Raw genomic sequence first — 94,453 nt, 5'->3', positions numbered from 1 at the left:
GAAGTGCTCGTAGGTGCACGCGACACGCCGTGTCGCGGTGCAACAACGAGCACTTCGGGGCAGGGGCCGAGCACCGCCCGCGGGAGGGGGCCGAGCACCGCGGGACGGGACGTCAGCGGTCGGCGAAGACGAGCGGGTCCCAGTCGAGGATGCGCGAGCGGTACACGAGGCCTTCCGTCATGAACGGGTCGCCCTCGCGGAACCGCTCGGCGGCCTCGCGGGAACGGAAGATCGCCATGGAGCCCTGCGTGGCCGGGTCGCCGAACGTGCCGATCATGAGCACCTCCCCACCCTTCGCGAACTCGTCCAGGTAGGCGCGATGACGTGGATAGGTCTCCACCAGTCGCTGGAAGTGCTCCGGGCCCGCGTCCGGGTCGGCGTCGTAGAACGAGACGGCGTACATGCCGTCAGCTTAGGTCCGGGATGCGCTCAGCGCCCGGCCTCGTCCTCGGCCTCGGCCTCGTCCTCCTCGTCCTCGTCGTCCTCGTCGGTCCGCGGCTTGACGTAGGGGTCCTCGTCGCCGGCGTAGCTCGCGCCCGCCGCAAGCCCAGCCACCTCGGTGTCGCGCTCGCGCGCCTCCCGAAGCAGGTCCTCGATGTGGGCGGCGTTCTCCGGGATGGCGTCGAGCTGGAACTCCAGGGTGGGCGTCAGCCGGGCGGTGATGTTCTTGCCCACCTCGCTGCGCAGCATCCCGGTCGCCGCCTTCAATGCCGCGGCGCTGTCCTCGCGCTCCTGCTCGCTGCCGTACACCGTGTAGAACACGGTCGCGTGCTGCAGGTCGCCGGTTACCTGGACGTCCGTGATGGTCACGAAGCCGAGTCGTGGGTCGCGCAGGCCGCGGTCGAGGCGCTTGGCGACGATCTCCTTGATTCTGTCCGCGAGTTTCCTCGCGCGAGCCGGATCAGCCATGTGTGTTTCTCCTTACGGGCAAGATGGCCGGTGGCAGAGCCACCGGCCATCTCGTGAACCTAGACGCGCGGCTTCTCGCGAAGCTCGGTCGTCTCGATCTCGTCGCCGATCTGGATGTCGTTGTACTTCCCGAGACCGATACCGGCCTCGAAGTCGGTACGGACCTCGGTGACGTCGTCCTTGAACCGGCGCAGCGACTCGATGGCGAGGTTGTCCCCCACCACCACGCCGTCGCGGATGACGCGCGCCTTGGCGTTGCGCGTGATCGTGCCGGACCGGACGATGACACCGGCGATGTTGCCGAACTTGGAGGAACGGAACACCTCGCGGATCTCGGCGACACCCGACTGGACCTCTTCGAACTCGGGCTTGAGCATGCCCTTGAGCGAGTTCTCGATGTCCTCGATCGCGTTGTAGATGACCGAGTAGAACCGGACATCCACACCCTCTCGGGCTGCACGCTCGCGGGCCTTCACGTCCGGGCGGACGTTGAAGCCGATGACGATCGCGTTGTCGATCGTCGCCAGGTCGATGTCCGACTCGGTGATCGCGCCGACGCCGCGGTGCAGGATGCGCAGGCTGACCGAGTCGTCGACCTCGATCTTCATGAGCGACTCCTCCAGCGCCTCCACGGCACCGGACACGTCGCCCTTGATGATGAGGTTGAGCGCCTCGACCTTACCCTCTTCCAGAGCACGGGTGAAGTCCTCGAGCGAGATGCGCTTGCGGGCCTTCGCCAGCTGCGCGTTGCGCTCTGCGGCCTCGCGCTTCTCGGCGATCTGACGGGCGGTGCGGTCCTCCTCGGTGACGAGGAAGACGTCGCCGGCACGCGGGACGCTGGAGAGACCCTGCACCTGGACCGGACGCGACGGTGCCGCCTCGAAGACCGGGTCGCCGTTCTCGTCCGCCATCGCACGGACGCGCCCGTACGCCGTTCCCGCGACGATCGCGTCGCCGACGCGCAGCGTTCCCGACTGGATGAGCACGGTCGCGACCGCGCCGCGTCCCTTGTCGAGCTTGGCCTCGATGGCGACACCGCGTGCGTCCTTGTTCGGGTTCGCACGCAGGTCGAGACCGGCGTCAGCGGTGAGCAGCACAGCGTCCAGGAGGTCCTGGATGCCGATGTCGTTGCGCGCGGAGACGTCGACGAACATGACGTCGCCGCCGTACTCCTCGGCCACCAGCCCGAACTCGGTGAGCTGCTGGCGCACCTTCGCCGGGTTGGCGTCCGGCTTGTCGATCTTGTTGACCGCCACCACGATCGGCACGTTGGCCGCCTGGGCGTGGTTCAGCGCCTCGATGGTCTGCGGCATGATGCCGTCGTCCGCCGCGACCACGAGGATCGCGATGTCGGTGACCTGCGCACCACGGGCACGCATGGCGGTGAACGCCTCGTGGCCCGGGGTGTCGATGAAGGTGATGGCCCGCTCGAAGCCGTCGTGCTCGGTCCACACCTGGTATGCACCGATGTGCTGGGTGATGCCGCCGGCCTCGCCCGCGACGACGTTGGCGTTGCGGATCGCGTCGAGCAGCCGGGTCTTACCGTGATCGACGTGGCCCATGACCGTGACGACCGGGGGCCGGATCTCGAGGTCCTCGTCGGACTCGCCTTCCAGCTCGGCGTCGAGGTCGATGTCGAAGCCCTCCAGGAGCTCCTTGTCCTCGTCCTCCGGGGAGACGACCTGGATGCGGTAGCCCAGCTCCTCGCCGAGCACCTCGAAGGTGGCCTCGTCGAGGGACTCCGTCGCCGTCGCCATCTCTCCCAGGTGGAAGAGGACGGTGACCAGCGACGCGGGGTTCGCGTCGATCTTGTCGGCGAAGTCCGAGATGGATGCGCCACGGCGCAGACGGACGACGGTGCTGCCGTCGCCGCGGGGTACGGTCACGCCGCCCAGCGACGGGGCCTCCCGCATCTCGAATTCCTGGCGCTTCGCGCGCTTCGACTTGCGGGCCTTGCTCTTGCCGCCACCGCGGCCGAACGCGCCGGCCGTGCCGCCGCCCGGTCCGCGACCGCGACCGCCGCCACCACCGGGACGCGGGCCGCCGAAGCCGCCGCCGGGACGCTGGAAGCCGCCGGCTGCACCGGCACCGGCCCCTGCGCCACCGGTTCCGGGGCGCTGCTGGAAGCCGGGACGGCCTCCGCCGCCACCACCGGGGCGCGCGCCGCCCGGGCGGTTTCCGCCGCCCTGGCCGGGAGCGCCGATGCGCGGAGCGCCGGGGCGCGGCGGGGTGGGACGAGGGATGTTGCCGGGCGACGGGCGCTGGCCCATGCCCTGCGACGACGCGAACGGGTTGTTGCCCGGACGCGGAGTGCGCTGGCCCATCCCCTGATTGCTGGAGAACGGGTTGTTGCCCGGGCGCGGGGCGCCGGGACGCGGGATGCTGCTCGCGCCGCCGGGGCGTGAAGCGCTGGACGGCTTCACGGCGTCCGGGGTGGCCGGGGTGCCCGGCTCAACCGTCGCGGCGGCGGCCTTGGCGGCCTCCGCCTTCTCGGCGGCCTTCTCGGCAGCCTTCTCGGCGGCGGCCCTCTCGGCCGCGGCCTGACGCTCGGCCACCGACAGCGGCGCCTGCGGCTTGGGGCCGGCCTCCGCGTCGACCTCTGCTGCGGCGGGCGCCGCGGGAGCCGCCTGCGGGCGCGGCGCACCGGGGCGCGGAGCCTGCGACGGTGCCTTCGGACCGGCGGCGGTCGCTGTCTCGGGGGCCTTCGCCGAGCCGGAGTGCCCCTCGGCCTCGAGGGCCGCACGCAGCTTGCGTGCTACCGGAGGCTCGATGCTGGAGGACGGTCCCTTGACGAACTCGCCCATTTCCTTGAGTTTCGCGAGCGCGACTTTACTGTCGACACCGAGTTCGCTCGCGACCTCGTGTACGCGTGGTTTTGCAGCCACAATTCTCCTGTCTGGGGGCCCACCCCAGGACAGGGGCAGGCGTTAGTTGTGGACGGATCTCATTTCGAGCCGCTCATCGGTTGTCACTCATGTGAAGTCAACTTCTTCAGCCTGTTCTCATAATTTGCGACCGGATGGCCGCGGTGCCGAGCGTCCCTTCCACCCGCAGCGCCCGCCCGAAGGCTCGGCGCTTGAGCGCGAGGTCGAGACACTCGTCGACCGGATGCAGCCACGCACCTCGCCCTGGACAGGTGGCGGACGGGTCCACCACGAGTTCTGAATTCTGGGCGACGATCCTCAGAAGAGAGGACCGGGGAGCGCGAGAACGGCATCCGATGCACGTTCTGACGGATTCCATCTTACTCCTCCCGGCGGCGCGCGCCGAACGGTCGGACGACGGCCTCTCCAGGCTAGTGCCACCGGCCGGTCCGCCAGATGGAGGACTGGTCACCGTGCCGCGATCGGCGGACACTTCCCGTGGGGAGGCACCATGAAGAGACTGGACCGCGAGGCGCGGCCCGCCGGAAGGCGCACGCTCCGGCTCGTCGTCGCCTGCGGGCTCGGCGTCGCGGCCCTCACTGCCGCGCAGGCCGCCCAGCCCGTCGTCGCGCCGGCCTCCGTCGTCGCGCCGGCCTCCGCCGCCGCGCCGGCCTCCGCCGCCTCGGCGGCCTGGAGCCAGTTCGGAAACGGCCCATCGCACTCCGGAGTGAACGCAGCGGAGACGCAGATCACTCCGTCGACGGTGGCGTCCCTGACTCCGCTGTTCACCGCGACGCTGCCGGGCGTCTCCGACGGCCCGCCTGTCGAGCAGCCCGCAGTGGCGACCGCCGGCGGCACGCGGGACCTCCTCTTCACGACGACCAAGGACGGCTGGATCACGGCCACCGACGCCACGACCGGGGCCGAAGTGTGGAAGCACCAGAACGGCCCGGGCTCGTGCACGATCAACAACGGCGGCACGCCCTGCTTCACCACGTCGTCGCCGGCGATCGACCCGGGCGGAGCCTACGTCTACAGCTACGGACTCGACGGGAAGGTGCACAAGTACGCCATCGGCACGGGCACTGAGGTCACCGGCGGAGGCTGGCCGGAGATCGCGACCCTCAAGCCCTACGACGAGAAGAGCTCTCCTGCGCTCACGACCCTCGGATTCGGTGGGCACACCTACCTGTACGTCTCGAACGGCGGGTACCCCGGCGACCGGGGCGACTACCAGGGCCACGTCACGACGATCGACCTCGGAACGGGGTCGCAGCGCGTGTTCAACACGCTGTGCAGCGATCAGACCGGCCACATCGCAGCCAATGGATGCCCGGCCAGCCAGTCGGCGGTCTGGGCCCGGCCGAGCGTCGTCTACGACCCGGGCACCCAGCGCATCCTGTTCTCCACCGGCAACGGCGCCTTCGACGGCAGCCACGACTGGGGCGACTCGGTGCTCGCCATCAACCCCGACGGAACCGGCGCCGGAACGGGACCGGTCGACAGCTACACGCCGACGAACTACGCCAGCCTCGACCAGGCGGACCTCGACCTCGGCAGCACAGCGCCCCAGGTGGTGACGGCTCCGGCCGGTTCGTCGGTCCCCCATCTGGCGGTGCAGGGCGGCAAGGATGCGCGCCTCCGCCTCCTGAACACGGCGAACCTCGGCGGGAGGGGTCAGCCCGGCACCACGGGCGGCGAACTGAACTCGATCGCCGTCCCCCAGGGAGGCCAGGTGCTCACCCAGCCTGCGAACTGGGTGGACGGCGCCGGCACGTCATGGGTCTTCGTCGCGAACAACAGCGGGATCTCCGGCCTCAAGCTGCAGGCGACCGGCGGGACGCCCTCCCTCGTCCCGGTCTGGAACCAGGCCGCCGCGGGCACCACGCCCATCGTGGCCGGCGGTGTGCTGTTCTACCTCTCGAAGAACGGGGTCCGGGCACTGGACCCCGCGACCGGGACGCAGCTGTGGACGGACGCGGCCGGAGGCAGCGGGCTCCACTGGCAGAGTCCGATCGTGACGAATGGGCGGCTGTACTTCACGGACGGCGGTGGCAAGCTCCGCGCCTACGCCCTCCCCGCCGGGGCGCAGAAGGTCGGCCGCCTGGCCGGCGCGGACCGCTACGGGACGAGCGCGGCCGTCTCCGCCGCGAGCTATCCGGCGAACGCGCCGGTCGCCTACATCGCCTCCGGCGCACAGTTCCCGGATGCGCTGTCCGGCTCCCCCGCGGCCGCGCGCGCCGGTGGTCCGATGCTGCTCGTGCAGCCGGGAGCGGTGCCGCCCGCCGTGCAGACCGAGCTCCAGCGCCTCCATCCCGGGAAGATCGTGGTGCTCGGGGGTGCGGACAGCATCGCGGACTCCGTCCTCACCCAGCTGCAGACCTTCACGACCGGGACCGTGTCACGCCTGAACGGTGGCGACCGGTACGAGACGAGCGCTGCGATTTCACGTGCCACCGCCGCGACAGGACCGGCGGTGGCGTACGTCGTCTCGGGTGTGTCCTTCCCGGATGCGCTCTCGGCCGGCGCCCTGGCCGCCCGCACCGCCGGTGCTCCTCTGCTGCTCACCGCGCCGTCATGGATCCCGTCGCCGATCGCGACGGAGCTGGCGCGCCTCGCTCCCCACTCCATCGTCGTGGTCGGCGGGCCGGATGCCGTTTCCGACGCCGTGCTCACGGCGCTGAAGAGCTACACGACCGGGTCCGTCACGCGCGTGAGCGGATCGGACCGGTTCGAGACCAGCGCCGCAGCGGCGGCGGCGTTCCCGGCCGGGACGGCGTCCGCCTTCGTCGCCTCCGGCGTCGACTTCCCCGACGCGCTGTCGGCCTCCGCCGCGGCGGGCACGAGCGGCGCCCCGCTCCTGCTCACGCTTTCCGGGGCCGTGCCGACCGCCGTCGGTCAGCAGCTCACCCGCATCGGTCCGTCGCACATCTCGCTCGTCGGCGGAAGCGATGTGGTGGGCGACGACGTGCAGGCTTCCCTCGCCGCCTACGTGAAGTAGCCCGCTCAGTCCCGATCGAGGATCGAGTCCGGCTGGATGTCGATCTTCGCGCCGGTCAGCTTCGCAGCGAGGCGAGCGTTCTGGCCCTCTTTGCCGATCGCGAGCGACAGCTGGTAATCGGGGACGAGCGCCCGGACGGCCTTCAGTGACTCGTCGATGACGAACGCGCTGGTCACTTTGGCGGGAGAGAGCGCGCTCGCGACGAACGTCGCGAGGTCCGGCGAGTAGTCGACGATGTCGATCTTCTCGTTGTTGAGCTCGGCCGTGACCGCGCGGACCCTCTGTCCGAGCTCGCCGATGCAGGCGCCCTTGGCGTTCACCCCGGGCTCCGTCGCGCGCACGGCGATCTTCGTCCGGTGACCGGCCTCGCGGGCGAGCGAGACGATCTCCACGACACCGCTGGCGATCTCCGGCACCTCGAGCGCGAACAGCTTGCGGACGAGCGCGGGATGCGTGCGCGACACCGTGATCGACGGACCCTTCGCACCCTTCGACACGCTCGTGACATACACCCGGATGCGCGACCCGTGCGTGTACTCCTCGCCCGGCACCTGCTCCTCGGGCGGGAGGATGGCCTCGACCGTCCCCAGGTCGATGTGCACCATCCGCGGGTTGGGACCCTGCTGGATGACACCGGCGACGATGTCGCCCTCGCGTCCGCGGAACTCGCCCAGCACCGCGTCGTCCGCGATGTCGCGCAGCCGCTGGTTGATCACCTGCTTGGCGGCGAAGGCCGCGATCCGGCCGAAGTCGCTGGGGCTGTCCTCGGCCTCGCCGATGACATTGCCCTCTTCGTCGTGCTCGGGCACGTAGACCGTGACGTGCCCGGTCTTGCGGTCCAGGTGCACGCGGGCCGCGGGCGGCTGGTCGCTGTGACCGTGACGGTGATCGGCCTGGTTCGTGTGCTTCAGATACGCGGTCAGGATCGCCTGCTCGATGATCTGCACCAGCTCGTCGAACGGAATCTCTTTCTCGCGCTCCATGAGACGCAAGACGCTGAGGTCGATGTCCATGCCGGCCTCCTCTATTCAGATCTCGCCGCCGCGTGACAGCGCGGCGGACTCAGTCCTCTACGCTACCCGAGATTCCCCACGGCGTGTACGCCGGGTACCGTGCAGGCCATGGTGTCCCCCAGCCGACTCGCCTCCCGCGTCGAACGCGAACCCGCCGTGCGCGCGCTCGCCCGCGTCGGGATCGCCGCCATCGGCCTGCTGCACATCCTCATCGGCGCGATCGCGCTGGCCGTGGCCTTCGGCGCGGGCGGGAACGCCGACCAGTCGGGCGCGCTCCAGGCCATCGTGGCCGTTCCGGGCGGCCTGTTCGCTCTGGGAGCGGTGATCGTCGGGCTGATCTTCCTCTCGGTGTGGCAGCTCCTCCAATCCATCACCGCCCATCGACGCAGCGAGAAGCTGGTCGAGGTGGCGAAGTTCGTGGTCTACGCGATCCTGGCGGGCGCCGCGATCTCGATCGCCGCCGGCGCGCGGAAGAACTCCTCCGCATCGGAGCAGTCGGCGAGCGGCAAGCTGCTCGGGACGCCCGGCGGCGCCTTCCTCCTCGCCGCCGTCGGCCTCGTGGTGGTGGCCGTCGGGATCGACTTCCTGGTCAACGGCGTGACCCGCCGCTTCGAACGGGACCTGCGGCTCCCGCCCGACCGCTGGGCGACGATCACGGCGATCCTCGGCCGGGTGGGCTACATCGCGAAAGGCATCGCGCTGGTCATCGTCGGCGGGCTGGTCACGTATGGGGCGATCACCTCCGACCCCAAGCAGGCGGGAGGGCTGGACGGCAGCCTGAAGGAGCTGACGAAGGTGCCGTTCGGCGTCGTCCTCCTGGTGCTCATCGCGATCGGGCTGATCGCCTACGGCGCCTTCTGGTGCGTGCGCGCCTTCGCCTCCCGTTTGAAGGAGCAGTAGGGCACTCGCCCTCCTGCTCCTCACCCCGCTATTCGGTCGCAGCCCCGGCGAACTGCGCGTTGTAGAGGGAGTAGTACGCGCCTCCCTGGGCCAGCAGCTCCGCATGGGTGCCCTGCTCGACGATCCGCCCCGCCTCCATCACCAGGATGAGGTCCGCGTCGCGGATCGTGGACAGCCGGTGCGCGATCACGAACGAGGTGCGATCCGCGCGGAGCGCGCTCATCGCCTTCTGCACCAGGAGCTCCGTCCGGGTGTCCACCGAGGACGTCGCCTCGTCCAGGATGAGCACGCTCGGCCGTGCGAGGAACGCCCGCGCGATCGTCAGCAGCTGCTTCTCCCCCGCCGACAGGTTCGAGCCCTCGTCGTCGAGCACCGTCTCATACCCGTCGGGCAGCGAGTGCACGAACCGGTCCACGTAGGTGGCGCGCGCAGCATCCAGAACTTCGTCCTCGGTCGCATCCGGACGGCCGTAGAGGATGTTGTCGCGGATGGTCCCCTTGAACAGCCAGGTGTCCTGCAGCACCATCCCCATCCGGCTGCGCAGGTCGTGCCTGCTCATCGTGGCGATGTCGACGCCGTCGAGGGTGATGCGTCCGGCGTCCAGGTCGTAGAAGCGCATCATCAGGTTGACCAGGGTCGTCTTGCCTGCGCCGGTCGGGCCGACGATCGCGACGGTCTGGCCCGGCTGGGCGACCAGCGACAGGTCCTCGATGAGCGGGGTCTCCTCGGCATAGCGGAACGACACATCCTCGAACGCCAGCAGCCCCTTCGTGCCCTCGGGGCTCTCCGGCTCCCCGGGATCGGCCGACTGCTCGTCGGCATCCAGCAGCTCGAAGACGCGCTCGGCGCTCGCCACTCCGGACTGCAGCAGGTTCGCCATCGAGCCGAGCTGGGTGAGCGGCTGGGTGAACTGTCGGGAGTACTGGATGAACGCGGTGACGTCTCCCAGCTGCATCGCACCGCTGGCCACCTGCAGACCGCCGACCACCGCGATCGCGACATACATCAGGTTCCCGACGAACATCATCGCGGGCATGATCATGCCGGAGATGAACTGGGCGCCGAAACTCGCCCGGTACATCTCCTGGTTCTTCTCGCGGAAGCGCGCCTCCACCTCGCGGTGCCGCCCGAACACCTTGACCAGCGAGTGGCCGGTGAAGGCCTCCTCGATCTGTCCGTTCAGCTCGCCGGTGTGCTTCCACTGAGCGACGAAGAGCTTCTGCGAGCGTTTCGCGATCACCGTGGTGATGACGAGGGTCAGCGGGATGGTGATCAACGCGATGACGGCGAGCAGCGGCGAGATCACGAACATCAGGACGACCACGCCGACCACCGTCAGCAGCGAGGTGAGCAGCTGGCTCATCGTCTGCTGGAGCGACTGCGAGATGTTGTCGATGTCGTTGGTCACCCGGCTGAGGAGCTCGCCGCGCTGCATGGTGTCGAAGTACCTCAGCGGCAGGCGGTGGAGCTTGTCCTCGACGTCGGCACGCAGCCGGTAGACGGTGCGCTGCGTGACGCCGTTGAGGACGTATGCCTGCAGGTAGCTGAACACCGACGAGGCGACGTACAGCGCGAGCACCCAGAGCAGGGTGTGGCCGACCGCGGTGAAATCGATGCCGGCTCCGGGAGTGAACGTGGTTCCCGAGAGGAGGTCCGCGAACTGCGTCTGCCCGTTCGCGCGCACGGCCGCGATGGCCTGCGCCTGCGTCATCCCCTTCGGGAAGGCGAGGGACAGCGCCCCCGCGAACACGAGGTTGACCGCGTTGCCCAGCAGCTTCGGGCCGAGCACGGCGAAGGCGACCGACACGACGGCGAGCGCGGTCACAGCGGAGAGGGCGGCCCATTCCGGGCGCAGCCGGCCGAGCAGCCGCTTGGCGCTGGGACCGAAGTTCATGGACTTCTCCACGGGCATCGCCATCCCGCCGAACGGGCCGCCGCCGCCGGGGCCCCGCCGCATCGGCGGGCCTGCGGGCCGGACCGGCGCTGTCGTCTTCTCACTCATCCCGTGCCTCCCTACACCGCATCCTGGGCGGCGAGCTGCGACGAGACGATCTCGGCGTAGGTCTCGCTGCTCTGCACGAGCTCGTCGTGGGTCCCCCGGCCGACGACACGGCCGTCCTCGAGGACGATGATCTGGTCGGCGTCCACGATGGTGGACACCCGCTGCGCGACGACGATCATGGTCGCGTCCGCCACATCCCGGGCCAGCGCCGCCCGCAAACGTGCGTCCGTGGCGGTGTCGAGCGCCGAGAACGAGTCGTCGAACACGTAGATCTCCGGCTTGCGCACGAGGGCCCGCGCGATCGCGAGCCGCTGCCGCTGACCGCCGGAGACGTTCGTTCCGCCCTGCGCGATCGGCGCCTCCAGCTTCTCGGGCATCGCCTCGACGAAGTCTCGTGCCTGGGCCACCTCTAGGGCGTGCCACAGCTCCTCGTCGGTCGCCTGCGGGTTGCCGTAGCGGAGGTTGGAGGCGACCGTGCCCGAGAAGAGGTAGGGCTTCTGCGGGACGATGCCGATGCGCGACCAGAGCAGCTCCGGGTCGAGATCGGCCACATCCACTCCGTCGACCAGGACGATGCCGCTCGTGGCGTCGAACAGGCGCGGGATGAGGTTCACCAGGGTCGTCTTGCCGGCGCCGGTGCTGCCGATGATCGCCGTCGTGCGGCCGGCCTCGGCGAGGAACGTGACATCCGTGAGCACGGGATGCTCGGCGCCGGGATACGAGAAGCCGACATCAACGAACTCCACCGTTCCGTGGGACGTCACCTCGGTCACCGGTGCATCCGAGATGCGTACCGTCGTCTCGGTGCCGAGGACTTCGCCGATGCGGTCGGCGCAGACCGAGGCGCGCGGCACCAGCACGGCCATCATCGTCGACATCATCACGCCCATCAGGATCTGCATGAGGTACTGAAGGAAGGCCGTCAGCGTCCCGATCTGCAGCGAGCCGTCCTGGACGCGGAACGAACCGAACCAGATCACGGCGACGCTCGAGACGTTGAGCACCAGCATCACGATCGGGAACATCAGCGCGAACAGGCGCCCCGCCTTCAGCGCCGTCTCGGTCACCTCGTCGTTGGCGGTCCGGAAGCGGCGGATCTCCACCTCCTCCCGGACGAAGGCGCGCACCACCCGGATGCCGCTCAGCTGCTCGCGCATGACCCGGTTCACGCGGTCGATGCGCTCCTGCATGCGGCGGAACTGCGGGATCATGCGGGAGATGATGATGCTGACGGCGATGAGCAGAGCCGGCACGCTCACCGCGATCAGCCAGGAGAGGGCGATGTCCTGCCGCATCGCCAGCACGATCCCGCCGACGGCGAGGATCGGGGCGGAGACGAGCAGCGTGCAGGTCATCATCACCAGCATCTGCACCTGCTGCACATCGTTCGTGTTCCGCGTGATCAGGGACGGCGCCCCGAACGACGACACTTCGCGCTCCGAGAACTCGCCGACATGGTGGAAAATCGCCTCGCGCAGGTCGCGGCCGACCCGCATCGCGACCTTCGCACCGAAGTACACGGCCGTGATGGAGCACGCGATCTGCAGGAGCGTGACGCCGAGCATCTCTCCACCGACCGAGAGGATGTAGCCGGTGTCGCCCTTGGCGATGCCGTTGTCCGTGATGTCCGCGTTGAGTGTCGGCAGCCAGAGGGAGAGCAGCGACTGGGCCAGCTGGAAGACGATCACCGCGAGCAGCAGCGGCCAGTGCGGCCGGAGGAACCGGCCCAGGAGTCTCAGGAGCATGATGCCTCCGTCGGAATGGATGGGGTGGAGGTGCGGGTGCGCGGATCCGGGCTGAACGGGGAGCCGACGTGCGGGGAGGAGCCGGCGATGCCGACCAAGGTCATCGTGGCGAGGTCGTCGATGCTGAACTCGATGCCCTCGTTGAGCGCCGGGAAGGCCGACGAGAAGCTCAGCAGCCGCAGCAGGTGCGCCACGCGCTCCGGCGGCCAATTGAGCTCCTCCGCCTCCGGTTCGAGGACGCGGGCGATGATCGCCGCGAACTCGCCGCGCGCCTGCGGGATGGGCGGGCGCTGCGGCCCGACGACCGGCATGATCCGCATGACGCTGTTGAAACGCTCGCGGAGCAGGTACAGGATGGCGCGGACCTTGTGCTCCAGCGCAAGCGCCGGGTCGATGCTGCGGAGCGCCTCGCGCAGCGGCTCGGGATCGAGATACTTCTCGATCGCCGCCTGCACCAGCGTCTCCTTGTCGCCGAAGGCGCGGAAGATGGTCCCCTCGGCGATCCCGGCGGCCTCCGCGATCTGGCGGGAGGTGACGCTGCGGCCGTGCTGGAGCAGGAGCGGGATGACCGCATCCACGATCATCGCCTTGCGGTCCTCCGCCTGCATCGGCTGCGCGCGCGTGCGCGGTTCGGCGGTCACGGCATCCTCGGTCACCCGAACACTATAAGCGGAGTGAGTGCTCACTCACAAGCGGTTTTCTCGCGCTTCTTCCGCCGAAGTGCTCGTTGTTGCATGCCCTCCCGGCGTGTCGCGTGCAACTACGAGCACCTCGGCGTCAGGTGAGGGCGGGGACGGAGCGGGACGGGACGGAACGGGACGGGACGGGACGGAGGGAGGTGGGGGTCAGGACGGGGAGGGGAAGATGGCGGCGATCTCCGCGAGGTCGCCGGCGGTGGGGGTCCAGGCGGAGGCGGCCTCGGCGTTCGCGACGATCTGCTCGGGCTTGGTGGCGCCGGCGATCACGCTGGTGAGGCCGGGCTGGGCGAGCAGCCAGGCGAACGTCGCGGCCAGCATGCTGACGCCGCGCTCGTCGCAGAACGCCTGGTAGCGCTCGATCCGATCCCAGGGGGCGCTGTCGAGCAGGTATCGACGCGCGCTCATGATCCGGCTGTCGGCGGGACCGCCCTCGCGGCTGAACTTGCCGGTGAACAGTCCGTTGTAGAGCGGGAAGTACGGCAGGAATCCGAGGCCGTACCGGTTCACGGCCGGGAGCACCTCGCGGTCGGCGTCCCGCGCCAGCAGGCTGTACTCGTTCTGCGCGGAGATGAACTTCGGATGCCCGTGCAGCTGCGCCGTGAACTCCGCCTCGGCGATCTGCCAGCCCGAGAGGTTGGAGTGGCCGATGTAGCGGATCTTGCCCTCGGCGATGAGGTCGTCGAGGGTCTCGAGCGTCTCCTCGATCGGCGTCACGGGATCGGGCTGGTGCAGCTGGTAGAGGTCGATCCAGTCGGTGCGCAGCCGACGCAGGGAGCCCTCGACGGCGAGGCGGATGTAGCGGCGCGACCCGCGGACGCCCCAGTCCGGACCGTTCACGCCGGCCATGTCCATCCCGAATTTGGTCGCCAGGACGATCGTGTCGCGCTTGCCTTCGAGGGCCTTGCCCATCAGCGTCTCGGAGAGTCCGCGCTCCTTGCCGTAGATGTCGGCGGTGTCGAACAGCGTGACGCCGGCGTCGATCGCAGCGCCGATGACCGCGTCGGTTCCCTCCTGCGTCTCGGTCGCGGTGCCCGCGCGGCCGAAGTTGTTGCAGCCGAGGCCGACGGTGGAGACGACGAGGCCGGAGGGTCCGAGGGTGCGGTAGTCGATGTTCACCATGCCGTCGAGTCTAGGCACGCCGACCGGCGGTCACCGGGTTGGGATTCCGTCCACAGGCGGGCGCACTGCCGAGTTGTCCCCAATGTCCGATTCCCGCGAGTGGGCGTCGGCGGTCCGCCCTAGAGTCGACCCATGAGCAGTTCCTTCGCCTATCTCCTCCGCACCTCGAGCCCCATCGGACGGCTCGAGCTGACCAGCGACGGCACGGCCGTCACGTCCCTCTCCATCGAGCGCGAGGGTCACCTGCCGCTCGAGGACCATCCCGAACGGACCACCGCCGTGCTCGATGATGCCGACGCACAGCTCGGCGAGTACTTCGCCGGTACCCGCCGCGCCTTCGACGTCCCGATCCGCCTGCAGGGCACCCCCTTCCGCCAGGCCGTCTGGGAACGGCTGGCCGGACTCGAGTTCGGCACGTTCGTCTCCTACGGCGAGCTCGGCGCCTCCCTCGGCCACACCGGCTACGGCCGCGCCATCGGCGGGGCCGTCGGCGCGAACCCGATCCCGATCATCGTCGGCTGCCATCGCGTCCTGTCGTCGAACGGGCGGGTCACCGGCTACAGCGGAGGCGATGGCATCCCGACGAAGCTGTGGCTCCTCGAGCACGAAGGGATCCTGCTGGCCGCATGAGCGAGACGACGACACCGGTGCGCGCGGCGCTCGTCGTGGGCGAGGACGGCCTCGCCCGCTGCTCCTGGTCGGCGGCCGACCCCGAGTACCGCCGCTACCACGACGAGGAATGGGGCCGGCCGCAGCACGATCCGCGGGCGCTCTACGAGAAGCTGTGCCTGGAGGGCTTCCAGGCCGGTCTGTCCTGGATCACGATCCTGCGACGGCGGCCGGCGTTCCGGGAGGCGTTCCTCGGCTTCGAGCCGGAGCGGGTCGCTGCGATGACAGAAGCGGATGTGCAGCGCCTGCTGCAGGACGAACGCATCATCCGCCATCGCGGGAAGATCGAGGCGACGATCTCCAACGCCCGGGCCGTGCTGGCGCTCGAGGTACCGCTCGAGGAGCTGATGTGGAGCTTCGCGCCGAAGCCGCTGGATCGCCGGCCCCGGGGATGGGACGATGTTCCTGCGGTCACCCCGGAATCGACGGCGCTGAGCAAGGAATTGCGCCGGCGAGGCTTCCGCTTCGTCGGGCCGACCACGATGTACGCGCTCATGCAGGCGACCGGCATGGTCGACGACCACCTGGAGGGCTGCTTCCGGGCGTGAGGTTCCACGGCCGCGTACGGGACCGAGAGAGTCGGGCCGACGGCGGGATCTGGCTCCATCACCGGATTCTCGCTGGTGACGCGCTACCGCTCGTGCCCGACCGCAGGCGGGATTGATGCGCTTCACGCTCCGGTAAGGAAACGACGCATTGGGGATGAACGCGCCGGCCACCACACCATCGGCCCGACTTGTTGAGGTCGTACGGTCGCAGCGAATGCGTGCCCGACAGCCTCGGATCAGGGATCCTCTCTCTTGGTCGTGAGTTTATCTCACTTTTACTCCCGGCACCACCGCGAGTTCGCGGCGCGCCCACCCAATAGGGGGGCTAGACGCGGAGTACCGCCATCAGGCTTCCCGGCGCACCGCGCACCTCGGGAACGACGAGGTTCAGGTCGCGAGTCCCGTTCCCGGCGGGACGCAGCTCGTAGCCCTCCGAGTCGGCCCAGCGAAGCAGCTCCTCCGTCGTCGCGAAGGCCGCACCCGCCTCCAGAAGGGCGCGCGCGAGAAGCCCTTTCGCCTGCTTGTTGAAGTGGTTCAGCGCACGGACGTGGCCGTTCTCGTCCCGGGCGAGCACCCGGATGTAGTGAGCGCCTTCCCGGTCCGGGAGCGGGGCCAGCGCGGCATACCCCTCGGACCGCAGATCGAGCACGAGATCGCCCCGCTCGGCCAGGGCCATGCTTCCGGCAGCGGCCCAGCGCTTCTTCAGCGATGCCGAGCCGCGCTGCAGCGACAGCCGCGAGTCGAAGGACAGCCGATAAGCCGGAACGAGGTCGGCGGCGCCGACGAGTCCGAGCATCGCCGACTGCACCACCACGGAACCGCCGGCGACCGCCCAGTCCGCTGCGCTCAGCGATGACGCACCGAGCGCGTCGTACAGGATGCCCGTGTACCGCTCCAGCGCCCGCATCGTCGGCGCCAGCGGGATCGCCCGGTTGCGATCGACCTCGTCGGCCTGCTTCGGCCCCAGCTTGAGCGCCCGCATCGCGGCGTCGCGGTCGGCAGCCAGCGCGACCACCGCATCCACGACCTCCCGGCGGACGGGGTTCAGCGAAGGGAAGCTCAGCCGGTCGAGGTGGAGCGGCGACCCCGCTCCCCCGTCCCTCTTGGTCTCGGAGGGCGGGAGCAGGATGAGCACGCCTAACCCTCCACGAAGCTCACGGCGATGGTGACGTTCTCGCCCAGCGGCGCAGACGTGTCGAGGGTGACACGCGGGAGGGTGCCGCAAGCGCCCCTCCACTCGTCGTACTCGTCGGTGTTCTGCTCCACGGCGTACGCCGCGACCAGCCCCGTCCGCTTCGCGAGGCGCTCTTCGTGCAGCTCAGTGTCGGAGCACACCGTCTCGACGACACGGAGCTTCACGCCGCACCGCTCCGCCAGGTCGCGCCACTGCAGCCGCGCGGGCTCCACGGCGTTCACCGCGTCCACGACGACGGAATGGCCCGACTGGAGCACCTGCTCCGCCATCGTCTCGGCCACGAGGTAGGCCGCGAGCCCGGTCGGCTGGTCGGAGTCGATGCCCGCTCGCAGGATCGACGCCTCGATCGGATCCACCGAGATCATCGTCGCGCCGAGCCGGCCGGCGAGGATCTCCGCGATGGTGGACTTCCCGGAACCGGGAAGCCCCGCCATCGCGACCAGCATCGGGACGCGGACGTCTCCGAACTGGCGCTCCAGCGGGGCTCCCTGCTGCTCCGGCATGTCAGACCAGCTCGGCCTGACGGGCCACCACGGTGACCGTGTTGTTCTCGACGGAGAGGAAGCCGCCGTCGGCGCTGGCGGTGATCGACTCGCCCCCGTTGAGGATCACGCGCACTTCGCCCTCGGCGAGGATGGCGAGCAGCGGCTCATGTCCGGGCAGGATACCGATCTGCCCCTCGACGGTCCGCGCGACGACCATGCTCGCCTCGCCCGACCACACTTCGTGGTCGGCCGCGACGACGCTGACAGTGAGAACAGCCATGACTAGCCGTTCTCCTTCTGGATCTGCGCCCACTTCTCCTCGACGTCGGAGATCGGTCCGACGTTGAAGAAGGCCTGCTCGGCCACGTGGTCGAACTCGCCCTTGGCGATCGCGTCGAACGACTCGATGGTGTCCTTCAGCGGCACGGTCGAGCCCTCGACACCGGTGAACTTCTTCGCCATGTAGGTGTTCTGCGAGAGGAACTGCTGGATGCGGCGCGCACGCGACACCGTGATCTTGTCCTCCTCCGACAGCTCGTCGACACCGAGGATCGCGATGATCTCCTGCAGCTCCTTGTTCTTCTGCAGGATCTGCTTGACCGTCGTGGCCACGCGGTAGTGGTCCTCACCCAGGTAACGGGGGTCGAGGATGCGCGAGGTCGAGGTCAGCGGGTCGACGGCCGGGTACAGGCCCTTCGACGCGATCTCACGCGAGAGCTCGGTCGTCGCGTCCAGGTGCGCGAAGGTGGTCGCGGGCGCGGGGTCGGTGTAGTCGTCGGCCGGCACGTAGATCGCCTGCAGCGAGGTGATCGAGTGACCGCGGGTCGAGGTGATGCGCTCCTGGAGCACACCCATCTCGTCGGCGAGGTTCGGCTGGTAGCCCACCGCGGACGGCATGCGGCCGAGCAGCGTCGAGACCTCGGAGCCGGCCTGCGTGAAGCGGAAGATGTTGTCGATGAAGAGCAGCACATCCTGCTTCTGCACGTCGCGGAAGTACTCCGCCATCGTCAGAGCGGACAAGGCGACGCGCAGACGCGTTCCCGGCGGCTCGTCCATCTGGCCGAAGACGAGCGCGGTCTTGTCGAAGACGCCCGCCTCCTCCATCTCGTGGATGAGGTCGTTGCCCTCACGGGTGCGCTCGCCGACACCGGCGAACACCGACACACCGCCGTGGTCCTGCGCGACGCGCTGGATCATCTCCTGGATGAGGACGGTCTTGCCGACGCCCGCACCGCCGAACAGGCCGATCTTGCCGCCCTGGACGTACGGGGTGAGGAGGTCGATGACCTTGATGCCGGTCTCGAAGAGCTGGGTCTTGGACTCGAGCTGGTCGAACGACGGCGGCTGACGGTGGATCGGCCAGCGCTCGGTGATCTCGATCTTCTCGCCCGGTTCGCCGTTGAGCACGTCACCGGTGACGTTGAAGACCTTGCCCTTGGTGACATCCCCCACGGGGACGCTGATCGGGGCGCCGGTGTTGCGCACCTCGCCGCCGCGGACCAGGCCGTCGGTCGGCTTCAGGGCGATCGCGCGCACCAGGTCGTCGCCCAGGTGCTGGGCCACCTCGAGGGTGATCTCGGTCGACCGGTCGCCGATCGTGATCGTGGTCTTCAGGGCGTTGTAGATGCCCGGGATCGCGTCGTGCGGGAACTCGATGTCGACGACCGGACCGGTGACACGGGCAATGCGTCCCACACCGGCCGGCTGCGCGGTCGAAGCCTGGGCTTCGGCGGTAGCGGTAGTCATGATTCTTATCTCTCTCGTTGGACGATCATTTGGCCGAGCTGAGCGCGTCAGCGCCGCCGACGATCTCGGAGATCTGCTGAGTGATCTCCGCCTGCCGGGCGTTGTTGGCGAGTCGCGTGTAGTCGGTGATGAGCTTGTCGGCGTTGTCGCTGGCGGCCTTCATGGCCTTCTGCGTCGCCGCGTGCTTGGAGGCGGCGGATTGGAGCATCGCGTTGAAGATGCGGCTCTCGATGTAGACCGGGAGCAGCGAGTCGAGGACGGTGGCCACATCGGGCTCGAACTCGTAGAGCGGCAGGACCTGCGTGCGGTCCGGCTCCTCCAGGCCCTCCACGACCTCCAGCGGGAGGAGGCGGACGACCTGCGGCTCCTGCGTCAGCATGCTGATGAAGCGGTTGTAGATGACGTGGATCTCGTCCACACCGCCGTCGGACGCATCGCGCAGGAAGGACTCCAGGATCGCGTCGGCGACCTCCTTCGCCTGCTCGAACTCCGGGCTGTCCGTGTTGCCCGTCCAGACCCGCTCGAACGCCCGCCGCCGGAAGCTGAAGTAGCCCTGCGCCTTGCGGCCGACGAGGAAGTACACGACCTCCTTGCCCTGGCTGCGCAGCAGCTCGGCGAGCTTCTCGGACTCCTTGAGCACGTTCGAGTTGAACGCCCCGGCCAGACCCCGGTCCGACGAGAAGATGACGATCGCTGCGCGCTCGATCTTCTCCGGTTCCGTGGTCAGGACGTGGTCGACGTTCGAGTACGTCGCCACCGCCGACACCGCGCGCGTGATGGCGCGGGCGTACGGCGAGCTGGCGGCGACCCGCGCCTGCGCCTTCTGGATGCGGGAGGCGGAGATCAGCTCCATCGCACGGGTGATCTTCTTGGTCGTCTGGGCAGACCTGATCTTCTGCCGGTAGACCCGAAGCTGTGCTCCCATGTCTCTCCTCTTACCTGATTCTTTCTGGGCCTGAGTCGCTCGTCGGGACGGCGCTCAGCGCCGGGCCTTGACGATGCGCTCCTGGTCGACGTCCTTCTCGTCGATGGCCTCGAACTCTTCGCGTCCGACCGAGGCGAGCGGCTTGCCCTCGCCGGTCTGGAACTCGAGCTTGAACGCATCCACCGCCGCGTCGAGCTGCGCCACCGTGTCGTCGCTCAGGACGTTGGTCTCGCGCAGCGTGTCCAGGATGTCGGTGTTGCGCCGCAAGTGATCCAGCAGCTCCGCCTCGAAGCGCAGGACGTCCTCGACGGCGACCTCGTCCAGCTTTCCGTTGGTGCCGGCCCAGATCGAGACGACCTGCTCCTCCACCGGGAACGGCGAGTACTGCGGTTGTTTGAGCAGCTCGGTGAGGCGGGCGCCGCGCGCCAGCTGACGACGGCTGGCCGCGTCGAGGTCGGATGCGAACATCGCGAACGCTTCGAGCGAGCGGTACTGGGCGAGCTCGAGCTTGAGCGTGCCGGAGACCTTCTTGATGGACTTCACCTGGGCGTCGCCGCCGACGCGGGAGACCGAGATGCCCACGTCGACCGCGGGACGCTGGTTGGCGTTGAACAGGTCAGACTGCAGGAAGATCTGGCCGTCGGTGATCGAGATCACGTTGGTCGGGATGTACGCCGAGACGTCGTTCGCCTTGGTCTCGATGATCGGCAGGCCGGTCATCGAGCCCGCGCCGAGCTCGTCGGAGAGCTTCGCGCAACGCTCCAGCAGGCGGGAGTGCAGGTAGAAGACGTCGCCCGGGTAGGCCTCGCGTCCCGGCGGACGGCGCAGGAGGAGGGAGACGGCGCGGTAGGCCTCGGCCTGCTTGGACAGGTCGTCGAAGACGATGAGGACGTGCTTGCCGCCGTACATCCAGTGCTGGCCGATCGCGGAACCCGTGTACGGCGCGAGGTACTTGAAGCCGGCGGGGTCGGAGGCGGGAGCCGCGACGATCGTCGTGTACTCCATCGCGCCCGCATCCTCGAGCGCGCCCTTCACCGAGGCGATGGTCGAGCCCTTCTGGCCGATCGCGACGTAGATGCAGCGGACCTGCTTGTTCTCGTCGCCCGACTCCCAGTTGGCCTTCTGGTTGATGATCGTGTCGATCGCGATGGCCGTCTTGCCGGTCTGGCGGTCGCCGATGATCAGCTGGCGCTGACCGCGGCCGACCGGGATCATCGCGTCGATCGCCTTGATTCCGGTCTGCAGCGGCTCGTGCACGGACTTGCGCTGCATGACGCCGGGCGCCTGCAGTTCGAGCTCGCGGCGGCCCTCGCTGGCGATCTCACCGAGACCGTCGATCGGGTTGCCGAGCGGGTCGACCACGCGACCGAGGTAGCCGTCGCCGACGGGGACGGAGAGGACCTCGCCGGTGCGGGTCACCTCCATACCCTCCACGACCTGGTCGAACTCGCCGAGCACGACGACGCCGACCTCGTTCTCGTCGAGGTTCTGGGCGAGGCCCAGCGTGCCGTCGGAGAAGCGGATGAGCTCGTTGGCCATCACGCTGGGGAGGCCCTCGACGTGCGCGATGCCGTCGGAGGCGTCCAGCACGTGGCCGATCTCCGTCGCCTCGGCCGAGGCGGGCTCGTAGGTGGTGACGAAGTCCTTGAGGGCGTCGCGGATGTCGTCAGCGCTGATGGAGGATGTCGGGCTGCTCTTGGTGTCTGCCATGGTGATTCCTATCTTGAGGCGGTCAGCCCGCCAGCTGAAGCCGGAGTTCGGCGAGACGCGACGCGACGCTTCCATCGATGACGTCGTCACCGATCTGTACGCGCAATCCGCCGATGATCGAGGGGTCGACGACCTGATTGACCTTGAGGTCGCCATAAGTGGCGCTGAGCACCGAGCGCAGACGCTCGGACTGCGCCTGAGGAAGCGGCGCCGCCGCGTAGACGGTCGCGATGGTCTGGCCGTCCTGGGCTGCGACGGTGCGGGCGGCAGCGCGGAGCGACTCGCGGATGCTGCGCCCGCGGGGCTGCTCGACGAGCTGGCGCACGATCGCGACCGTCTGCTTCGAGGCCCGCGACCCGAGCAGGCGCTCGACGAGGGCCACCTTGGATGAGATCGGAGCCAGTTTGCTGCGCAGGGCGAGCTCGAGGCCCGCGTCGGAGGTCACGGCGCCTCCGAAGGCGAACAGCTCGGCCACGATGTCGACGTCGCCCGGGGCGGAGGAGGCGATCGCACGGATCCCGAGCTCCTCGATCCCGGCGAGCAGGTCGTCGTGGGTCGACCAGCGCTGAGCGGTGACCACGGTGAGCAGCTCGACGGCCGGCGCGGACAGCGGGGCGAAGACCCGCTTCACGAGCACCGCCTTGCCCTCCGCCGAGACCGTCGGGTCGCCGAGGACCGCACGGAGCTGGGCCGAGTCGGCGACGACCCGGCCTGCAGCGAACAGGTCTTCAGCCGTCGCCAGATCGGCCGTGGACCCGAGGCCGGCGAGGGCCGAGACGGATCGGGCCAGTGCTTCTCTGGTGGCGCTTCCCATCAGTTGCCCGACCCGGCCTTCTGGGCCGTCTCGTCGGCTTCGAGGTCCGCCAGGAAGCGGTCCACGATGGCCTGCGCGCGCTTGTCCTCGTCGAGGGCCTCGCGCACGACGGTCGACGCGAGGTCGATCGCCAGCGAGCCGACCTCGCCACGGAGCTGGACGAGCGCCGTCTGGCGCTCGGCCTCGAGCTGGGCCTGAGCCTGAGCCGTCACGCGTGCCGCCTCGGCCACGGCGGTGTCGCGGGCTTCCGCGACGATCTTCTGACCGTCGGTCCGGGCGTTCTCGCGGATCTTCGCAGCCTCGGCACGTGCCTCGGCGAGCTGCGCGGTGTACTGCTCCAGGAGCGCCTCCGCCTTGTGCTGCGCCTCGTCGGCCTTCGCGATGTTGCCTTCGATCGCCTCGGCGCGCTCATCCAGCAGCTTCCTCATTCGCGGAAGCGCGAGCTTCCAGAAGAAGAACAGGATGATGAAGAAGCAGATCAGAGAGCCGACGATGTCGTACCACTCGGGGAAAAGCGGATTCGGAGCGGCCGCGGCTGCGGCGGTCACCACACCGTTGAGCATCGTTCCTCCTTATTGAAGAGAGATAAAGAGGGACTACTGGCCGGCGGTGAAGATGAAGTACGTTGCGATACCGATCAGCGCGAGCGCCTCGGTGAACGCGATACCGATGTACATCAGCACCTGAAGACGACCGGCGAGCTCAGGCTGACGCGCGACACCCTCGATGGTCTTGCCGACCACGATGCCGACGCCGATGGCGGGGCCGATGGCCGCGAGGCCGTATCCGACGGTGGCGATGTTGCCGGAGATAGCAGCGATGTCCACTTATGTGTTTCCTTCCGTGATGTCAGCCGCGCGGATGCGCGACCCGATTAGTGTTCCTCGGCGACTGCGAGCTGGATGTAGACAGCCGCGAGCAGTGCGAAGACGTAAGCCTGGAGAACCGCGACCAGGATCTCGAACAAGGTGAAGGCGAAGCCGAAGGCCATGGTGCCGAAGCCGAGCAGGCCCCAGCCGCTGCCGACGGTGAAGACGAAGAACGCGGTGCCGCTGAAGAACAGGACGAGGAGCAGGTGCCCGACGATCATGTTCATGAGCAGTCGCAGCGTGAGCGTGATCGGACGCAGGATGAACGTCGAGAAGAACTCGATCGGGGTAACGATGATGTAGAACGGCCACGGCACGCCGGGCGGGAAGAGGGCGTTCCTGAAGAACGACTTCGGGTTCTTCTTCACACCGGCATAGATGAAGGCGATGTAGGACACGGCGGCGAGCACGAGCGGGACGCCGATGACCGAGGTGCCCGCGATGTTCAGGAACGGGATGACACCCGTCAGGTTCATGAACAGGACCATGAAGAAGATGGTCGTGAGCAGCGGCAGGAAGCGCCGGCCGTCCTTCTTGCCGAGGAGGTCCTCCGCGATGTTGACGCGGACGAGGTCGAGGCCCATCTCGACCAGCGACTGGAAGCGGCCGGGGACCAGCTTCATGTTGCGGGTGCCGAGCCAGAAGATCAGGACGAGGGCCGCCACCGCGATGAACCGGATGATCATGATCCGGTTGACCTCGAAGGCCCCGATGGAGAAGAGGGTGGGCGGGAAGAACTCATCGATCGAGGGCCCGTGGAAGCTTCCTCCATCGGAGCTTGCGGCCTGGACCAGCAGGTTCACAGCGTTAGCTAACAGCGCTATCTCCTGTTTCGGGGCGTCGAGCCTTGGGCTCTCGCGACGACGAACGGTGGACGCCCAGTGGTGACGCGCCGGTGATGTTCATGGCGCAATTGGGCGGGGGATCACCAGTAACTCTACAAGAGTTTTCAGTGGGTAACGAATCGGATACGGCTCAGCGCTTCTGCCCGGGCAAGCGGGCGTCGCTCACGTACGGGACCCGTGAGCGGAAGGCCACGATCATGTCCACGACGAGGGATCCGATCACCCCGGCGATGAGGCTCAGGAACAGCACGACCGGGCTGATCCAGGGCTGATCGCGCAAGAGGATGGCGAGCACCAGGAAGAGCACGAACTTCACGATCCAGCTGCCCAGCACGATGCCGAAGAAGAGACCGACGAAGAGGTCGGAACCGATGAAGCGGTTGGCGATCAGGATGCTCAGCGCCGTGATCGAGAGGAACACGGCGGCCATCGCCGTGCCGATCAGGGCGCTGCTCACGCCGATCCAGCCGGCGAAGATCCCGCCGAGCAGCATCCCGGCGATGGCGATGATGCCGGCGAGGATGAGGCCGTACTTGAGGACGTCCCGCAGGACCGGGGTGGAGCTCGGCTGAGCCGGCGGCTGGGCGGGGCTTGCGCCGTCTGGGTGCTCGGTCATCGGGGCTCCTCGGTCAGGGCGGGGTGGTCGGTCGGCGCGGTTCGCCGCGGGACGTGCTCGCTGGCCTGGTCGAGCTGGTCGAAGCGTGCCGTCTCGGCTGCCTCGCGGCTGCCGGCCGGGGTCAGCTCGGCGACGGCCTCGTTCGCCTTGCGGCGGCTGAGCGGTGCGAGTGTGAAGGCGGTGCAGACGACCAGGCCGATGGCGACGAACACGATCGCCATCCAGTACGGGTCGAAGAAGAACAGCAGGCAGCCGATCGAGAGCACCGCTGTCCACGCGTAGAAGATCAGCACCGCGTGCAGGTGGCTGTGCCCCATGTCGAGCAGCCGGTGGTGCAAGTGCTTGCGGTCCGCGCTGAACGGCGACTTCCCGGCGCGCAGGCGCCGGATGACGGCCAGCCCGAAGTCGAGCAGCGGGATGATCAGCACCGCGAACGGCAGGATGATCGGGATGAAGGCGGGGACCAGCGACGACTTGCCGAGGGTCTGCAGCGCTTCGGGATTGATCGTCCCGGTGACCGAGATGGCGGACGTCGCCATGAGCAGGCCGATGAGGAGAGCGCCCGCATCCCCCATGAACATCCTCGCCGGGTGCCAGTTCAGCGGCAGGAAGCCGGCGCAGGCGCCCACCAGGATCGCGGCGATCACACCCGCGAGACTGAAGTAGTTCTGCGGGCTGATCTCGCGCTGCAGGAGGTAGGTGTAGACGAGGAACGTGCCGTTGGCGATGAGAGCGACGCCGGCGACCAGCCCGTCCAGGCCGTCGATGAAGTTGATCGCGTTCATCACCAGGACGATCGCGAACAGGGTGATGACGATCGACATCACGGGAGAGCCGACCGTCAGCCCGCCGATCGGCAGGGAGTAGATCTGCACCCCCAACCAGGCGACGAGGCCGGCCGCCACGAACTGGCCGGCGAGTTTCGTCATCCAGTCCAGGTCCCAGATGTCGTCGGCCACGCCGATGACGACGATGAGGAGGGCGGCCCCGAGGATGGCGAGGATGGGTCCCTGATCGGAGAAGATCAGCGACAGGACGCCGAACTGACTGGAGAGCAGCCAGGACACCCCGAACGCGACCAGGATTCCCAAGAACATGGCCACGCCGCCGAGACGCGGTGTCGGGCGGGTGTGCACATCCCGGGCGCGGATCTTCGGGTACAGCCGGTAGCGCATGGCCAGCTTGTAGACGACGAACGACATCCCGAAGGTGATCACCGCCGAGATCAGGGCGAGGGCGAGGAGAAGGGTCACGGCTGGGCGTCCGCGGCGGCGGCCGGCTCCTCGAGCGCGGCGCCGACGACCTCGCGGAGCTGCTCGATCGATACGACGCCGTGGCGGAGGATCCGCAGCCCCCCGGCGCCGGATGCCAGCGCGGTCGCATCCACGATGGTCGACGAGGAGTCCTTGCCCTCGACGCGCTCGTACGCCGAACCGGCCTCTCCGCCGTCGAGGTAGACCGCGACGGAGTCGCCGAGCATCGCCTCCGCCTCCGCGGCGGTGCGTGCGGCCGGGCGACCCGTGAGATTGGCGGAGGACACGGCGAGGGGGCCGGTCTCCGACAGCAGCTCCAGCGCGATGGTGTCCTTGGGCATGCGCAGGGCGACGGTGCCCCGGGTCTCCCCCAGGTCCCAGACCAGCGACGGGGAGGCCGGGAGCACGATGGTCAGCCCGCCCGGCCAGAAGGCCCGGACCAGCGCATCCACTTCGTCCGGCACCCGCTCGGCGAGGGCTGCGAGCGTCGGGATGCCGGGCACGAGCACGGGAGGCGGCGACTGGCGGCCGCGCCCCTTCGCATCGAGGAGGCGCTGCACGGCGGCGGGGCTGAACGCGTCGGCCGCGACCCCGTACACCGTGTCGGTGGGGATGACGACGAGTTCGCCGCGTCCGATCGCTGCACGGGCGAGACGCATGCCGGAGAGCAGCTCGGAGTCGACCGAGCAGTCGTAGATGGGAGCCATGACGGCTCCCATGATAGCCGGGGCGCCGACGCCCCGACTGGGAGGACGATACTTGAAGGCGATGGATGTCTACTTCTTCGACTGCGATAAGACCCTCTACGACTACGACTTCCACAAGCGGCTTCCCAAGCTCGCGGAGCTCGGGGGTGTCAGCCAATACCGGCTCGCGTCGGCCTGGTGGGCGGGCGGCCACGAGCGCGCGGCGGAGATCGGCGAGTACGCCACCAGCGAGGAGTACCTGGACGCGTTCGCCGAGGTCACCGGCGCGCGGCTGTCGCTCGCCCAGTGGCAGGAGGCGCGGAAGGCCGCGATGACGCCCATTCCCGGCGCCATCGCCGCGCTCCACGAGGCAGCAGGGCTCGGTACGGTGTCGCTGCTGTCGAACAACCCCATCCCGTTCAAGGACTCGCTCCCCGTGCTGACGCCGGAGATCGTCGACGTGCTGCGCGACAACGACCTCGTGTCGGCCGTGCTCGGCGCGCGGAAGCCGGAGCGCCGCATCTACACGCGGGCGCTCGGGCTGTTCGGCGTGGATGCGGCGGACGCCATCTTGTTCGACGACTCGCTCGCCAATGTCGAGGGCGCCCGCGCCGCCGGGATGCAGGCCCACCACTTCGTCAAGCGCCCCGACGGCAGCTTCGACACCGACGGCATGCTCGACGCCCTCCACGCCTTCGCCGCCCGCTGACCCCTCTCCCCGCGCCTCACCCCCCACCGTCGAGTCCGCAGAGACTGCACGCGAAACGCCGTTGAAGCGTGCAGTCTCTGCGGACTCGACGGTGGGGGGTGAGGCGGGAGCGGGGGGAGTCAGATGTAGATGGCGGGGTCGAGCCAGTCGTCGCCGGGGATCTGCTCGTGGCCGGAGCGCGGGCGAGGATGCGCGGGGACGCCGACGAGGAGCGAGTCGGGAGGCGCATCCCGCGTCACGACCGCGTTCGCGCCGATGACGGAGTGCGCGCCGATCCTGATGGCTCCGAGGACTTTTGCGCCGGCGCCGACGACGACGCCGTCCTCGACGGTGGGATGCCGCTTGCCGTGCCCCTTCCCCCGGCCGCCCAGCGTCACGCCGTGATAGAGCATCACGTCGTCGCCGATCCACGTCGTCTCGCCGATCACCACGCCCATCCCGTGGTCGATGAAGAAGCGCCGGCCGATGCGGGCCCCGGGATGGATCTCGATCCCGGTCAGGAACCGGGTGAACTGGGACAGGAACCGGGCAGGCGTCCGGAATCCGGACAGCCACAGGCGGTGTGCGATGCGGTAGGACCACACCGCGTGCAGTCCGCTGTAGACGAGCGCCACCTCCACAGTTCCGCGCGCTGCCGGGTCGTGCTTGCGCGCGTTGCGGAGGTCCTCACGCAGCCGGAAGATCGACACCTCGCTCAGTCCTGAAGGTCGGCCCACAGGGGCGTGGAGATGTACCGTTCGCCGGTGTCCGGCACGATGGCGACGATGGTCCTGCCGGCGTTCTCGGGACGCCTCCCCACCTGAAGAGCCGCCCAGACGATCGCGCCGGAGGAGATGCCGGCGAGGATGCCCTCCTCCGAAGCCAGCCGCTTGGCCACCTCTAGCGCGTCCTCGAACGACACGTCGACGACCTCGTCGTAGACGGTCGTGTCGAGGACCTCGGGCACGAAGTTCGCGCCGAGACCCTGGATCTTGTGCGGACCGGGCTCGCCGCCGTTCAGGATGGGCGAGTCCAGCGGTTCCACCGCGACCACCTGCACTCCGGGCTTGCGCTCTTTGAGCAACCGGCCGACGCCGGTGATCGTGCCGCCTGTCCCGATGCCGGAAACGAAGATGTCGACGCCGCCGTCCGTGTCCGCCCAGATCTCCTCGGCGGTCGTGGCGCGGTGGATCGCCGGGTTCGCCTCGTTGGCGAACTGCCGCGCCAGGATCGCGTTGTCGGTCGAGGCGACGATCTCCCGCGCCTTCTCGACCGCTCCGCTCATCCCCCCGGAGCCCGGCGTGAGGACGATCTCGGCGCCGAACGCGCGCACGAGGACGCGTCGCTCCGTGCTCATGGTCTCCGGCATCGCCAGGATCACCCGGTACCCGCGTGCCGCGCCCACCATGGCCAGGGCGATGCCGGTGTTGCCGCTGGTCGCCTCGACGATGGTCCCTCCCGGGCGGAGCGCACCGGCCTTCTCGGCCGCATCCACGATGGCGACGCCGATGCGGTCCTTCACGCTTCCCGCCGGGTTGGAGGATTCGAGCTTGGCCAGGACCGTCGCATCCACACCCTCGGTCAGGCGATTGAGCCGCACGAGCGGGGTGCGCCCGACGGCCTCGGTGACGCTGGCATAGATCTGTCCGGACATGGGCCTCTTCCTTGCGAGATGGTCGTGCGCGGATCCTGTCGCGGGATCGTGTTGCCGGGGATCGTCGCGGAGGGGATCGCCTGACCACTCTAGACGCCGCGACGCCGTGAAGAACGAGTGTGACCGAGGGTAGGCTCGACGGGCGATGACCCCCGACTCTCCCCCCGCTCCCGTCTCGGCCCGAACGCTCCGCGATGACGCCGTCGCCGTGCTGGCGCGAGCCGGCGTACCCGACCCCGAGGTGGATGCCGAGCTGCTGCTCGGCCATGTCCTGGGTGTGAGCCGGGGACGCGTCCAGGCCCTGGTCGTGCTGGAGGAGACGATCGCCGCCGCGGAGGTCGCACGATTCCGCGAGGTCGTCGAGCGCCGCGCGGCCCGCGAGCCGCTGCAGCACATCACGGGGCGGGCGCCCTTCCGGTCGCTCGAGCTGAACGTCGGGCCCGGCGTCTTCGTCCCGCGGCCGGAGACCGAGCAGGTCGCCCAGTTCGCGATCGACGCGCTGCGCGCCATCCCCTCTCCCTCGCCTGTCGCGGTGGACCTGGGAACCGGCAGCGGTGCGATCGCGCTCGCCCTGGCGACGGAGGTTCCGCACGCCCGCGTCTATGCGGTCGAGAACTCCCCCGAGGCGTTCATCTGGATGCGGCGCAACGCCGACGAGATCGGCGCCGCCAATCTGACGCCGGTGTTCGTCGACCTGGGCGATGCCCTCCCCGAGCTCGACGGCACAGTGGACGTCGTGATCTCGAACCCGCCGTACGTGCCCGACGACGCCATCCCGCGCGATCCCGAGGTGCGGCTGCACGACCCGCACGCCGCCCTGTACGGCGGCCCCGACGGCCTGGATGTGGTGCGCACGATCTCGCGCGTCGCCCGCCGGCTGCTCCATCCCGGGGGCACGCTGGTGCTCGAGCACGGCGAGCTGCAGGGCGCGGCGATCCGGGAGCTCCTCACGGCCGGCGGCTGGCGCGCCGCTGCCACCCACCGCGACCTCACCACACGCGACCGCACCACCACCGCTCTCCGCTGAGCGCGCGCGCTAGCCGAGAGTCGGGGCGGGTCACTCGGCGAGAGCGGCCAGGCGGGACTCCTCGTCGGCGAGGATGTTCGACTCGATGACGGGCTCGAGGGCGCCATTCATGACGGCGTCCAGGTTGTAGGCCTTGTAGCCGGTGCGGTGGTCGGCGATCCGGTTCTCGGGGAAGTTGTAGGTGCGGATGCGCTCCGAGCGGTCCATGGTCCGGATCTGACCCTTGCGGAACTCCGCCGCCTCCGCGTCCGCCTCCTCCTGCTGCCGCGCGAGCAGGCGCGCCCGCAGCACGCGCATGGCCGCCTCGCGGTTCTGCAACTGGCTCTTCTCGTTCTGCATCGACACGACGATCCCGGTGGGGACGTGCGTGATGCGGACGGCCGAGTCGGTCGTGTTGACGGACTGACCGCCCGGGCCCGAGGACCGGAAGACGTCGATCTTGAGATCGTTCGGGTTGATCTCGACCTCCTCGGGCTCGTCCACCTCCGGGAACACGAGCACCCCGGCAGCGGAGGTGTGGATGCGGCCCTGCGACTCGGTCGCGGGAACGCGCTGCACGCGGTGCACGCCGCCCTCGTACTTGAGGTGCGCCCACACCCCCTCCGCGGGGTCGCTGGAACTGCCCTTGAACGCGACCTGCACATCCTTGATGCCGCCGAGGTCGCTGGAGGTCTGCTCGATGATCTCCGCCTTCCACCGCTTCGCGTCGGCGTAATGCAGATACATGCGCAGGAGGTCGCCGGCGAAGAGCGCGGACTCGGCCCCGCCCTCCCCCATCTTGATCTCCATGATCACGTCACGGGAGTCGTTGGGGTCGCGCGGGATGAGGAGACGGCGCAGCTTCTCCCCCGACTCCTCGACGCTCTTCTCGAGCCCCGGGATCTCTTCGGCGAACGCCGCGTCCTCGGCGCCCAGCTCGCGTGCAGCCTCCAGATCGTCCGAGAGCTGCTTCCACTCGTGGTAGCTGGCGACGATGCGCGAGAGCTCGGCATAGCGGCGGTTCACCCGCTTCGAGCGTACGGGATCGCTGTGCAGCTCGGGGTCGGAGAGCTGGCGCTGCAGGTCGTCGTGCTCGGCGATGAGGGTGTTCACCGATTCGAACATGGGGTCTTCTTTCTTCGTGAGGCGGGGCCGGGAACGACGAAGCGCCCGCCCGCCATGCTTCAGGCATGGGCGGACGGGCGCTGAACGTCGCTAGCGGTGGTCGTTCTCGTGTCCGTGCGAGTGCGCGGTGCCGTGGCCGTTGGCCGGCGCCGGCATCGACTTCTGCACCTGCATCAGGAACTCGACGTTGCTCGAGGTCTCCTTGAGGCGGCCGAGGACGATCTCGAGCGCCTGCTGCTGGTCGACCCCGGCGAGGGCGCGGCGCAGCTTCCAGGTGATCTTGACCTCGTCCTGGCCCATCAGCATCTCCTCGCGGCGCGTGCCGGAGGCGTTGACGTCGACGGCCGGGAAGATGCGCTTGTCCGCCAGCTGGCGGGACAGGCGCAGCTCCATGTTGCCGGTGCCCTTGAACTCCTCGAAGATGACCTCGTCCATCTTGGAGCCGGTCTCCACCAGCGCCGAGGCGAGGATGGTGAGCGAGCCGCCGTGCTCGATGTTGCGGGCGGCGCCGAAGAAGCGCTTGGGCGGGTACAGCGCGGAGGCGTCGACTCCACCGGAGAGGATGCGGCCCGACGCCGGAGCGGTCAGGTTGTAGGCGCGACCCAGGCGGGTAATCGAGTCGAGCAGCACGACGACGTCGTGGCCCAGCTCCACCAGGCGCTTCGCGCGCTCGATGGCGAGCTCGGCGACGGTGGTGTGGTCCTCGGCGGGGCGGTCGAAGGTGGAGGCGATGACCTCGCCCTTCACCGTGCGCTGCATGTCCGTGACCTCTTCGGGCCGCTCGTCCACCAGCACCACCATGAGGTGAACCTCGGGGTTGTTGGCGGTGATCGCGTTGGCGATCTGCTGCATCACGATGGTCTTGCCGGCCTTGGGCGGCGCGACGATGAGGCCGCGCTGGCCCTTGCCGATCGGAGCGACCAGGTCGATGATCCGCTGGGTCACCTTGCTCGGCTCGGTCTCGAGCCGCAGGCGCTCCTGCGGGTACAGCGGGGTCAGCTTGCCGAACTCGACGCGCGCAGCGGCCTCCTCCGGGGTCTGCCCGTTGATGGAGTCGACCTTGACCAGCGCGTTGTACTTCTGGCGGCTGTTGTTCTCGTTGTCGCGCGGCTGGCGGATCGCTCCGACGACGGCGTCGCCCTTGCGCAGGCTGTACTTCTTGACCTGGCCGAGGGAGACGTAGACATCGCTCGCGCCCGGCAGGTAGCCGGTCGTGCGCACGAAGGCGTAGTTGTCCAGCACGTCGAGGATGCCGGCGACGGGGATGAGGACGTCGTCGTCGGCCAGCTCGGGCTCGTACTCGTCGCCCACGGGGCCGCCGCGGCGCTTGCGGTTGCGGTCGCGGTAGCGGCCGGCGCGGTCGCCCTCCGCCTGCTGCTGCGCGTTCTGCCCGCGGTTCTGCTGGCCGTCGCCCTGCTGGCCGCCCTGCTGCAGGTCCCGCGGCTGGTTCTGCTGGCCCTGGTTCTGCTGGCCCTGGCCCTGGGCCTGCTGGCCCTGGGCCTGCGTCTGCTCGTTCTGCTGGCCGGAGTTCTTGTTCCGGTTGCGGTTGCGGCGGTTGCGGCCCTGGCCCTGCTGCTCGGCGGAGGGGTCGCCCTGCTCGCCCTGCGCATTCTCGGCCGGAAGACCGGCTTCGGCCTGCTCGGGCTGCGAGAACGTCTGCTCGGTCTGGCCGAACTGAGGCTGCTCGCCGTTCTGGCCCTGGTCGCCGTTCTGGGCGCCCTGGCCGCGACCGCGGCGGCGACGGCCGTTGCCCTGGCCCTGCTCGCCGTTCTGGTTGTTCTGCTGGCCGCCGCCCTGCTGGACGGCGTTCTGCTGGCCGCCGTTCTGCTGGCCGCGGGCCTGCTCGCGGGAGGCGAGCGCGGAATCGAGCAGCGCATCCACATCGGGGATGAGCGACTCGACGCCGGTGGCGCCGGAGTTGACGTGCGTGCCGGCGGCGACGCCGGAACCGGACACGGCGGTGCCGTCCGGGCTGCTGGCGCGGCGCGAGCCACGGCGACGCGGCTGCTCGGCAGTGCTGGGCGCCTCGGCGGCGGGCGCAGCGGCGGCGGGCGCCTCGGCGGCGGGCGCGTCGGCAGCCGGCGCAGCGAACGCATCCGCCTGCGGCAGCACCGGGTCGCCAACGGTCGGCTCGACACGCTCGGCGCCGATCGGCTCGGCGATGAGCGGTTCGGTCAGCACCTGCGAAGCGGCGACGGCCGGCTCGACGGTCTCGGCGGCCCCGCCGGCGTCGGCCGGAGCGGACGCCGCGCGTGCGGCGGCGATCGCCTCGACCAGCTCGCCCTTGCGGAGCCGGGTCGCGCCCTGGAGCCCGAGCCCGGCGGCGAGAGCCTGGAGCTCTGGCACCTTGAGCGCGGTCAGGTCGCTGGTGTCCACGCCCCCGGCGTGGAGTTCGACATCAGTCACGGAAGAGGATCCTTTCCCCCGGCGCGTCTACGCGCGCCGTCTGTGAAGCTTCGTCACATGAACTGCCGGTTACGCGCTGCGTTCTGATCCGCGCTACGTCGCCGCCCGGACATCCGGGACGGCAGGCAGGAGTGACGGCATGATTGCTAGGAGATCACCCGGAAGCTGGATTCGCTCGTGACGCGGGTTCTTCGCGGGTGCGTCTGCAGTTTACCACCTCGGCACCGACGCTCCCGACCCTAGGCCGCCGGTGTGTCCGAGACGGTCGCCTCCTGGCGCGTCACGGTGGCGCCCTTGAAGTCGACGGCCAGCATCAGCGGCTGCCAGCGCGTCTGCGCCGACTGCTCGACGAGCTTCGCCGCGGCCAGCCGCTGACCCGGGTCGCTGCCGAGGACCAGGATCGACGGACCCGCCCCGGAGACCACAGCCGCGAAGCCGTTCTCCCGGAGCAGCGTGATCAGCCTGTCGGTCTCCGGCATGGCCGACGCCCGGTAGCTCTGGTGGAGCTTGTCCTCGGTGGCGGCGAGCAGCAGCTCGGGGCTCTGGATGAGAGCGGCGACGAGCAGTGCGGAGCGGGAGACGTTGAAGACGGCGTCCTCGTGGGGCACCGACTCCGGCTGGAGGCTGCGGGCGAGCGCCGTCGACATGACGTGCTCGGGGACCAGCACGAGCGGCGAGACGCCGCGGTGCACGATGAGCTTCTTGAAACGCGGGCCGTCCGGAGTCACCCAGGCGATGGTGAGACCGCCGAACAGGGCGGGCGCGACGTTGTCGGGGTGGCCCTCCATGTCGTTCGCGAGCGCCAGCAGCTGCTGCGCGTCGAGGTCGACCACGCCCTCCAGGAGGCCCGTGGCTGCCATGATGCCGGAGACGATGGCGGCGCCGGAGGAGCCCATCCCCCGGCCGTGCGGGATGCTGTTGCGCGCACGCAGGCGGAGGCCGGGCACCGGGATGCCGACGGCGTCGAAGGTGTGCGCGATCGCCCGGACGACGAGGTTGCTCTCGTCGGTCGGCACCTCGCCTTCGCCCACGCCGATGACCTCGACGGTGGCGCCGGGCTCGTCGCGGACCGCGACCTCGAGCTCGTCGTAGAGCGCGAGCGCGAGCCCGAGCGTGTCGAAGCCCGGCCCGAGGTTCGCGCTGGTCGCGGGAACCTTGACCGTGACCGCGCGGCCCCGGAGGTCGGGCGAGGTCACGCGGTCGCCTCCGACGTCGCTTCGGCGTTCGCCGACAGCCCGAGCACGTCGGCGATCGCGGTCGTGTCGACCGGGACGACGGTCGGCTGGACGTCGGAGCCGTCGGCCGTGCGGAGGGCCCACTGCGGGTCCTTGAGGCCGTGGCCGGTGACGGTCAGGACGACGGTGGATCCCGCCGGGATGATGCCCGCGTCCGACCGCTCGAGGAGACCGGCGACGCTGATCGCGGACGCGGGCTCGACGAAGATCCCGACCTCGGCGGAGAGGATGCGGTGCGCCTCCAGGATCTTGGCGTCGTCGATCGCGCCGAAGTACCCGTCGGAGTCGTCGCGCGCGTTGAGCGCGAGCTCCCACGACGCGGGGTTGCCGATCCGGATGGCGGTCGCGATCGTGTCCGGCTCCTTGACGGCGTGGCCGAGGACGATCGGCGCGCTGCCGGCGGCCTGGAAGCCGAACATGCGCGGCAGCTTCGTCGACTCGCCGCGCTGCAGCTCCTCGGTGTAGCCACGGTGGTAGGCCGTGTAGTTGCCGGCGTTGCCGACCGGGACGATGTGGAAGTCGGGCGCGTCGCCCAGAGCCTCCACGACCTCGAAGGCCGCCGTCTTCTGTCCCTCGATGCGGTCGGGGTTGACCGAGTTCACCAGGTGCACCGGGTAGTTGGTGGCGAGCTCCCGGGCGATGTCGAGACAGTCGTCGAAGTTGCCCTGCACCTGCAGCAGCTGGGCGTTGTGCGCGATCGCCTGGCTGAGCTTGCCCATGGCGATCTTGCCCTCGGGGACCAGCACGACGGCCTGGATGCCCGCGTGCGTCGCGTAGGCGGCGGCGGACGCCGAGGTGTTGCCGGTGGAGGCGCAGATGACGGCCTTCGCGCCGTGCTCGACGGCCTTGGAGATGGCCATGGTCATGCCGCGGTCCTTGAACGACCCCGTGGGGTTCATCCCCTCGAACTTCACCCAGACGTCGGCGCCCGTCCGCGCGGAGAGCGCCGGGGCCGGGATGAGCGGCGTGCCGCCCTCGCCCAGCGTGACGATCGGAGTGGCGTCGGAGATGTTCAGGCGGTCCGCGTACTCACGCAGGACGCCACGCCACTGACGACTGTAGGCCTTGGGCTGGGGCATTACGATCCTTCGACTCGGAGAACGGAAGAGATGGCGATCACGACGTCGCTCGCGGCGAGAGCCTCCACGGTGGCCGCCAGCGCGGCCTCCTCGGCTTCGTGGGTACCGATGACAAGGGTAGCGGTGGCCCTGCCACCGCCGTGAATCGGGCTCCCGGCGGCTGCACCGGAGGCGGCCGCGGAGGCACCTCCCGCGAGAGCCGGACCGGGGATGATCACCGGGCCCGTCTGATTCGGCACGGACTGCTGGACGGTCTCGACGCTGACGCCGCCGTCGCTGAGGATGCGCGCGACGGCCGCGAGCACGCCGGGCTGGTCCTTCACCTCCAGAGTGATCTGGTAGCGCGTGACGACCCGGCCGATGTCGAGAACCGGCAGGTCGGCGTGCGTGGACTCGGCAACGCCCGGTCCGCCGACGACGTGCCGCCGGGCGGCGGAGACCACGTCGCCGAGGACGGCGGAGGCCGTCTCGACGCCGCCGGCGCCGGCGCCGTAGAACATCAGGTCGCCGGCGGAAGCCGCCTGGACGAAGACGGCGTTGTGCGCGCCGTGCACGGCCGCCAGCGGGTGGTCCCGGCTGATCAGGGCGGGGTACACGCGGGCGGAGACGCCCTCTTCGCCCGTCTCGGGGTCGGTCAGCCGCTCGCAGATCGCCAGGAGCTTGATGACCGCTCCGGCCTCGCGCGCCGCATCCACCTGGGCCTTCGTCACGCTGGTGATGCCCTCGCGGTAGACGCGCTCCAGCGGAACGACGGTGTGGAAGGCGAGGCTGGCGAGGATGGCCGCCTTCTGGGCCGCGTCGTACCCGCCGATGTCCGCGGTCGGATCCGCCTCGGCGTAGCCGCGGTCGGTGGCGGTGGCCAGGGCGTCCTGCAAGGTCTCGCCGTGCACATCCATCCGGTCCAGCACGAAGTTCGTGGTGCCGTTGACGATGCCGAGGATGCGGTTGACCCGGTCGCCGGCGAGGCTGTCGCGCAGCGGGCGGATGATCGGGATGGCACCGGCGACCGCGGCCTCGTAGTAGAGCTGCGCGCCGACCTGCTCGGCGGCGTCGAAGAGCTCGGGACCGTGCGTCGCCAGCAGGGCCTTGTTCGCGGTGATGACATCCGCTCCGGAGTTCAAGGCCTCCAGCACGAAGCCGCGGGCGGGCTCGACGCCGCCCATCAGCTCCACGACGATGTCGGCCCCGAGGATGAGGGAGCTCGCATCGGTCGTGAACAGTTCGCGCGGCAGGTCGGCGTCGCGCGGCGCATCCACGTCGCGGACGGCGATGCCGACGAGCTCCAGCCGGGCGCCGATGCGGGAGGCGAACTCGTCCCCCTGCTCGAGGAGGAGACGGGCGACCTGGGAGCCGACGGAGCCGGCCCCGAGCAGGGCGACGCGGAGATTGCGGTACTCGATCATGCGTTGCTGCGCTCCTTCGGCACGGATCCGGCGGTGGTCGCGGGTGCGGCGGGTGCGTACCCGGCGTCACGGGCGAGGAGGTCTTCGATGGTCTCACCGCGGACGATGACCCGCGCCTCCCCGTCGCGCACGGCGATCACCGGCGGCCGGCCCACGTGGTTGTAGTTGCTGGACAGGGACCAGCAGTAGGCGCCGGTCGCGGGCACCGCCAGCAGGTCGCCGGGAACGATGTCGCCGGGCAGGTACTCGGCGTCCACGACGATGTCGCCGCTCTCGCAGTGCTTCCCGGCGACGCGCACGAGCTCCGGGGCCGCTGCCGACACCCGGTTCGCGATCCGGGCCGAGTAGTCGGCCTCGTACAGCGCGCGGCGGGCGTTGTCGCTCATCCCGCCGTCCACGCTCACGTAACGGCGGACCGCCGTCTCGCCGTCGTCCTGGACGATGACGGGGACGTCCTTGATCGTGCCGACCGTGTACAGGGTCAAGCCTGCCGTCCCGATGATGGAGCGTCCGGGCTCGAAGGCGACGACCGGCGTCGGGATCTCGAGCGCCTCGCACCCTGTCTGGACGGTCACGGCGATACGGCGCGCCAACTCGTCGATCGACGCAGGGTCGTCTGCCGCGGTGTAGGCGATGCCGAATCCGCCGCCGAGGTTCAGCTCGGGCACGTCTCCCCCGGACAGCAGCTCCTTGTGCACCGACAGGAGACGCGCCGCGGACTCGACGAAGCCGTCCGCGCCGAAGATCTGCGAGCCGATGTGGCAGTGCAGTCCGCGGAACTCCAGCGACCCGTGCGACCGGATCAGAGCGACCGCTTCGGCCGCCCGGTCGAGGGCGATGCCGAACTTCTGGTCCTCGTGCGCGGTCGCGAGGAAGGCGTGGGTATGCGCGTGCACGCCGCTGTTCACCCGCAGGCGGACGCTCTGCCGGACGCCGTGGCGCTCGGCCGCCTCGGCGACGCGGCCGATCTCCTGGAGGCTGTCGATGACGATCGCGCCGACGCGCGCGCCGACCGCCTGGTCGATCTCGGCGAGCGACTTGTTGTTGCCGTGGAAGCCCAGCCGCTCGGGGTCGACGCCCGCGGCGAGTGCGACAGCCAGCTCGCCCCCGGTGCAGACGTCGATGTTCAGGCCGGCCTCATCCATCCACCGCGCGATCTCGATGCTGAGGAACGCCTTGCCTGCGTAGTAGACCTTCGCGGCGGACCCCACCTCGGCGAAGGCCCGGTCGAACGCCCGGCGCACCTCAGCGGCACGGGCGCGGGCGTCGGCCTCGTCCACCACGTACAGCGGTGTCCCGAAACGCCCGGCCAACTCACCGACGGCTACACCGCCGACGACGAGCTCACCGTCGACGCGGTCGGTCGTGCGGGACCAGAGCCCGGGGACGAGCGCGTTGGCGTCCGCCGGGACATGCAGCCACGGCGGGGCGAGCGGGTTGGGTGCGGCATCGGAACGGGCCATAGGGAACCTCACGGGTGGTGACGAGTGGGGGTCTCACAGGCGAGCGGACCCGGATTGGTCCCTGAAGCCGGATGGAGATGACACGAGAAGTCTATCGGGGCCTCGTGCGGGCCCCCTGCGTGTTACGAACAGCTCCCCTTGCTGGTGAGGAAGCGCTGGTCGAGGACGAAGCCGCTCGCGGTGAGCTGGACGGTCGCCTCGGTCGGCGTCACGGCGATGTTCGCGACCTGGACGCCGTCCGGGAGGTATTGGGCGGCACAGACCGGGAAGGGGCCGCGCGCGGTGAGCGCCTCCAGCAGCCGGCCGAGGTTCACGCTGCCCGCGCCGGTCTTCAGCGATGCCTTGTCCGGCTGCAGCAGCACCTGCTTGCCGTCCGCCTTCGGCGTCGCCGTGACCGTGTACCCGACCGGGAGGCCGAGCAGATCGATCCTGCCGTCGTAGCCGATGGTGCCCGGCCCGAGGGTGATGTCCCCGGTCGCGCCGGGGATCTTCACGAGCGTGTTGAGGGCGGCCGGGCCGATGGACAGCGTCCCTGTCGCGTCCGCGATGGGCTTGGAGAAATCCGTCGGGACGCCGGTGGCGACGATGGTCGCGTTCAGGGGCGCGCCCTGCACGATCAGGTGCGGCGCATCCAGCTCGACGCGCTCGAAGCTCCCGGAGAGGTACTGCTGCAGCACCGAGAACCCGCCGATGTGGGTGGAGACCTGGCCGCTCACCCCCGCAGGCAGGTTCTTCTCGATCTCGGCCGAGACGCGCTGCTCCGCATACGCGCGGGCGACGCTGTCGGCCACGACCAGCAGGACGACGACCGCGACCACCGGGATGCCCACGGTGAGCAGCAGCCGCTGCCAGCGAGGACGGCGGCTCCCGCTGGGGGCGGGCGTCTCCGGTTCCGTCGACAGCTCCGTGGTGTCGTCGCTCATCCGGTCGTCCCTCCGTTCGGTCGTGGTGCGGTCGGGCGGTCACATGCGGTCCGGCGCGGACACCCCCACGAGGCCGAGACCGTTGCGGATGACCTGGCCGGTCGCGTCGTTCAGCCAGAGGCGCGTGCGGTGCAGATCGGTCACGGGCTCCTCGCCGTGCGGGAGCACGCGCGTCGAACCGTCCCTCACTGCGTACCACGCGTGGTACAGGCCCGCCAGCTCTTCGATGTAGCGCGCGACGCGATGCGGTTCCCGGAGTTCGGCCGCGAGGGCCACCACCCGCGGGAACTCCTGCAGACCGCCGAGCAGCGCCGACTCGGTCTCGTGCGTGAGCAGTTCCGGCGCGAACACGCTGCGGTCGACCCCGGACTTCTCGGCGTTCGCCGCGACCGACCGGGTCCGCGCGTGAGCGTACTGGACGTAGTACACGGGGTTGTCGTTGCTGCGCTTGGTCAGCAGGTCGAGGTCGATGTCGAGCTGCGAGTCGGTCGAGGAGCGCACCAGCGCATAGCGCGCGGCGTCGACGCCCACCGCATCCACCAGGTCGTCGAGCGTCACGATCGTTCCGGCACGCTTGGACATGCGGACGGGCTCGCCGTCCTTCAGCAGGTTGACCATCTGGCCGATGAGGATCTGGAGGTTGACGTTCGGCACATCCCCGAACGCCTCGACCATCGCCATCATGCGGCCGATGTAGCCGTGGTGGTCGGCGCCGAGCATGATGATGTTCTGCTCGAAGCCCCGCTCGCGCTTGTCCAGGTAGTAGCCCAGGTCGCCGGAGATGTACGCGGGCTCGCCGTTCGACCGGATCACGACGCGGTCGCGGTCGTCGCCGAATGCCGTGGTGCGCAGCCAGATGGCGCCGTCGGCCTCGAAGATGTGCCCCTGCTCCCGGAGGCGCGCGATGGCGCGCTCCACCGCTCCCGACTCGTGCAGCGAATCCTCGTGGAAGTAGACGTCGAAGTCGACGCCGAAGGCGTGGAGGCGCGCCTTGATCTCCGCGAACATCAGCTGGGTGCCGATCGAGCGGAACACCTCCTGCTGCTGCTCGCGCGGGAGGCCCGCGAGGTCGCCGCCGGTCTCGTCGGCCGCGTAGGCGGCTGCGACGCGCTCGGCGATCTCGCCGATGTACGCGCCGCCGTAGCCGTCCTCCGGTGTCGGCTCGCCGAGGTAGGCGGCCAGCAGGCTGCGGGCGAACCGATCGATCTGCGAGCCGTGGTCGTTGAAGTAGTACTCGCGCGTGACGTCCGCGCCTTCGGCCTGGAGGATGCGCGCCAGGCTGTCGCCGACGGCCGCCCACCGGGCTCCGCCGATGTGCACAGGGCCGGTGGGGTTGGCGGACACGAACTCCAGATTCACCCGGAGGCCGTCGTAGGTGTGACCGCGTCCGTAGGCGTCGCCCGCGTCGACGATCGTCTTGGCCAGGAGGCCGGCGGCGGCCGCATCCAGCCGGAAGTTGATGAAGCCGGGGCCGGCCACTTCGGCGGAGGCGACGCCGTCGATGCCGACTGCAGCGGTGGCGATCTCACCCGCGAGTTCGCGAGGGTTCGCTCCGACCCTCTTGGCCAGTCGCATGGCGACGTTGGACGCCCAGTCGCCGTGGTCGCGGTTCTTGGGCCGCTCCAGCGGCACGTCGTCCGCGGTCAGGGACAGCTCGGGGACGTCGGCGCCGGCCTCGCGTCGACGCTCGACCACCGTCGTCACGATGTCGAGGAGAGCGGCGGAGAGGTCAGCGGGAGTCATGAGGAACGATTCTACCGGGATGCCCGGGGCCGCTCCCGCGGTCCCCACCGGCCGAATTGATAGGGTCAACCCGACGCGCTCCCGGACGCCGCGCGCCGAGCAGAAAGACGAGACGAATGCCCTCCACTTCCCGCCGCTTCGCCCTTCTCGCAGCGACCACTGCCGCAGGCCTCATCGTCGCCGCCCTCGCCGGCTGCTCGTCGACGCCCACGTCGTCGGCCTCCTCCGACGGACCCGCCGCGGCGAGCGACTCCCCGTCGGCGGGCCCGACGCCCACGCCGACTCCGACCGACCCGCCGACCCCCGTGGGGCTCACCTGCGATCAGGTGCTGACCGCCGACCAGCTCTACGCGTTCAACCCGAACTACGGAGTCGACCCGGACTACGCGCCGAAGGACGGGACGCTCGAGAAGAAGATCGCCGACTGGCAGGGAGTGTCCTGCGCCTGGAAGAACCAGACCAGCGGACAAGTTGTCCAGATCGCTGTCGCGAAGCCTCCGGCCAGCCAGCTGGAAGGCCTGAAGAACGCGGCGATCACGGCCTCGAAGCCGGTGCCGACGTATGGCGTCCCCCCGCAGGTGGAAGGCTACTTCGAGCCAGGAACCTCGGGCCAGGTCCAGATCTTCCGCGGCAGCTACTGGGTGGTCGCGGAGTCCGGCGCCTTCTTCGAACCGGGCGATGCCGCACCGTTGATGCAGAGCGTGCTGGGCAACATTCCCGCGTCCTGAGGGACAGCCGCCCGGATTCACGGCCGCGCCGGAGGGGATGCTAGCCTGGTGAGCACCCTGGCCCCCATAGCTCAGGGGATAGAGCGTCTGCCTCCGGAGCAGAAGGCCGTAGGTTCAAATCCTACTGGGGGCACCATCCATGGACTGTTCGTATTTCGACGCCGGCGTGTGCCGCTCGTGCACGCTGATGGGTGTCCCCTACGCCGAGCAGCTGATGGGCAAGGACCGCCTCGCCCGTGAGCTGCTCGCACCGTTCGGCGATGCGGTCTGGCTGCCGCCGGTGGCGAGCGCCGAAGCGGGATACCGGAACAAGGCCAAGATGGTCGTCGGGGGGACCCTCGAGGCTCCGACGATCGGGATCCTCGACGAGGCCGGGCGTGGGGTCGACCTGCGCGAGTGCGGCATCTGCTCCCCCGGGATCCGCGCGGCGCTGCCTGTCCTCGCCCGGTTCGTCGGCCTTCAGCGGCTGGAGCCGTATCAGGTGCCGGAACGCCGCGGCGAGCTCAAATTCGTCCTCGTGACCGAGTCGCCGGACGGCGAGCTGATGGTGCGGTTCGTCGTGCGGTCCGAGCGCACGGTCGCACTCGTCCGCGATGGACTGCCGTGGCTGCTCGCCGAGCTGCCGGCCGCACGCGTCGTCACCGTCAACATCCAGCCGGAGCACAAGGCCGTGGTCGAAGGCGAGACGGATGTGGTGCTCACCCGCGAGTCCGCGCTGCCCATGCGGCTCGGAGCCGTGTCGCTGCGCCTGCGTCCGCAGAGCTTCTTCCAGACGAACACGGCCGTCGCGACGGCGCTCTACGAACAGGTGACGTCGTGGGTGGACGAACTCGCGCCCGCGTCGGTGTGGGACCTGTACTGCGGGGTCGGCGGCTTCGCGCTGCACGTCGCGGCGCCCGGCCGACGGGTGGTGGGCGTGGAGACCAGCCGGGAGGCGGTACGGAGCGCCCGGGCGAGTGCGGCCGCCGCGGGGCTGCCGCAGGTCGCGTTCCGCGCCGGGGACGCGACCGCGTTCGCCCTCGGCGCTGCGGCCCCACCCGAACTGGTGATCGTGAATCCGCCGCGCCGGGGCATCGGCGCGGACCTGGCCCGGTGGCTGGAGGGCTCGGGCGTCCCGGGCGTCGTGTACTCCAGCTGCAACCCGAAGAGCCTCGCCCACGACCTGGCCCGGATGCCGTCCTACCGCATCCGGACCGGCCGTGTGCTCGACATGTTCCCGCAGACCGGCCACCTGGAGGTGGCCGTCCTGCTGGAGCGGGCGGCCCCCGCCGCCTGAGCCCACAGCTTGCGGCGGCTCGGGCTGTCAGCTCGTGGCGGCTCGGGCTGTCAGCTCGTGGCGGCTCGGGCTGTCAGCTTGTGGCGGCTCGGGCTGTCAGCTCGTGGCGGCCTCCCGCTTGGGAAGCTTCCAGCCCGGGCGCACGAAGTGGCAGGTGTAGCCCCACGGGATACGCTCCAGGTAGTCCTGGTGCTCCGCTTCCGCCTGCCAGAACGGTCCGGCCGCCGTCACCTCGGTGACCACCTTCCCCGGCCAGAGGCCCGACGCATCCACGTCGGCGATGGTGTCCTCGGCGATCCGGCGCTGCTCGTCGTCCACGAAGAAGATCGCGGAGCGGTAGCTGGTGCCGACGTCGTTGCCCTGACGGTTCTTCGTCGACGGGTCGTGGATCTGGAAGAAGAACTCGAGCAGATCGCGGTAGCTGGTGCGCTCCGGGTCGAACTCGATCTCGATCGCCTCGGCGTGGGTGCCGTGGTTGCGGTAGGTGGCGTTGGGGACGTCGCCGCCGGTGTAGCCCACGCGCGTGCCGACCACGCCCGGGAGCTTGCGGATGAGGTCCTGCATTCCCCAGAAACAGCCTCCGGCGAGGATGGCCTTCTGCGTCATTGTGATGCTCCTTACTTCTCGAAAATGTGGGTGTACTCGCTGTATCCGGCAGCGTCCAGCTCGGCGAGCGGGACGAAGCGGAGAGCGGCCGAGTTGATGCAGTAGCGCAGCCCTCCGGCCTCGGCGGGACCATCGTCGAAGAGGTGGCCCAGGTGACTGTCACCGTGGGCGGATCGCACCTCCGTCCGCACCATTCCGTAGGCCCGATCCACCTTCTCGACGATATTGCCCGGCTCGACCGGAACGGTGAAGCTCGGCCATCCCGAGCGGCTGTCGTACTTGTTCACGGACGCGAAGAGCGGCTCCCCCGACACGACGTCGACGTAGAGGCCCTCCTCATGGTTGTTCCAGTACTCGTTGCGGAACGCCGGCTCGGTTGCGGCCTCCTGTGTCACCTCGTACTGACGCGGGGTCAGGCGGGAGACCGCCTCCGGGTCCTTGCGGTAGTCCTGTGTCACGATTCCTCCTCGTGCGGCGCGCTGGCTGCGACGCCGTCAGTAGGTGGAACACGCGAGGGCACCGGCTTGGTCCCGAGCTCCCTGTGAGTTCACCGAGTGCGCGAGGATGCCATCCATCGCCCGGAGGACGGCCGGCCAGTTCCTGCGCACCTGAGCGGCCGAGACCCGCATACGCGCCAGCCCTCGGGCGCCCAGCCCGGCATCCCTCTGGCGGTCGCGTTCGAACGCCTGGCGGTCGCTGTGGAATCCGAAGCCGTCGACCTCGACATACAGCACGCCGTCGACTCGCAGGTCGACCCGCCCCACACCGTCGACGTGCACCTGCTGCTCCACGAGATGGCCGCGGCGCTGGAGCCGCTGGCGCACGATCGACTCGACACCGGAATCGGAACCCGGGCGAGCGAGCAGCGCCCTCGCGCGAACGTTGGCCGGCGTTCCGGCGAGCACGTCCCGCAACGCCAGAGGATTCGTCAGGCCCGCCGAGATGGCGGTGTCGAATACCGCGACGGCGGTCTCCTCGTCGGCACACCGCCCCACCGAGCGGAGGCAGTCCGCGAGTGTGACCCTCCAGAGTTCCTCGTGCGATTCGGTCGGCCGCCAGTGCCGGACGCAACCACCCCGGGGTCCCGCTCGGGTGTTCGGAGCGAGTTGAAGATGCAACCGCGTGTCATCGCCTCCCCACAGACCATACGTGCGCGCCGCGGTCACGCACGAGAGCCGTCCCCGTGCGACGACAGCGGTGAGCGCATCGCGCGAGGCGGTGGGCAGCGCATAGACGCCCTTGCGGATCCGGCGGAGCTCTCCGGCTCGCACGGCCGCCGACAACTGTTCGGACGAAGCCCCTGCGGCGCGGAGCTGATGGGCGGTGGCGATCCCGCCCAGGCGGGTCAACGTGTGCTGGTCGATCATGTGCCCAGTCTCCGTGCGACGGCGGCATCGTCGGCGGGCCGGCCGCCGATCTGTGGAGAACCCGCAGCAGGCGGGTGCTGTGCAACGAAGGACGAACAGCTTCGAATCTCCTTCGATTGGCAGTAGTGAAGGAGATTCGGACGGGAGACGGTCGAATCTCCTTCGCAAGCGGGAAGGGACGGAAGGGACGAGGGACGGGACGAGGAACGGACGATGCGGATGGGATGATGGGGCACCTCGCGTGCCGCGTCCCGCGGGGTTAGCCTGGCCATTCGGCGGAACCTCCCGGCACCGGCGACGGGCAGGTGCACGACGGGGACGCGTAAAGGAGCGGGGCATGGCAGCGACACGGACACTCTTCATCGGTGGGACGGGCGTGATCAGCTCGGCGTGCGTCGCCGAGGCGGTCGATCGCGGACACGAGGTCACGGTGGTCAACCGCGGCGCCAGCTCCACGCGGCCGCTGCCCGACGGTGTGGAGGTGCTGCACGCCGACATTCGCGACCCGGAGAGCGTGCACCGCGTCCTCGGCGAGCGCAGCTTCGACGTGGCGGCGGAGTTCCTCGCGTTCACCCCCGACCATATCCGGACGGACTTCGACCTGTTCGAGGGACGGGTCGGCCAGTTCGTCTTCATCAGCTCGGCGTCCGCGTACCAGAAGCCGCCGTCGCGCGTCCCGGTCACCGAGTCCACGGCGCTCCGGAACCCCTTCTGGAAGTACTCACGGGACAAGATCGCCTGCGAGGACCTCCTGGTCGAGGCGTACCGCGACCGCGGGTTCCCGGCGACGATCGTCCGCCCCTCGCACACGTACGACCGCACGCTGATCCCGACGACGGGCAGCTGGACCGACCTGGAGCGGATGCGGCGCGGCGCCCCGGTCGTCGTCCACGGCGACGGGACGAGCCGCTGGACGATCACCCACAACACCGACTTCGCCGTCGCCTTCGTCGGGCTGCTCGGCCGGCCGGAGGCGGTGGGCGACGCCTTCCACATCACGGGCGACGAGGCGCCGACCTGGGACGAGATCTACCGTTACCTTGCGGAGGCGCTCGGGGTGGAGGCCGACCTCGTGCACGTGGCCAGCGAATCCATCGCCGCAGTGATTCCGGAGGTGGGGCCGGGTCTTCTCGGCGACAAAGCCCACTCGATGCATTTCGACAACCGGAAGGTGCAAGCGCTCGTGCCCGAGTTCCGCCCTCGGATCCCGTTCGCGCGAGGCGCTGGCGAGATCGTGGAGTGGTACCTGGCCGATCCCGAACGTCAGCGGGCCGACCCGGACCTGGATGCGGCCTTCGACCGCCTCGTGGAGCACGCCCGCGCGTTCGGGTGACCCGCACGACGCCTGCCGAACAGGAGCCTCCCCCGAGGATGGTGTGGATGAGCAACGACGGCATGATCATCGTGCCGTTCGGCATCCCGGGATGGTTCAGCTCGAGCAGAAGGAGTTCGGCCGTGCGCGAGAGCCGCCGCGGTGGTTCAATGGCGGCACGAACCACGAGCACACCTTCGAACGAGCGCGGATGGTCGAGGAGCAGCTCGTCAGCCGCGGGATCGAGGATCAGCGGGTCCTCGATGCGATGAGGCGCGTGCCGCGGCACCTGTTCGTCGACGAGCGGGCGGCGCCGTATGCGTACGAGGACCATCCGATGCCCATCGGGAACGGCCAGACCATCTCGCAGCCGTACATCGTCGCCCTGACGCTGCAGGCCGCCCGTATCGGGCCCGAGGACGCGGTGCTGGACGTCGGGACCGGGTCCGGCTACGCGGCCGCCGTCGCCGCGGAGCTCGCCCATCGGGTGGTGAGCATCGAACGGCATCCGGATCTCGCGGTGGAGGCCGCTGCGACGCTCGAAGCGCTCGGGTACCGTGTCGAGGTCGTGACCGGCGACGGGACGCTCGGCTGGCCGCCGGGCGCACCCTACGACGCGATCGTCGCGGCGGCGACCGGGCCATCCGTCCCGCGTCCCTGGGCGGAGCAGCTCGCGCCGCGCGGCCGCATCGTGATGCCTGTGGGCCGGCCGGGAGGAGCGCAGCACCTCGCGCTGTTCACCCGCGGAGACGACGGGATGCTGACCAAGACGGACCTGGGCGCCGTCGCCTTCGTGCCGCTGCTGGGCGACCACGGGTGGCCGGTGCAGGACTGACCGCCGTAGAGAGCGAGCGCCCTCAGGCTGCGACGACGGAGCGGGAGGCGAGCTCCGCATCCAGAATGCCGGACCGCAGGACACCGAGGAGCGCCGTGAGCTGGCCGGCCGGCGCCTGCACGTCCTCCGGGTGCCACTGCACCGCGAGCAACGGGGCGTCCTGGTGCTCGATCGCCTCGACGTGGCCGTCGTGCGACCGGGCGGTGACGGCGAGGCCGGCGCCGAGCCGGTCGACGGCCTGGTGGTGCGCGCTGCGGACCTCCACGGGGCGGGCGCCGAGCAGTTCCGCGACGCGGGAATCCACCTCCGGCTGGACCGTGTGGGTGGTGAGCACCTGCGGGATGGGCACTCCGCGGTTCACGTGGCCGCACTCGTCGCCGAGGTCCTGCACGAGCGTCCCGCCGAGGGCGACGTTCACGATCTGGAGGCCGCGGCAGATGCCCAGCAGCGGCGTCCGGCGTGCGACGGCCGACCGGACGAGCGCGATCTGGGCGGCGTCCGCGACCGGAAGATGCCGGGACTCGTTGGCGTAGCCGGTCTCCGCACCGTAGAAGCGGGGGTGGATGTCCTCCCCGCCCACGATCACGATGGCGTCCGCCTGGGCGGTGCCGGAGAGCAGGGCAGCGGTTCCGCGGTCGGCCGCGAGCCGGATCACGCCCCAGCCGTGGGATCGCGCCTCGGCGATCACGTTGCCGACGAGCAACTGCACGTACTCGTGATAGGCGGGGTCGTGCGGGCGGAAGCGCGTCGCTTCGACGACGGCCAGGACGGGCTGCTGCGACATGCGCTCCTCCTCTCGACCGGACCCCTCCATCCCAGCAGCCGGCCCCGCCGAGCGCACACACAGGTGTAACAGGCGGAAACAGTGACAGCGCACAGGCGCCGGAAATAGACTCGGCGGGGTACAACCCAGGCCCGAGAGCCGGACCCGGGAACGCGAGGGGTGGATGCGCTTGCCAGGTCTACGTCTGCTGACCGGGGCCCTGCTGGCGCTCGGGCTCGCGGCGGGACCGCTCGCGGCGGGACCGCTCGCGGCGGGACCCGGGTCCCCTGCCGGTGCGACCGTCGCCGCGCAGGACCCCGTCGACTTCGGGGCGGGCCACGTCGTCGACGACGCCCACGTGCTGAGCCAGGGGGACCTGGCGGCCATCACGACGGCCGCCGAGCAGCTGTACGCCCAGCACCACATCGACCTGTTCGTCGTCTACGTCGACACCTTCACCGCCCCGACCGAGGCAGCGGACTGGGCCAATGAGACCGCCGCCCGCAACGGGCTCGGCCAGCGCGACTACCTGCTCGCGGTGTCCACCACGGGACGCACGTACTACCTCTCCGGCGACGACGCCGGCCCGGTGAGCCCGGAACAGCTCGACGGCATCGAGCAGAACAACATCGAGCCGAAGCTGCATGCCGGGGACTGGGCGGGAGCGGGAGTCGCGGCGGCGGCCGGCCTCGGCGACGCCCTGGGCGGCTCCGGCGGAGGCGCGACCTTCTTCTGGGTGTTCCTGATCGGCGTCATCGTGGTCGGTCTCCTCGTCTTCCTGCTGGTGCGCACGCGCCGTTCGCGGAGGCAGCAGGCCGCCGCCGGGCCGGCGACCCCGCAGAGCGAGCTGCACACCATCCCGCTCGCCGACCTGGAACGGCGAGCCGGTTCGGCGCTCGTGCAGACGGACGATGCCATCCGCACCAGCGAACAGGAGCTCGCGTACGCCACCGCCGAGTACGGCGGGCCGGCCGTCGTGCCGTTCCAGGCGGCGCTCGATGCGGCCAAGGGACAGCTGCGCGAGGCGTTCGCGCTGAAGCAGCGGCTGGATGACGCTGAGCCCGACACGGACGAGCAGCGGCGCGAGTGGAACATCCACATCGTCCAGCTGTGCGGCGCGGCCAACCAGGCACTCGACGCCCAAGCCGACGCCTTCGACGAGTTGCGCGCGCTGGAGAAGCGCATCCCGGAGGCGACCGCCGAGCTCACGAGCCGCGTGTCAGTGCTCCGGCAGCGCCTGACGACCGCCCGGTCCGCGCTGGACGGGCTCGCCCGGCGCTACGCGGACGCCGCGCTCGCCACGGTGCACGACAACGTCGACCAGGCGAGCCAGCGGCTCGACTTCGCCGAGACAGCACTGGCCGGCGCGACGCAGCAGGCGGCGGGGAACGCGGGCGCGGCCGCGGTCGGCGTGCGCGCCGCCGAGGAGTCCGCCGATCAGGCCGGCCTGCTGCTCGACGCCGTCGACAGGCTCGGCACCGACCTGGACGCCGCGCAGCAATCCCTCGACCGCACGATCGCGGAGCTGCGCAGCGATCTCGCGGAGGCACGCGCGCTCGCAGCCTCCAGCGATCCGGGCGGCACGATCGCGGCCACCGCTGCGGGCACGGAGCAGACCGTGACGGATGTCCAGGCAGCGCTGACTGCCGGCCGGGTGGATCCGCTGGAGCTCGCCCGGCGGCTCGACGCCGCCAACCGGTCGATCGACGCCGTCCTGCAGGGCGTCCGCGACGCTCGGGCGCAGGCGCAGCGCGCCCAGTCGGCGCTGCAGCAGACGCTGCTGACGGCGCGTGCCCGGGTGTCCGCGTGCGAGGACTTCCTCACCGCCCGGCGCGGAGCGGTAGGACCCGCAGCCCGCACCCGGCTCGCCGAGGCGTCGCGCCTCGTCGCGCAGGCGGAGCAGACGGCCGCGACGGATGCGGCGTCCGCGCTCGCACAGGCCCAGCGCGCCGCGCAACTCGCGGACGAGGCCACGCAGCTGGCACAGCAGGACGTCGGCGGGTTCCAGCCCGGAATGGGCGGCGGCCTGGGCGGCGTCTTCGGCGGAGGGACGGCCGGTCCCCGTGGAGCAGGCGGCGCGGTCGGCGCCATCCTCGGCGGCATCCTGATCGACTCCGTGCTCGGCGGCGGCCTCGGCGGCGGCCTCGGCGGCGGCTGGGGCGGCGGCGGGAACTGGGGCGGCGGAGGCGGCTGGGGCGGCGGCGGCTTCAGCGCCGGAAGCTTCGGCGGCGGCGGCACCCGGAGCCGGCGCGGCGGCGGACGGTTCTGAACGACCTGACGTAACAGGGATGATCGCCCTCGGGGCGGAAGCGAAAGGAAGACCACATGGCGAAGCAGTCCATCTTCGGACGGATCTCGCAACTCTTGCGGGCGAACGTCAACTCCCTCCTCGATCAAGCGGAGGACCCGCAGAAGATGCTGGACCAGCTGGTCCGCGACTTCACGAACAGCATCGCGGACGCCGAGAGCGCGATCGCGGAGACCATCGGCAACCTGCGCATGCTCGAGGACGACCACCGCGAAGACGTGGACGCCGCGGGCGAGTGGGGCGACAAGGCGCTGGCCGCAAGCCGCCAGGCGGACCAGTACCGCGCCTCCGGCGACGCGGCGAACGCAGACAAGTTCGACAACCTGGCGAAGGTGGCGCTGCAGCGGCAGATCTCGGCCGAGAACGAAGCGAAGGCCGCCGAGCCGCAGATCGCCGCGCAGACCGAAGTCGTCGAGAAGCTGAAGACCGGCCTGAACCAGATGAAGGAGAAGCTGGAGCAGTTGAAGAGCAAGCGCGCCGAGCTGGTCGCGCGAGCCGCGAGCGCCCGGGCGCAGGCGCAGGTGATGGATGCGGTCAAGAGCATCGACATCATGGATCCGACCAGCGAGGTCTCCCGCTTCGAGGAGAAGATCCGCCGCGAGGAGGCCCGTGTGCGCGGCGCGCAGGAGCTCGCCTCCTCCAGCCTCGACGCGCAGTTCGAGCAGCTGGACGACCTGGGCGAGCTGACCGAGGTGGATGCGCGGCTCGCGGCGCTGAAGGCCGGCACGTCGGGCGCTGAGGCGTGAGCCCCGCATCCTTCCTCGTCGTCCCGCAGTGGCAGGGCTCGGGGTCCTCGCGCGCGATGCGCCTCATCGACGGCGCCGACGCCATCCGCGGCGACCTGCCGCCCGCGCGCACGCATGTGGTCCCGGTGCCGGCGACGGCGGGCGAGTCCCTCGGCACGGGCGTGAACCGCTTCTCGTCCCTGGCCGCCGTGCGCGAGGCGACGGCGGCGGAGCTGGGGCTGCTGGAGGCTCCCGTGATCACGATCGGCGGCGATTGCGGCGCGGAGCTGGGCGCGGTGCAGCATGCGCTGGGAGCGCATCCCGCCGGCTCGGTCGCCGTGGTCTGGTTCGACGCCCACGGCGACCTCAACGACGTCGCCTCCTCGCCCTCGGGAGCGTTCCACGGGATGGTGCTCCGCGCGCTCCTCGGCGAGGGGCCGGACGGTCTGGCCTCGGCCGGGGCGAACATGCTGGAGCCGTTGCAGCTCATCCTCGCCGGCACTCGCGCGCTGGACGACGGCGAGTCCGCCTTCGTGGAGGAGCACGCCATCCGCGTCCTCTCCCCCGACGAGCTGGACGACCCGGACGCCCTGGTGGAGGCCGTGGCCGCCACGGGCGCGACGGCGGTGTACGTCCACATCGACCTCGACGTGCTCGATCCGTCCTCGATCGACGGGATCGGCTACCCGGAGCCGTTCGGCGTGCAGCCCGATCGGCTGACCGAGGCGGTCCGGGCGCTCCGCCGCCGGTTCGATCTGGCCGGAGCCGGCCTGATGGAGTTCGCCCCCGAATCCCCGGACGCGGCCGGACGCGACCTCCCGGTCATCCTGCGCATCCTCGGGGCACTCACCGGACCGACCGCCTCGCCGGCAGCGGCCACGCCGCCCGAGGGCCCGGAAGCAGGGCAGTAGCGTGGAGGCCATGAGCGAGCCGAAGATCATCACGGAGCGGCGGGGTCACATCCTGCTCATCGGGCTGAACCGCCCGGAGAAGCGCAACGCCGCCGACTTCGACCTGCTGAGCCGGCTGGCGGACGCCTACGGGGAACTGGAGCGCGATCCCGAACTCCGGGTCGGGCTGGTGTACGGCGTGGGCGAGCACTTCACGGCCGGCCTCGACCTCGCCGACCTCGGCCCGCGCATCGGACCCGGCGGGCTGTCGTTCGTCGGCCCGGACGGCATCGACCCCTGGCAGGTGTCGGGAACCCCCCTGACCAAGCCGGTCGTGATCGCGGTGCAGGGCACCTGTCTCACCCTCGGGGTCGAGCTCATCCTGGCCTCCGATATCGCGGTCGCCGCGCGCGGCACCCGGTTCGGGCAGATCGAGGTCACGCGTGGCATCCTGCCGTTCGGCGGTGCGACGCTGCGCTTCCCGCGGGCGGTGGGATGGGGCAACGCGATGCGCCACATCCTCACCGGCGACCTGTTCGACGCCGCGGAGGCGCATCGCATCGGCCTCGTGCAGGAGGTGGTCGACGACGGGACGCAGTTCGATCGCGCGCTGGAACTGGCGGAGCGGGTCGCCGCGCAGGCGCCGCTCGCGGTGCAGGCCGCCCTCGCGAACGCGAAGCGCGCGGTGCGCGCCGGCGATGCGGCGGCCGAGGCCGAGCTGCAGCCCGCCCTGGTGCGGCTGGCTGCGAGCGAGGACGCGCGCATCGGGATGGAGGCGTTCCTCACGCGCACCGAGGCGCAGTTCGTGGGGCGGTGACCTCCGGGTCCTCGCGGACTGCGGATCCCCTGAGGGCCACCGGGCGACGAGGCCGCAGGGGGGAGCACGATATGGCGGACAGGACGAGAATCGCGGCGGGGTCCGCGGGAGAGCAGGGAGTGGGCATGACGGAGACCAGGGACTACGACGTCATCGTGATGGGCGCGGGGGCGGTCGGCGAGAACGTCGCGGACCGCGCTGCGCAGGGCGGGATGAAGACGGTCATCGTCGAGTCGGAGCTCGTCGGCGGGGAGTGCTCGTACTGGGCCTGCATGCCGTCCAAGACGCTGCTGCGCAGTGGCGCGCTGCTGCGGGCGGCGCGGAAGGTCGGGGGCACGCGGGAGGCGATCACCGGCGACCTGGATGTGGCCGCGGTGCTCAAGCGGCGCGACGAGATGACGAGCAACTGGAACGACAGCGGGCAGGTCGAGTGGCTCGAGGGCGCCGGCATCGACCTCGTCCGCGGCTGGGGCGTCATCACGGCGCCGCGCGAGGTGACCGTCACCGCGGAGGACGGCACGGTCACGGTGCTGCGCGCGAAGCACGCCGTCGCGGTATCGACGGGTTCCGCCTCGCTGCTCCCCGACATCCCGGGCCTGCGGGAGAGCGAGCCGTGGTCGAGCCGCGAGGCGACGAGTGCGCAGCGCGTTCCCCTGTCGCTGGCCATCCTCGGCGGCGGCGTCGTGGCCACCGAGATGGCGACGGCCTACGCCGGGTTCGGCGCCGAGGTCCACCTCATCGCGCGCAGCGGACTGCTGGCCGGAGACGAGCCGTTCGCCGGAGAGCTGGTGGCCGAGTCCCTCAAAAAGCTGGGCGTCACCCTCCACCTCGACACCGAGGCCCGCCGCGTGGAGCGCACGGACGACGAAGGCTTCCGACTGGAGCTGAGCGACGACACGGTGCTCGAGACCGACGAGTTCCTCGTGGCGACGGGCCGCGTCCCCCGCACCTCCGGCATCGGGCTCGACGCCTTCGGCCTGGAGGATGGCGGCTGGCTGAGAGTGGACGACAGTCTCCGCGTGCTGGGCGCCGACGGCGAACCGGTCGACGGCGGCTGGCTGTACGGAGTCGGCGACGTCAACCATCGCGCATTGCTGACGCACCAGGGCAAGTACCAGGCGCGCGCCGCCGGAGACGCCATCGCCGCACGCGCCCACGGACGGGACGTGTCGCTCGAGCCGTGGGGTGCATTCGTGGCGACCGCCGACCATCAGGCGGTCCCCCAGGTGACGTTCACCGACCCCGAGGTCGCGTCGGTGGGACTGACCGCGGCGCGGGCCGAGAAGGCCGGCTACCGCATCCGCGTCGTCGACTATCCCATCGGCAAGGTCTCGGGCGCGTACGTCGTCGCCGACGGCTACGAGGGCACCGCGCGCATGGTGGTGGATGAGGACCGGAAGGTCGTCCTCGGAATGACCTTCGTCGGCCAGGAGGTCGGGGAGCTGCTGCACTCCGCGACCGTGGCCATCGTCGGGGAGGTGCCGATCGACCGGCTGTGGCACGCGGTGCCGTCGTACCCGACGATCAGCGAGGTGTGGCTGCGGCTGCTGGAAGCGTACGGGCGGCCGGAGAAATGAGCCCAGCGAGATGAGCGCAACCCGTGAGCTCTCCCGCGCGATCACGCGCGCCGGCTATCTGTACGCCACGGCGGTCGGGCTGGTCTGGGGGTTCGTCTGGAGTACCGGACGCATCGAGCGCCGCGGCGGCCTGACCGTCTTCCAGGGCATGCCGAAGGCGACGTTCGGCCGCGGCGGATCGTGCGTCGGCGGTGTCTACCTGACCGACCACAACGTGAGCGACGACATCCTCGAGCACGAGGCCGTCCACAAAGAGCAATGGCAGCAGTACGGGATGCTGTTCCCGTTCCTGTACCTCCTGGCCGGACGCGACCCCCTGGGCAACCGGTTCGAGATCGAGGCGGGCCTCGAGAAGGGCGGGTACGTATGACGCGCACGGTCGTCGTCACGGGCGCAAGCTCCGGGATCGGTGCTGTCGCCGCCGAGACACTCGCTGCCGGCGGGGACGAGGTCGCGGTGGTCGGCCGCAACCCGGAGCGGACGCGCGCGGTCGCCGAGCGCATCGGCGCGACGCCCTTCCTGGCCGACTTCGAACGCCTCGACGACGTCCGGGCGCTGGCCGAGGCGCTGCTCGAGCGCTACGAGACGATCGACGTGCTCGCCAACAACGCGGGCGGGCTCTACCACGAGCGGGAGCTGACGGTCGATGGGCACGAGCGCACCATCCAGGCCAACCACCTTGCACCCTTCCTGCTCACCGCTCTGCTGCGACCCCGGCTGGTGGAGACGGCGGCTACCGGCCGGGACGTCCGGGTCGTCTCGACCGCCAGTATGGCGAACCGCTTCGGCAACCTCCGCGTGGACGACCTCGACTGGGAGCGACGGCCCTGGCAGGGCGGCTGGCGTGCGTACGGCACCGCGAAGCTGGCGACGATCCTGTTCGCCGCCGAGCTCGCCGAACGGCTGACCGGCACGGGCGTCTCCGCCTACTCCTTCCATCCCGGGACGATCGCCACCAATTTCGGCAACTCGTCGCCGCTCATCCGCTTCGGCCACCTGGTCACGCGGAGCTCGTTCGGCATCCCGGTGTCGGCGGGCGCGGCGCCGTTGGTGTTCCTGTCCGGACCCGTCCCCGTCGGCGCGCCGAGCGGGACGTACTTCGACCGGCTCCAAGCGAACGGACGGACGCATCCGCAGGCGCGCAGCGCGCAGCTGGGCCGCGACCTCTGGACCGCGAGCGCGGAGCTCGTCGGGGTCGACGTCGCCGCGTAGGGCGGATCCCGTGTAGGGCGCCCCGCCCAGGGGGTCAGCGGGCCGAGAGGCCCGGGGTGGAGACGGCGGCGGGCGACATGCCCACGGTTGCCACGAGGTGGTCGCGCACCTCGGTGGCCAGGGCGAAGCCGCCGGTGACGATGGCGCGGGTCTCGCCCGGGCCGTCGCACAGCATCTCGTCGCACCAGGCACGCACCGCCCGCGCTGCGGCCTCGCCGCGAGCGCAACGCTCGCCCGTCCCGGGGCGGCCGCTGCGGTCGGACCGCGGCAGCCAGGTGAGCGTCACGCGCAGCGGTGTGCCGAGGGGCACGATCTGGGAGGCGTCCTCGACCTCGACGAAGACGCGCCCACGTGCACAGAGCGGCAGCAGCGCCAGCTCGGCCGAGAGCTCCACGAGCGAGGTCTCGTCGCCGACGACCAGGAACTGGACGCGGTCGTCGGCGTGCGCCGTGGAGGCGGTATGGGTGGCGTGATCGGGACGGTACATGACGCCTCCAGTATAGGCGAGCCTAACCTCACCTTCTCTGGCCGGTGGCCGACCGCATCCCTTCCCAGCGTCGGCGGTTCGCGGCATGATCGGAGCATGCAGCCTTCCGCCTCCTCCCCGATCGCTCCGATGCTCGCGAAGGCGGTGCCCGAGGTGCCCGCACCGGACAGCGTGGCGGGCGGGTTGAGCTACGAGCCCAAATGGGACGGCTTCCGCGCCATCGTCTACGCCGACGGCGAGGGCGCCGTGGAGTCGGTGGAGATCGGCAGCCGCGGATCCAAGATGCTGACCCGCTACTTCCCGGAGCTCGTGGAGGCGTTCCGCAGCATCCTGCCCGGTCCGTGCGTCCTCGACGGCGAGATCGTGGTGCCCACCGGCGAGCCCGGGAAGCAGCGGCTGGACTGGGAGGCGCTGTCGCAGCGCATCCATCCGGCCGCGAGCCGGGTGAAGCTGCTGTCCGAGAAGACGCCTGCGACCTTCGTGGCCTTCGACCTGCTCGCGATCGGCGACGAGTCGTTCGTCGACCGGCCATTCGCCGAGCGGCGGGCCGCGCTGGAGGAGTTCGCCGGCGACCTGCCGGCCCCCATCGCGCTGACCCGCACGACGACCGATGTGGACGTCGCGCGCCACTGGCTGGTGGAGTTCGAGGGCGCCGGGCTCGACGGCGTGGTCGCGAAGCCGTTCTCCGGCGTGTACGCGCCGAACAAGCGCACCATGCTCAAGATCAAGCACCACCGGACGGCCGACGTCGTCGCGCTCGGCTATCGCATCCACAAGAGCGGTCAGGGCGTCGGCTCGCTGCTGGTCGGGCTCTACGGCGACGACGGGATGCTGCGCAACGTAGGCGGAGTCTCCGCGTTCAGCGACGCCAAAAGACTCGCGCTCATCGACGAGCTGGCGCCGCTGGTCGAGCGCGACGAGAGTGGCGAGGCCGTCACCGGCGAGACCGACCGCAGCCGGTTCTCCTCCGGCAAGGACGTCTCGTTCGTCCGCCTCCGGCCCGAGCGCGTGCTCGAGGTGCGTTACGACCAGATGGAGGGGATGCGGTTCCGCCACACCGCCCAGTTCGAGCGGTGGCGCCCCGACCGCGAGGCGGCCTCGTGCACCTTCGACCAGCTCGACCGCCCGATCGCCTACGACCTCGCCGACGTCCTGACCTGACCCCCCACCATCGAGTCCGCACAGATTGAACGTCGGGGCGGCGTTTCGTGTGCAATCTCTGCGGACTCGATGGTGGTTGCGCGGGCTGCGCGGGGGTGGTTGCGTGGCGCTTATGGCGGACGAGGAACGGCCGGGGGCGGAGCGCTTCCTGCCGGAGGCGCGCGATCTGCAGAGCCTGCGGGCGGCGGCGGCGGATTGCCGCGGCTGCGAGCTGTACCGGGACGCGACGCAGGTCGTCTTCTCCACGGGACACGCGCGGACCGCCCTCGTCCTCGTGGGCGAGCAGCCGGGCGACCGGGAGGACGTCGAGGGCGCGCCGTTCGTCGGGCCGGCGGGGCGCATCCTCGATCAGGCGCTCCGGGACGCCGGTATCGACCGCGACGAGGTCTACCTGACCAACGCGGTCAAGCATTTCCGCTTCCGCCGCCAGGGCAAGCGGCGCATCCACGAGAAGCCGGCCGTCGGGAACATCGTGGCGTGCCACCCCTGGCTGGAGGCGGAGCTGGACGCGGTCCAGCCGGAGGTCGTGGTCTGCCTGGGCGCCACGGCCGGACGGAGCGTGCTCGGCCGGACGACGCGCATCCAGCAGGAGCGGGGACGCCTCCAGAAATCGCCCGAGGGCCGCGCGGTGCTCGTGACCACGCACCCGTCCGCGCTCCTGAGGCTGAAGGACGACCCGGGATGGGATGCCGCGTACGACGCGTTCGTGTCCGATCTGGAGGCCGCGGCGAAAGCGGCGAAGGCCGCCCGCAGCGCGAACGGGGCCGAAACCGGAGCGGACCGCTAGGCCTTCTTCGCCCGGCTCGGCTGCACGCGCGGCGGCTCCCCCGGCATCTTCGGGTAGTCGGGTGGGAACGGCAGCTCGCCCAGCCCCTTCGAGAGGTCGCGCTCCCACCACTCCAGCAGGGCGTCGACGGTACCGGGCTCTGAGCCGAAGTCCTCCCACGGATCGCCGATCGTGCGCAAGCGCTCCGGCATCGTCAGAACCGTGAAGTCCGCGGGGTCGACGTGCTCCAGCTCGTCCCAGGTGACCGGCGCGGAAACGGAGGCGTGAGGCAGCGGCCGCGGGCTGTAGGCGCCGGCCATGGTGCGGTCGCGGTTCGCCTGGTTGAAGTCGACGAACACCCGCTCGCCGCGCTCCTCCTTCCACCAGGCCGTTGTGACGCGGTCGGGCATCCGCCGCTCCAGTTCCCGGGCCGCGGCGATGACCGCGTGGCGCACCTCGAGGAATTCGCGCGACGGTGCGATCGGCGCGAAGACGTGGAGGCCGCGGTTGCCGGAGGTCTTGATGTACGCGGTGAGCCCCGCCTCCCGCAGCACCGCGCGCAGCTCGATCGCGGCCGGGACGGCGTCCGCGAACCCCGTGCCGGGCTGCGGGTCGAGGTCGAGGCGCAGCTGATCCGGATTGTCCGAGTCCTCCGCGCGGGAGGGCCACGGATGGAACACCACCGTATTCATCTGAGCCGCCCACACCGCCGCCGCGGGCTCGTCGATGACCAACTGGGGATGCGACCGGGCGCTCGGGTAGACGACGTTGACGGAGCGTACATACTCCGGGGTTCCGCGCGGCGGGTTCTTGGAGAAGAACTGCTCCCCGTCGATCCCGTCGGGGAATCGCTGCAGGGACACCGGCCGGTCGCCGTTCGCGCGCACGAAGGCGTCGCCCACCTCGACGAGGTACTTCGCGAGGTCCAGCTTCGTGATCCCCGGCTCGGGGAAGATGACCCGGTCAGGGCTGGAAATGCGCACCTCCCGGTCGCCGTGGGGCCCGGGGACCGTGAGCACAACCGCATCGCCTGCCATGCGTCGACACTATCGCCCGAACCACGGGTGACGGCGATGTGAATTCCTTGTGCGATGACACGGGCCCGCTTGAACCGCGTCTCAAGTGCGACAGAATGACAGACGAGGGCCCGCATCCACGCCGGCCGCGTCGAGTGGTTCGAGAAGAGGTGCAGACCGGTGAGGATCGTGAGCTACAACCTCCGCAAGCACGCGGCGAGCGGTGAGCTGACGGGGATCGCCGAGGCATACGACGTCGACGTCCTGTGCCTCCAGGAGTGCGACAGCGAGGCCCTCCCCGAACGACTGCACCACTTGGTGCTCGCCGACAGCACGCGTGCCAACCGGCTCGGGCTCGCCGTGTATGTGCGCGACGACCGCTACGAGATCCTCCACAGCCAGGTCTTCGCCGTGCAGAAGTCGCTGCACGACCGCGTGCTCGCCCCGGCGAACGAGCGCCTGCTCGCCGTCCACCTCCGCGACAGGGACAACGGCGAGGACATCCTCGTCGGCTCGTTCCACGCGGCTCCGCTGACGGCGCTGAACTCGCTGCGACGCAAGCAGATCGCCTCCGCCCATGACGGGATGCGCTCGCTCTCGCCGGACACCCCCGCGGTCATGGTGGGCGACTTCAACTATCCCTGGTTCATCCGCGGCCTCGAACGTCACCTCACCACCTCCGGGTACGCGCTGAAGCGGACGACGGAGCCGACCTACCTGCGCTACAAGTTCTTCTCGGGCTACTTCGACTTCGTCACCTCGACCGGTTTCGAGATCCAGTCGGTGGATGTGCTGCCGGCCGGCGCATCCGACCACCGCGCGATCCGGCTCGACGCCGAACTCGCGGCCTGACCCTCGCGGCCTGACCCTCGCGGCCTGAGCCTCGCGGCCTGAGCTCGCGGGCACCGGCCCCGCCGCGATTCGTCACGAATGTGCACTTGCAGCGCCACCAAGCGACGATTCGTCACGAATGTGCATTGGGTGCGAGAGCCGCGATTCGTCACGAATGTGCACTTACAGCGCCGCCAAGCGACGATTCGTCACGAATGTGCACTGGGCGTCTCCGCTCGCCCGAGTCGGCAGCCGGGCGTACGGTGAACGCATTCCGACGACGAGGTGGTGTCGATGGAGTTTCCTGCGTGGCTCACGGGATGGCTGGCCGGCGACGAGTACACGATCGCCCGCGAGGTGATCGAGCGCGGCGTCGCCGCTCTCTACGTGGTCGCGTTCGTGTCGGCCGCGAACCAGTTCCCGGCCCTGCTCGGCGAGCGCGGCCTCCTGCCGGTGCGACGGTTCCTGCGGCATCCCTACGCCCGGAAGCAGCCGACGCTGTTCCGGTGGCGCTACTCCGATCGGCTGCTGCGGACAGTGGCATGGACCGGCGCCGTCCTCTCCGCACTCGTCGTCGCCGGCGTTCTGCAGCTGGCTCCCACGTACGTGTTCGTGCCGGTGTTCCTGATCGTCTGGTTCCTCTACCTTTCGATCGTCAACGTCGGGCAGACGTTCTACGGCTTCGGCTGGGAGAGCCTGCTCTGCGAGGCGGGATTCGTCGTCGCGTTCCTCGGCGCGTGGGACACCGCTCCCCCGATCACGATCGTCTTCTTCGTGCGCTGGCTGGTCTTCCGGCTGGAGTTCGGGGCCGGGATGATCAAGATGCGCGGCGACCGCGCCTGGCGGGACCTGACTGCCCTGTACTACCACCACGAGACGCAGCCGATGCCCAATCCGTTCAGCCGGACGGCGCACCTGCTGCCCCAGTGGTGGCACCGAGTGGAGGTGCTGGGCAACCATTTCGCGCAGCTGATCGTGCCGTGGTTCCTCTTCCTGCCCCAGCCGGTGGCGAGCGTCGCCGCCGGGATCATGATCCTCACCCAGCTGTGGCTGGTGCTCACCGGCAACTTCGCGTGGCTGAACTGGATCACGATCGTGCTGGCCTTCGCCGGGATCAGCGACCCGGTCTTCTCGTGGCTGTTCGGCGGCGCGCGCCTCGGTCCGATCGGAGCGACCCAGGTTCCGCTGTGGTTCGCCGTCGTCGCCGTCGCCGCGACCGTCTTCCTGCTGGTGCTCAGCTGGCGGCCGCTGCTGAACCTGTTCTCCCGGCGCCAGCTGATGAACGCCAGCTTCAACCGCTGGCACCTCGTCAACGCCTACGGGGCCTTCGGCAGTGTGACCAAGGAGCGCTACGAGGTCGTCGTGGAGGGCACGGCGGACGACCCCACCGACCCCGATGCGCACTGGCAGGAGTACGGCTTCAAGGGCAAACCCGGTGATGTGGACCGCATCCCCCGGCAGTTCGCGCCGTACCACCTGCGCCTCGACTGGCTGATGTGGTTCCTCGCGCTCGGCTCGCGCGACTCCCCCTGGTTCGAGGTACTCCTGCTGCGGCTGCTCGAGGCGGACCGCCCGACCTTGAAGCTGCTGCGGCGCGATCCCTTCGACGGTGCACGCCCCCGGGCGGTGCGCGCGCGGATGTTCCTGTACCGCTTCAGCACGCATGCGGAGAAGCGCGAGACCGGGGAGGTGTGGGTGCGTTCCGAGGTCGGCGACCTCGTGCCCGCGGTGAGCCTCCGCTCCTCCGGCGCGACCGGCGATCAGTAACCGGTCCGCTGCTCCTCGAGCCGTGCCAGGTCGCGCCGGATCAGCAGGTTCAGCCGTGCCGGCTTCTCGCGCTCGTAGTCCTCTTTCAGCGCCTCGGCGCCGGAGAACGCATCCAGTCCGGCCTCGATCGCGCGGCCGACCTCCTCCCAGGCGTCCTTCCGGCCGCGCTCCACCAGGACCGCGAGCTCGTCGTCGGAGTCGGCCCTCCGTCGCAGGGCCGCGGCGAGCGCGAGCGCCGCATCCCGCCGCAGCCGGAGGTTGTCGACATCCACTCGGCGGTAGTCGTGGGGGTGCATCGCGTCGCCGCCGAGCGTCTCGGCGGCGGCCACCTCCTCCTCGATGCGGCCGGCCGCGATGCCCTGCTCCGAGGCCAGCTCACGCAGCATCGCCGCCGCCTCCAGGGCGTGGAGGGCCGGGTCGTAGGAGTTGCCGTACTGGATGGTGTCCACGACGATGTGGTTCTTGATCGCCATGCGGGTGGCGTAGTCGGCCAGCAGCATCCCCTCGTCGACCGACTGCTCGAGGGTGGGCGCGACGGGCTCGGGCAACGCGCCCTCGTCGAACGGGCGCGTCCGCGTCGTCTTCTCGGCGCGTCTGCGGAACCATTTCGGCCAGCGCATGGGACTCCTCGAACCGGCGCCCGACCGGGCGCCCTCCCCTATTGTCCCTGATCGAGTGGCTCGTCCCCGATGGATGGGGCGATCCGATGCGGCAGTCGCGCTGAGGTGATTGGATGCGGTGATCGGATGCGGCGTCCGGCGTCGAGCCGGTAGCTTGGCGGACATGGCCGGTTACCGCTATGAATTCGAGACCGAACTCTTCCGCTGGGCCTCACGCCGCGAGCTGTGGGTGTTCGCCCGGCTCCCTCTGGACGTTTCCGAGGAGATCCGGCTGCAGCCGCATCCACCCGCCGGCTTCGACTCGGTGAAGGTGTCGGTGACGCTCGGAGGTTCGCGCTGGTCGACCTCGATCTTCCCGCAGGAGGACGGCCATTACGTCGTGCCGATCAAGTCAGCGGTGCGGCGCGCGGAGGGCGTGGAGCTCGGCGACCGCGTGCGGATCGGCGTGGAGACTCTGCTCTGACCGCTATCTGGCCGACGACATGATGGTGTTCAGCGCCAGCACGATGATCAGCCCGTTGAAGAAGAAGCTGAGCACGGAGTGCCAGACGACGGTCCACCGCATCCGGGTGGTGAGGACCTCGACGTCCGAGGCCGCGAACGTGGTGCCGACGGTGTACGCGAAGTACACGAAGTCGACGAAGCCGGGCTCGGTCTGCGGGACTGCGTCGAGCCGCGGGAACCGCAGCATCGGTGCGGAGGCGGCGTAGTAGCGCTGGAAGTAGATCTGGGAGAAGCCCCAGTGAAGGAAACCCCAGGCCAGCAGCATCGACCAGACGCCGACGACATCGGTGACGGAACCGAGCTGCGGGTCGTTGTGGAGCGCCAGCACCTGCACGGCGGCGGCCAGCCCGATGAAGCTCGCGAGGATGGTCTCGGTCATCGATATCAGGCGGGCGATGCGGCCGGTCTCCCACCGGGCCGGACGTCCGTCGGCGCCGGTGCGCTTCGAGACACGGCCGAGGACGATGAGCGCCACGATCAGGTAGACGGTGCCGATCGAGCACCAGCTGGCGAGCAGGGCGAGAGTCGTGGCGTCGTCTTCCGCGAGGACGAGCAGCCAGACGCCGAGGACGATCATCCACAGCTGGGCGAGCAGGCTCGCGGACAGTCCCACGACGTTCCACGGCCGTCGTGCCGACGAGGTCTGCGCCATACCCGGATGCTAGTCCCCGGATGCGCGCAAGCCGGGAGGCCGGCGTGCGGAGGGGCGGATCCGGCAGCGTCGCACGGAAGGCGGATCCGGCAAGCCGGCGGCGGTGCACGACCGTCCGGCACGGCAGGATGGGATGGTGCAGCCCGTCCTCGTCGTCGCCGCGGTCCTCCGGGAGGGAGCCGGCGGCCGCGTGCTCGCCTGCCGCCGCGCTCCCGGAAGGGATGCCGCCGGGCTCTGGGAGTTCCCGGGCGGTAAGGTCGAGCCGGGCGAGTCCCTGGAGGCGGCCCTGGCGCGGGAGATCGTGGAGGAGCTGGGCGTCCGCATCCAGGTCGGCGCGCTGCTCGACCGGACGCTCACTGTGCGCGGCGACGGCCGCGCGATCGAGCTGGCCTGCTACGACTGCCGCTTCGTCGGGCCCGTGCCGCCGACGAGCACCGACCATGACGAGCTGCGGTGGGTCGCGCCGGCCCGGCTGGCCGAGCTGGAGTGGGCGGAGGCGGACCGGCCCGCGGTGGCGTTGCTGACGGCCCAGGAGGAGGACACGTGAAAGCCTTGTACTACGAGCGCTTCGGCGGCCCGGTCGAGGTCGCCGATCTCGCCGAGCCCGCGCCTTCGGACGGCGGCGCCGTCGTCCGGGTGGAGGCGTCCGGCCTCTGCCGCAGCGACTGGCACGCCTGGGTGGGTCACGACGACTCCGTGCATCTTCCGCACGTTCCCGGGCATGAGTTCGCCGGCGTCGTCGAAGCGGTGGGGCGAGGCGTCACGCGGTGGCGGCCCGGCGATCGGGTGACGGCGCCCTTCGTCAACGGCTGCGGCGAGTGCCAATGGTGCCGGGCGGGCGCGGCGCAGGTGTGCCCCGATCAGACGCAGCCCGGCTTCACGCACTGGGGGTCGCACGCCGAGTTCGTCGCCGTGCGGGCGGCGGACACGAACCTCGTCCGCGTGCCGGACGGGCTGGATTCCGCTGCGGCCGCCGCTCTCGGCTGCCGGTTCGCGACGGCGTTCCGTGCCGTGACGGCGCGGGCGCGCATCCAGCCCGGCGAGTGGCTCGCCGTGTACGGCGCGGGCGGTGTCGGCCTCAGCGCGGTGATGATCGCTTCGGCCCTCGGCGCCCGGGTGGTCGCTGTGGACCGCTCCCCCGCCGCCCGGGAGTTGGCCAGCAGGTCGGGCGCAGAGCACACCGTGCCTGCCGGTCCGGATGCCGTGCAGAGCGTCCAGGAGGCGACCGGCGGAGGCGCGCACGCCTCCATCGACGCGGTCGGGTCGCCGGAGACCGCCATCGCGGGCATCCGCTCGTTGCGGAGGCGCGGCCGTCACGTGCAGGTCGGCCTGCTCCCCGCATCCACTCCGGATCTTCCGCTCGACCGCATCATCGCGTGGGAGCTCGACGTGCTCGGCAGCCACGGCATGGCGGCCGCCGACTACCCGGCGATGCTCGACCTCGTCACGTCCGGGCGGCTCCGTCCCCAGGACCTCGTCGGCCGCGCGGTCGGCTTCCCCGAGGCGGCCCGGCTGCTGCAGACCGCGGACTCCGCCCCGCCTGTCGGCATCGCGGTACTCCGCCCGTCCGATCACCTCATCGGCTGAACGGTCCTGGCAGGATGTGGACATGCGCGTCGCCGACTACCCCCGCCCCGACACCCTCGCCGCTCAGGCGGCTCTCGCGATCGCGACGGAGTACCACACGCCGTCGCTGCTGAACCACGTGCAGCGGTCGTGGCTGTGGGCCGAGGGCTTCCGTACGGCTCGCGGCCTCGACGCGGACCGCGAGCTGCTCTACGTCTCGGCCCTCCTGCACGACCTCGGCATCGTCCCCGAGTTCGACAACCACACGCTCGCCTACGAGGACGCCGCAGGTCACGTCGCCATCGCACTGACCGCCGGGGCCGGCTGGCCGGCGGACCGGCGCATCCGCGCACACGAGGTCATCGTGCGGCACAACTGGCCAGAGGTCGACCCCGCGATGGATGCGGAGGGCCACCTGCTCGAGATCGCCACGGCGCTCGATATCTCCGGCGCACGGACGGACGAGCTGCCCATCGGGTTCCGCCGCGAGGTGCTGCAGGCGTACCCGCGCCTCGACCTGGCCACCGAGTTCGGCGCGTGCGTCGCCGACCAGGCGCAGCGGAAACCGACCACGTCGGCTCGGCGCCTGGTCGACGGCGGCGTCCAGCGGAAGCTCCGCGAGAATCCGCTGGAGCGCCTCCTCGAAGGGTGAGCCCGCTCAGCCGTGACCGTGCGTCGCGGTGGGCTCGGGGGTGGGCCCGGGCGCCGGTCCCGTGTCCGTCGGAGACGGTGACGAGGTGGATCCACCCGTGCCGCCTTGTCCGTTGCTCACGCTGAGGGTCACCGACGCGCCGGCATCCACCGACTCCCCAGCGGCAGGGTCGCTCGCCGCGACAGTGCCAGCAGGCTGGTCGCTGTCGACCGGCGTGTCGTCGATCGTCACATCCAGCCCCAGACCCTCGAGCAGCTTCTGGGCGTCGGCGGGTGCCTTGCCGGTCACGTCCGGCATGGTGAGCCGGCTGCCGTAGAGAACCGCATCCGTCGGATCTGTGAAGTCATCGCCGCCGTACAGAGCGTCGATCGCCTTGAGGATGGGCTTCGCGATCGAGAACTTCACGTTGCCGCCGCCGACGCCGTTGAAATAGAGCGAACGGAGCGGGGTGGATCCGGAGACATTGCCCACCCAGGTGGCCGTGGCGACCTTCGTGGTGGACGTGATCAGCCAGTTCTCCAGGGAATCGTCCGTCGTTCCCGTCTTCGCCATGATCGGGACGCCGTCGTACGGGTTGGCGCTCGCCGCCGTCCCGCCGCCCCGGATGACACCCTTGAGGGCGTACGTCACGCCGGCCGCGATGTCCGGTTTCAGCCCCTGGGTGCAGGTGGTCTTGCTGACCTTGTGGTCGGTGCCGTCCGCGTTCACGACACGGTCGATGGCGATCGGGGTGCAGACGGTGCCGTTGTTCGCGATGCCCGCATACGCGGTTGCCATGGTCAGCGGCGAGATGTAGTTGACCCCGAGGATCATCGAGGGCGACTGGACCCACGGGTTGCTCTTCGAGGCGGGATGCACGTCCAGGGCCTTCGCCGCGTTCAGGATGGAGCAGAGGTCGACCTTCGTGCCCATCTCCGCGAACGCGGTGTTCACCGACTGGGCGGTCGCCGACATCACCGAGAGCCTGCTCGCGGAGCCCTCGTCGTTGGTCACCGGCCAGGCCGGACCGTCGATGTTCGCGCACGTGTTGGTGAAGTCGGAGGTCGGAAAGAGGTGCTGCGAAGCGTTGACCGTCTCGTACAGGCTGTGCCCGGCCTCCAGCCACGCCGCGAGGTCGAACGCCTTGAACGTCGAGCCGGTCTGGAAGCCCTGCGACCCGCCGTAGTCCTCATCCGTGTTGTAGTTCACCGCGGTCGTGCCGTCGATCGGCGTGTCCGTGTTGTTGAAGGCGCGGTTCTGCACCATCGTCACAATGCGTCCGGTGCCCAGCTCCAGCGCGACGTTCGAGGCGCCGAGGTCGATGCCGGGCCGCGACCCGGGGATGTACTTGCTCAGCGATGCCTGCGCCACCTGCTGCAGGTCGAGGTTCAGGGTGGTGTAGATCTTCAGGCCGCCGCGGTTCAGCGTCTGCCAGCGCTCGTCCGCGGTCGCGCCGTAGGCGGGATCCTGGAGGATGACATCCCGCACGTAGTCGCAGAAGAACGCGGCGTTGACCTGCTGCGCGGCCGCGCATCCCTGGGTCGTCGGCGTGATCGTGGGCTTGATGGGCGTGGCCTTCGCCGCATCCCGCTGCTGCTTCGTGATGTGATGCGTGATGTACATGCGGTCGAGCACGTAGTCGCGGCGTTCCTTCGTCAGCTTGTAGCCGTTGGCGGCGCCGTTCTCCTTGTTGGCCGGCTGGTCGATGCGCAGGTTCGCCGGGTTGTTCAGGATGGCCGCGAGCGTGGCCGCCTGCGCCAGGTCGAGCTTCGTCGCGCTGGTGGCGAAGTAGTACTGGGCGGCCGCCTGGACTCCGTAGACCTGACCGCCGAAGCCGACCACGTTCAGGTAGCCGGTCAGGATGTCCTTCTTGCTGTACGTCTTCTCGATCTCGACGGCGTAGCGCATCTCCTGCACCTTGCGCTGCAGGGTGACGCCCGCCGCGTCCGCGTAGCAGGCCTGCACCTTCTTCTGGCTGGTCAGCGCCTCGCACTTCTCGACCTCGACGTTCTTCACGTACTGCTGGGTGATCGAGGAGCCGCCCTGCACGTTCCCGCCCGCCACCGTCGAGAGCGCCCCGCGGAGCGTGCCCCAGATGTCGACGGCGCCCTCCGTGTAGAAGCGCGGGTCCTCAGCGGAGACGGTCGCATCCTTCATCGTCTGGGCGATCTGATCCCAGCTGACGTCCTGCCGGTTCTGGGCGAAGAAGGTGGCGATCGGCACGTCCTGGCCGCCCTGCTTGGCGTAGACGGTGGAGTTCTGCGCGAACTGCTGGATGTGCAGGTTGGCCGGGAGCGCATTGAAGTCGCTCACACCGGCGGAGGCCGCGACCCCGGCGCCGACGAAGCCGGGCAGCAGGAACAGGGAGGTCAGCACCGCCGCCACGAGCGTCAAGCCGAGGAACTGCACGATCAACCCCCCGCGGGTGCGTGCCGGCTTCAACTCGAAACGCTTGAGCGGCGCGATGCGCTCGTCGAGGGCGGCCAGGCGCGGCGGAAGGCGGGAATGATCGGAGGCGGACACGCTTCCAGGCAACCAGGGCTGCCTGGATGAGTCCAGGGGGTCCCGTGTGGATCGTTATGGAGTCGTTCAGGATGCGCTGGGCGTCACGACACGCGACCTCGCGGATTGTCGCTTCGGTGCGGGGCGAGCCGGCCGCGCGGCCGTCCACACATCGGCTGGTCCCAACACGCCGTATCGCGGATAGGCGATACGGCGTGTTGGGACCAGCCGATTGCGCAACGGCGCGCGACGGCGCGCGACGGCGCGCGACGGCGCCGGTCCTGAGAGCAGGACCGGCGCCGTGGAAGGGCGCGAGCGGTTACGCAGCGACCGGGAGGGATGCGGGGGCCGCGGCGACGCGCAGGTCGCCGGAGGCCGCATCCACGGTCACCCGGCCGCCCTCGGCCAGCTCGCCGCTGACCATCAGCTCGGCGATCCGGTCGTCCACCTCGCGCTGGATCACGCGGCGCAGGGGCCGGGCGCCGTATTCGGGCTCGTAGCCGGTGTCCGCGATCCAGGCGACCGCCGCATCCGTCGCCTCGAAGGCGATGTCGCGGGCGGACAGGCGGGCTGCCGTCGCGTCCAGCAGCAGGCGCACGATGTCGCGCAGCTGCTCGGCGTCGAGCTTCCGGAACAGCACGATCTCGTCGATGCGGTTCAGGAACTCCGGACGCATGGCCTCGCGGAGCTTGCCCATGACGCGGTCGCGGATGTCCTTCTCGGAGGCGAAGCCGTCCGAGCCGGCCGGCACGAAGCCGAGGGCACCGCTGCGCGAAGCCAGGAACTCCGAGCCGAGGTTGGAGGTCATGATGACGACCGTGTTGCGGAAGTCGACCGTCCGGCCCTGGCCGTCGGTGAGGCGTCCGTCGTCGAGCACCTGCAGCAGCAGGTTGAACACGTCCGGGTGCGCCTTCTCGATCTCATCGAACAGGATCACCGAGTACGGGTTGCGGCGAACGCGCTCGGTCAGCTGACCGGCCTCGTCGTAGCCGACGTATCCGGGAGGGGCGCCGACCAGGCGGGCGACGGTGTGGCGCTCGCCGAACTCGCTCATGTCGAAGCGCAGCATGGCCTTCTCCGAACCGAAGAGGGATGCGGCGAGCGACTTCGCGAGTTCCGTCTTGCCCACGCCCGTCGGCCCGAGGAAGAGGAAGCTGCCGACCGGCCGGCGCTCGTCGCCGAGGCCTGTGCGGTTGCGGCGCACCGCCTTCGCAACGGCGGCGACCGCGTCGTCCTGCCCGATGACGCGCTCGTGAAGCTCGGACTCCAGCCGGGCGAGCCGCTCACGGTCGGCCTGACCGATGCGCGACACCGGGATGCCCGTCGCGCGCGACACGATCGCGGCGATCTCCGGCTCGCCGACCACGGCATCCACTCGGGGGGCCGTCGTCAGCCCGTCGAGCGAGTGCTGGACCGCTTCGATCTCGTCGCGCAGCCGCGACGCCTCCTCGTAGTGCTCGGACGCGACAGCCGCGTTCTTCTCGGACTCGAGGGTGGCCAGGCGCTCCATCAGGGCGGACGAGTCCGCCTTCTTCCCGAGCGACAGGCGCAGGCGGGCGCCGGCCTGGTCGATCAGGTCGATCGCCTTGTCCGGCAGGAATCGGTCGGAGATGTAGCGGTCGGAGAGCTCCACCGCGGCGCGGATGGCGTCCTCGGTGTAGCGCACGCCGTGGTGATCCTCGTACGCGGGACGCAGCCCGTCCAGGATGAGCACGGCGTCCTCGACGGAGGGCTCGCCGACGGTCACCGGCTGGAAGCGGCGCTCCAGAGCCGGGTCCTTCTCGATGCGGCGGTACTCCTTCAGAGTCGTCGCCCCCACCAAGTGCAGATCGCCGCGGGCCAGGCGGGGCTTCAGGATGTTGCCCGCGTCCATGCCGCCGGACTCGCCGGACCCTCCGGCGCCGACCACGGTGTGCAGCTCGTCGACGAAGACGATCAGCTCGTCCTTGCCCGCACTGATCTCATCCATCAGCTTCGTGAGCCGCTCCTCGAAGTCGCCGCGGTACCAGGTGCCGGCGACCATCCCGGCGAGGTCGAGCGCGACGACCTTCTTGTCCTGCAGCTGCTCGGGCACGTCGCCGGCCACGATGGCGCGGGCGAGGCCCTCCACGATGGCGGTCTTCCCGACGCCCGCCTCGCCGACCAGCACCGGGTTGTTCTTCGTGCGGCGGGAGAGGATCTCGACCGTCTGGTCGATCTCGTCGAGGCGGCCGATGACCGGGTCGAGGCTGCCGTCACGCGCGAGCGCCGTCAGATCGGTGCCGAACCGGTCGAGCATCGGCGTCTGCGAACCGGATGCGGCGGACGGCTCCTCCGGCCGCCCTGCGCCGACCGTCGCGCTCTCACGCATCGCCTCGGTCAGCGCCTCCGGCGTCACGCCGGCGGACTGCAGCACGCGGCCGGCCGGCGCGTCCCGGCCGATCACGAGCGCGAAGAACAGGTGCTCGGGGTCGATGTAGGTGGATCCGGAGGCCTGCGCCACCTGGTAGGCGTGGAACAGCGCACGCTGCAGAGAAGCCGTGATGGAGGCGCCGTCCGCGTGGATCTCGTCGCCTCGGGCGGGCAGGCGCGACTCGGCGGCCTGCGCGACCCGCTCGGGGTCGACGCCGATGCGGCGCATGGCATCGGCGGCGGGCTCCTGTGCGGCCATCACCCGAAGGACATGGAGCGCGTCGAGCTCGCTGTGTCCGTGCTCGAGCGCGAAGCGTCCGGCTTCGGCGAGCAGCTCCTGGGTGCGCCGGCTGAGGAACCGGCTGATGTCGATGGAGCGCGCGTTGCGCGCGCGCTCCCCCGCGAGATAGCGCGCGAGGAACTCGTCGAACGAGTTGGCGCTGTCACCGTCGGGAGTGAAGTTGTCAGGCACGTGATCTCCTGTTTCTCAAAGTTGAGCCGTTTGCACTCAACTTCAACGCTGGAGGGCCGTGCATATTCCCGCTGCCGCCGGCCTCCCGGCTACTCCCGGGTGTCGAGCGCGTCCAGAGCTGCCACGTCCTCGGCCGACAGCTCGAAGTCGACGTCGGCGTTCTCCTGGATGCGGCCAGGGGTGGTGGACTTCGGCAGCGGCAGGATGTCCTTCTCCAGCAGGTACCGGATGCTCACCTGCGCGACCGACCTGCCGTACTTCTCGGCGATCACGGCGATGTCGCGGTTGCCGAGCAGTCGTCCGGTCGCGAGAGGCGAGTAGCCCTCCACGAGGATGTCGCGCTCCCCGCAGAAGGCGGTCGTCTCCCGCTGGGTGTTCCCCACGAACCAGCGGATCTGGTTCGCGTGGGGCACCACTTCCGCGGCGCCGAGCAGCGACTCCAGATCGGCCACGTCGAAGTTGCTGACGCCGATCGAACGGGTGCGTCCCTCCTCGTACAGCTCCTCGAAGACCTTCCAGACCTCGATGTTGCCGGCGCGGCGATCGCGGTCCACGGCCACGGTGCGTGGATGAGGTACAGATCGATCGGCCCCAGGTCGAGCAGCGCGGTGGAACGCTCGAAGGCGTGACGGGCACCGTCCTCGTCCTTCACCTCGGCCGGGCACTTCGTGGTGATGAAGATGTCCTCCCGCGGGATTCCGCTGTCGCGCACCGCACGCCCGACGCTCGCCTCGTTGCCGTAGGCGCGCGCCGTGTCGATATGCCGGTAGCCGGCATCCAGCGCCGTGCGAACCGAGTCGTAGGTCTGCGAGCCCTCCGGGATCTGCCAGGTGCCGAATCCGATCTTCGGGATGGCGACGCCGTTGGAGAGCGTGAAGGTGTCGGTCAGTGCGGGCATGGGCTGGTCCTCTCGTGGGATGCGGCGCCGCACATCGTAGCCCCGCCTGCCGGTCTCGGCACCCGATCCTTCGCCGAGAGCACCGGCTCCACTGCCCGGGACGCGAGCGTACAGTCCTGAGCATGACCGCTCGCACCCTGCTTCTGATCCGTCACGGCGAGAGCACGGCGAACGTCGCGGCGGCCGCCGCGGAGGCGGCCAACGTGGACGTGATCCCCGTCGAGGCCCGGGATGCGGACGTCACCCTCTCGTCGCTGGGCGAGCTGCAGGCCGGTGCGCTGGGCGCCCGCCTGCGGGACGTCCTCCCCCGGGACGCCGTCGTGTACAGCTCGCCGTACCGCCGTGCCGTCGAGACCGCGCAGCTCGCGCTCGGCGCGGACGTGATCCTCCGGATCGACGAGCGCCTGCGCGACCGCGAGCTCGGCATCCTGGACCGGCTGACGGCGGTCGGGGTGGAGCGCCGGCTGCCGCTGGAGGCCGAACGGCGGCGGTGGACGGGCAAGTTCTACTACCGGCCGCCGGGCGGCGAGGCCTGGACGGACGTGGCGCTGCGCCTGCGGTCCTTCCTGCGCGATGTGCCGGGCGACCCGGACGGGACCGTCGTCGTCTTCGCGCACGACGCCGTGGTCAGCCTGTTCCTCTACGTGATGCTGCGGATGACGGAGGCCCAGCTCGCCGAGCACCTGCTGACGCATCCGATCGCGAACGCGTCGATCACGGAGCTGCGATTCGACGGACGCGACTGGAGCCTCCACACGTTCGCCGACGACGCGCACCTCGCCGCCGCCGGGCTCCCGGCGACCGAGCACCCCGGGGAGGCGCGAGCGGATGCGTGAACGGCGACGCGACGCCCATCCGGTCGCCGAGCGGGTGACACCGGAACTGCTGCGCGGGTGGCCGCTCCCGGAGCCCGCCGGCACCAAGAAGACGCGGGGGGAGGTCGTGGTGGTCGGCGGTGCACTCCGCTCCCCCGGCGCGGCTCTGCTCGCCGGCCGGGCGGCGCTGCGCGTCGGCGCCGGACGCCTGACGCTCGCCGTGAGTGCGTCCGTGGCGGCGCAGGTGGCCGTCGCGCTTCCGGAGTCCGGCGTCGTCCCGCTCACCATGACCTCCACCGGAAGCGTCCGCGGCGCCGGGATCCGCGACGCATCCCGGGACCTGGCCGGCGCGGATGCGGTGCTCATCGGGCCGGGGCTGGACGACCCCACCGAGACGGCGCGGCTGCTTCCGCGAGCGGCGCGAGCGATCGGTCGCGACACGGTCCTCGTCCTCGACGCCTTCGCGCTGGGCGTCCTCGCCGGGCACCCGCGGCTCGCGGGCGACGGTCCGCGCATCCTCACCCCGAACCTCGAGGAGGCGAGACGGCTGCTCGGGCGCGAGCCGGACGACCTCGGGGCGGACACGGTGGAGCTCGCGCACCGGTATCGCGCCGTCGTCTCCTGCTTCGGTCGCGTGGCCTCCCCCGACGGACGCCTGCTGGCGGACCGCGACGGCGACGCGGGCCTGGGCACTTCCGGCAGCGGCGACGCCCTCGCCGGAGCGATCACGGGTCTCGCCGCCCGAGGCGCGGAACCGCTTCAGGCGGCGGTCTGGGGAACGTACCTCCACACCGCCGCGGGCGATGCACTGAGCGAGCGCCTCGGCCGCGTGGGGTTCCTCGCGTCGGAGATCGTCGACGGCCTCACCGCGCAGCTCGACGCGCTGTGCTGATCTGCTCTCCGGAGGTCGGGCGGTCGTGGCGTCCGGGCCGTCGTGGCGTCCGGGCGGCCCGAGCGTGCGGGGGGCCGGACCGGTCGCCCCGGTGTCTATCCGCACGTCGACCGGCGGGTCTACTCTCAGCGCACGTCAGGCTCGTCGAGCCGGACGTCGAGAGAGGAAATCCGACCATGGACTGGAACTTCTGGACCGTCATCTGGCTCTTCTTCTGGAGCTTCGCCTTCGTGGCCTATCTGTTCGCTCTGTTCGCGATCATCGGCGACCTGTTCCGTGACCGCAAGCTCAACGGGTGGTGGAAGGCAATCTGGATCATCTTCCTCCTCTTCGTGCCGTTCCTGACCGCACTGGTGTACCTGATCGCCCGCGGAGCCGGAATGGCGGAGCGCAGCCAGAGGGAGTCGCAGCGCGCGCAGAGCGCGACCGACGACTACATCCGTCAGGTCGCCGCGGCCGGCCCCGCCGACGAGATCGCCAAAGCGAAGGCGCTCGTGGATGCCGGAGCCATCACGCCCGAAGAGTTCGCCCAGCTGAAGGCGCGCGCGCTGTCCGGCCAGACCGCACCTGCAGGCCGGTACGCCGCGGGCCCGTCGACGCCGCCGCCGGCAGCGCCGACGGTCTGAGCGCAGCGGTCCGGCGATCGTCGTGACCGACCCGATGCCGAGCGCGACGGAGCAGCCCGCTCCGCGACCGGGCCCGCTCCGCCGCCTGCTCGGCGGCAGCAGGTCTCGCCGGGCGGAGCCCTCCGCTCCGCCCGGCCCTGACGCGGAGCAGTCCGCGGGCGCCCTGGGACGCGGCGTACGCATCCTGCTCGGACTCGCCGCTGCGGTGGTGGTCTCCTTCGGGATGGCGGCGATCGGCAACATCCTCGCCCCGGCCCTCCTGGCCCTGGTGCTCACGATCTGCGCCCAGCCGGTACGGGTCTGGCTGGAACGGCACGGCACGTCGCAGGGGCTCGCGACCGGAGCCGTCGGCCTCACCCTGTTCGCGCTGCTGGCCGGTTTCATCGCGATCCTGTGGATCGCAACGGCCCAGTTCATCGGGATGCTGCCCGACTACAAGCCCCAGCTCGAACAGGCGGGCGCGCAGTTCGCCTCCTGGCTGCAGAGTCTCGGCGTGGGGCCGGACCAGGTCGCGCAGATCAAGGCCGGGTTCGATCCGGCCGGTTTCCTGTCGTTCTTCTCCGGTGCCCTGGGGAACGCGCTCGGGATCGTCGGGCTGCTGGTCATCGTGCTGACCATGCTCATCCTGATGCCCGCCGACGCGGCGTACGCACCCACCCTGCTCCGGCAGCTGGAGCCGACGCAACCCAACCTGGTGTTCGCGATCAGCGGTTTCGCGCACTCCGTCCGTCGCTACATGGTCGTCACGACGCTGCTCGGGCTCGCACAGGGCGCCATCGACGGCATCGCGCTGTGGCTGCTGGGCGTACCGGCCCCGCTCCTGTGGGCGATCCTGGCGTTCCTGTGCAGCTTCATCCCGAACGTCGGCTACTTCATCGCGCTGGTGCCGCCGCTCGTCTTCGGTTACCTGACCGGCGGCTGGGGCACGGTGATCGCCGTGATCATCGTGTACGGCGTCATCAACGCGATCGTCCAGTCGGTGGTCCAGCCGAAGGTGGTCGGAAACGCGGTCGCCCTCAGCCAGACGCTGACCTTCTTCTCGGTCCTGTTCTGGGCGGTCGTGCTCGGGCCGATCGGCGCGATCCTGGCCATCCCGCTCACGCTGCTGGCCCGGGCGGTGCTCGTCGACTCCGATCCGCACGCGCGGCGGTGGCGGCCGGCGATCGGCGACCTGGCCGTCACCCGGGAGCTGATGAGAAGCGAGTCGGAGGCGCGTCGCACCGAACGGCATCGCGCGAAGGGAGGACGAAACGGCTAGCGCGATCGGGCAGATCCTTCCGCTGGCCCTCGGAATCGCGATCAGCCCCATCCCGATCATCGCGGCCATCCTGATGCTGCTGTCGCCCACGGCCCGGGGCTCCAGCGTCGGCTTCCTGATCGGCTGGCTTCTGGGAATCGTGGTGGCCGTCGTCGTCTTCATACTGCTGTCGTCGCTCATCCCGGAGAAGGACCCGAACGCGAGCCAGCCGATCACCGGGACCATCGAACTGGTGCTCGGCCTCCTCCTGCTCCTCCTGGCGCTCCGTCAGTGGCGCTCCCGGCCACGGGGCGGTGACGAACCCGCACTGCCCGCGTGGATGGGCGCCATCGACTCGATGACGGCCGCCCGCGCGCTGGTCCTCGGATTCCTCCTCGCCGCGGTCAATCCGAAGAACCTGCTTCTCGCGGTCGCCGCAGGAGCCGTGATCTCCTCGGCCGGACTCGATTTCGGCGCGGCGGCTGGAGTGGTGGCGATCTACACCGTCGTCGCGGCCCTCTCGGTCGGCATCCCGATCGTCGCGTATCTCGTCGCCGCCGAACAGATGCGCGCGCCGCTCGCCGCCCTGCGCGAGTGGCTCGTCCACAACAACGCGACGGTCATGGCTGTGATGCTGCTCATCTTCGGAGTGCAGCTCATCGGAAAAGGGATCGCCAGCTTCTAGGCGGAGTCACTCCCAGGTCACGCATTCGCTGTGTACAGCGATCCCCAGGATTTTCGTACTGGCGGCGAAGTGAAGCCCGGCGCCGTGCGGAAGGTCGACGTTGATGGAGCGGCCCCTGGTCTCATCGAGGGCCGGCGGCCCGATCTGCCGGATCGTGTAGCCGAGCCCTTCCCAGTAGCTGCGCACCATCTCGGTCAGAGCATCGGGATCGAACCGGGCAGACGGGTCCGCGTCTTGCCACACGGCGACATCGTACTGGCCCGTTGTCGCCTCGTTGTCGCAGGGACCCCAATCCCATGCATCTCGTTGCTCCTGGTTGGCAGGATCGAAAACCACCGGCGGAGTCCCTGAATCGAGCCATTCACCGCCGATGAGTTGGGCGACGGCTTGGGCCTTTTCGAGGGTTTCGTCGAGGAGTTGGGGTTTGGTCTTGGTGGAGAGTCCGTCAAACGGTGTGTTGACGCCGGGATGGGGCACGGGTCCTCCTAGGTAGACGCAGCCCGTCAGTGTGAGGGCGACGGTCAGGGTTATGGTGGCACGGATGCCGCGGGTGGGGTTCATTGTTTACCTTCGGCGAGGCAGGCGGTGGCGTTGTGGGAGCAATCAACCTGCGCTGTATCCGCGACAGTCATTCCGACTCGGTCCACGTTTTCGTGCCTTCGCGCCGCCTGATCACTCCCATTTGACGCATTCGCCATGCACCCAGATGGCTAACGCTTCTGTGCTGGCAGAGAACTCCAGGCTGGCACTGTGCGGAAGGTCGACAGAGATGGAACGGCCCCTGGTCGCGTCCTGGGCCGGGGGACCGATTTGCCGGATCGTGTAACCGAGGCCTTCCCAGTAGTTGCGCACTTTCTCGCCGAGTGATTCCGGATGATATTGAGTCGAGGGATCAGCGCGTTGCACCACGAACACGGAATACTGGCCCGTTGTTGCCTCGTTGTCGCAGGGACCCCAATCCCATGCGTCTCGTTGTTCCTGGTTGGCAGGATCGAAAACCACCGGCGGAGTCCCTGAATCGAGCCATTCACCGCCATGAGTTGGGCGACGGCTTGGGCCTTTTCGAGGGTTTCGTCGAGGAGTTGGGGTTTGGTCTTGGTGGAGAGTCCGTCAAACGGTGTGTTGACGCCGGGATGGGGCACGGGTCCTCCTAGGTAGACGCAGCCCGTCAGTGTGAGGGCGACGGTCAGGGTTATGGTGGCACGGATGCTGCGGGTGGGGTTCATTGTGCGCGGCTACGGTGCGACCGGCAGGTGCTCAAAGGGGTGCATGGGATTGAAGGCCACGCCACCGTTGATGTTGCCGTCCAAGCCGAGCGTTGCTGCGGCGGTGTTGTGGAGGGCTTCGGTGTCGTTGTCGAAGTAGCCGTGGCCGGAGGTTGCGTGCGGTTCGAGAAGACTGCCACGGTCAGGGCCGTGTCCGAGGGTGTCGTGGCCGTCGGTGGGTTGGAGGTGCTGGGCCGGGTCTCCTTCAGACGAGTAGACCCCGGAACCGTATTGGCCGTCGCGCGGGTCAACCCTGCCCGAGCCGAACCGGCCCAGATCGGCGACTCCGTCGCGTGAGGATTGTGTCGCGTACACGTGCTGGGTGCCGCCATCCACATGCAGGTTCTTCACACTCTGGAACCCGCCTTCTACCCCGGCCGACGCGACGAACACCACCGACTGCACATTGTGGATGAGATCACCGACCGCGTTGCTCACCACAGTGGTGCCATAGGAGTGCCCGACGACCCCGGTGTAAGGGTGCGGGTTCCCGCCGAGGACGGTGTCGGCCGCCCACTGCCCTTCCAATTCTGCCCTCAACCGGCGGGCAGCGGCTTTCGCGTTGTCGCCATGGAGCACGTCCGTGTTCCCGCTGACGGGCGGGGCGTACCCGATCCACGCCACCACCATGTGCGGCAAACCGTCCATGTACATCTGTTTGTTGTAAAGGTTGACGCCGGCCTCGGTCCAGCCCTTCATGCGTCCCGGTTCGCCGAGTCCGCTGTCCATGCCGGGGACCATCCAGGTGACTTTGCCGCATGCCTCGGCACGGGTATCACCGATCGCGACAGCGGCCAGGGGTGGGTCGTGCCGGAGGTTGTAGGACAGCAGCCCGCGCGCCGGCTTCTGCGCTTTGGCGAGTCTCTCGTAGTCCGCCGCTGAACCGCCCGGGATCTTCTTCAGGCCGAGGGCAGCCAGGATGTCCTTGAGGGTCTTGCCTCTGGCGGAGTCGGGGTTGATGGTCGGGTCGTTCAGGTCGCGCTGCAACTGGATGGCGTTGGCGTGGATGCGAGAGTCCGCATCCAGCCCGGGCAGGTTGCCGATGATGTCCGGCGCGGCCTGGCACCACTGTTCCCGAACCTCCGGGCTCAGGTTCTTCCACCAACCCGCCACGGCCCCCGGCGGCGGCGGGTTGTCCCAGAACTTCTGCGCCAGCGCGGGGTCTCGGCCGAAGAGGAGCGCCAACTCCCGCGGGCTCAGCTCGGTCAGCATTTCCATGAGCTCGTCGGCGGGGTCCACCAGCGGAATGAGTTTCGCGTAGGCGTCGATCGTCGTAACGAAGTCATCCAGCTGCCCCGGCGCGATCGGAGACATTGCGCCGTCGAGGGTGGCCTCCAGCGACTGCACGAAGACCCCCTCCTCCGCGGAGTACTCCTCCTCGGCGGCCTCCGCCGTGAACTTCGCCTGCCTCAACCGCGCGTACGCATCCTCCAGCTGGGTGTGCGCGTTGCGGAGCTCGAGGTTCGCCGTCTCGGCGTGGCGGCGCGCCGCCGCGACCTCCGACCCTGTCGGGACATGCGTGCCGGCGGGCGGGATCGTGGTCGCATACTGCCTCTGCGCCGACTCCAGCCGAGTCAGCGCCGCCAGCAGGGACGCATGCTCCGTGGTCAGCAGGCCGATCGACGCCTCCGCGACCGCGATCTCCTCCAGCGCCTCCACCGCTTCCAGCAACGCAGCATCCGCTGCGCCCTGCTGGCTCCACATCGCCGACGCCCACCGGTGCGACACGTCCCGGGCGGCGGAGAAGCGGGTCGACGCCGACCGGCACGCGCGGCTGACTGTGTCCAGCCGCTCCGCGAAGACAACCGCCGCCTCACCGGACCAATGGGGCTCGCCCACCAGTTCCAGCACCTCGTCCAGCCGGTCCGCCCGGTACCAGAGCCACTCGGCCGTCGAGCCGAAATCCTTTGACCGCCACACGACGGCGTCCACATCTCCCGGCGTCGGATCATCATCCAGCCCGAGAGGAGACCAATCCGTCAGACTAGAACGCACGAGGCGCCTCGAAACCGAACGCCGCAGCGCTCTCCGCATCACGCTGCTCATACACATCCGCCGCCGAGACCAGCGCCGAGCGCAAAGAATCGACACTCTCGCCCACCGTCGACAAAGCCGGATGCCAATAGGCGTCGAATTGCTCGAATGCACCCATCGAGCCGGGAGCGCCGAGGCTGCCGGGCGCAGGGTGAGGACTCCAGCGTTCGACATTCGCCTGCTGCAACGACTCTCCGCCGCGCCGCAATCGGTCAGGATCGACCTGGACTCTTCTGCTCACGCGGCTCCAATCACAACACGGGAAGATGGCTGCGACGTTAGCAGAAGAACTCAAATGCAATAGGCCTCGTCAGCGTGTTCTACACGCTTGATGCTCCTGATCTATCCGAACAGGAGGCCAAAGTTTGAGGCGCTGCGGCCACGAAGCGGCCAGCTATCGCCATTCGTTGGAGACGTTTGCGGCGAAGGGGGCGATATCAGGATGCCCGCGCTGCCACCGCCAGGTCGCTTCCGCCCTCTACGGTGAGCCGCCGCCCCATGCGGACCAGCTGCGGTTCCTCGGTGAACGCACCGGCGAACAGCGCCTCGCCTTTGCGGAAGCCGGGCGACTGCTCCAGCAGGTGCCGCGGGACGAAGCCGAACACGTCCGCCAGCTCGGCCAGGTCGCGCGGCGAGTTCATCCGCATCAGCCCGAGGTTGTCGCACTGCGAGAGCACGTTCGGGTGGATCTTCGTCGGCCGCTGGGTCGACAGGAACAGCCACAGCCCGAACTTGCGCCCCTCGGCGGCGATCTGGATGAGCAGCTCCGTCAGCTTCGCCTCCACGCTCGAGCGGGGGATGGGCGGACAGAAGTTGTGCGCCTCGTCGATGACGATGAGCAGCGGCCGGCGCTCCATCCGGCGCTCCCACAGGTGCTCGAGGACGCCCAGCGCCGCAGCCTGCGGCTCGCCCGGATGCGAGAATCCGCCGACATCGAGGACGATCGCCCGGGGTCGCTCGTCGAGAGCATCCGTCACGGAGGTCGCACCCATCGCCCACAGCGGCCAGTCGAGGATCTGCAGGTTGTCGATCCGCAAGCCCAGCCGACGCTGCGCCGGATCGTCGGAGCCCACGAGGGCCGCGAGGAACCGGTCCCGCTCGAAGCGGTCCGGACCCAGGCGCAGGTGCAGCAGGGCGTTGTACTCCTCGCTGTCTTCGATGGGGTCGAGCCGGCCGACGGCCGCCTTCGAGCTCACGCTCAGGTCGACGAACCGGATGTGGAGCTGCGGATCGCGGACCGTGCTCGAATGGAGCACCCGGATGTCGAGATCTGCCCAGCGCGCCGCCTCCTCGGCGCCGACCTCGTCTCGCGTGCGGCCCAGCTCCGCGAAGTCGGCGTTCGGGTCGAGCACGCCGACCGGCAACTCCGTCTGCAGCAGCAGCTGCTCCAGGACCACCCCGAGCGCGTAGGTCTTGCCCGACCCGCTCTGACCGCACCAGAACGTGTGCCGGTTCAGGCGCGAGCCGTCGATGACGGCGGGCCGTTCCGGCCCCTCCACCGTGGTGCCGACCGCCAACGGGATCATCGCGTCGCCTCCGAATCCGGCCAACCTGCATCCGACCTGTGCGGCCGATGCTAGCGCTGCCGATCACCTCCCGGACAGGGACCGATCCGACCCCCTCCGTCGTCCACAACTCCCGCCCCACCGTCGAGTCCACGAAGACTGCACGCGACACGCCGTCTCAACGTGCAGTCTTCGTGGACTCGACGGTGGGGGGCTCGAGGGGTGGGGCGGGAATCATTGTGAGGGGGTGGGGGTTGGGACGGTCATGACGACTATCGGTTTCATCGGTTCAGGACATATCGGATCCCAGCTCGCGCGCCTCGCTGTCGCACGGGGCTACGACGTCGTGCTCAGCAACTCGCGCGGCCCGGCGACCCTGAGTGCCCTCGTGGACGAGCTCGGCGACCGTGCGCGCGCAGGGACGCCCGCGGAAGCCGCGGCGGCCGGCGACCTCGTGGTGGTGACCACCCCTCTCGCGGCCGAGGCCACGCTGCCCGTGGACGAGCTGGCGGGAAAGATCGTCATCGACACGAACAACTACTACCCGCAGCGCGACGGGCACATCGCGGAGCTGGACGACGAGTCCACGACCGTTGCCGAGCGCCTGCAGAAGCGGCTGGCGGCATCGAAGGTCGTCAAGGCGTTCAACCATATCGGGGCGGCAGAGCTCACCTCGCAGAGCTTGCCGACGGGGACGCCCGGCCGTCGCGCTCTCATCGTCGCCGGAGACGACGCCGGCGCCCGGGAGCGCGTCGCCGCGCTGATCGACGAGTTCGGCTTCGATCCGGTGGATCTCGGGCCCCTCTCGGAAGGCTGGCGGGCTCAGCGCGACCACCCGGCCTACGGGCCGCGTTTCGACGTCGCGGGCATTCGTGAGGCGCTCGCCGCGGCGACGCGCTGACCGAGCGTCGAGGATCGGCGCACAGGCGGGTCATGGGGCTGTCCCGACCGCCGGATTGCTGCCTTTCGCTCAGGTGATGGGCGGATTAGCGTGCGGATGCGATGCGTTCCTCCTTCGCAGAAAGAGTCGGTCACGTCAGTAGCACGCACGAAGACGGCGAGGACGGTGTTCATCACCGTCCTCGCCGTCGGCGTCGCCGGACTCATCATCGGAGTCCTGGGCGCCCTCCGCATCCTCGCCCCCGCCACCCAGACGGTGCTCGACCTCCGCGGAAACCAGGTGCACGTCGATCCGGGTACCCTCCCCTCTGCGAGGACGCAGGAGGCCATGAAGGCCGACCCCGACATCGGGCAACGCCTCAAGGTCCCCTCCGTCGGCCTGAATGTCAGGCTCGGGGAGCTCAGCGAAGCCGACGGCACCATCACCCCGCCCGGGTTCGACTCCGCCTACCTCGTCCGCAACCTGGGCGCCTCGCTCGATCACCCCGGACAAGGCACCCTGTACGTGGTCGCCCATTCCGTCCGCGGCGGCGGCATCGGGCCCGGCAACTACCTCATCGACGTCGAGCACGGCACCGCCCGGGTCGAACCCGGTGCCACCGTGCAGGTGGGCGAACACACCTACGTCGTCACCGGCTCGAAGACCATCGAGAAAGACCGGCTCCCCGAGGATCCGTCCATCTGGGCGAACACCCCGCGCCGGCTCGTCCTCATCACCTGCCTCCAGCAACGCTCCGGCGCCCCCTCGACCGACAACCTGATCATCACCGCCACGCTGCACTAGACCGGCATCCCGCCCAGGGAGCCCACGACGGTCGACGAGATTACCTGCGCGGAGGGCCGCGACCAGCCGCCGCCGCTCCCCCGGGGCGGCGGCGGTTCGACGCTGGGCTCAGCCGGCGCTCTCGACGGTGACGAGCTCCACCGCCGCGGCCCTCCCGTCGGCGTCGGCCGCGGCCTGCGACGACAGGAGGCTGCCCGCGACGAAGGCCACGGCCGCGAACACGAGCGCGACGACGAGGTCACTCCACTCGGTCGGGCTGAGGTGCTGCAGCAGCCCGCCGGCGCCTTCTCGCGCGTCGGAGGCATCGGGTGCCAGCAGCAGCCCGAGGGCGATTCCCGTCACGGCGAGGGAGAAGCCCAGCACGTACCACGCGATTTCTTTCACATGCCTAGCCAACCGCGCCCACGGGGACGGCTGTAGAGGCTTGTGCGGGCAAGCCATCGCGTGCTAAAGACGGCGCATCCCTCCGCCCCCTGTACATCCGCTCAGGAACGCAACACAATGACATGACATGAGCCATCCTCACGTGATCCGCACGCCGGACCAGCGGCTGCGGATCTTCGTCTCCTCCACCCTGCAGGAGCTCGCCGCCGAGCGGCGTGCAGCCCGGACCGCCATCGAACGGCTCCACCTCGCGCCTGTCATGTTCGAGCTCGGGGCGCGGCCGCATCCACCTCGGGAGCTCTACCGGGCGTACCTCGACCAGAGCGATGTCTTCATCGGCGTCTACTGGGAACGCTACGGCTGGGTCGCGCCCGACGAGGAGGTCTCCGGGCTCGAGGACGAGTACAACCTCTGCCCTGAAGGACTGCCGCGGCTGCTCTACGTGAAGAGTCCGGCCGAGAACCGGGAGCAGCGGCTCGCCAGGCTCCTGGCCCGCATCCGCGACGACGACCGTGCCGCCTACAAGTACTTCGAGAGCCCCAGGGAGCTCGCGCAGCTGATCGAGAACGACCTCGCCACGCTGCTCGCCGAGCGATTCGATCAGAGCCGGGCTCTCGTCTCGGCCGAGGTGGCGAGCGACGCCGACCGCGTGGTCGAGCCGGTGCGGCTGCCGGTTCCGCTGACCGGTCTGGTCGGGCGCGACGGCGACATCGCCGCTGTCGCGGATCGACTCGAGCACGGCACGCGGCTCCTGACCCTCGCCGGGCCGGGCGGGATCGGAAAGAGCCGGTTGGCCATCGCCGCCGCCCGCGCCGCCGCACAGACGTTCGAGGATGGCGCGGTGTTCGTCGATCTCTCGGCGGTCCACGATCCCCCGCGCGTGCCCAACCGCATCGCACAGGCGCTGGGGGTGCGCGACACGGGCGACGCGCCCATCCTGGACAACCTGGTGACGGCGCTGCGCGACCGGCGCATCCTGCTCGTGCTCGACAACTTCGAGCAGGTCCTCGGCGCCGCGCCGCTGCTCACCGGACTCCTCGCCGACGCGCCGGGACTGTCCCTCCTCGTCACCAGCCGGACGCTCCTCCGGGTGAGCGCCGAGCAGAGCCACGAGGTGGGTCCGCTGGCCGAGGACTCCTCGGTGAGCCTGTTCGTCGAGCGCGCCCACGCGGTGAAGCCCGACTTCGAGATCACCCCGGAGAACAGGGATGCGGTGGCCCGCGTCTGCACCGCCCTCGACGGCGTCCCGCTGGCCATCGAGTTGGCCGCTGCGCGCATCCGGGTGCTCTCCCCCGCCGAACTGCTCGAGCGGATCGACCGTCGCCTCTCCGTGCTGGTCGGCGGCTCGCGCGATCTCCCCGAGCGGCAGCAGACCATCCGGCGCACCATCGAGTGGAGCACCCAGCTGCTCGCCCCGGAGCAGCGGCGGCTGCTGACACGACTGGGCGTCTTCGAGGGCGGCTTCACCCTCGAGGCGGCGGAGTTCGCCGGGGCCGATGACGGCGACGGCGATGTGCTCAGCGATCTCGCCGCTCTGGTCGACTCCAGCCTCGTCGCCCAGCACGACACCGACGACCGTCCGCGCTTCACCATGCAGGCGATCGTCCGCGAGTACGCGCGAGAGCAGCTGCGGAGCGAAGGCGGCCTCCAGCGCGCCCGGGACGCCCACGCGCGCTACTTCATCGACCTCGGCTCCCGCGCCCGCGTTCCGCTGAAGGGCGGCGGGCAGCGCGAGTGGATGCAGCGGCTCGGCGACGAGCGCGACAACCTGCGGGCGGCCGAACGGTACCTGCTCGATGCGCGCGACTGGGACCGCGCTGCGCAGCTCGCCTTCAACCTGTTCCTCTACTTCTGGGTCATCGGCCTGCTCGGCGAGGTCCGCACCTGGATGGACGAGCCGCTCGGGTCCGGAGACCCGCTGCACGACCGGACGCGCGCCATCGCGCTCTACTTCACACGCACCATCCGTTTCTGGAAGGACCCGGACGGGCGCGTGGCGGCCGACCTCGCAGAGAGCGCCGACCTGTTCCGCCGCTGCGCCGATCGTTCCGGCGAGGCGATGGCGCAGATCTCGCTCGCGCTCGCCCTCCTCGCGGGCGACGACCCGGACACCGCGCGAGCGGCGGAGGTGATGCAGCGCAGCATCCAGCTGTTCCGGGAGACCGGGGATGTCTGGGGCGAGTCGATGGCGCTCGTGCTGCTCGGCCGGGTGGCGCTGCTGGAGCAGCGGTTGCGCAGGGCGTTCGAGCGTTTCGACGAGTCGCTCGCGCTCACGCAGAGCGGAGAGGATGCCGTCGGGGGCCGGATCGCTGCGTACCACCTCGGCTGGGCGCACCTTCTGCTCGGTTCACCGGAGGATGCCCGGAAGGACTTCGCGCTCAGTGTCACCCTCTCGACGTCGCTGGGCCACATCGAGGGGATCGCCTATGGGCTGGAGGGGATGGCAGCGGTCGCGGCCGTCGGCGGCGACGTCGACCGAGCCGGGCGGCTCGCCGGCGCCGCCCACGCGCTGCGCGAGCGGTCGGGAACCCACAACGGGCCGACGTTCACCTTCCACCAGCGGTACTTGGACCGGCTGGCCGCCACAGCACCCTCCGGCCGGCTCGCGGCGGCGGTGGCCGAGGGCAGGGAGCTGACCGTCGAGCAGGCCGTGGCCGAAGCTCTGACCGGCACCGGCCTCCCGAACGCGGGACGGGACGTCAGCGCGCCGAGGGCGGGCGGAGTTCCGACTCCTCCATGACGAGCATCCCGGAGGCCCGGGCGGCCGTCTGGATCATCGCCTCGATCCAGTCCTTGTTCAGCGTCGGCACCTTCGAACCGGAGTAGAAGATGTGCAGGGGGACGCCGTTGTCGACCCAGATCGTGTGACGGCCGCTGCCGAGCTCGGCGGCCACGGGCCAGGTGAGGAAGAAGTTCTCGCCGCGGCGGAGCTTCGTGCTGATCGCGATCTGCATGTGGAACAGAAGACGGTCGTCGAGCTCGAAGCTCTCGCCGTCGTAACGGAGGGTGCCCACGGAAGCCTTTCTTCTGGTCGTACTCGCGCGCGTCCGGCGCTGCTGAGAGCCTAGTCGCACGGGATACGGGTGTATCGTGACCGCGCGATAGTGTTCTACAGCATCACCACCGAAAGGAACAGCAGATGATCGTTCACCGCCTCACGGTCGACGGCAAGGACTACTTCCTTCCCGATCCGGTGGACGAGCTGCGCGCGAAGATCCTCGAGGCGGTGCGGGCCGGCGGCGGCTACGTCACCATTCCCCCGCTGCGGGGCGGCCCGGGCGTCGATGTGCTGTTCTCCCCCGGCATGCCGGTCACGTGGGCGCAGATCGAGGTGGACCCGCCTGCACCACGCGCGGAAGAGCCGCGCGTGGACATCGACTCCTTCGACGCCCTCTAGTCCGGAGGTACCGGCTCGTCCGCCCGCGGGCGGATGCGACCGCTCAGGATCCGTGCGAGCGCGAGCGATACCACGCGAGCAGCGCCGACGCGCGCTGGGGCTTGGCGATCCAGTAGCCCTGCGCACGATCGCAGCCGGCGGCGGCCAAGCGGTCGAGCTGCTTGCCTCGCTCCACCCCTTCACCGACGACACGGATACCGCGACGGTGCGCCTCGTCGATGATCTGAGCCACTTCGCCGGCCCGGTGGTCCGCCTGCACCAGGCTCTTGTCGAGCTTCAGCTCACGGGCGCGCAACGCTTCGGCCCGGGAGAACGACGAGTGGCCGATGCCGAAATCGTCCACCGAGATCGTGACCCCGGCCGCCGTGAGCGCCTCCAGCGGTGCGGCCACCCGGTCGGGATGCGCGATGCGGTGACTCTCGGTGACCTCGATGGTGAGCGTGGCCGGGTCGCACCTGCCGGTCGAGAACGCACCGTCGAACATGTCGTAGAGGGACGGATCCTCGAGCTGCGTCGCGGAGACGTTCACGGCGACGTCGATGGTGCAGCCGGGGATGTACTCAGCGGTGACATCGGAGACCACCCGCGCCGTCAGCAGCGGGAGCAGGCCGGACTTCTGCGCCACGTCGACGAACACGTCCGGCGAGATCGCCCCGCGCCGGGGATGCGTCCAGCGCGCGAGCGCCTCGACCCCGACGACCGTGCCTGTGGAGACGTCGATCTGCGGCTGATAGGCGACGGTGACCTGGCGCTGCGCCAGCGCGATCTGGAAATCGCGGGCGAAGTCCTCGAGGGTCCCGTCCACCAACGTCATCTTCTGGATGATCCCCACGGTCACCCGGATTGTCAACTTTCCCACGCCCCCTTGCGCGAATGAGGGTTGTACCGCTAGCGGGCTCTGTGCCGGCGGCGCGCGCCCGCGGCGATGCCCAGGCAGGTCGCCGCGGCCGCCCCCGCGATGACGGCGACCACCAGATCCACCGCCTGGACGGTCGGCGAGGTGGCGCTGCCGAGCGGCGCGAGCAGCAGGACGATGGCTGCGAGCGCGATCGCACCGGCGAAGGCCCCCGCCCCCGACAGATTCCCCATCGCCGTTCCCCCTCCGAATGCCCGACGATCGCAGCATAGCCAGCGGATGCGGACGCCGACAGAAGGTCGACGGCCTGTTCACCGATTCGTCACCTGGGGGTGGGGCGTCTCGCCACGTTCCAGCATCGCGACGAGCTTCTGCAGCCGGTTCGCGCGGCTGGTGGCGCTCGGAGCGGTGACGACGCGGTGGAGGACGGCGAACCGGTTCTGCTTGTTCAGGCGCTCGAACGTGGCGGCCGCAGCGGGGTTCGCGGTGAGCGCAGCGGTCAGATCGTCCGGCACCTGGATGGTGGAGGAGCCGGCATAGGCACGGTCCCACCGGCCGTCGGCCTTCGCCCGGTCGATCTCCGCCTGCCCCCGGGGTCGCATGCGCCCTTCGGCGGCGAGAGCCGCGACGAGGCCGATGTTGCGCTCCGACCAGAGCGAGGCCGTGCGGCGCGGCGTGAAGCGCTGCAGGAACGTCGCGGCGTCCCGTCCGCGCTTCTGGCCGTCGATCCATCCGCTGCAGAGCGCCTCGGCGAGAGCCTGCCCGTAGGTCAGCGAGGTCGGGTCTGCGACGCCCTTCTTCGCGAGCACCAGCCAGACGCCATCCGACGTCTCCTCGTTCGCATCGAGCCACTGCCGCCACGCGGCGGCATCGGTGACGATCAGCAGGTCGGAGTCGGTGTCTGGCTGCGGCATGCCCCCCACTATTCCGCACCCCTCCGACACCGGCTCACGCAGGGGACGACGGCTCCAGACGACCGCCGTCCGCCGTGGCCTGGAGGTCGCGGATCAGCGACTGCGCGTCGTAGGGTCCGCTATGACGGCGCCCGTTGATGAAGAACGTCGGAACGGCGGTGATGTCCATCGCCTCCGCGTCGAGCATGTCGTCCCGGACGCGCGCGGCCACCTCGGCCGAGCGGAGGTCGGCCTCGAAGCGCTCCACATCGAGGCCGAGCTCCCGGGCGCGACGCACGATGTCCGAGGGCAACTGGTTCTCCTGGTCGGCGAACAGGCTGCGCTCGAACTCGAAGAACTTGCCCTGCCGGGAAGCGGCCTCCGAGGCTTCGGCCGCCGCGAGCGCGTTCGGGTGGAACCGGGTCAGGGGCGCGTGCCTCCAGACGTAACGCAATCCGTCCCCGAGCTCGCGCTGCACCTCGACAACGGAGCCGGTCGCCTTGAGGCAGAACCCGCACTGGAAGTCGCCGTACTCGACGATCTCGAACGGCGCATCCATCGATCCGAAGATGTGGTCGCGGTCGGGATCGACCGGCCGGAGGAGAGTGGTCCCCACCTCCTCCTTCGGCCGGCGGGCGTCGGAGATCCGGAAGATCAGCGTGGCGACGAGGAACCCCACCACCGTGGCGGCGAGCACACCGACGCGCGCAGCGTTCTGCATGGCCGCGCCGGGGATCGCGAGATCGACGATGAACAGCGAGATGGTGAACCCGATCCCGCAGAGTGCGGCTCCTCCGGCGAGCCGGTCGAGAGCGAGCCCCGGGCCGAACTCGCCGACCCGGAGCAGCCGCAGGAGCGCCGCTGAACCGAAGACGCCGACGAACTTGCCCACCACGAGACCGACCAGCACGCCCCACGCGATCGGGGACACCAGAGCGCCCAGGAGGATGTCGCCGTTCAGCCGCACTCCCGCGTTGGCGAGCGCGAACAGCGGAAGCACGACGTAGGCCACGTACGGCGACCAGGCCGACTGCAGCCGCTCGTTGATGGAGATGGACTCGCGGAGGCTGTTGGCCGCAGCGCGCGCGTACTCGGTGTTCGGCGACTGCCGGAACGTGCGTGCGAGGTCGAGGGCGTGCTCCACGTCGATCCGGTTGGGCCGGTACACGGGGATCAGGAGGGCGATCGCGACGCCGGCGAGCGTCGGATGCACGCCCGAGGCGAGGAAGGCGAGCCACACGACGATCGCCAGGGTCGCGTACACCGGCCCCCGGCCGCCCCGCAGATAGCGCGTGAAGTAGACGCCGACGAGCCCGAGGGCCGCCACGATCAGCGGCAGCGGGGTGAAGTGCTGCGTGTACACGAGGGCGATGATGGTCAGCGCGCCGATGTCATCCACGACGGCCAGGGCGAGCAGGAAGACCCGGAGGCGGCCGGTCGCGCGCGGGCCGATCAGCGCGAGCGCACCGACGAGGAACGCCGTATCGGTCGAGATCACCACTCCCCAGGCGTGCTCGAGTCCGGTGCCCAGCGTGAACAGGACGTAGATCACCGCCGGCACCGCGAGCCCGAACACCGCGGCGACCACCGGGACGACTGCACGCGACCAGCTGGTGAGCTCGCCGATGGCGAACTCCCTCCGCACCTCCAGGCCCACCGTGAAGAAGAAGAGGGCCATGAGCGCGTCGTTGACCAGCGCGTGGAGGGTGAAGTCGAGGTGCAGGTCGCCGACGCCGAAGGTGAGATGCGTCTCCCAGAACTGCTCGTATCCGGTGAAGGAGATGTTCGCCCACACGATCGCGACGATCGTCGCCAGCAGCAGCAGCAACGCGCCCAGCCGGCTCCGTCCGACGGCGCGGAAGCGCTCGGCGATGGTCGGCCGCCGATCGCGGGACTGACCGACGTTCTCGGGATCGGGTGAACGCTGGATGAGGGTGAGCGGAATGGTCACCGCTCCATCCTCGCGCTTCGCGGCGGTCGCCGGGAAGTGGAAGCGGGATGCCTTGCCGCGAGCGCCGGCTGGTGGCACCGTTCATGGCGGACGCGAACGGCTGGATGACCGAACCGGGAGGAGCGAGCATGGCGAAGCAGAAGAAGCTGGAGAAGGCGGCCGCACAGGCGATGGAGGCCGCGGAGGAGGCGGTCGCGGAGGCGAAGAAGGCTGCCGAGAAGCTCGATGCGAAGAAGGCGAAGAAGCGGGCTCGCGAACTGGAGCAGCAGCTGGCCGACCTTGCGGGACGGTCGGGCGCATCCGGTGCGGCGGAGGGTTCCGGTGCGGCGGGCGGGTCCGGCGATGCGGAGGGCTCCGGCGATCGCCGGGACGCATCCGAAGGCGCCGACCTCACCCCGCCCCTCCCCTCGGTCCGCGACGACACCGTGGAGGACACGGCCGAGTACGCCGGGTCGGCCACCACATCCACTCCGCACGACCCCGCACTCGACCGGCTGACCGTGCAGGCGCTGCGGGACGCGGCACGCGCCAGGGGCTTGCGCAATGTGACGCACCTCACGAAAGGACAGCTGATCGAGCGGCTCAGCGAGTGACCGGGCGGGACGTTCGGCGAATCATCCGGTGGATCGGGCCACTCAGCGAGCGGGGGTTACGGTGGCAGTCACGGAAGGAGACCACGTGGACGACGAGGCACTCGAGGTGACGGAGCAGGACCCCGACACGCAAGCCCAGCCGCACGGCCGGATGCAAGCCCGGACGCAAACCGGGACGGCTGCGGCCCGAGGCGAGGACGGCCTGCCGGGCGACGCCGCGCCGGACGACGCTCTGCCGGAGCACGCCGCGCCGGACGACGCCCTGCCGGAGGACGCCCTCGCCGAGATGGAGGAGATCACCTACGACGAGCAGCTGTACCCCGCCCGTCCCCGCCGCCTGCGTCCCCGCACCAACCTGCGCGGCGGCAGCATCCGCCGCACGTTCTCCGACCCGCGCGCCGCCAATGGCCAGAACCCGGCCTATGTCGAGTGGCTCGTCCGCCAGTCCATGCTGAAGGATGCGGACGTACTGAGCCGCCAGCTGTCCGGCTCCCCGAGCATGTGGCGCAATCCGTACGCGCGGCCGGACGCCCGGCGTGCCGTGTCCACGTCCGATGTGTGGTTCACGGCGTATCCGATCTCGCTCATCACCCGGCCCGGGGAGTCGTTCCTCAGCGCTCTCGCCGACCCCGATCTGTGGACGGCGTTCGAGCGGATCGGGATCAACGGCATCCACACCGGCCCGGTGAAGCGTGCGGGCGGTATCCGCGGGTGGCAGGAGACGCCGAGCGTCGACGGGCACTTCGACCGCATCGGCACGCAGATCGACCCCGCCTTCGGCGACGAGGACACCTTCCGCCGGATGACGGACGTCGCGGAGGAGCACGGCGGCAGCGTCATCGACGACATCGTGCCGGGCCACACCGGAAAGGGCGCCGACTTCCGGCTCGCCGAGCTGGCGTACAAGGACTACCCGGGCATCTACCACATGGTCGAGATCCCGCCCGATGAGTGGCACCTGCTCCCCGAGGTTCCCGAAGGCCGCGACTCGGTCAACCTGGACGAGTCGACGGAGGCCGCCTTGGCCGCGCGCGGCTACATCATCGGCGAGCTCCAGCGCGTCATCTTCTTCGCCCCGGGCGTGAAGGAGACCAACTGGAGCGTCACGGCCCCGGTGATCGGCGTCGACGGTGTCACCCGCCGCTGGGTGTACCTGCACTACTTCAAGGAGGGCCAGCCGTCGGTGAACTGGCTGGATCCCACCTTCTCGGGGATGCGGCTGGTGATCGGCGACGCGCTGCACTCGCTCGGGGACCTCGGCACGAGCGCCCTGCGACTCGATGCGAACGGCTTCCTCGGCGTGGAGAAGAGCGCGGAGGGGCTGCCGGCCTGGTCGGAGGGACACCCGCTGTCGCACGCCGCCAACCACATCATCGCGAGCATGGTCCGCAAGGTCGGCGGCTTCACCTTCCAGGAGCTGAACCTGACCGTGGAGGACATCCGAGACACCGCGGCCGTCGGTGCGGACCTGTCCTACGACTTCATCAACCGGCCCGCCTACCACCACGCCCTGGCGACCGGCGACACCGAGTTCCTGCGGCTGACGCTCCGGACCTCGCTGGAGCTGGGAGTGGAGCCGGCCGTCCTCGTCCACGGGATGCAGAACCACGACGAGCTCACGTACGAGCTGGTGCACTGGGCGACGCTGCACCAGAACGACGTCTACACGTTCCGCGGCGAGGAGATCACGGGCGGCGAGCTGGCGCACAGCATCCGCCAGGACCTCGTCCGCGCGATCACCGAGCCGACAGCCGACTACAACCTGGTGTTCACGACGAACGGCATCGCCTGCACGACGGCGTCGCTCATCGCCGCGACCCAGGGCCACGCGACGCTCGACTCCATCCAGGAGGCCGACGTCCCGGCCATCCGGGATGCGCACCTGCTTCTCGCCGCGTTCAACGCCTGGCAGCCGGGCGTGTTCGCCCTGTCCGGCTGGGATCTGCTCGGCGCGCTGACGGTCCCGCGCTCGGAGGTGGCCGACCTCATCGCCGAAGGCGATACGCGCTGGGTGGAGCGCGGAGCGCACGACCTGCTGGGCATCGCCCCGGACGCGCAGCGATCCCCGTCCGGGATGCCGCGGGCGCGTTCCCTGTACGGCAGCCTGCCCGAGCAGCTGCGACAGCGCGGCTCCTTCGCGAGCCGCCTGCGCGAGCTGTTGCGCATCCGCACCCGCTGGGGCATCGCGACCGCGCGGCAGGTGGACGTGCCCGACGTCGCGCATCCCGGGATGCTGGTCATGGTCCACGAGCTGGAGTCGCTGGATGACCAGGGCCTGCCGGTCGTGCAGCTGACGGTGCTCAACATGACCGCCACCCCGCTCGACGGCACGGTGCGGTCGGAGGCGCTCCCCCACCGCGCCACGGTGACGGATGCGGCCGACGGCAACGAGGTCGGGGTGGTGGACGACCTGGCGAGCTTCCCGCTGAGCATCCCCGCCTACGGCGCCCGCTTCCTCATCCTGCGGCGCACCCCCGCCGACGCCTGACCCCCGCCGACGCCGGACCCCCACCGTCGAGTCCACGAAGATTGCACGCTGTCGCGGCGTTTCGCGTGCAATCTGTGCGGACTCGATGGTGGGGCTTGGGGCGCATGAGTGGGGGGCGTCTTCCGCGTCGTCGCGACGCCGGTGTCACAGGGCTGGGGCATCTGGCTTCGCGCGGCGGACGACAGCATCATTCACAGCTTCGGGCTCGGGTTTCCGCCGGGAACGCCGTTCCTCCCGGACGTGCTCGACCTGCTCGGCCCGATCCTCAACCTGCAGTACGGCCTGGCCTACCACGGCCCGGAGTCGTGGGATGAGCTCGGCGACCACTGGTCAGCGGTGGTCTACGAATTCACGCCCCGCTGAGCCCGGGTCAGGCGTCGATGTCCTCCGTCGTCGCTGTGCGTTGCAGCGGCTGCAGCCGTGTGAGTTGGGTGACGTGCTGGGGGCCGAGCTCGGCGAGGGAGCGCACCTGCAGGAGTTTCATGGTGCGCACCAGTTGGTCGGTGAGGATCTGGATGGTGCGATCCACACCGGCGCGCCCGCCGGCCATCAACCCGTAGAGGTAAGCACGGCCGATCAGGGTGAACTTCGCACCCAACGCGTACGCGGCGATGATGTCCGCACCGTTCATGATCCCGGTATCGATCGCGACCTCCGTGTGCTGTCCGACCTCGCGCACCACCGACGGGAGCAGGTGGAACGGGACCGGCGCCCGGTCCAGCTGCCGGCCGCCGTGGTTGGAGAGCACGATCCCATCCACCCCGGCATCCACCAGGGCCTTCGCATCCTGAACCGTCTGCACCCCCTTGACCACCAGCTTCCCCGGCCACATCCCCCGGATGACCTTCAGGTCCTCGAAATCGATCGACGGGTCCATCGCCGCGTTCAACAGATCACCGACCGTGCCACCGGTCTGGGACAGCGACGCGAACTCCAGCTTCGGAGTGGTCAGGAAATCGAACCACCACCACGGCCGCGGGATCGCATTCAGGATCGTGCCCACCGTCAGCTGCGGCGGAATGGAGAACCCGTTGCGCTTATCCCGCAACCGCGCCCCCGCCACCGGGGTGTCCACCGTGAAGAACAGGGTGTCGAACCCCGCCGCCGCAGCCCGCTCCACCAGACCATAGG

92 protein-coding genes, 1 tRNA gene and 1 pseudogene are annotated in these 94,453 nt (G+C 70.0%); 38 read left to right on the top strand and 56 right to left on the bottom strand.

Annotated elements, in window-relative coordinates; all coding sequences use genetic code 11:
* Window positions 1-112: 112 nt before the first annotated feature.
* From BM287_RS04065 to BM287_RS04050, 4 genes are all read right to left on the bottom strand, one after another.
* Entirely contained in the window at window positions 113-403 is a 291-nt protein-coding gene (locus BM287_RS04065; protein ID WP_090036231.1) for a YciI family protein, read from the bottom strand.
* Window positions 404-429: 26 nt separating this feature from the next.
* Entirely contained in the window at window positions 430-909 is a 480-nt protein-coding gene (gene rbfA, locus BM287_RS04060; RefSeq protein ID WP_090036229.1) for a 30S ribosome-binding factor RbfA, read from the bottom strand.
* 59 nt (window positions 910-968) lie between these two features.
* On the bottom strand, window positions 969-3,794 hold the full coding sequence (infB, locus tag BM287_RS04055) for a translation initiation factor IF-2 (RefSeq protein WP_090036227.1): 2,826 nt from the start codon (window positions 3,792-3,794) through the stop codon (window positions 969-971).
* A 106-nt stretch (window positions 3,795-3,900) separates the two neighbouring features.
* Window positions 3,901-4,152: a YlxR family protein gene (locus BM287_RS04050; RefSeq protein WP_090036225.1), complete on the bottom strand. Its 252-nt coding sequence runs from the start codon at window positions 4,150-4,152 to the stop codon at window positions 3,901-3,903.
* Between the two features lie 132 nt (window positions 4,153-4,284).
* Between BM287_RS04050 and BM287_RS04045 the strand changes: the two genes are divergently transcribed.
* Window positions 4,285-6,774: a cell wall-binding repeat-containing protein gene (locus BM287_RS04045; RefSeq protein ID WP_090036223.1), complete on the top strand. Its 2,490-nt coding sequence runs from the start codon at window positions 4,285-4,287 to the stop codon at window positions 6,772-6,774.
* A 5-nt stretch (window positions 6,775-6,779) separates the two neighbouring features.
* Here the strand turns inward: BM287_RS04045 and nusA are convergent, their stop codons facing one another.
* Window positions 6,780-7,787, bottom strand: coding sequence for a transcription termination factor NusA (nusA, locus tag BM287_RS04040; RefSeq protein WP_090036221.1), 1,008 nt, complete (start codon window positions 7,785-7,787; stop codon window positions 6,780-6,782).
* Between the two features lie 108 nt (window positions 7,788-7,895).
* Here nusA and BM287_RS04035 point away from each other — a divergent pair, with 108 nt between their 5' ends.
* Window positions 7,896-8,687 (top strand): DUF1206 domain-containing protein, encoded by a 792-nt coding sequence (locus BM287_RS04035; RefSeq protein ID WP_090036513.1) that lies wholly within the window; start codon window positions 7,896-7,898, stop codon window positions 8,685-8,687.
* 28 nt (window positions 8,688-8,715) lie between these two features.
* Here the strand turns inward: BM287_RS04035 and BM287_RS04030 are convergent, their stop codons facing one another.
* From BM287_RS04030 to BM287_RS04015, 4 genes are all read right to left on the bottom strand, one after another.
* Window positions 8,716-10,689, bottom strand: a complete 1,974-nt coding sequence (locus BM287_RS04030; protein ID WP_090036219.1) for an ABC transporter ATP-binding protein — start codon at window positions 10,687-10,689, stop codon at window positions 8,716-8,718.
* Window positions 10,690-10,700: 11 nt separating this feature from the next.
* Window positions 10,701-12,434 carry an ABC transporter ATP-binding protein gene (locus BM287_RS04025; protein WP_090036218.1) on the bottom strand — a complete coding sequence of 578 codons (1,734 nt, stop codon included), beginning with the start codon at window positions 12,432-12,434 and terminating at the stop codon, window positions 10,701-10,703.
* Window positions 12,425-13,090, bottom strand: coding sequence for a TetR/AcrR family transcriptional regulator (locus BM287_RS04020; RefSeq protein ID WP_244527871.1), 666 nt, complete (start codon window positions 13,088-13,090; stop codon window positions 12,425-12,427). Before BM287_RS04020 ends, BM287_RS04025 begins: the two co-directional genes overlap by 10 nt.
* Before the next feature lie 189 nt (window positions 13,091-13,279).
* Window positions 13,280-14,251 carry an aldo/keto reductase gene (locus BM287_RS04015; RefSeq protein ID WP_090036216.1) on the bottom strand — a complete coding sequence of 324 codons (972 nt, stop codon included), beginning with the start codon at window positions 14,249-14,251 and terminating at the stop codon, window positions 13,280-13,282.
* Between the two features lie 132 nt (window positions 14,252-14,383).
* Here BM287_RS04015 and BM287_RS04010 point away from each other — a divergent pair, with 132 nt between their 5' ends.
* The gene (locus BM287_RS04010) at window positions 14,384-14,881 is read left to right on the top strand and encodes a methylated-DNA--[protein]-cysteine S-methyltransferase (RefSeq protein WP_090036214.1); all 498 of its coding nucleotides are present in this window, start codon (window positions 14,384-14,386) and stop codon (window positions 14,879-14,881) included.
* Window positions 14,878-15,468 carry a DNA-3-methyladenine glycosylase I gene (locus BM287_RS04005; protein WP_090036213.1) on the top strand — a complete coding sequence of 197 codons (591 nt, stop codon included), beginning with the start codon at window positions 14,878-14,880 and terminating at the stop codon, window positions 15,466-15,468. Before BM287_RS04010 ends, BM287_RS04005 begins: the two co-directional genes overlap by 4 nt.
* Window positions 15,469-15,793: 325 nt before the next feature.
* On the opposite strand, the gene yaaA is transcribed toward BM287_RS04005, so the two are convergent.
* The 13 genes from yaaA to BM287_RS03940 all read right to left on the bottom strand — a co-directional run bounded on the left by yaaA (window position 15,794) and on the right by BM287_RS03940 (window position 26,633).
* Window positions 15,794-16,603, bottom strand: coding sequence for a YaaA family protein (gene yaaA / locus BM287_RS04000; protein WP_090036210.1), 810 nt, complete (start codon window positions 16,601-16,603; stop codon window positions 15,794-15,796).
* A gap of 2 nt (window positions 16,604-16,605) precedes the next feature.
* Window positions 16,606-17,166, bottom strand: coding sequence for a P-loop nucleotide/nucleoside kinase family protein (locus BM287_RS03995; RefSeq protein ID WP_090036208.1), 561 nt, complete (start codon window positions 17,164-17,166; stop codon window positions 16,606-16,608).
* Window position 17,167: 1 nt separating this feature from the next.
* Window positions 17,168-17,428 carry a F0F1 ATP synthase subunit epsilon gene (locus tag BM287_RS03990; RefSeq protein WP_090036206.1) on the bottom strand — a complete coding sequence of 87 codons (261 nt, stop codon included), beginning with the start codon at window positions 17,426-17,428 and terminating at the stop codon, window positions 17,168-17,170.
* 2 nt (window positions 17,429-17,430) lie between these two features.
* Window positions 17,431-18,894 (bottom strand): F0F1 ATP synthase subunit beta, encoded by a 1,464-nt coding sequence (gene atpD, locus BM287_RS03985; RefSeq protein ID WP_090036204.1) that lies wholly within the window; start codon window positions 18,892-18,894, stop codon window positions 17,431-17,433.
* A 25-nt stretch (window positions 18,895-18,919) separates the two neighbouring features.
* Complete coding sequence (locus BM287_RS03980; protein ID WP_090036202.1) at window positions 18,920-19,819, bottom strand: F0F1 ATP synthase subunit gamma; 900 nt, start codon at window positions 19,817-19,819, stop codon at window positions 18,920-18,922.
* A gap of 54 nt (window positions 19,820-19,873) precedes the next feature.
* A complete protein-coding gene (gene atpA / locus BM287_RS03975; RefSeq protein ID WP_090036200.1) occupies window positions 19,874-21,529 on the bottom strand; it encodes a F0F1 ATP synthase subunit alpha in 1,656 nt (551 codons plus the stop codon).
* Between the two features lie 22 nt (window positions 21,530-21,551).
* On the bottom strand, window positions 21,552-22,343 hold the full coding sequence (locus tag BM287_RS03970) for a F0F1 ATP synthase subunit delta (protein WP_090036198.1): 792 nt from the start codon (window positions 22,341-22,343) through the stop codon (window positions 21,552-21,554).
* Window positions 22,343-22,906 carry a F0F1 ATP synthase subunit B gene (locus tag BM287_RS03965; RefSeq protein ID WP_090036196.1) on the bottom strand — a complete coding sequence of 188 codons (564 nt, stop codon included), beginning with the start codon at window positions 22,904-22,906 and terminating at the stop codon, window positions 22,343-22,345. The genes BM287_RS03970 and BM287_RS03965 overlap by 1 nt, the downstream gene beginning before the upstream one ends.
* 33 nt (window positions 22,907-22,939) lie before the next feature.
* Window positions 22,940-23,170, bottom strand: a complete 231-nt coding sequence (atpE, locus tag BM287_RS03960) for an ATP synthase F0 subunit C (RefSeq protein ID WP_090036194.1) — start codon at window positions 23,168-23,170, stop codon at window positions 22,940-22,942.
* A gap of 47 nt (window positions 23,171-23,217) precedes the next feature.
* A complete protein-coding gene (gene atpB, locus BM287_RS03955; protein ID WP_090036192.1) occupies window positions 23,218-24,015 on the bottom strand; it encodes a F0F1 ATP synthase subunit A in 798 nt (265 codons plus the stop codon).
* Between the two features lie 172 nt (window positions 24,016-24,187).
* A complete protein-coding gene (locus BM287_RS03950) occupies window positions 24,188-24,673 on the bottom strand; it encodes a Cg1360 family ATP-synthase-associated protein (RefSeq protein WP_090036191.1) in 486 nt (161 codons plus the stop codon).
* Entirely contained in the window at window positions 24,670-25,926 is a 1,257-nt protein-coding gene (locus BM287_RS03945) for an MraY family glycosyltransferase (protein ID WP_090036189.1), read from the bottom strand. The genes BM287_RS03950 and BM287_RS03945 overlap by 4 nt, the downstream gene beginning before the upstream one ends.
* Entirely contained in the window at window positions 25,923-26,633 is a 711-nt protein-coding gene (locus BM287_RS03940) for an L-threonylcarbamoyladenylate synthase (protein WP_090036187.1), read from the bottom strand. Before BM287_RS03940 ends, BM287_RS03945 begins: the two co-directional genes overlap by 4 nt.
* Window positions 26,634-26,694: 61 nt before the next feature.
* Here BM287_RS03940 and BM287_RS03935 point away from each other — a divergent pair, with 61 nt between their 5' ends.
* A complete protein-coding gene (locus BM287_RS03935; protein ID WP_090036184.1) occupies window positions 26,695-27,321 on the top strand; it encodes an HAD family hydrolase in 627 nt (208 codons plus the stop codon).
* Between the two features lie 119 nt (window positions 27,322-27,440).
* Here BM287_RS03935 and epsC read toward each other — a convergent pair whose 3' ends face one another.
* Both epsC and cysK read right to left on the bottom strand, forming a co-directional pair.
* On the bottom strand, window positions 27,441-28,010 hold the full coding sequence (gene epsC, locus BM287_RS03930; RefSeq protein ID WP_090036182.1) for a serine O-acetyltransferase EpsC: 570 nt from the start codon (window positions 28,008-28,010) through the stop codon (window positions 27,441-27,443).
* 5 nt (window positions 28,011-28,015) lie between these two features.
* Window positions 28,016-28,954 carry a cysteine synthase A gene (cysK, locus tag BM287_RS03925; RefSeq protein WP_090036179.1) on the bottom strand — a complete coding sequence of 313 codons (939 nt, stop codon included), beginning with the start codon at window positions 28,952-28,954 and terminating at the stop codon, window positions 28,016-28,018.
* A 145-nt stretch (window positions 28,955-29,099) separates the two neighbouring features.
* On the opposite strand from cysK, the gene prmC reads away from it, so the two are divergent.
* Window positions 29,100-29,981: a peptide chain release factor N(5)-glutamine methyltransferase gene (prmC, locus tag BM287_RS03920; RefSeq protein ID WP_090036177.1), complete on the top strand. Its 882-nt coding sequence runs from the start codon at window positions 29,100-29,102 to the stop codon at window positions 29,979-29,981.
* A 30-nt stretch (window positions 29,982-30,011) separates the two neighbouring features.
* Here prmC and prfA read toward each other — a convergent pair whose 3' ends face one another.
* The 8 genes from prfA to argS all read right to left on the bottom strand — a co-directional run bounded on the left by prfA (window position 30,012) and on the right by argS (window position 41,337).
* Window positions 30,012-31,085: a peptide chain release factor 1 gene (gene prfA, locus BM287_RS03915; protein WP_090036175.1), complete on the bottom strand. Its 1,074-nt coding sequence runs from the start codon at window positions 31,083-31,085 to the stop codon at window positions 30,012-30,014.
* 90 nt (window positions 31,086-31,175) lie between these two features.
* Window positions 31,176-33,491, bottom strand: a complete 2,316-nt coding sequence (rho, locus tag BM287_RS03910) for a transcription termination factor Rho (RefSeq protein WP_090036173.1) — start codon at window positions 33,489-33,491, stop codon at window positions 31,176-31,178.
* Between the two features lie 239 nt (window positions 33,492-33,730).
* Window positions 33,731-34,687: a homoserine kinase gene (gene thrB, locus BM287_RS03905; RefSeq protein WP_090036171.1), complete on the bottom strand. Its 957-nt coding sequence runs from the start codon at window positions 34,685-34,687 to the stop codon at window positions 33,731-33,733.
* On the bottom strand, window positions 34,684-35,805 hold the full coding sequence (gene thrC, locus BM287_RS03900; RefSeq protein ID WP_090036169.1) for a threonine synthase: 1,122 nt from the start codon (window positions 35,803-35,805) through the stop codon (window positions 34,684-34,686). The genes thrB and thrC overlap by 4 nt, the downstream gene beginning before the upstream one ends.
* A complete protein-coding gene (locus BM287_RS03895; protein WP_090036168.1) occupies window positions 35,805-37,208 on the bottom strand; it encodes a homoserine dehydrogenase in 1,404 nt (467 codons plus the stop codon). The genes thrC and BM287_RS03895 overlap by 1 nt, the downstream gene beginning before the upstream one ends.
* Window positions 37,205-38,671 carry a diaminopimelate decarboxylase gene (lysA, locus tag BM287_RS03890; protein WP_090036165.1) on the bottom strand — a complete coding sequence of 489 codons (1,467 nt, stop codon included), beginning with the start codon at window positions 38,669-38,671 and terminating at the stop codon, window positions 37,205-37,207. Before lysA ends, BM287_RS03895 begins: the two co-directional genes overlap by 4 nt.
* 122 nt (window positions 38,672-38,793) lie before the next feature.
* Entirely contained in the window at window positions 38,794-39,594 is an 801-nt protein-coding gene (locus BM287_RS03885) for an LmeA family phospholipid-binding protein (protein WP_090036163.1), read from the bottom strand.
* Window positions 39,595-39,633: 39 nt separating this feature from the next.
* Complete coding sequence (gene argS / locus BM287_RS03880; RefSeq protein WP_090036160.1) at window positions 39,634-41,337, bottom strand: arginine--tRNA ligase; 1,704 nt, start codon at window positions 41,335-41,337, stop codon at window positions 39,634-39,636.
* A gap of 116 nt (window positions 41,338-41,453) precedes the next feature.
* Between argS and BM287_RS03875 the strand changes: the two genes are divergently transcribed.
* The 3 genes from BM287_RS03875 (at window position 41,454) to rlmC (ending at window position 43,341) form a co-directional block, all read left to right on the top strand.
* Window positions 41,454-42,065: an iron ABC transporter ATP-binding protein gene (locus BM287_RS03875; protein WP_090036158.1), complete on the top strand. Its 612-nt coding sequence runs from the start codon at window positions 41,454-41,456 to the stop codon at window positions 42,063-42,065.
* Between the two features lie 60 nt (window positions 42,066-42,125).
* Window positions 42,126-42,201: transfer RNA gene (locus BM287_RS03870), tRNA-Arg, on the top strand.
* A gap of 3 nt (window positions 42,202-42,204) precedes the next feature.
* A complete protein-coding gene (gene rlmC, locus BM287_RS03865) occupies window positions 42,205-43,341 on the top strand; it encodes a 23S rRNA (uracil(747)-C(5))-methyltransferase RlmC (RefSeq protein ID WP_090036156.1) in 1,137 nt (378 codons plus the stop codon).
* Window positions 43,342-43,437: 96 nt separating this feature from the next.
* Here rlmC and msrA read toward each other — a convergent pair whose 3' ends face one another.
* The 3 genes from msrA to BM287_RS03850 are packed head-to-tail and all read right to left on the bottom strand — an operon-like array spanning window position 43,438 to window position 45,314.
* Entirely contained in the window at window positions 43,438-43,947 is a 510-nt protein-coding gene (gene msrA, locus BM287_RS03860) for a peptide-methionine (S)-S-oxide reductase MsrA (RefSeq protein WP_090036154.1), read from the bottom strand.
* Between the two features lie 11 nt (window positions 43,948-43,958).
* Window positions 43,959-44,405 (bottom strand): peptide-methionine (R)-S-oxide reductase MsrB, encoded by a 447-nt coding sequence (gene msrB, locus BM287_RS03855; RefSeq protein WP_090036152.1) that lies wholly within the window; start codon window positions 44,403-44,405, stop codon window positions 43,959-43,961.
* A gap of 36 nt (window positions 44,406-44,441) precedes the next feature.
* Window positions 44,442-45,314, bottom strand: a complete 873-nt coding sequence (locus BM287_RS03850; RefSeq protein ID WP_244527870.1) for a type IV toxin-antitoxin system AbiEi family antitoxin domain-containing protein — start codon at window positions 45,312-45,314, stop codon at window positions 44,442-44,444.
* A 337-nt stretch (window positions 45,315-45,651) separates the two neighbouring features.
* Between BM287_RS03850 and BM287_RS03845 the strand changes: the two genes are divergently transcribed.
* Entirely contained in the window at window positions 45,652-46,647 is a 996-nt protein-coding gene (locus BM287_RS03845; RefSeq protein ID WP_090036150.1) for an NAD-dependent epimerase/dehydratase family protein, read from the top strand.
* Window positions 46,648-46,738: 91 nt separating this feature from the next.
* The gene (locus tag BM287_RS03840; protein ID WP_244527869.1) at window positions 46,739-47,461 is read left to right on the top strand and encodes a protein-L-isoaspartate(D-aspartate) O-methyltransferase; all 723 of its coding nucleotides are present in this window, start codon (window positions 46,739-46,741) and stop codon (window positions 47,459-47,461) included.
* A gap of 22 nt (window positions 47,462-47,483) precedes the next feature.
* Here BM287_RS03840 and BM287_RS03835 read toward each other — a convergent pair whose 3' ends face one another.
* Window positions 47,484-48,245: a gamma-glutamyl-gamma-aminobutyrate hydrolase family protein gene (locus BM287_RS03835; protein WP_090036148.1), complete on the bottom strand. Its 762-nt coding sequence runs from the start codon at window positions 48,243-48,245 to the stop codon at window positions 47,484-47,486.
* Between the two features lie 163 nt (window positions 48,246-48,408).
* Here BM287_RS03835 and BM287_RS18185 point away from each other — a divergent pair, with 163 nt between their 5' ends.
* From BM287_RS18185 to BM287_RS03800, 7 genes are all read left to right on the top strand, one after another.
* The gene (locus BM287_RS18185; protein ID WP_090036146.1) at window positions 48,409-50,493 is read left to right on the top strand and encodes a TPM domain-containing protein; all 2,085 of its coding nucleotides are present in this window, start codon (window positions 48,409-48,411) and stop codon (window positions 50,491-50,493) included.
* Between the two features lie 56 nt (window positions 50,494-50,549).
* Window positions 50,550-51,278 carry a PspA/IM30 family protein gene (locus BM287_RS03825; protein WP_090036144.1) on the top strand — a complete coding sequence of 243 codons (729 nt, stop codon included), beginning with the start codon at window positions 50,550-50,552 and terminating at the stop codon, window positions 51,276-51,278.
* Window positions 51,275-52,168 carry an arginase family protein gene (locus BM287_RS03820; protein WP_090036142.1) on the top strand — a complete coding sequence of 298 codons (894 nt, stop codon included), beginning with the start codon at window positions 51,275-51,277 and terminating at the stop codon, window positions 52,166-52,168. Before BM287_RS03825 ends, BM287_RS03820 begins: the two co-directional genes overlap by 4 nt.
* 10 nt (window positions 52,169-52,178) lie before the next feature.
* On the top strand, window positions 52,179-52,964 hold the full coding sequence (locus BM287_RS03815) for a crotonase/enoyl-CoA hydratase family protein (RefSeq protein WP_090036507.1): 786 nt from the start codon (window positions 52,179-52,181) through the stop codon (window positions 52,962-52,964).
* 125 nt (window positions 52,965-53,089) lie between these two features.
* A complete protein-coding gene (locus tag BM287_RS03810; protein ID WP_090036140.1) occupies window positions 53,090-54,541 on the top strand; it encodes a dihydrolipoyl dehydrogenase family protein in 1,452 nt (483 codons plus the stop codon).
* A 10-nt stretch (window positions 54,542-54,551) separates the two neighbouring features.
* Window positions 54,552-54,911, top strand: coding sequence for a Fe-S oxidoreductase (locus tag BM287_RS03805; RefSeq protein WP_090036138.1), 360 nt, complete (start codon window positions 54,552-54,554; stop codon window positions 54,909-54,911).
* The gene (locus BM287_RS03800; RefSeq protein ID WP_090036135.1) at window positions 54,908-55,753 is read left to right on the top strand and encodes an SDR family NAD(P)-dependent oxidoreductase; all 846 of its coding nucleotides are present in this window, start codon (window positions 54,908-54,910) and stop codon (window positions 55,751-55,753) included. Before BM287_RS03805 ends, BM287_RS03800 begins: the two co-directional genes overlap by 4 nt.
* A 34-nt stretch (window positions 55,754-55,787) precedes the next feature.
* On the opposite strand, the gene BM287_RS03795 is transcribed toward BM287_RS03800, so the two are convergent.
* Window positions 55,788-56,240 (bottom strand): SIP domain-containing protein, encoded by a 453-nt coding sequence (locus BM287_RS03795; RefSeq protein WP_090036133.1) that lies wholly within the window; start codon window positions 56,238-56,240, stop codon window positions 55,788-55,790.
* A 96-nt stretch (window positions 56,241-56,336) separates the two neighbouring features.
* Between BM287_RS03795 and BM287_RS03790 the strand changes: the two genes are divergently transcribed.
* Both BM287_RS03790 and BM287_RS03785 read left to right on the top strand, forming a co-directional pair.
* Entirely contained in the window at window positions 56,337-57,401 is a 1,065-nt protein-coding gene (locus tag BM287_RS03790; RefSeq protein WP_090036131.1) for an ATP-dependent DNA ligase, read from the top strand.
* A 112-nt stretch (window positions 57,402-57,513) separates the two neighbouring features.
* The gene (locus BM287_RS03785) at window positions 57,514-58,188 is read left to right on the top strand and encodes a UdgX family uracil-DNA binding protein (protein ID WP_090036129.1); all 675 of its coding nucleotides are present in this window, start codon (window positions 57,514-57,516) and stop codon (window positions 58,186-58,188) included.
* On the opposite strand, the gene ligD is transcribed toward BM287_RS03785, so the two are convergent.
* On the bottom strand, window positions 58,185-59,204 hold the full coding sequence (gene ligD / locus BM287_RS03780) for a non-homologous end-joining DNA ligase (RefSeq protein ID WP_170857422.1): 1,020 nt from the start codon (window positions 59,202-59,204) through the stop codon (window positions 58,185-58,187). The genes BM287_RS03785 and ligD overlap by 4 nt on opposite strands.
* 159 nt (window positions 59,205-59,363) lie before the next feature.
* Here ligD and BM287_RS03775 point away from each other — a divergent pair, with 159 nt between their 5' ends.
* Together BM287_RS03775 and BM287_RS03770 are read left to right on the top strand one after the other, a co-directional pair.
* Entirely contained in the window at window positions 59,364-60,035 is a 672-nt protein-coding gene (locus BM287_RS03775) for an endonuclease/exonuclease/phosphatase family protein (protein ID WP_090036127.1), read from the top strand.
* A 273-nt stretch (window positions 60,036-60,308) separates the two neighbouring features.
* Window positions 60,309-61,781, top strand: coding sequence for a lipase maturation factor family protein (locus tag BM287_RS03770; RefSeq protein WP_170857421.1), 1,473 nt, complete (start codon window positions 60,309-60,311; stop codon window positions 61,779-61,781).
* On the opposite strand, the gene BM287_RS03765 is transcribed toward BM287_RS03770, so the two are convergent.
* Window positions 61,775-62,401, bottom strand: coding sequence for a hypothetical protein (locus tag BM287_RS03765; protein WP_090036123.1), 627 nt, complete (start codon window positions 62,399-62,401; stop codon window positions 61,775-61,777). The two genes, BM287_RS03770 and BM287_RS03765, sit on opposite strands and share 7 nt — an antisense overlap.
* Window positions 62,402-62,564: 163 nt before the next feature.
* On the opposite strand from BM287_RS03765, the gene BM287_RS03760 reads away from it, so the two are divergent.
* Window positions 62,565-62,864, top strand: coding sequence for a DUF1905 domain-containing protein (locus BM287_RS03760; RefSeq protein ID WP_090036121.1), 300 nt, complete (start codon window positions 62,565-62,567; stop codon window positions 62,862-62,864).
* Between the two features lie 3 nt (window positions 62,865-62,867).
* On the opposite strand, the gene BM287_RS03755 is transcribed toward BM287_RS03760, so the two are convergent.
* Window positions 62,868-63,557, bottom strand: coding sequence for a DUF1345 domain-containing protein (locus BM287_RS03755; RefSeq protein ID WP_090036119.1), 690 nt, complete (start codon window positions 63,555-63,557; stop codon window positions 62,868-62,870).
* Window positions 63,558-63,690: 133 nt separating this feature from the next.
* On the opposite strand from BM287_RS03755, the gene BM287_RS03750 reads away from it, so the two are divergent.
* The 3 genes from BM287_RS03750 to BM287_RS03740 are packed head-to-tail and all read left to right on the top strand — an operon-like array spanning window position 63,691 to window position 65,775.
* Complete coding sequence (locus BM287_RS03750) at window positions 63,691-64,104, top strand: (deoxy)nucleoside triphosphate pyrophosphohydrolase (RefSeq protein WP_090036117.1); 414 nt, start codon at window positions 63,691-63,693, stop codon at window positions 64,102-64,104.
* Window positions 64,101-65,144: a zinc-dependent alcohol dehydrogenase family protein gene (locus BM287_RS03745; protein ID WP_090036114.1), complete on the top strand. Its 1,044-nt coding sequence runs from the start codon at window positions 64,101-64,103 to the stop codon at window positions 65,142-65,144. Before BM287_RS03750 ends, BM287_RS03745 begins: the two co-directional genes overlap by 4 nt.
* A 22-nt stretch (window positions 65,145-65,166) precedes the next feature.
* Window positions 65,167-65,775: an HD domain-containing protein gene (locus BM287_RS03740; protein WP_090036112.1), complete on the top strand. Its 609-nt coding sequence runs from the start codon at window positions 65,167-65,169 to the stop codon at window positions 65,773-65,775.
* 6 nt (window positions 65,776-65,781) lie between these two features.
* Here the strand turns inward: BM287_RS03740 and BM287_RS03735 are convergent, their stop codons facing one another.
* The 4 genes and pseudogenes from BM287_RS03735 to BM287_RS18175 all read right to left on the bottom strand — a co-directional run.
* Window positions 65,782-68,277: a penicillin-binding protein gene (locus tag BM287_RS03735; RefSeq protein ID WP_244527868.1), complete on the bottom strand. Its 2,496-nt coding sequence runs from the start codon at window positions 68,275-68,277 to the stop codon at window positions 65,782-65,784.
* A 298-nt stretch (window positions 68,278-68,575) separates the two neighbouring features.
* Window positions 68,576-71,119, bottom strand: coding sequence for an ATP-dependent Clp protease ATP-binding subunit (locus BM287_RS03730; RefSeq protein WP_090036109.1), 2,544 nt, complete (start codon window positions 71,117-71,119; stop codon window positions 68,576-68,578).
* A gap of 89 nt (window positions 71,120-71,208) precedes the next feature.
* A complete protein-coding gene (locus tag BM287_RS18180) occupies window positions 71,209-71,679 on the bottom strand; it encodes an aldo/keto reductase (protein ID WP_254780667.1) in 471 nt (156 codons plus the stop codon).
* Window positions 71,680-71,720: 41 nt separating this feature from the next.
* Window positions 71,721-72,017, bottom strand: a pseudogene (locus tag BM287_RS18175) (aldo/keto reductase); the annotation flags it as partial.
* 122 nt (window positions 72,018-72,139) lie between these two features.
* On the opposite strand from BM287_RS18175, the gene BM287_RS03720 reads away from it, so the two are divergent.
* The 5 genes from BM287_RS03720 (at window position 72,140) to BM287_RS03700 (ending at window position 76,272) form a co-directional block, all read left to right on the top strand.
* On the top strand, window positions 72,140-72,853 hold the full coding sequence (locus tag BM287_RS03720) for a histidine phosphatase family protein (protein WP_090036107.1): 714 nt from the start codon (window positions 72,140-72,142) through the stop codon (window positions 72,851-72,853).
* Window positions 72,846-73,724: an NAD(P)H-hydrate dehydratase gene (locus BM287_RS03715; RefSeq protein WP_090036105.1), complete on the top strand. Its 879-nt coding sequence runs from the start codon at window positions 72,846-72,848 to the stop codon at window positions 73,722-73,724. Before BM287_RS03720 ends, BM287_RS03715 begins: the two co-directional genes overlap by 8 nt.
* 176 nt (window positions 73,725-73,900) lie before the next feature.
* Entirely contained in the window at window positions 73,901-74,350 is a 450-nt protein-coding gene (locus tag BM287_RS03710; protein WP_090036103.1) for an SHOCT domain-containing protein, read from the top strand.
* A gap of 22 nt (window positions 74,351-74,372) precedes the next feature.
* Window positions 74,373-75,608 (top strand): AI-2E family transporter, encoded by a 1,236-nt coding sequence (locus BM287_RS03705; protein ID WP_244527867.1) that lies wholly within the window; start codon window positions 74,373-74,375, stop codon window positions 75,606-75,608.
* A complete protein-coding gene (locus BM287_RS03700) occupies window positions 75,580-76,272 on the top strand; it encodes a GAP family protein (RefSeq protein WP_170857429.1) in 693 nt (230 codons plus the stop codon). Before BM287_RS03705 ends, BM287_RS03700 begins: the two co-directional genes overlap by 29 nt.
* A 6-nt stretch (window positions 76,273-76,278) precedes the next feature.
* On the opposite strand, the gene BM287_RS03695 is transcribed toward BM287_RS03700, so the two are convergent.
* From BM287_RS03695 to BM287_RS03685, 5 genes are all read right to left on the bottom strand, one after another.
* Window positions 76,279-76,833 carry a hypothetical protein gene (locus BM287_RS03695; protein ID WP_139230615.1) on the bottom strand — a complete coding sequence of 185 codons (555 nt, stop codon included), beginning with the start codon at window positions 76,831-76,833 and terminating at the stop codon, window positions 76,279-76,281.
* A gap of 111 nt (window positions 76,834-76,944) precedes the next feature.
* On the bottom strand, window positions 76,945-77,274 hold the full coding sequence (locus tag BM287_RS17465) for a hypothetical protein (protein WP_139230614.1): 330 nt from the start codon (window positions 77,272-77,274) through the stop codon (window positions 76,945-76,947).
* A 233-nt stretch (window positions 77,275-77,507) separates the two neighbouring features.
* Window positions 77,508-79,457 (bottom strand): alpha/beta hydrolase, encoded by a 1,950-nt coding sequence (locus tag BM287_RS03690; protein ID WP_170857420.1) that lies wholly within the window; start codon window positions 79,455-79,457, stop codon window positions 77,508-77,510.
* 64 nt (window positions 79,458-79,521) lie between these two features.
* On the bottom strand, window positions 79,522-79,812 hold the full coding sequence (locus BM287_RS17765) for a WXG100 family type VII secretion target (protein ID WP_170857419.1): 291 nt from the start codon (window positions 79,810-79,812) through the stop codon (window positions 79,522-79,524).
* A gap of 196 nt (window positions 79,813-80,008) precedes the next feature.
* A complete protein-coding gene (locus BM287_RS03685; RefSeq protein ID WP_090036503.1) occupies window positions 80,009-81,097 on the bottom strand; it encodes an ATP-binding protein in 1,089 nt (362 codons plus the stop codon).
* 244 nt (window positions 81,098-81,341) lie between these two features.
* On the opposite strand from BM287_RS03685, the gene BM287_RS03680 reads away from it, so the two are divergent.
* Together BM287_RS03680 and BM287_RS03675 are read left to right on the top strand one after the other, a co-directional pair.
* Window positions 81,342-81,977, top strand: coding sequence for an NADPH-dependent F420 reductase (locus BM287_RS03680; RefSeq protein ID WP_090036097.1), 636 nt, complete (start codon window positions 81,342-81,344; stop codon window positions 81,975-81,977).
* Window positions 81,978-82,142: 165 nt separating this feature from the next.
* On the top strand, window positions 82,143-82,760 hold the full coding sequence (locus tag BM287_RS03675; protein ID WP_090036095.1) for a class F sortase: 618 nt from the start codon (window positions 82,143-82,145) through the stop codon (window positions 82,758-82,760).
* Window positions 82,761-82,868: 108 nt separating this feature from the next.
* On the opposite strand, the gene BM287_RS03670 is transcribed toward BM287_RS03675, so the two are convergent.
* Entirely contained in the window at window positions 82,869-83,144 is a 276-nt protein-coding gene (locus BM287_RS03670; RefSeq protein ID WP_090036093.1) for a hypothetical protein, read from the bottom strand.
* A 127-nt stretch (window positions 83,145-83,271) separates the two neighbouring features.
* Here BM287_RS03670 and BM287_RS03665 point away from each other — a divergent pair, with 127 nt between their 5' ends.
* Window positions 83,272-85,884: a DUF4062 domain-containing protein gene (locus BM287_RS03665; protein ID WP_090036090.1), complete on the top strand. Its 2,613-nt coding sequence runs from the start codon at window positions 83,272-83,274 to the stop codon at window positions 85,882-85,884.
* Here BM287_RS03665 and BM287_RS03660 read toward each other — a convergent pair.
* Window positions 85,844-86,158: a DUF7882 family protein gene (locus BM287_RS03660; RefSeq protein ID WP_090036089.1), complete on the bottom strand. Its 315-nt coding sequence runs from the start codon at window positions 86,156-86,158 to the stop codon at window positions 85,844-85,846. The two genes, BM287_RS03665 and BM287_RS03660, sit on opposite strands and share 41 nt — an antisense overlap.
* A 125-nt stretch (window positions 86,159-86,283) precedes the next feature.
* Here BM287_RS03660 and BM287_RS03655 point away from each other — a divergent pair, with 125 nt between their 5' ends.
* Complete coding sequence (locus BM287_RS03655; protein WP_090036087.1) at window positions 86,284-86,541, top strand: hypothetical protein; 258 nt, start codon at window positions 86,284-86,286, stop codon at window positions 86,539-86,541.
* Between the two features lie 43 nt (window positions 86,542-86,584).
* Here the strand turns inward: BM287_RS03655 and BM287_RS03650 are convergent, their stop codons facing one another.
* The 4 genes from BM287_RS03650 to nhaA all read right to left on the bottom strand — a co-directional run bounded on the left by BM287_RS03650 (window position 86,585) and on the right by nhaA (window position 90,241).
* Entirely contained in the window at window positions 86,585-87,400 is an 816-nt protein-coding gene (locus BM287_RS03650) for an EAL domain-containing protein (protein WP_244527865.1), read from the bottom strand.
* 29 nt (window positions 87,401-87,429) lie between these two features.
* Window positions 87,430-87,630 carry a hypothetical protein gene (locus tag BM287_RS03645; protein WP_090036085.1) on the bottom strand — a complete coding sequence of 67 codons (201 nt, stop codon included), beginning with the start codon at window positions 87,628-87,630 and terminating at the stop codon, window positions 87,430-87,432.
* Between the two features lie 78 nt (window positions 87,631-87,708).
* The gene (locus BM287_RS03640; protein ID WP_090036083.1) at window positions 87,709-88,311 is read right to left on the bottom strand and encodes a YdeI/OmpD-associated family protein; all 603 of its coding nucleotides are present in this window, start codon (window positions 88,309-88,311) and stop codon (window positions 87,709-87,711) included.
* A gap of 34 nt (window positions 88,312-88,345) precedes the next feature.
* Window positions 88,346-90,241, bottom strand: coding sequence for a Na+/H+ antiporter NhaA (gene nhaA, locus BM287_RS03635; protein WP_090036081.1), 1,896 nt, complete (start codon window positions 90,239-90,241; stop codon window positions 88,346-88,348).
* A 128-nt stretch (window positions 90,242-90,369) separates the two neighbouring features.
* Here nhaA and BM287_RS03630 point away from each other — a divergent pair, with 128 nt between their 5' ends.
* The 3 genes from BM287_RS03630 (at window position 90,370) to BM287_RS03620 (ending at window position 93,685) form a co-directional block, all read left to right on the top strand.
* Complete coding sequence (locus BM287_RS03630) at window positions 90,370-90,834, top strand: hypothetical protein (protein WP_090036499.1); 465 nt, start codon at window positions 90,370-90,372, stop codon at window positions 90,832-90,834.
* 286 nt (window positions 90,835-91,120) lie between these two features.
* Complete coding sequence (treS, locus tag BM287_RS03625; protein ID WP_090036498.1) at window positions 91,121-93,322, top strand: maltose alpha-D-glucosyltransferase; 2,202 nt, start codon at window positions 91,121-91,123, stop codon at window positions 93,320-93,322.
* Between the two features lie 108 nt (window positions 93,323-93,430).
* Entirely contained in the window at window positions 93,431-93,685 is a 255-nt protein-coding gene (locus BM287_RS03620) for a hypothetical protein (RefSeq protein ID WP_090036079.1), read from the top strand.
* A 7-nt stretch (window positions 93,686-93,692) separates the two neighbouring features.
* Here the strand turns inward: BM287_RS03620 and BM287_RS03615 are convergent.
* Window positions 93,693-94,453 (bottom strand): alpha-hydroxy acid oxidase (locus BM287_RS03615; protein WP_139230613.1); only part of this gene is annotated, 761 nt, incomplete at its 5' end.

This window comes from Leifsonia sp. CL147 (genome assembly GCF_900114565.1).
Taxonomy (GTDB): domain Bacteria; phylum Actinomycetota; class Actinomycetes; order Actinomycetales; family Microbacteriaceae; genus Leifsonia.
Note: the sequence above shows the minus strand (reverse complement) of the source record. Positions and strands in the feature narration are given on the sequence as shown.

What these genes read in the sequence shown, in the direction of transcription:
- BM287_RS04065 (WP_090036231.1), bottom strand. Translation starts at nt 403, where the DNA reads ATGTACGCCGTCTCGTTCTACGACGCCGACCCGGACGCGGGCCCGGAG.
- rbfA (WP_090036229.1), bottom strand. Translation starts at nt 909, where the DNA reads ATGGCTGATCCGGCTCGCGCGAGGAAACTCGCGGACAGAATCAAGGAG.
- BM287_RS04050 (WP_090036225.1), bottom strand. Translation starts at nt 4,152, where the DNA reads ATGGAATCCGTCAGAACGTGCATCGGATGCCGTTCTCGCGCTCCCCGG.
- BM287_RS04045 (WP_090036223.1), top strand. Translation starts at nt 4,285, where the DNA reads ATGAAGAGACTGGACCGCGAGGCGCGGCCCGCCGGAAGGCGCACGCTC.
- nusA (WP_090036221.1), bottom strand. Translation starts at nt 7,787, where the DNA reads ATGGACATCGACCTCAGCGTCTTGCGTCTCATGGAGCGCGAGAAAGAG.
- BM287_RS04035 (WP_090036513.1), top strand. Translation starts at nt 7,896, where the DNA reads ATGGTGTCCCCCAGCCGACTCGCCTCCCGCGTCGAACGCGAACCCGCC.
- BM287_RS04030 (WP_090036219.1), bottom strand. Translation starts at nt 10,689, where the DNA reads ATGAGTGAGAAGACGACAGCGCCGGTCCGGCCCGCAGGCCCGCCGATG.
- BM287_RS04025 (WP_090036218.1), bottom strand. Translation starts at nt 12,434, where the DNA reads ATGCTCCTGAGACTCCTGGGCCGGTTCCTCCGGCCGCACTGGCCGCTG.
- BM287_RS04015 (WP_090036216.1), bottom strand. Translation starts at nt 14,251, where the DNA reads ATGGTGAACATCGACTACCGCACCCTCGGACCCTCCGGCCTCGTCGTC.
- BM287_RS04010 (WP_090036214.1), top strand. Translation starts at nt 14,384, where the DNA reads ATGAGCAGTTCCTTCGCCTATCTCCTCCGCACCTCGAGCCCCATCGGA.
- BM287_RS04005 (WP_090036213.1), top strand. Translation starts at nt 14,878, where the DNA reads ATGAGCGAGACGACGACACCGGTGCGCGCGGCGCTCGTCGTGGGCGAG.
- BM287_RS03995 (WP_090036208.1), bottom strand. Translation starts at nt 17,166, where the DNA reads ATGCCGGAGCAGCAGGGAGCCCCGCTGGAGCGCCAGTTCGGAGACGTC.
- BM287_RS03990 (WP_090036206.1), bottom strand. Translation starts at nt 17,428, where the DNA reads ATGGCTGTTCTCACTGTCAGCGTCGTCGCGGCCGACCACGAAGTGTGG.
- atpD (WP_090036204.1), bottom strand. Translation starts at nt 18,894, where the DNA reads ATGACTACCGCTACCGCCGAAGCCCAGGCTTCGACCGCGCAGCCGGCC.
- BM287_RS03980 (WP_090036202.1), bottom strand. Translation starts at nt 19,819, where the DNA reads ATGGGAGCACAGCTTCGGGTCTACCGGCAGAAGATCAGGTCTGCCCAG.
- atpA (WP_090036200.1), bottom strand. Translation starts at nt 21,529, where the DNA reads ATGGCAGACACCAAGAGCAGCCCGACATCCTCCATCAGCGCTGACGAC.
- BM287_RS03970 (WP_090036198.1), bottom strand. Translation starts at nt 22,343, where the DNA reads ATGGGAAGCGCCACCAGAGAAGCACTGGCCCGATCCGTCTCGGCCCTC.
- BM287_RS03965 (WP_090036196.1), bottom strand. Translation starts at nt 22,906, where the DNA reads ATGCTCAACGGTGTGGTGACCGCCGCAGCCGCGGCCGCTCCGAATCCG.
- BM287_RS03950 (WP_090036191.1), bottom strand. Translation starts at nt 24,673, where the DNA reads ATGACCGAGCACCCAGACGGCGCAAGCCCCGCCCAGCCGCCGGCTCAG.
- BM287_RS03940 (WP_090036187.1), bottom strand. Translation starts at nt 26,633, where the DNA reads ATGGCTCCCATCTACGACTGCTCGGTCGACTCCGAGCTGCTCTCCGGC.
- BM287_RS03935 (WP_090036184.1), top strand. Translation starts at nt 26,695, where the DNA reads ATGGATGTCTACTTCTTCGACTGCGATAAGACCCTCTACGACTACGAC.
- cysK (WP_090036179.1), bottom strand. Translation starts at nt 28,954, where the DNA reads ATGTCCGGACAGATCTATGCCAGCGTCACCGAGGCCGTCGGGCGCACC.
- prmC (WP_090036177.1), top strand. Translation starts at nt 29,100, where the DNA reads ATGACCCCCGACTCTCCCCCCGCTCCCGTCTCGGCCCGAACGCTCCGC.
- prfA (WP_090036175.1), bottom strand. Translation starts at nt 31,085, where the DNA reads ATGTTCGAATCGGTGAACACCCTCATCGCCGAGCACGACGACCTGCAG.
- thrC (WP_090036169.1), bottom strand. Translation starts at nt 35,805, where the DNA reads ATGCCCCAGCCCAAGGCCTACAGTCGTCAGTGGCGTGGCGTCCTGCGT.
- BM287_RS03895 (WP_090036168.1), bottom strand. Translation starts at nt 37,208, where the DNA reads ATGATCGAGTACCGCAATCTCCGCGTCGCCCTGCTCGGGGCCGGCTCC.
- lysA (WP_090036165.1), bottom strand. Translation starts at nt 38,671, where the DNA reads ATGGCCCGTTCCGATGCCGCACCCAACCCGCTCGCCCCGCCGTGGCTG.
- BM287_RS03885 (WP_090036163.1), bottom strand. Translation starts at nt 39,594, where the DNA reads ATGAGCGACGACACCACGGAGCTGTCGACGGAACCGGAGACGCCCGCC.
- argS (WP_090036160.1), bottom strand. Translation starts at nt 41,337, where the DNA reads ATGACTCCCGCTGACCTCTCCGCCGCTCTCCTCGACATCGTGACGACG.
- BM287_RS03875 (WP_090036158.1), top strand. Translation starts at nt 41,454, where the DNA reads ATGCCCTCCACTTCCCGCCGCTTCGCCCTTCTCGCAGCGACCACTGCC.
- rlmC (WP_090036156.1), top strand. Translation starts at nt 42,205, where the DNA reads ATGGACTGTTCGTATTTCGACGCCGGCGTGTGCCGCTCGTGCACGCTG.
- msrA (WP_090036154.1), bottom strand. Translation starts at nt 43,947, where the DNA reads ATGACGCAGAAGGCCATCCTCGCCGGAGGCTGTTTCTGGGGAATGCAG.
- BM287_RS03850 (WP_244527870.1), bottom strand. Translation starts at nt 45,314, where the DNA reads ATGATCGACCAGCACACGTTGACCCGCCTGGGCGGGATCGCCACCGCC.
- BM287_RS03845 (WP_090036150.1), top strand. Translation starts at nt 45,652, where the DNA reads ATGGCAGCGACACGGACACTCTTCATCGGTGGGACGGGCGTGATCAGC.
- BM287_RS03840 (WP_244527869.1), top strand. Translation starts at nt 46,739, where the DNA reads ATGGTTCAGCTCGAGCAGAAGGAGTTCGGCCGTGCGCGAGAGCCGCCG.
- BM287_RS03835 (WP_090036148.1), bottom strand. Translation starts at nt 48,245, where the DNA reads ATGTCGCAGCAGCCCGTCCTGGCCGTCGTCGAAGCGACGCGCTTCCGC.
- BM287_RS18185 (WP_090036146.1), top strand. Translation starts at nt 48,409, where the DNA reads ATGCGCTTGCCAGGTCTACGTCTGCTGACCGGGGCCCTGCTGGCGCTC.
- BM287_RS03825 (WP_090036144.1), top strand. Translation starts at nt 50,550, where the DNA reads ATGGCGAAGCAGTCCATCTTCGGACGGATCTCGCAACTCTTGCGGGCG.
- BM287_RS03815 (WP_090036507.1), top strand. Translation starts at nt 52,179, where the DNA reads ATGAGCGAGCCGAAGATCATCACGGAGCGGCGGGGTCACATCCTGCTC.
- BM287_RS03810 (WP_090036140.1), top strand. Translation starts at nt 53,090, where the DNA reads ATGACGGAGACCAGGGACTACGACGTCATCGTGATGGGCGCGGGGGCG.
- BM287_RS03805 (WP_090036138.1), top strand. Translation starts at nt 54,552, where the DNA reads ATGAGCGCAACCCGTGAGCTCTCCCGCGCGATCACGCGCGCCGGCTAT.
- BM287_RS03800 (WP_090036135.1), top strand. Translation starts at nt 54,908, where the DNA reads ATGACGCGCACGGTCGTCGTCACGGGCGCAAGCTCCGGGATCGGTGCT.
- BM287_RS03795 (WP_090036133.1), bottom strand. Translation starts at nt 56,240, where the DNA reads ATGTACCGTCCCGATCACGCCACCCATACCGCCTCCACGGCGCACGCC.
- BM287_RS03790 (WP_090036131.1), top strand. Translation starts at nt 56,337, where the DNA reads ATGCAGCCTTCCGCCTCCTCCCCGATCGCTCCGATGCTCGCGAAGGCG.
- BM287_RS03785 (WP_090036129.1), top strand. Translation starts at nt 57,514, where the DNA reads ATGGCGGACGAGGAACGGCCGGGGGCGGAGCGCTTCCTGCCGGAGGCG.
- ligD (WP_170857422.1), bottom strand. Translation starts at nt 59,204, where the DNA reads ATGGCAGGCGATGCGGTTGTGCTCACGGTCCCCGGGCCCCACGGCGAC.
- BM287_RS03770 (WP_170857421.1), top strand. Translation starts at nt 60,309, where the DNA reads ATGGAGTTTCCTGCGTGGCTCACGGGATGGCTGGCCGGCGACGAGTAC.
- BM287_RS03765 (WP_090036123.1), bottom strand. Translation starts at nt 62,401, where the DNA reads ATGCGCTGGCCGAAATGGTTCCGCAGACGCGCCGAGAAGACGACGCGG.
- BM287_RS03760 (WP_090036121.1), top strand. Translation starts at nt 62,565, where the DNA reads ATGGCCGGTTACCGCTATGAATTCGAGACCGAACTCTTCCGCTGGGCC.
- BM287_RS03755 (WP_090036119.1), bottom strand. Translation starts at nt 63,557, where the DNA reads ATGGCGCAGACCTCGTCGGCACGACGGCCGTGGAACGTCGTGGGACTG.
- BM287_RS03750 (WP_090036117.1), top strand. Translation starts at nt 63,691, where the DNA reads ATGGTGCAGCCCGTCCTCGTCGTCGCCGCGGTCCTCCGGGAGGGAGCC.
- BM287_RS03740 (WP_090036112.1), top strand. Translation starts at nt 65,167, where the DNA reads ATGCGCGTCGCCGACTACCCCCGCCCCGACACCCTCGCCGCTCAGGCG.
- BM287_RS03720 (WP_090036107.1), top strand. Translation starts at nt 72,140, where the DNA reads ATGACCGCTCGCACCCTGCTTCTGATCCGTCACGGCGAGAGCACGGCG.
- BM287_RS03715 (WP_090036105.1), top strand. Translation starts at nt 72,846, where the DNA reads ATGCGTGAACGGCGACGCGACGCCCATCCGGTCGCCGAGCGGGTGACA.
- BM287_RS03710 (WP_090036103.1), top strand. Translation starts at nt 73,901, where the DNA reads ATGGACTGGAACTTCTGGACCGTCATCTGGCTCTTCTTCTGGAGCTTC.
- BM287_RS03695 (WP_139230615.1), bottom strand. Translation starts at nt 76,833, where the DNA reads ATGAACCCCACCCGCGGCATCCGTGCCACCATAACCCTGACCGTCGCC.
- BM287_RS03685 (WP_090036503.1), bottom strand. Translation starts at nt 81,097, where the DNA reads ATGATCCCGTTGGCGGTCGGCACCACGGTGGAGGGGCCGGAACGGCCC.
- BM287_RS03680 (WP_090036097.1), top strand. Translation starts at nt 81,342, where the DNA reads ATGACGACTATCGGTTTCATCGGTTCAGGACATATCGGATCCCAGCTC.
- BM287_RS03665 (WP_090036090.1), top strand. Translation starts at nt 83,272, where the DNA reads ATGAGCCATCCTCACGTGATCCGCACGCCGGACCAGCGGCTGCGGATC.
- BM287_RS03655 (WP_090036087.1), top strand. Translation starts at nt 86,284, where the DNA reads ATGATCGTTCACCGCCTCACGGTCGACGGCAAGGACTACTTCCTTCCC.
- BM287_RS03645 (WP_090036085.1), bottom strand. Translation starts at nt 87,630, where the DNA reads ATGGGGAATCTGTCGGGGGCGGGGGCCTTCGCCGGTGCGATCGCGCTC.
- BM287_RS03640 (WP_090036083.1), bottom strand. Translation starts at nt 88,311, where the DNA reads ATGCCGCAGCCAGACACCGACTCCGACCTGCTGATCGTCACCGATGCC.
- BM287_RS03630 (WP_090036499.1), top strand. Translation starts at nt 90,370, where the DNA reads ATGGCGAAGCAGAAGAAGCTGGAGAAGGCGGCCGCACAGGCGATGGAG.
- treS (WP_090036498.1), top strand. Translation starts at nt 91,121, where the DNA reads ATGGAGGAGATCACCTACGACGAGCAGCTGTACCCCGCCCGTCCCCGC.